The sequence below is a fragment of the Enterocloster sp. genome (assembly GCF_057861365.1).
Map to the genome: position 1 here is coordinate 1 of NZ_DBMACH010000009.1, position 99,276 is coordinate 99,276.

82 protein-coding genes, 1 pseudogene and 2 riboswitches are annotated in these 99,276 nt (G+C 47.6%); of the genes and pseudogenes, 5 read left to right on the forward strand and 78 right to left on the reverse strand.

From position 1 onward, the window contains the following. The 23 genes from ACZM6M_RS10890 to ACZM6M_RS11000 all read right to left on the reverse strand — a co-directional run. Positions 1-1,104, reverse strand: a 1,104-nt coding sequence (locus tag ACZM6M_RS10890; protein WP_489490417.1) for an oleate hydratase, incomplete at its 3' end; no start/stop codon positions are given. 113 nt (positions 1,105-1,217) lie between these two features. Continuing rightward, the gene (locus ACZM6M_RS10895; protein ID WP_066548037.1) at positions 1,218-2,279 is read right to left on the reverse strand and encodes a Gfo/Idh/MocA family protein; all 1,062 of its coding nucleotides are present in this window, start codon (positions 2,277-2,279) and stop codon (positions 1,218-1,220) included. Beyond that, a complete protein-coding gene (locus tag ACZM6M_RS10900) occupies positions 2,276-3,391 on the reverse strand; it encodes a Gfo/Idh/MocA family protein (RefSeq protein ID WP_337434100.1) in 1,116 nt (371 codons plus the stop codon). Before ACZM6M_RS10900 ends, ACZM6M_RS10895 begins: the two co-directional genes overlap by 4 nt. 353 nt (positions 3,392-3,744) lie before the next feature. Further along, positions 3,745-4,656, reverse strand: coding sequence for an Abi family protein (locus ACZM6M_RS10905; RefSeq protein ID WP_242962990.1), 912 nt, complete (start codon positions 4,654-4,656; stop codon positions 3,745-3,747). A 320-nt stretch (positions 4,657-4,976) separates the two neighbouring features. Then, complete coding sequence (locus tag ACZM6M_RS10910) at positions 4,977-6,770, reverse strand: flavin reductase (protein WP_489490418.1); 1,794 nt, start codon at positions 6,768-6,770, stop codon at positions 4,977-4,979. A gap of 90 nt (positions 6,771-6,860) precedes the next feature. After that, on the reverse strand, positions 6,861-7,289 hold the full coding sequence (locus tag ACZM6M_RS10915) for a GNAT family N-acetyltransferase (protein WP_418926337.1): 429 nt from the start codon (positions 7,287-7,289) through the stop codon (positions 6,861-6,863). Positions 7,290-7,488: 199 nt separating this feature from the next. Then, on the reverse strand, positions 7,489-7,752 hold the full coding sequence (locus ACZM6M_RS10920; protein WP_296038793.1) for a UxaA family hydrolase: 264 nt from the start codon (positions 7,750-7,752) through the stop codon (positions 7,489-7,491). Beyond that, positions 7,697-8,038 carry a hypothetical protein gene (locus ACZM6M_RS10925; RefSeq protein ID WP_489490440.1) on the reverse strand — a complete coding sequence of 114 codons (342 nt, stop codon included), beginning with the start codon at positions 8,036-8,038 and terminating at the stop codon, positions 7,697-7,699. Before ACZM6M_RS10925 ends, ACZM6M_RS10920 begins: the two co-directional genes overlap by 56 nt. 253 nt (positions 8,039-8,291) lie before the next feature. Next, positions 8,292-9,122 (reverse strand): metallophosphoesterase, encoded by an 831-nt coding sequence (locus tag ACZM6M_RS10930; RefSeq protein WP_337434102.1) that lies wholly within the window; start codon positions 9,120-9,122, stop codon positions 8,292-8,294. A 346-nt stretch (positions 9,123-9,468) separates the two neighbouring features. Next, a complete protein-coding gene (gene tsf, locus ACZM6M_RS10935) occupies positions 9,469-10,407 on the reverse strand; it encodes a translation elongation factor Ts (RefSeq protein ID WP_296038797.1) in 939 nt (312 codons plus the stop codon). 30 nt (positions 10,408-10,437) lie between these two features. Continuing rightward, positions 10,438-11,190, reverse strand: a complete 753-nt coding sequence (rpsB, locus tag ACZM6M_RS10940; protein ID WP_419504471.1) for a 30S ribosomal protein S2 — start codon at positions 11,188-11,190, stop codon at positions 10,438-10,440. 216 nt (positions 11,191-11,406) lie between these two features. Further along, on the reverse strand, positions 11,407-12,195 hold the full coding sequence (codY, locus tag ACZM6M_RS10945; RefSeq protein WP_066548012.1) for a GTP-sensing pleiotropic transcriptional regulator CodY: 789 nt from the start codon (positions 12,193-12,195) through the stop codon (positions 11,407-11,409). Positions 12,196-12,314: 119 nt separating this feature from the next. Beyond that, complete coding sequence (gene topA / locus ACZM6M_RS10950; RefSeq protein WP_419504231.1) at positions 12,315-14,426, reverse strand: type I DNA topoisomerase; 2,112 nt, start codon at positions 14,424-14,426, stop codon at positions 12,315-12,317. A gap of 61 nt (positions 14,427-14,487) precedes the next feature. Continuing rightward, positions 14,488-15,600 carry a DNA-processing protein DprA gene (gene dprA / locus ACZM6M_RS10955; protein WP_489490419.1) on the reverse strand — a complete coding sequence of 371 codons (1,113 nt, stop codon included), beginning with the start codon at positions 15,598-15,600 and terminating at the stop codon, positions 14,488-14,490. Beyond that, a complete protein-coding gene (locus tag ACZM6M_RS10960; protein ID WP_489490420.1) occupies positions 15,579-17,132 on the reverse strand; it encodes a YifB family Mg chelatase-like AAA ATPase in 1,554 nt (517 codons plus the stop codon). The genes dprA and ACZM6M_RS10960 overlap by 22 nt, the downstream gene beginning before the upstream one ends. A 241-nt stretch (positions 17,133-17,373) precedes the next feature. Then, positions 17,374-18,390 (reverse strand): UDP-glucose 4-epimerase GalE, encoded by a 1,017-nt coding sequence (gene galE / locus ACZM6M_RS10965; protein WP_489490421.1) that lies wholly within the window; start codon positions 18,388-18,390, stop codon positions 17,374-17,376. Between the two features lie 124 nt (positions 18,391-18,514). Next, positions 18,515-19,159, reverse strand: coding sequence for an RNA polymerase sporulation sigma factor SigK (sigK, locus tag ACZM6M_RS10970; RefSeq protein WP_278284200.1), 645 nt, complete (start codon positions 19,157-19,159; stop codon positions 18,515-18,517). Between the two features lie 45 nt (positions 19,160-19,204). Further along, positions 19,205-20,524 (reverse strand): MATE family efflux transporter, encoded by a 1,320-nt coding sequence (locus tag ACZM6M_RS10975; protein ID WP_489490422.1) that lies wholly within the window; start codon positions 20,522-20,524, stop codon positions 19,205-19,207. Positions 20,525-20,671: 147 nt separating this feature from the next. Then, positions 20,672-21,850: a phosphoribosylaminoimidazolecarboxamide formyltransferase gene (locus ACZM6M_RS10980; protein WP_066547986.1), complete on the reverse strand. Its 1,179-nt coding sequence runs from the start codon at positions 21,848-21,850 to the stop codon at positions 20,672-20,674. Positions 21,851-21,881: 31 nt separating this feature from the next. Further along, entirely contained in the window at positions 21,882-22,595 is a 714-nt protein-coding gene (locus ACZM6M_RS10985; protein ID WP_066547984.1) for an IMP cyclohydrolase, read from the reverse strand. Positions 22,596-22,652: 57 nt separating this feature from the next. Continuing rightward, a riboswitch (ZMP/ZTP riboswitch) is annotated at positions 22,653-22,754 on the reverse strand. A 91-nt stretch (positions 22,755-22,845) separates the two neighbouring features. Further along, positions 22,846-24,231: an ABC transporter permease gene (locus ACZM6M_RS10990; RefSeq protein WP_489490423.1), complete on the reverse strand. Its 1,386-nt coding sequence runs from the start codon at positions 24,229-24,231 to the stop codon at positions 22,846-22,848. Then, positions 24,218-26,053, reverse strand: a complete 1,836-nt coding sequence (locus ACZM6M_RS10995) for a COG1361 S-layer family protein (protein WP_407407647.1) — start codon at positions 26,051-26,053, stop codon at positions 24,218-24,220. Before ACZM6M_RS10995 ends, ACZM6M_RS10990 begins: the two co-directional genes overlap by 14 nt. Beyond that, complete coding sequence (locus ACZM6M_RS11000) at positions 26,050-26,799, reverse strand: ABC transporter ATP-binding protein (protein ID WP_489490424.1); 750 nt, start codon at positions 26,797-26,799, stop codon at positions 26,050-26,052. The genes ACZM6M_RS10995 and ACZM6M_RS11000 overlap by 4 nt, the downstream gene beginning before the upstream one ends. A gap of 280 nt (positions 26,800-27,079) precedes the next feature. On the opposite strand from ACZM6M_RS11000, the gene pyrB reads away from it, so the two are divergent. Further along, a complete protein-coding gene (pyrB, locus tag ACZM6M_RS11005) occupies positions 27,080-28,003 on the forward strand; it encodes an aspartate carbamoyltransferase (protein ID WP_317438391.1) in 924 nt (307 codons plus the stop codon). Then, on the forward strand, positions 27,997-28,431 hold the full coding sequence (locus ACZM6M_RS11010; protein ID WP_066547976.1) for an aspartate carbamoyltransferase regulatory subunit: 435 nt from the start codon (positions 27,997-27,999) through the stop codon (positions 28,429-28,431). Before pyrB ends, ACZM6M_RS11010 begins: the two co-directional genes overlap by 7 nt. A gap of 81 nt (positions 28,432-28,512) precedes the next feature. Here the strand turns inward: ACZM6M_RS11010 and ACZM6M_RS11015 are convergent, their stop codons facing one another. The 46 genes from ACZM6M_RS11015 to ACZM6M_RS11240 form a co-directional block, all read right to left on the reverse strand. Further along, positions 28,513-28,881, reverse strand: a complete 369-nt coding sequence (locus tag ACZM6M_RS11015; protein WP_066547973.1) for a VOC family protein — start codon at positions 28,879-28,881, stop codon at positions 28,513-28,515. A gap of 14 nt (positions 28,882-28,895) precedes the next feature. Continuing rightward, a complete protein-coding gene (gene serS, locus ACZM6M_RS11020; RefSeq protein WP_066547970.1) occupies positions 28,896-30,185 on the reverse strand; it encodes a serine--tRNA ligase in 1,290 nt (429 codons plus the stop codon). A 106-nt stretch (positions 30,186-30,291) separates the two neighbouring features. Continuing rightward, positions 30,292-31,137, reverse strand: coding sequence for a pyridoxamine kinase (locus tag ACZM6M_RS11025; protein ID WP_337433768.1), 846 nt, complete (start codon positions 31,135-31,137; stop codon positions 30,292-30,294). A gap of 12 nt (positions 31,138-31,149) precedes the next feature. Further along, positions 31,150-31,728 carry an ECF transporter S component gene (locus ACZM6M_RS11030; protein WP_066547960.1) on the reverse strand — a complete coding sequence of 193 codons (579 nt, stop codon included), beginning with the start codon at positions 31,726-31,728 and terminating at the stop codon, positions 31,150-31,152. Positions 31,729-31,829: 101 nt separating this feature from the next. Then, positions 31,830-32,480: a thiamine diphosphokinase gene (locus ACZM6M_RS11035; protein WP_066547957.1), complete on the reverse strand. Its 651-nt coding sequence runs from the start codon at positions 32,478-32,480 to the stop codon at positions 31,830-31,832. Beyond that, positions 32,477-33,142: a ribulose-phosphate 3-epimerase gene (gene rpe / locus ACZM6M_RS11040; RefSeq protein ID WP_066547949.1), complete on the reverse strand. Its 666-nt coding sequence runs from the start codon at positions 33,140-33,142 to the stop codon at positions 32,477-32,479. Before rpe ends, ACZM6M_RS11035 begins: the two co-directional genes overlap by 4 nt. Before the next feature lie 3 nt (positions 33,143-33,145). Next, complete coding sequence (gene rsgA / locus ACZM6M_RS11045; RefSeq protein WP_337433769.1) at positions 33,146-34,024, reverse strand: ribosome small subunit-dependent GTPase A; 879 nt, start codon at positions 34,022-34,024, stop codon at positions 33,146-33,148. Between the two features lie 18 nt (positions 34,025-34,042). Beyond that, positions 34,043-36,340 carry a Stk1 family PASTA domain-containing Ser/Thr kinase gene (gene pknB / locus ACZM6M_RS11050; RefSeq protein WP_489490425.1) on the reverse strand — a complete coding sequence of 766 codons (2,298 nt, stop codon included), beginning with the start codon at positions 36,338-36,340 and terminating at the stop codon, positions 34,043-34,045. Continuing rightward, positions 36,334-37,080, reverse strand: a complete 747-nt coding sequence (locus tag ACZM6M_RS11055; RefSeq protein ID WP_337433771.1) for a Stp1/IreP family PP2C-type Ser/Thr phosphatase — start codon at positions 37,078-37,080, stop codon at positions 36,334-36,336. Before ACZM6M_RS11055 ends, pknB begins: the two co-directional genes overlap by 7 nt. A 1-nt stretch (position 37,081) precedes the next feature. Continuing rightward, positions 37,082-38,143 carry a dual-specificity RNA methyltransferase RlmN gene (rlmN, locus tag ACZM6M_RS11060; protein ID WP_296036861.1) on the reverse strand — a complete coding sequence of 354 codons (1,062 nt, stop codon included), beginning with the start codon at positions 38,141-38,143 and terminating at the stop codon, positions 37,082-37,084. 35 nt (positions 38,144-38,178) lie between these two features. Continuing rightward, positions 38,179-39,540, reverse strand: coding sequence for a 16S rRNA (cytosine(967)-C(5))-methyltransferase RsmB (rsmB, locus tag ACZM6M_RS11065; RefSeq protein WP_340275538.1), 1,362 nt, complete (start codon positions 39,538-39,540; stop codon positions 38,179-38,181). A gap of 12 nt (positions 39,541-39,552) precedes the next feature. Next, positions 39,553-40,251: a zinc metallopeptidase gene (locus ACZM6M_RS11070; RefSeq protein ID WP_317438382.1), complete on the reverse strand. Its 699-nt coding sequence runs from the start codon at positions 40,249-40,251 to the stop codon at positions 39,553-39,555. 45 nt (positions 40,252-40,296) lie between these two features. Then, positions 40,297-41,229, reverse strand: coding sequence for a methionyl-tRNA formyltransferase (fmt, locus tag ACZM6M_RS11075; RefSeq protein WP_340275536.1), 933 nt, complete (start codon positions 41,227-41,229; stop codon positions 40,297-40,299). Position 41,230: 1 nt separating this feature from the next. Beyond that, positions 41,231-41,716, reverse strand: a complete 486-nt coding sequence (def, locus tag ACZM6M_RS11080; protein ID WP_066547920.1) for a peptide deformylase — start codon at positions 41,714-41,716, stop codon at positions 41,231-41,233. 71 nt (positions 41,717-41,787) lie between these two features. Then, on the reverse strand, positions 41,788-44,064 hold the full coding sequence (gene priA, locus ACZM6M_RS11085; protein ID WP_340275533.1) for a replication restart helicase PriA: 2,277 nt from the start codon (positions 44,062-44,064) through the stop codon (positions 41,788-41,790). Next, the gene (locus ACZM6M_RS11090) at positions 44,061-45,389 is read right to left on the reverse strand and encodes an MATE family efflux transporter (RefSeq protein ID WP_340275531.1); all 1,329 of its coding nucleotides are present in this window, start codon (positions 45,387-45,389) and stop codon (positions 44,061-44,063) included. Before ACZM6M_RS11090 ends, priA begins: the two co-directional genes overlap by 4 nt. A gap of 141 nt (positions 45,390-45,530) precedes the next feature. Then, the gene (locus tag ACZM6M_RS11095) at positions 45,531-46,865 is read right to left on the reverse strand and encodes a M18 family aminopeptidase (protein ID WP_317438378.1); all 1,335 of its coding nucleotides are present in this window, start codon (positions 46,863-46,865) and stop codon (positions 45,531-45,533) included. 25 nt (positions 46,866-46,890) lie between these two features. Further along, positions 46,891-48,330 (reverse strand): UDP-N-acetylmuramoyl-tripeptide--D-alanyl-D-alanine ligase, encoded by a 1,440-nt coding sequence (locus tag ACZM6M_RS11100; protein WP_417045992.1) that lies wholly within the window; start codon positions 48,328-48,330, stop codon positions 46,891-46,893. Continuing rightward, positions 48,327-49,847: a UDP-N-acetylmuramoyl-L-alanyl-D-glutamate--2,6-diaminopimelate ligase gene (locus tag ACZM6M_RS11105; protein WP_489490426.1), complete on the reverse strand. Its 1,521-nt coding sequence runs from the start codon at positions 49,845-49,847 to the stop codon at positions 48,327-48,329. Before ACZM6M_RS11105 ends, ACZM6M_RS11100 begins: the two co-directional genes overlap by 4 nt. Before the next feature lie 24 nt (positions 49,848-49,871). Continuing rightward, positions 49,872-51,542: a formate--tetrahydrofolate ligase gene (locus ACZM6M_RS11110; protein ID WP_296036882.1), complete on the reverse strand. Its 1,671-nt coding sequence runs from the start codon at positions 51,540-51,542 to the stop codon at positions 49,872-49,874. Between the two features lie 121 nt (positions 51,543-51,663). Further along, complete coding sequence (locus ACZM6M_RS11115; protein WP_489490427.1) at positions 51,664-54,807, reverse strand: DNA translocase FtsK; 3,144 nt, start codon at positions 54,805-54,807, stop codon at positions 51,664-51,666. A gap of 94 nt (positions 54,808-54,901) precedes the next feature. Continuing rightward, entirely contained in the window at positions 54,902-55,840 is a 939-nt protein-coding gene (locus ACZM6M_RS11120) for a dipeptidase (protein ID WP_417045966.1), read from the reverse strand. A 57-nt stretch (positions 55,841-55,897) separates the two neighbouring features. Further along, on the reverse strand, positions 55,898-56,611 hold the full coding sequence (locus ACZM6M_RS11125; protein WP_317438374.1) for a ClpP family protease: 714 nt from the start codon (positions 56,609-56,611) through the stop codon (positions 55,898-55,900). A 113-nt stretch (positions 56,612-56,724) separates the two neighbouring features. Further along, positions 56,725-58,389: a C40 family peptidase gene (locus ACZM6M_RS11130; protein WP_337433781.1), complete on the reverse strand. Its 1,665-nt coding sequence runs from the start codon at positions 58,387-58,389 to the stop codon at positions 56,725-56,727. A 111-nt stretch (positions 58,390-58,500) separates the two neighbouring features. After that, complete coding sequence (locus tag ACZM6M_RS11135; RefSeq protein WP_317438372.1) at positions 58,501-59,298, reverse strand: ABC transporter ATP-binding protein; 798 nt, start codon at positions 59,296-59,298, stop codon at positions 58,501-58,503. Then, the gene (locus tag ACZM6M_RS11140) at positions 59,298-60,215 is read right to left on the reverse strand and encodes an ABC transporter permease (protein ID WP_066547892.1); all 918 of its coding nucleotides are present in this window, start codon (positions 60,213-60,215) and stop codon (positions 59,298-59,300) included. Before ACZM6M_RS11140 ends, ACZM6M_RS11135 begins: the two co-directional genes overlap by 1 nt. A gap of 6 nt (positions 60,216-60,221) precedes the next feature. Further along, a complete protein-coding gene (locus ACZM6M_RS11145) occupies positions 60,222-61,238 on the reverse strand; it encodes an ABC transporter substrate-binding protein (protein WP_337433782.1) in 1,017 nt (338 codons plus the stop codon). Between the two features lie 150 nt (positions 61,239-61,388). Continuing rightward, the gene (locus ACZM6M_RS11150; protein ID WP_066547888.1) at positions 61,389-62,789 is read right to left on the reverse strand and encodes a sensor histidine kinase; all 1,401 of its coding nucleotides are present in this window, start codon (positions 62,787-62,789) and stop codon (positions 61,389-61,391) included. Then, positions 62,786-63,487 (reverse strand): response regulator transcription factor, encoded by a 702-nt coding sequence (locus ACZM6M_RS11155; protein ID WP_066547885.1) that lies wholly within the window; start codon positions 63,485-63,487, stop codon positions 62,786-62,788. Before ACZM6M_RS11155 ends, ACZM6M_RS11150 begins: the two co-directional genes overlap by 4 nt. A gap of 222 nt (positions 63,488-63,709) precedes the next feature. Further along, positions 63,710-64,888 carry an ABC transporter permease gene (locus ACZM6M_RS11160; protein ID WP_066547883.1) on the reverse strand — a complete coding sequence of 393 codons (1,179 nt, stop codon included), beginning with the start codon at positions 64,886-64,888 and terminating at the stop codon, positions 63,710-63,712. Then, positions 64,872-65,606: an ABC transporter ATP-binding protein gene (locus ACZM6M_RS11165; protein WP_066550739.1), complete on the reverse strand. Its 735-nt coding sequence runs from the start codon at positions 65,604-65,606 to the stop codon at positions 64,872-64,874. The genes ACZM6M_RS11160 and ACZM6M_RS11165 overlap by 17 nt, the downstream gene beginning before the upstream one ends. 20 nt (positions 65,607-65,626) lie before the next feature. After that, entirely contained in the window at positions 65,627-67,291 is a 1,665-nt protein-coding gene (locus tag ACZM6M_RS11170) for an efflux transporter periplasmic adaptor subunit (RefSeq protein ID WP_489490428.1), read from the reverse strand. Between the two features lie 12 nt (positions 67,292-67,303). Continuing rightward, positions 67,304-68,476 carry an S-layer homology domain-containing protein gene (locus ACZM6M_RS11175; RefSeq protein ID WP_489490429.1) on the reverse strand — a complete coding sequence of 391 codons (1,173 nt, stop codon included), beginning with the start codon at positions 68,474-68,476 and terminating at the stop codon, positions 67,304-67,306. A 113-nt stretch (positions 68,477-68,589) separates the two neighbouring features. Then, positions 68,590-70,143 (reverse strand): cardiolipin synthase, encoded by a 1,554-nt coding sequence (gene cls, locus ACZM6M_RS11180; RefSeq protein WP_066547879.1) that lies wholly within the window; start codon positions 70,141-70,143, stop codon positions 68,590-68,592. Between the two features lie 147 nt (positions 70,144-70,290). Continuing rightward, positions 70,291-71,655: a uracil-xanthine permease family protein gene (locus tag ACZM6M_RS11185; protein WP_489490430.1), complete on the reverse strand. Its 1,365-nt coding sequence runs from the start codon at positions 71,653-71,655 to the stop codon at positions 70,291-70,293. An 80-nt stretch (positions 71,656-71,735) separates the two neighbouring features. Next, positions 71,736-72,227, reverse strand: a complete 492-nt coding sequence (gene xdhC, locus ACZM6M_RS11190; protein ID WP_066547877.1) for a xanthine dehydrogenase subunit XdhC — start codon at positions 72,225-72,227, stop codon at positions 71,736-71,738. Then, positions 72,220-73,110, reverse strand: a complete 891-nt coding sequence (xdhB, locus tag ACZM6M_RS11195) for a xanthine dehydrogenase subunit XdhB (protein WP_337433788.1) — start codon at positions 73,108-73,110, stop codon at positions 72,220-72,222. The genes xdhC and xdhB overlap by 8 nt, the downstream gene beginning before the upstream one ends. 20 nt (positions 73,111-73,130) lie before the next feature. Next, complete coding sequence (gene xdhA / locus ACZM6M_RS11200; protein WP_489490431.1) at positions 73,131-75,557, reverse strand: xanthine dehydrogenase subunit XdhA; 2,427 nt, start codon at positions 75,555-75,557, stop codon at positions 73,131-73,133. Between the two features lie 179 nt (positions 75,558-75,736). Next, positions 75,737-75,832, reverse strand: a riboswitch (purine riboswitch). 142 nt (positions 75,833-75,974) lie between these two features. Continuing rightward, positions 75,975-77,255, reverse strand: a complete 1,281-nt coding sequence (locus ACZM6M_RS11205) for an O-acetylhomoserine aminocarboxypropyltransferase/cysteine synthase family protein (protein ID WP_489490432.1) — start codon at positions 77,253-77,255, stop codon at positions 75,975-75,977. A 323-nt stretch (positions 77,256-77,578) separates the two neighbouring features. After that, positions 77,579-78,937, reverse strand: coding sequence for an MATE family efflux transporter (locus ACZM6M_RS11210; RefSeq protein ID WP_337932014.1), 1,359 nt, complete (start codon positions 78,935-78,937; stop codon positions 77,579-77,581). Then, positions 78,922-79,893, reverse strand: a complete 972-nt coding sequence (locus ACZM6M_RS11215) for a glycerophosphodiester phosphodiesterase (RefSeq protein ID WP_337932012.1) — start codon at positions 79,891-79,893, stop codon at positions 78,922-78,924. Before ACZM6M_RS11215 ends, ACZM6M_RS11210 begins: the two co-directional genes overlap by 16 nt. Then, complete coding sequence (locus tag ACZM6M_RS11220) at positions 79,886-80,734, reverse strand: ABC transporter permease (protein WP_337932010.1); 849 nt, start codon at positions 80,732-80,734, stop codon at positions 79,886-79,888. The genes ACZM6M_RS11215 and ACZM6M_RS11220 overlap by 8 nt, the downstream gene beginning before the upstream one ends. 19 nt (positions 80,735-80,753) lie before the next feature. Next, positions 80,754-81,929, reverse strand: coding sequence for an extracellular solute-binding protein (locus tag ACZM6M_RS11225; RefSeq protein ID WP_337932008.1), 1,176 nt, complete (start codon positions 81,927-81,929; stop codon positions 80,754-80,756). Between the two features lie 72 nt (positions 81,930-82,001). Beyond that, positions 82,002-82,979 (reverse strand): ABC transporter ATP-binding protein, encoded by a 978-nt coding sequence (locus ACZM6M_RS11230; RefSeq protein WP_337932006.1) that lies wholly within the window; start codon positions 82,977-82,979, stop codon positions 82,002-82,004. Positions 82,980-82,990: 11 nt separating this feature from the next. Then, entirely contained in the window at positions 82,991-83,830 is an 840-nt protein-coding gene (locus tag ACZM6M_RS11235) for an ABC transporter permease (protein ID WP_418926573.1), read from the reverse strand. Next, the gene (locus ACZM6M_RS11240) at positions 83,827-84,489 is read right to left on the reverse strand and encodes a glycerophosphodiester phosphodiesterase (RefSeq protein WP_337932003.1); all 663 of its coding nucleotides are present in this window, start codon (positions 84,487-84,489) and stop codon (positions 83,827-83,829) included. The genes ACZM6M_RS11235 and ACZM6M_RS11240 overlap by 4 nt, the downstream gene beginning before the upstream one ends. 362 nt (positions 84,490-84,851) lie before the next feature. Between ACZM6M_RS11240 and ACZM6M_RS11245 the strand changes: the two genes are divergently transcribed. Together ACZM6M_RS11245 and ACZM6M_RS11250 are read left to right on the forward strand one after the other, a co-directional pair. After that, a complete protein-coding gene (locus ACZM6M_RS11245) occupies positions 84,852-85,331 on the forward strand; it encodes a DUF6669 family protein (RefSeq protein ID WP_337932001.1) in 480 nt (159 codons plus the stop codon). Then, a complete protein-coding gene (locus ACZM6M_RS11250) occupies positions 85,315-86,262 on the forward strand; it encodes a CehA/McbA family metallohydrolase (protein WP_337931999.1) in 948 nt (315 codons plus the stop codon). The genes ACZM6M_RS11245 and ACZM6M_RS11250 overlap by 17 nt, the downstream gene beginning before the upstream one ends. A 149-nt stretch (positions 86,263-86,411) precedes the next feature. On the opposite strand, the gene ACZM6M_RS11255 is transcribed toward ACZM6M_RS11250, so the two are convergent. The 8 genes from ACZM6M_RS11255 to ACZM6M_RS11290 form a co-directional block, all read right to left on the reverse strand. Next, the gene (locus tag ACZM6M_RS11255) at positions 86,412-87,719 is read right to left on the reverse strand and encodes an O-antigen polymerase (RefSeq protein ID WP_489490433.1); all 1,308 of its coding nucleotides are present in this window, start codon (positions 87,717-87,719) and stop codon (positions 86,412-86,414) included. After that, on the reverse strand, positions 87,719-89,440 hold the full coding sequence (gene ptsP / locus ACZM6M_RS11260; protein WP_489490434.1) for a phosphoenolpyruvate--protein phosphotransferase: 1,722 nt from the start codon (positions 89,438-89,440) through the stop codon (positions 87,719-87,721). The genes ACZM6M_RS11255 and ptsP overlap by 1 nt, the downstream gene beginning before the upstream one ends. 82 nt (positions 89,441-89,522) lie before the next feature. Next, positions 89,523-89,786, reverse strand: coding sequence for an HPr family phosphocarrier protein (locus ACZM6M_RS11265; RefSeq protein WP_066547853.1), 264 nt, complete (start codon positions 89,784-89,786; stop codon positions 89,523-89,525). Positions 89,787-89,822: 36 nt separating this feature from the next. After that, positions 89,823-91,130, reverse strand: coding sequence for a CdaR family protein (locus ACZM6M_RS11270; RefSeq protein ID WP_417045403.1), 1,308 nt, complete (start codon positions 91,128-91,130; stop codon positions 89,823-89,825). Further along, positions 91,108-91,995, reverse strand: coding sequence for a diadenylate cyclase CdaA (gene cdaA / locus ACZM6M_RS11275; RefSeq protein WP_418926571.1), 888 nt, complete (start codon positions 91,993-91,995; stop codon positions 91,108-91,110). The genes ACZM6M_RS11270 and cdaA overlap by 23 nt, the downstream gene beginning before the upstream one ends. 33 nt (positions 91,996-92,028) lie before the next feature. Next, complete coding sequence (locus tag ACZM6M_RS11280) at positions 92,029-93,000, reverse strand: ABC transporter permease (protein ID WP_066547844.1); 972 nt, start codon at positions 92,998-93,000, stop codon at positions 92,029-92,031. Continuing rightward, positions 92,997-93,428: a hypothetical protein gene (locus tag ACZM6M_RS11285; protein ID WP_418926570.1), complete on the reverse strand. Its 432-nt coding sequence runs from the start codon at positions 93,426-93,428 to the stop codon at positions 92,997-92,999. Before ACZM6M_RS11285 ends, ACZM6M_RS11280 begins: the two co-directional genes overlap by 4 nt. 112 nt (positions 93,429-93,540) lie before the next feature. Next, positions 93,541-97,488, reverse strand: coding sequence for an EAL domain-containing protein (locus ACZM6M_RS11290; protein WP_418926569.1), 3,948 nt, complete (start codon positions 97,486-97,488; stop codon positions 93,541-93,543). 285 nt (positions 97,489-97,773) lie between these two features. On the opposite strand from ACZM6M_RS11290, the gene ACZM6M_RS11295 reads away from it, so the two are divergent. Then, positions 97,774-99,069 carry a glycosyltransferase family 2 protein gene (locus tag ACZM6M_RS11295; RefSeq protein WP_066547824.1) on the forward strand — a complete coding sequence of 432 codons (1,296 nt, stop codon included), beginning with the start codon at positions 97,774-97,776 and terminating at the stop codon, positions 99,067-99,069. Between the two features lie 8 nt (positions 99,070-99,077). Here ACZM6M_RS11295 and ACZM6M_RS11300 read toward each other — a convergent pair. After that, positions 99,078-99,276: pseudogene (locus ACZM6M_RS11300) on the reverse strand (phospholipase D family protein); the annotation flags it as partial.

Consider the following 99,276-nt stretch of genomic DNA (forward strand, 5'->3'; position numbering starts at 1 on the left):
AGCCTCCGACTGTCTTTTCGGGTCCGGTTTATGATCCTGGTCTCCGTAAACCGTTCCCTCTGTACAGCTTCCATTTGTAATAAATACCAGATCCTGTTCTGTAAGAGGAATCTGTGCTTTTGCGCCATTTATCATGCAGTCCAGAAATTTTGCCGTCTTTTTTCCCTCTCTGATGTCAAACTCCACATTTGTCACTGCAACTCCAAAGCGAAATTCCACACCGGCTTCTTCCAGATACCGTTTCAGAGGAAGGATCAGTGATTCATACTGATTGTAGCGTGTAAATTTCAATGCTGAAAAATCAGGAAGGCCGCCGATATGATGAACAAAACGCCTGAGATAAAGCTTCATTTCCAGAGCGCTGTGCCAGTTCTCAAAAGCGAACATGGTGCGCCAGTAAAGCCAGAAGGGCGAGTCAAATACTTCATTGTCAAATACATCTTCTATGGTTTTATCATACAGGTCTTCATCGCAGGTAAAAAACAGCCTCATAATCTGACGTCCCGCCTTTTCGCTGAGACCAAAATACCCCTGTGTACAGGCAGGCTTTCCCTGTTTTTCCGTTACCCTGCAGAGGGAATAATTGGGATCAGCCTTATTAAGCCAGTAAAATTCATCCAGCACCGAGGCCCCCGGCGTATCAAGCGAAGGGATGGATCGAAACAGATCCCACAGGCATTCAAAATGATTCTCCATCTCACGTCCGCCGCGCATAATATATCCTCTCGATGAATCCAGAATTCCGTCGCAGGCTCCCCCTGTACGGTCAGAGGCTTCCAGAATATGGATTTTATCCCCGGACATTCCGGCATCCCGGATCAGAAAACAGGCCGCCGCCAGAGAAGCCAGACCACCGCCGATTAACCAGGCCGACTTTTCTTCTATTCCCTCAGGTTTTTCAGGACGGGCAAATGCCTCATAATTGCCTTTGGAATAATAAATCCTCTGATTTTCTCCCTTTGACCCTTTATTTTTACAGGAGGAATTGCTGTCCGTAAGCCTGTACATCCGTTCCTTTTTCCGGCTGGCCATCATAAGGACTGCTCCTGTTCCCGCAGCCATCATTCCTGCAGCCCCCGCCTTCCACATTTTTCCCTTTTTCATAGACTTTCCTTTCGTTTTTACCAAGTATCCGGCACAGGCCTTTCATCCGCCCATGCTGCAGATCTGATGATAGTCTGTACCGAAATCCGGATTTTTAATCGAAAAGCGTTTTTCTAATTCCAGGGCATTGGCTGGGAATGAATCTTACAGCCCTCTGACATGACAGCCTCCTGGAGCAGCAGAGCCATATAGCTGTCCTGAAGAGCATCCCTTAAAGGATAAATTTCTTTTCCCGAATCGAGATACTCTCTCATATCATAAAGCATACAGGCAATGGCATATTCATCCTCAATCTCATCCAGATACAGCTCAGGCTTCCAGCCCCGGACACAATCCCTTAAACGTTTTGTTTCAAGCTGTCTGTACCGTGAATCTAATTCCGGCATAAGATATAGGGTTTCAGGGAAATTTTCTTCTGTAAGCCTGTAAAGAATCTGATCCGTAAGCTCTCCTTTCTGCCCGCGAACGGTCACATGGCGGCTGCGTATAAAAGACCGGTACTGTTCCCCCGAAAAATCATAAAGCGCCGTCTTTCCGGAAGCAAATTCAAACAGAGCCATGATTCTCCCCCGGCTGCTTACAGAACCATCCGTAATAGCCCCCTGACGGGAATCTGTTTCTGTCAGCGGAAACGTAAACTGCTTTCCTATAACAGAAAAGCGTTCATGCCCCATCAAAAGATATTTTCTGATCAGACTGGCCCCATGGTATTCATGTACCAGCGACAGATACATGGAGTCTGGCTGCCCTATGGCTTCATTTTGAATCTGATGCAGTCCTGCCCTGAGTGTGGGACAATGAAAATACTGCTCGCAGACCTGAATTTTACAATGGTATTTCTCTTTTAATTCCCAGATTCGTCTTAACTGTTTCAGAGTGCATCCAATCGGTGTTTCAGTAAGCACAGGATAGCCCATCAACGCCCATTTCTCTGCCACATCTGCAATATTCCCTTTATTTACTGCCACAACCACGAAATCCGGTTTGGAGTTTTTGCAGTCCTCGTCTGATACAGTTGTGGGAAAGCCTGTTTCCCCATGAGCCTTTGCGGCCTTCTCCTCAGATCTGCATAATATGTATTTTAGTGTAAACAGCTCCGGATACCGTCTGGCAATTCTCCCGTAAAACATGGCTCTGAAGCCGGAGCCGATGATAACAAATGACAATGGTCTCATATTTCCTCCCTGATCCGTTTTTCCAGCTCCCTCTCATACTGCACTTCATCTATCGGAAGAGAAACAGGCGCTCCCATCCAGGCAGAAAGATAGGCGGCATTGGTAAGCTCCAGAGAATTTAAGCCTTCCAGCCCATTGACTCTGACCGGACGTTTTTCCAAAACAGCCTGTGCAAAATCCGCCAGCATTTCCTCATAGGGTTCTTCATCCTGAGGAAATGTTTCCTCTGTAACTCTCTCCTTCAGTTCTTCTCTGGAATTGCAGGAAGCCGTCCTTTTATATTCTTCCAGATCCCGATCATACAGATGAAGGGTCAAATGGCTGTCCTCCAAAAGAAGCGTTCCCTTAGATCCCACAATTTCCAGCCGTTCGGTCCAGGTTCCTTCTCCCGTAGTAAGAATAAATACTGCTGTTTTCTTATCCGGATATTTCATCACAATCGTAGCCTCATCATCCACTGAAAAATCGTTATATTTTCCATAGGGAATCAAAGCGTAAAGGCTTTCCGGCATTCCAAAAAGCCACTGCCAGATATCAAGCAGGTGCTGTCCCTGGTTTAAAAGCGCACCGCCTCCTTCTCCCCTCCAGCTGCTTCGCCAGCTTCCGGATTTATGATAATGCCAGGTTCTGTAATATCTGGAGTTCTCCATCAGAATACGGCGGATTTGTCCCAGAGTCCCACTTTCAAGAAGCTCATGGATCCGTTCGTACTTTGGATACATCCTCTGATGAAACATCATTGCAAAAACAAGATCCTTCTCTTCTGCCTTCTGACGGATCTTCAGGCACTGCCCCATGGAAACGCCTATGGGCTTATCACAGAATATATGCTTTCCCTTATCAAATGCCTGTATAATCATCTCCGGATGCAGCTTATGGGGCGTAACTATAAGACAGGCGTCAAACAGCTCTGAGGCATCAAACAACTTCTCTGTGTCCTGAAAGACAGGAAGCTCTCCGCCAAGCTCCGCTTTTGCCCACTGACTGCTTTCATGGCTCCTGCAGCAGACTGCCCCAAGACACATCCCGGAAATCCTTCCCTCCTGTATCATTTTCGCATATTTTTTTCCCATTGTACCGATCCCAATAACGGCCATTCTGATTTTTTCCATCCGTCTTCCCTTCCTTTCTGTTTTAAGCAGCAGGCGGGCCGGAAAACGTTTCCCGGCCCGCCTGATTCATCATTTACTCCGGATCATTCACGGCGCAGCCGTAAATAAAGAATCCTCTATGGGTATTGTAAACACCTTATCACCAGAATGCAATAGACAGATTAAATAGCTTTCAACGAAGATAGCTTATTCTCCAATACAACGACTGCTTTGAACCCTGATTTAAAATCAGTGCTAACAAATTGAAATAGGCAGCCTTTTTTATAGCTGCCTACCCGCCAATGGAATATTTGGATTCGGGCATTACCCATGCCTTCCTACGGTCTATTTTATTATATTCACAAACAGACCCTTTATCCATGCAAGGACAATATTTTATTATATAAAGCCCTCCAATTTGTCGGTAAAATGTTCATCTTATATATATCCAGTTTCGTTTTCCATATAAGTTTATCCAATTCCTCTGCCAACATATCCCCATCCTTCTGCGGCAGTATTTTCTTTAACGCATACAATCTTGAATACAGATTTGTATTATCTGGAAGAACATCGGAACTGTCCCTATTATCTGGTATTACCACTGAAGAAGTCATACCTGCCAGCATAGAATGATGCGCACAGTAATTTCTAAGATTCCTGATCGCATCCAGCCATGTATCCATCTGTTTTGTTGTTTCTTTTTTATAATTATTTCCCGGATAGGTATAATTCAATACTTCCTTTCGCAAATCACCACGCAAATATGAATAAAGCATAACAATCGTTCCCATTTCAAAATATGAAAATGCCGCCCATACAGGCAATACATTATTTTGACGGGTTCCTCCCCTGCGATACTCTTTCAATTCCGGATGTTTAACCACATCTCTTCTCAGTTTTTCTTCATCACTGGTCAAGCCGGCAAAAAACCTTGTATTAAAAAATAATACATTTTTATTTCTGGTCTTTTTATCCTTTTCACTTCTGGTAGGAGTATAATATTGCTTATCCAGATAAAAACCTGCATCTCCAGTCTTTAGTGAAATCGCATTCGCAATCGCACTTTTAAAATAGACTTCTGCCTTCTTACAATATTTGAATAATAACAATCTCAGCTGCATATCGAAATCATACAACTCAAAGAAAACCTTTGCATCTGCTTTACTTCCAAATACATTGACCTGTGTTAACAGATATTTTCCATAACGGCTTGCTCTAAAGTATCCTGCATATTCTAAAAAATCTCTCATCTTTTTTCTCTGTCGAAAGTTTACATACTTTTTCATAAGTACCACCTGATTTTCCAAATCTATAGGCAATTCAGTATTTGACACTCATAACACCTTCTTTCATAGTAAAAAAAAAGAATGGATATACCATTCTTAATCCCGCCAATGGAATATTTGGATTCGGGCATTACCCATGCCTTCCTACGGTCTATAATTATAGTAACACATGCAAAGCAAAACTTCAACCACCTTTTTCACCTGAACCTTCGCAGTTGAAGCCACCCAAAATAAATAAGTATGTACCCCTGAACTACGCAGCATGCGGGCCGGAAAACGTTTCCCGGCCCGCATGATTCATCATTTAGTTATTCTGCAACCTACTCAATGGGTTCAAAATCAGCTGCGCCATGCTTGCACAACGGGCAGATAATATCATCCGGCAGAGTATCTCCCTCATAGATATAGCCGCATACCTTGCACACAAAGCCCTTCTTGCCATCTGTCTGAGGCTTCGGCTTTACATTGTTCTGATAATAGGTGTAGGTCATGGTCTCCCGATCGCTCATCACCCTTGCTTCTGTTACGGAGCAGATAAACATACCGTGAGTATCCAGATCCACATACTGATCTACCTTTAATGACATAAAGGCATTGATATACTTGGGCAGGAAAGCCAGGCCATTGTCCGAACGGCAGATCTTCATACCTGCAAATTTATCTGCCTGACGGCCGCTTTGGAATCCAAAGGTTTCAAATATCTTGAAGGGAGCTTCCACGGACAGGCAGTTTACATTCATAATACCGGTCTGCTTGATCACATGATGGGAATAGTTGGCCTTGTTAATGTTCACAGCTACCCGCAGAGGCGTATCTGTCAGCTGCGTTACCGTATTTACAATGAGGCCGTTATCCCTTGTTCCGTCATTTGAGGTCACTACATAAAGGCCATAGCCGATCTTAAAGAGAGCCTTCATATCATGCTTATTTGCCGTGACCTGAGAACGGGCAATATACTCCTCACAGAGTTCAGCAGCCATTCTGTCAATCTGCTCTCTGTTCTCACTGCTCAGTGAGGACTGAATGGTAATCTTATCCTTTAACCAGGTAATATCCTTTGACTTTTCAAACATAGCCTTCATGGTCTTTGCCGCCAAAGGCGCCCAGGAACCATTTTCAATCAGGCCGATGGTGCGCTTGCAGTATCCCCGCTCTGTCAGATGGTCAATAAAGGTCCTCATAAACGGGAAAATCTCCGCATTGTAAGTAGTAGTTGCCAGTACCAGCTTTCCGTAGCGGAAGGCATTTTCCACTGCCTTTGACAGATCCATACGGGCTAGGTCGCAGACTACTACCTCCGGACAATTTTTTTCACGCAGTCTGGAGGCCAAAAGCTCAACTGCCCTCTTTGTATTTCCATAGACAGAGGTATACGCAATAACCACACCCTCTGACTCTGCCTCATAGGAGGACCAGATATTATATTTTTCAAGATAATGCCCCAGATTTTCCTTGAGAACCGGTCCGTGAAGAGGGCAGATCGTCTGGATATCAAGAGCTGCAGCTGCCTTTAAAAGCTTCTGCACCTGTGCACCGTATTTTCCCACAATACCGATATAATAGCGGCGGGCTTCATCGTCCCAGTCCTCCTCTGCATCCAGAGCACCGAATTTTCCAAAACCATCCGCAGAAAACAGCACCTTATCTGTACTGTCATATGTCACCATAACCTCCGGCCAGTGTACCATAGGCGCAAATACAAAGGTCAGTACATGAGAACCCAGAGTAAGCGTATCTCCGTTTTTCACCTCAAGAGTATGTCCCTCCAAATTCATATCCGGAAAAAACTGTCCCATCATGGCAAACGCCTTGGCGTTGGATACAATGGTTGTATTGGGATAATTTTTCATGAAATTATAAATATTTGCGGAATGATCCGGCTCCATATGCTGGATAATCAGATAATCCGGCGCCTTTCCCTTTAAAATACCGGACAGATTGTCCAGCCATTCGTGAGTGAATCTGGCATCAACCGTATCCATAACAGCACACTTCTCATCGCAAATCACATAGGAGTTATAGCACATCCCGTTGGGAACCTTATACTGTCCTTCAAAAAGATCTACGCTGTGATCATTAACGCCTGCATAAATAATATCTCTGGTAATTTCCATTATTATGCCCCTTTCTTCGTGATAGCTTTATTTTACCACGAATATGACGATTTTTCTATTAAAATCAGGTCTCATATTGTTAATTTTTTATTAATCCTCCCAGAGCATAACATATTCCTTCTGCCCTGTCATCTCATCGGTTTCTTCCATCTGAATCCGGAAGCTCTCCCTCTGATAAAAACGTACAGCTCTGGTATTTTTTGCATATACCCTCAGAGTCAGTCTGGAATGCTGCTTTTTTATATAGTCAAGGAGACGGCCCCCTATCCCCTGTGACCAACTCTGGCTTTGCACAAAAATCCCCGCAATATACTCTCCGTCCAGTCCCACAAAGCCCTGAATTTTTCCTGAACCCTCTTCTTCCCATACATAAATTTCAGCCTCTGCAAGCATTCCCCTCACCGCTTCAAAATGATCCCTCCAGTATGAGGCAGGAATAAAATCATGTGCCTTAATATTTGTATCCAGCCAAATCAACGCAACCGGATCAAGATCTGATTGTTTCATACTACGTATCACACTATACTCTCCAATTTTGAATTTTCTAACAGCAAAAAGCGTCCGCATCGTTTAAACCATGCAGGCGCTTTTAATTTACAACTTTTTATTGGTTGGTGCAAGTTTTTTTATTTCTTTTTCAAGATTTATTATACTGCTTATGCTTATAAATATATCAGAACATTTTTCCAAGTGTACAGATATGGCTAAAAATTACATCTTAAATATAACGGCAAATATGATCCACTGCTATATCTGAAAACCCATAGGCTTCCGCCTTTGTCATTTTTCCATTGCAAACCTCTATGACTTCCTTTAACAATCGTTCTCCCGCTTCTTCAATCGTACAGGTTCCTTCCATTATCTCACATACACCTATATCAATGTTATCATGCATACGTTCAAACGTATCTCGATTTCCGGTTACTTTAAGAACTGGTGCCAGCGCATGTCCCGTTGGTGTTCCCCTGCCTGTGGTAAACACAATAAGACTGCCCCCCCCCCGCTACCATTGAGGTAACAGATGCAATATCATAGCCAGGAGTATCCATAATAATTTCGCCTTGTTTTGTAGGTCTTGCTGTCTCAGGCAGAACTTCCACAATGGGCCTTGTACCTCCTTTACGGATACATCCCAAACTTTTTTCTTCCAATGTAGATAATCCCCCTGTTTTATTTCCCGGTGTCGGCTGGCCTGTCCGGCAGTCCTGTCCTGCTAAAGCCAGATGCTTCTCATAATCTTTACAAATCTGGATAATCTGATTATGAATCTCAGGAGTTGCACCACGTTTTGCTCACTTAGACAAATTTTATTATCTATTTACAATAGTTATATGATTTAGAAGCAGAAGTCAACATTTTTCATTATTTTCTTTATAAAGTTGTATGTTTTATAGCTATTTTTACATTAGTTGTAATTTATATCTTTTTATATTTTGACGTTTTATACAGTCAGCCCCCGGTCTGTGTGGTCATTTTATCATTTTTTTGGTATTTTGCGTCCTGTTTTATGTTTTTTTACAATTAAATGCTGTCCAGGTGAACAATAACCACTTCCGGCCTGTTATTAAACCGTACCGGGATGATACTGTTTCCTATTCCTCTGCTGACAATCATAGTTGTACGGTTTTCTGAATAGGCTCCTGCATCATATTTGGGAAAAATCCCCTGACCAGGCGCGATCAATCCACCGATAAAAGGCAACCTGAACTGTCCGCCATGGGCGTGTCCGCTTAATACCAGATCAATGCTTTCGGACACATAGGTTCTGAAATACTCCGGTCTGTGAGACAGCAAAATGCAGTAATCTTCCGTAAGCTTCATCCCCTTTATTTTATTTTTTAATGCGCTTTCTTTTTCAGATAAATTCCCAGTGGTAAAATCCGGATCGTCCAGACCTGCAATCTGTATCCTTTCATTATCCTTCATAAGCCCTACGGATCTGTCATGCAGGATGATAACACCTGTATCAAGCAGTTTCTCCTCTAATTCCTGATACCGTCCGCCAATCCACGCTTCATGGTTTCCTGTCACATAATAGCATGGTGCAATCTCTGTAAGTCTTTTTATCAGCTCCTCCGCTATTTTCATATCGGTTCTTTTGGAATCTACAAAATCTCCAGTTACAGCAATCATATCCGGACTTTCTTTTTTGATTATGGACGTCAAACGGCAATTATTTTCTCCATACTCCCCATTATGCAGATCCGATACAACGGCGATTTTGTATTGGTCAAATGCAGCCGGAAGACTGTCGCTTAAAACAGTATAATGTGTAATACCAACCGTGTTATTCTGCCAGCCGGTCCATATTATCAACGCCGCTGCTACCGCCGCCAGTTTTATATGTTTCACTATTTTCACCTCCGGGGAAATTTCGTCTATGATCCATCCGTTATTTAAAAATCAAATACAGTGCAAGGATAATCCCATTCATCTATCTACCATTTTCCTTCCTTAGCGTGTTTCTGTTTTACCTTTCATCTGTGTTCTTTTCCATCACCTGGGTAATCTGCTCATAGCCATGTCTATGCAGAACCCTGCTCCAGTACAGGCCAAACCAGATCCTGATATACACCTGCATTATAATCTATAGATTAATGCATCGTAAAGCGCAAATCCGTTTCAAACCGCAAAAAACCCTTGAAAATGCCCATTTCTGAGCTTTTCAAGGGTTTTAACCTAGATTTTATTCAGGAAATTACTTACCCATCTGAGCCGCAACCTCAGCTGCAAAATCCTCATTCTTCTTCTCAAGACCCTCTCCGGTCTCGAAACGAACGAACTTCTTGATCTTAACGTCTGCATTGTTTGCCTTTGCAACAGCTGCAACATACTGAGCTACACTCTGCTTGCCATCCTCAGCCTTTACATAAACCTGATCTAACAGACAGAATTCCTTTAATTCTTTGTTGATACGTCCCTGGATCATTCCCTGGATTACCTTCTCAGGCTTGGAAGCCTCTTTAGGATCATTCTGGATCTGAGCCATCAGGATGCTCTTCTCATGCTCGATGAAAGCCTCGTCAACCTCATCTCTGCTGGTGAACTGCGGCTTTAATGCAGCTGCCTGCATAGCTACGTTTCTAGCCATCTCTTTGATCTCGTCATTTACAACGTTGGTCTCAACGTCAACCAGAACGCCGATCTTTCCGCCTGCATGGATGTAGGAAGCAACAAAACCGTTCTCCTCTGTTACCTTCTCAAAACGGCGGATATTCATGTTCTCGCCGATGATGGAAATCTGAGAGGAAAGAGCCTCTTTTACAGTCAGGGACTCATCCTTAGCCCACTTCTCAGCCATAAAGCTGTCCATATCAGCTGCGGAAGAAGCCAGAGCCTGTGCTGCTACGTCTGCAACGTATGCCTGGAATACGGCATTCTTTGCAACGAAGTCAGTCTCAGCATTAACCTCTACTACTACTGCGGTCTTCTCATCAGCAGTCAGTAATGTATCTACGATACCTTCAGCCGCAATACGTCCAGCCTTCTTAGCTGCGCCTGCAAGTCCCTTTTCTCTTAAGAACTCAACAGCCTTTTCCATATCGCCGTCTGTAGCTGCAAGAGCCTTCTTGCAGTCCATCATTCCGGCACCGGTCATCTCTCTCAACTCTTTTACCATTGCTGCGGTTACTGCCATCTTGTCATCCTCCAATATTAAAAGTTTTAATTACGCCTCTGCACCCTCTGCTTCAAATGCATCTGCAGGTACTTCGATCTCTATTGCGCCCTCTAAAACTTCGCCCTGCTTAGCCTCGATCACAGCGTCAGCCATCTTGGAAACGATCAGCTTAACAGCTCTGATAGCGTCGTCATTGCCAGGGATCACATAATCTAACTCTTCAGGATCGCAGTTTGTATCAACGATACCTAACAGGGTGATACCCAGAGTATGAGCCTCCTGAATACAGATGTGCTCCTTCTTGGGATCTACTACGAAGATTGCGTCTGGAAGCTTCTTCATATCCTTGATTCCGCCCAGGTTCTTCTCTAACTTGTCCCATTCCTTCTTTAACTCGATTACTTCCTTCTTTGGAAGAACATCAAAGGTTCCGTCCTCAGACATAGCCTCGATCTCTTTCAGTCTTGCAATACGGCTCTGGATGGTCTTGAAGTTGGTCAGCATACCGCCTAACCATCTCTCGTTTACATAGTACATACCGCAGCGCTCTGCCTCAGTCTTGATTGCTTCCTGAGCCTGCTTCTTTGTACCTACGAACAGGATAGTGCCGCCCTCAGCTGCGATATCAGATACAGCCTTGTAAGCCTCATCTACCTTTCCTACAGACTTCTGTAAGTCAATGATGTAGATGCCGTTTCTCTCTGTGTAGATGTATGGAGCCATCTTAGGGTTCCATCTTCTTGTCTGGTGACCGAAGTGTACACCAGCTTCCAGTAACTGCTTCATAGAAATTACGCTCATGTTTATACCTCCGTTTGGTTTTTAGCCGAACCGCTGAGCATGGGTTCCGGCATCGTCCGCCTGCTTCTCATGCTTCTTCAGAAGACCTCAGGCTCTGCCCCAGGCACCTTTCCAAAAAATCCACAGACGTGTTTTTTCAGCCTTTCTACTATATCATAAAAAAAGACAGCTTGCAAGCACTTTTTGCAAGCTGTCTTTTATCTTTTTGATAAAATCCTATTTCAGATTTGAATTAGACGCCTTAATGGCCTTTAACTCATCAAACACCACGTCGTTGAGAACCTTGATATAGGTACCCTTCATGCCGGAGGAACGTGACTCAATCACACCAGCGCTTTCAAACTTGCGAAGTGCATTTACGATCACAGAGCGGGTAATACCAACCCTGTCTGCAATCTTGCTGGCTACCAGAATGCCCTCATTTCCGTTAAGCTCTTCAAAAATATGGATAATGGCTTCCAGCTCCGAGAAAGACAGGGTGCTGATGGCAGACTTTACAATCTGAACCTTTCTTGTTTCCTCTGCATTTTCCTCATTCACAGAGCGCATCATCTCAAGTCCTACCACCGTAGTGCCGTATTCGCTGAGGATGATATCATCAATATCATACTGGCTGTCTGATTTATAAATAAATAATGTACCCAGACGCTCCCCTGCAATATCGATGGGGGTAATAATGGCCTGATACTTTTTCACGTTCTCCTCCGCAAAGCCCAGCGTTGCCAGGTTTACGTTCTCCTTTGTAGACAAAACACTGAGAAGACGTTCATTTAACATTTTGTCAACAAAGCCGCCTACCTGATCTTCGATCAGCTCCTCGATCTCATCCACGCCTGGGCAGAGACTTACGCCAAGGACTTTGCCCTTCCTGCTGATAACAAGGATATTGGATAACAGGATCTCACTCAAAACTTTGCAGATGTCATTAAAAACAACCTTATGTGAATTGTTGTTATGCAATAGCTTGTTGATTTTTCTTGTTTTGTCCAACAATTGAACGCTCATAATCGAAACCCTCCTTATCTCAAAGGTATACTATACTAATAATTGAATTTTAGCACAATTTCAAAGCAATAACAAGAGTTTTTTGAAGTTTTCGATTATTTTAAGATATTTGTCTTTTTCTACTTTTCTTTTTCTGCCGGATCCATACGATAACCGCAGGTTTCATCCGCGCAGAGCAGCTTACTGCCCTTTTCTACCATATAAGAGCCGCACTTGGGACATTTTTGAGTGGAAGGCTTCTGCCAGGACATGAAGTCACAGTCCGGATTTGCCTCACAGCCGTAATAAAGACGGCCCTTTTTCGTCTTCTTGCGCACCACCTCTTTGCCGCACTTGGGACAGGGAACGCCGATCTTCTCCAGATAGGGTTTCGTATTTTTGCAGTCCGGAAAGCCAGGGCAGGCCAGGAACTTTCCATGGGGACCGTATTTGATCACCATGTTCCTTCCGCAGAGTTCACAGATTTCATCCGTAACTTCATCCTCGATCTTAACCGATTCCAGCTCCTTTTCCGCGATCGTTACCGCCTCGTCCAGATCTGGATAAAAATTACTTACCACGGTTTTCCATGCCACCGTGCCGTCTGCCACCTTATCCAGAAGGGATTCCATATTTGCGGTAAAGCTCACATCTACAATGCTTGGGAAGGACTGCTTCATGATCCGGTTTACTACCTCTCCCAGCTCTGTCACATAAAGATTTTTATTTTCCTTTGCAACATAGCGTCTGGCAATAATGGTAGTAATGGTGGGCGCATAGGTACTGGGACGTCCGATTCCCTGCTCCTCCAGCGCCTTTACAAGGGAAGCCTCTGTATAGTGAGCCGGCGGCTGGGTAAAATGCTGGCTGGGCTCCAGTTTTTCCAGAGAAAGCGCACTTCCCTTTTCCATGGCTCCCATGGTCTGGCCCTTCTCCTCTTCATCATCTGCATCTACATATACAGACATAAAACCGTCAAAGGACAGCCGGGACGCAGCTGCACTGAACAGCTGGTTTCCTCCCCGGATTTTTACCATGGTCGTCTCATACACGGCCGGAGCCATGCGGCTGGCAGCAAAACGCTTCCAGATCAGCTGATACAGACGGAAAAGGTCTCTTGGAAGAGACTCCTTTACCATTACAGGAGTAAGGGATATATCGGTAGGGCGGATAGCCTCATGAGCATCCTGGATCTTTCCCGCATTCTTTTTGGCCGGTTCGCCTGCAGCCATATAGTTTTCTCCATAGTGCTCTTTTACAAAGGCTCTTGCCGCAGCATCTGCTTCTTCCGCGATACGGGTAGAATCGGTTCGCAGATAAGTGATCAAACCAATGGTGCCGTGCCCCTTTACCTCTACGCCCTCATAAAGCTGCTGAGCCAGGCGCATGGTCTTCTGGGTCGAAAAATTAAGAGCCTTTGAGGCTTCCTGCTGCATGGTACTGGTGGTAAACGGAATCGGTGCTTTTTTCACACGCTCTCCCTTTTTCACCTCATCCACAAGGTAGGATACGTTTTCTAAATCCTTCATAACCGCATCCAGCTCTGCCTTGCTGCGGATCACCATCTTTGCGCCCTTTGCCTTTTCCTCCTTTCCGCTGTCTGCAGGGCCGTAATAACGGGCAGTCAGAGGCTTTTTCATTCCGGCAATTTTAAAGGACGCGTCCAAGTTCCAGTATTCCTCAGGAATAAATGCATTGATCTCATCCTCACGATCGCAGATCATGCGCAGAGCCACAGACTGAACGCGGCCGGCGCTTAAGCCTCTCTTAACCTTTGCCCATAAAAGCGGACTGATGCGGTAGCCTACCATACGATCCAACATCCTGCGGGTCTGCTGAGCATTGACCAGATTCATATCCAGCGTTCTCGGAGCCTTTAAGGAAGCCTTTACTGCATTTTTAGTAATCTCATTAAAGCTGATGCGGTAAACGGATTTATTCTTTACCTCATCCAGCTTTAAAGCCTTCATCAGATGCCATGAAATGGCTTCTCCCTCACGGTCCGGGTCCGTTGCCAGATAGATCTTATCTGCCTTTTTTACCTCCTTGCGCAGCTTCGCAAGAACATCTCCCTTTCCGCGGATCGTAATATATTTTGGTTCATAACCATGCTCCGGATCAAAGCCAAGCTGGCTTTTAGGCAGATCCCTTACATGGCCTCCGGAAGCGTCTACCTCGTAGCTGCTTCCCAGAAACTTTTTTATGGTTTTCACCTTTGCAGGTGATTCTACGATTACCAGATGATTCGCCATGGTGTAAAACTCCTTATTTTGTGTTACTGATTCTTTCTGTCAGTTTCCCCTTGGGGCCATATCATAAATCCCCTCTGACATAGTACAGACCTGTTGTCCGCACTGCATAGCCTTCCAGCTCCAGAGTGAGAAGGACATCCATGGACTGGCTTACAGAAAGTCCTGCCCTCGCTGCGATTTCCTCTGCATGGAGCGGTTCGGAATCCAAGCAACTATACACCATTTTTTCACGCTTTGCAAGTCCCTTCTCAATTTTTTCCCCCGCCCGGTCTTTCTTTTTGTAGGAAATGCCCATGTTTTCCAAAAGGTTTTCCGCAGACAGGAGGACAAAAGCACCGGAAGCGATAAGCTGATTGCAGCCTTCGCTTAAGGAATCTGTAATCCGTCCCGGAACCGCATAAATATCCTTTCCCTGATCCAGTCCTGTTTGTGCTGTAATCAGGGAACCGCTCTTTTTTTTGGCCTCTATCACCAAAACTGCGTCTGAAAGACCACTGATGATCCGGTTTCTCATGGGGAAATTGCGGGCCAGAGGCGGGGTATCCGGGGGATACTCCGATATAAGACCGCCCTGTTCCCCAATTTGAGTATACAGGCTGTAATTGGACCTGGGATAACAGATATTTACGCCGCAGCCCAGAACTGCAAAGGTTTTTCCACCTCCATCCAAAGCGCCTTTATGTCCGGCTCCATCGATTCCCCGAGCCAGGCCGCTGATAATCGTTACGCCTGCCTCTGCCAGCTCTTTCGCCATATGCTCTGCCGTCTGCCGGCCATAAGCCGAACACTCCCTGGCACCGATAATAGCCGCCGCCGGTTCATCTTCTTTTGGGAGATCTCCTTTCACATACAAAGCAGCCGGAAAGTCATACATGGAAAGAAGACGGGACGGATAATCCGGATCCAGATGCGTGATAAAACGGATTCCTTTTTCTGCCAGACGGTAATATTCCTCTTCCATCGGATAAAATTCCTTTTTCCAGGCATCATACCGTATGCAGCTTTCCTCTGTCTTTAAGATCCCCGCTTTTTGAAGTTCCATTCCTTCTATATAATATGCATTTCGATAGCTTCCTGCAAATGCTCCGATCCGTTTTACAGTCACAGCTCCCATTCCCTCCATCCGGATGAGCCAGTGCAAAAACAGCCGTTCTAATCCTTCTCCCGTCCCCATAACCGTCCCTCCAGTGTGCGGTATCCAAATGCCTCTGCCAGGTGTTCCCGCCTGATATTTTTCTCTCCTGCCAGATCCGCTATGGTTCTGGCTGTCTTTAAAACCTTATGATAACTTCTGGCACTTAATCCTCTTATTTCATAAACTTTTTCGGCAAACTCCCGTTCCCTTTCTCCCAACGGACAAAAACGCCGGATTTCCGCCGGCCCCATCCGGCTGTTAAAGCGGATTTTCGTTCCTTCAAAGCGCTTTTTCTGTATTTTTACGGCCCGTTCCACCCGTGTGCGGATCTCTTTTGAGGATTCATTTTCCGCCGGAGTCTCTTCCAGCTCCCGAAAGGAAACAGGAGCCGCCTCCACCCCCATATCGAAGCGCTCTAAAATAGGGCGGGACAGCCTTCTTAAATATCCCTGGATCTGCGCCTCTGTACAGCTGCACCGGTTACGGTCCGGAAAAAAGCCGCAGGGGCAGGGATTCATGGCTCCCACAATGAGAAAATCCGCCGGAAACTCACAGCTTCCCCAGACACGGCTGATCATAATTTTCCGGTCTTCCAGAGGCTGACGCAGCGCCTCTATGGCGCCGCGGCCAAAATGAGGCAGCTCATCTAAAAACAGCACGCCTCCCGAAGCAAGTGAAAATTCTCCGGGAACCGGAAAGCGGCCGCCTCCCGTAAGGCCCTGAGGAGAAATCGTGTGGTGGGGACTGCGGAAGGGCCGCTTAGAAAGTAGCGGACGCCCAGAGGGAAGCTTGCCGCAGACGCTGTAAACTCTGGATATCTCTATATCCTCTTCTCTGGTGAGACCAGGAAGAATCGTGGGGATACGGGAGGCTACCATAGATTTTCCGGTTCCCGCACTGCCGCACATCAAAAGGCCGTGCATTCCCGCCGCAGCCACCTCTGCGGCCCGCCTCAGTACTCCCTGCCCGTTTATCTCTTTGAAATCCACTGAATCTCCTTCGCATGATCTATCATTCTCCTCCTCTTCTGTCTCCTCTTTCTGTCCTGTACTTTTCCAGTCCGGCCTGGCCAGCGTCTGGACCAGCTCTTTCAGCGAGCGGATTCCGATGATCTGTATTCCTTTTATGAGCCTCCCTTCCCTTTCATTTTCCCCCGGCAGGATACACTGTCTCAATCCCCCTGCTCTTGCGGCCTCCGTATGGACCAGAACTCCCGGAACTGGTTTTACGCTTCCATCCAGCCCCAGCTCTCCAATCACAAGACATTCTCCCAGTCCGCCTGTATCTAAGACCCCAAAAGCACCTAATACTGCGACTGCAATGGGAAGATCAAAGGCCGTTCCTCCCTTTTTCACACCTGCCGGCGACAAATTTACCGTAATCTTTTTAGCCGGAAGCTGAAAGCCAGAATTTTTTAACGCGGTCCGGACCCGCTCCTGTGCTTCCCTGACCTCTGTGGACAGCTGACCGGATATGGAAAAACCTGGAAGACCATTTGCCACATCCGCCTCCACAGACACCGGATATGCCCCGATTCCCTGTATTCCGCTGCTGTTAATCCTTGTAAACATAAACCCTCCTCCTGTTTCGTTAAAAAGGTACACTTCGCCCCTGACTCGCCAATGGTAAACGGGAATAAAAAAGATAAAACCAATGAAATTCAGATATGATCAAACAGATTTGAAAAATTTGTTTAATAGATCAAACAGATATTTTTACTATACCGGATAACCTGCAAAATAGCAAGTAAAATTTAAGAGCCATACCAGCCGTTGGAACTCTGTCCGCTTCTGCTGATATGGCTCCTGTATTTTATTCTCTGTAGCCGTCCGGATTCATGGACTGCCATCTCCAGGAATCGGCACACATTTCCTCAATTCCCTTTTCAGCAACCCAGCCTAACTCCTCTTTTGCCTTTGTGCAGTCCGAGTAGCAGGTTGCGATATCTCCGGCCCTGCGGGGCTGAATTTCATACTTTAAAGTTTTGTGGCAGGCTTTTTCATAGGCATGAAGCACATCAAGGACGCTGTAGCCTACGCCTGTACCCAGGTTGTAGATGCTGACACCCTCTTTGGATTCCAGCTTCTTCATGGCCTTTACATGGCCTTTCGCAAGGTCTACCACATGGATATAATCTCTTACGCCTGTGCCGTCCGGTGTGTCATAATCATTTCCGAATACATTTAAATGATCTCTCTTACCGATCGCTACCTGCGCAATATAGGGGACAAGATTGTTCGGAATTCCCTTGGGATCCTCTCCGATCCTTCCGCTCTCATGGGCGCCGATTGGGTTAAAGTAACGCAGCAGCACTACATTCCACTCCGGATCTGCAGTATGGAAATCCGTCAGGATCTGCTCCAGCATTCCCTTGGTGCGTCCGTAGGGATTAGTGATCTCACCCTTGGGACATTTCTCTGTAATGGGGATCTGTGCAGGATCGCCGTATACCGTTGCAGAAGAGCTGAATACAATGTTCCTTACGCCGTGATTTCTCATCTCATCACACAGGATCAGCGTTCCTGTAATATTATTGTGATAATATTCCAGAGGCTTCTGAACGGATTCACCTACTGCCTTTAAGCCTGCAAAATGGATCACAGCCTGGATGGATTCCTGATCGAAAATCCTTTTTACCGCCTCGCGGTCCAGCAGATCTGCCTGATAAAATTTCAGCTTCTTTCCCGTGATCTCCTCAACACGCTCCAGAGCCTTCTCACTGGAATTGTAAAGATTGTCTACGACTACTACCTCATAGCCTGCATTCAGCAGCTCTACGCAGGTATGGCTTCCGATATATCCGGCGCCTCCCGTTACTAAAACAGCCATGTCATTTCCTCCTTATCCTGTCTTTCCTACTCAGTATAAACGGAAATCATTTCCATGACAATGCATATTTTTTTAATTTATTTACACTTTTATCCTGTATTTTAGATATTTATGGCGCTACCGCTTAAAAATGCTCAAATTCTGCCCGAAGCTTCCCTATCGCCCGCTTTTCAATCCGGCTGACATAGGATCTGGATATCCCCATACGGGCTGCAATTTCCCTCTGTGTATGCTCCCTGCCCCGAAAGAGGCCGTACCGCATGGAAATGACCTGTTTTTCCGGATCTGTCAGGCAGCGGTCAAAGGCCCGGTACATTTCCCTGATATCCTGATCCAAGATCAGCCCGTCTATGGTTTCGGGATTTTCCATCTCGATCACGTCCATCAGACTTACGGTTTCTCCGTCCTTGTCTACTCCGATGGGTTCATAGAGGGATACCTCTCTTGCAAGTTTCTTATTGCTTCTGAGCTTCATCAGCACTTCGTTTTCCACGCACCGGGCCGCGTACGTCGCCAGTTTTGAACCTTTGTCTGCATTAAATGTATTGACTGCTTTTATCAGTCCGATGGTTCCCACCGACAGAAGATCCTCTGTTTCGTAATCCGGGCACTGATATTTTTTTACCACATGGGCTACCAGACGCATATTATGCTCAATGAGCATATTTCTGGCAGACTGGTCGCCCCCTTTGCAGCGCTCCAGACACTCCTTTTCTTCCATCTGGGATAATGGTTTTGGAAAAGTTTTCAAAGAAAGCCACCCCTGCATATTCTTACTTCATCATATGCCGGAGCAGCTTGCCAGGTGTACGTACTATTTTTCCAAAATGATCCTGCGGTAAAAAATCAGAGTGAGCACCGTTGCTGCGATCCATCCAAAGGGCCAGGCCATCCAGATTCCGGTGCTTCCAAAATGCGGGGTTAAAAGTTCTGCCATACAGATCCTTAAGATCAGATCCGGCACCGTAGCGATCACAAAATATTTCATAGCCCCAGCTCCCCGGATAATGCCGTCTGTCATCAGCTTTACCGCTATCATAAAGTACATGGGGCTTACGATCCTTAAAAATAATACACCTGCTTCGATCGCATCTTTGCTCTCCCCACTCAAAAACAGCCCCATCATCTGCCTTCCAAAAAAAGCATACAAAATCACAAATGGAAGGGCCGCAAACAGCGACAAGCCGATCCCTGTGTGAAATCCGGCCGGAAGGCGCTCCCTTTTTCCTGCCCCCAGGTTCTGGGCCGTATAGCTGGAAAGACAGCTTCCCAACGCCATGAAGGAATTGATGGCAAAGGTATTGAGCTTGATCGCCCCGGAATATCCTGCGATCACCGCAGAGCCGTACCGGTTTACGATCTCCTGGACAAACATATTTCCCACAGACAGGACGCTCTGCTGAAGGATGCTGGGAACCGCAATAGCTGCAATCTGGCCCAGAAGCACCCAGTCAAACAGCCGCGGCCTTCCCTCACAGGAAATCTTCGTAAGCCGGAACCTCAGCGTCACAAGTGCCAGTACAGCGGAAATCCCCTGAGCAATAAAGGTCGCCCAGGCCACGCCTGCCACTCCCAGGCCAAGTCCTGCCACAAACCAGAAATCCAGAAAAATATTTCCCAGAGAAGAACCGATCAGAAAATACAAAGGCGTCCTGGAATCTCCCAGTGCCGTAAAGATTCCCGTACATACATTGTACAAAAACAAAAAGGTCAGTCCATATACATAAATCTTAAGATAGAACTCACCTTCTGAAAAAATATTTTCCGGCGTATGTACCAGCTCCATCATCCAGCTACAGAAAAACCAGCCAAACAGCGTTAAAACCGCGCTTAACACACCGCAGGCAATAAAAGCCGTGCTGACTGCAGATTTCATCCTCTTTAAATCTCCGGCTCCAAACAGCCGTGACACCACAACCGATGCTCCCAGATTGCTTCCTACGGCAAAGGCCATAAATATCACTGTAATCGGATAGGAGGCACCTACTGCCGCCAGCGCATCTTCTCCTGCGAACCGTCCTGCAATGCTGCTGTCCGCAACACTGTAAAACTGCTGAAACATTACGCTTGCCAGCATGGGAAGAAGAAAGCGCCACAGGGTGTGACGCGGATGCTCTCTTGTCAGATCTTTCATTCTCATTATCCTCGTTTCATGCCGGTATAATTTCCCATAATTTTCCTTTTTAAATCGGATAAAAGGCCCATGGACCATTTGGCCCATGAGCCGTGTCTTTTGGCGGGATCCTTTCAGCTGCTCCGATGGATGCAGTACAGCTATGCTTTAATGATGGAACAGGCGGATTCCCGTAAATGCCATCACCATGCCGTACTGATCACAGGTTTCGATCACCTGGTCATCCCGGACAGAGCCTCCCGGCTGTGCTACATATTTTACACCGCTTTTATAAGCCCTGTCAATATTATCTCCGAAGGGGAAGAAAGCGTCCGAGCCAAGAGCTACGTCCGTAAGGCCGTCCAGCCATGCCCGCTTTTCCTCTTTTGTAAATACAGGGGGCTTTTCCTTAAAAATGCGCTCCCATCTTCCCTCTGCCAGCACATCCATATAATCCTCGCCAATGTATAAATCAATGGCATTATCTCTGTCTGCCCGGCGGATACCGTCGATAAAGGGCAGATTCAGCACCTGGGGTGCCTGGCGCAGATACCAGTTATCTGCCTTGCTGCCTGCCAGTCTGGTGCAGTGTACTCTGGACTGCTGTCCTGCTCCGATTCCGATGGCCTGACCGCCTTTTGCAAAGCAGACGGAATTGGACTGGGTATATTTTAAGACAATGAGAGAAATCAGAAGATCTCTTGCTGCATCCTCTGGAAGTTCTTTTTCCTTTGTAACAATATGCTCGAGCAGAGTCTTGTCAATCTTTAAATTATTGTGACCCTGTTCGAAGACAACGCCAAATACCTGCTTGCGCTCCAAAGCCTCTGGCTCATAGTCCGGATCGATCTGGATCACATTGTAATTGCCGTTTTTCTTGGTCTTTAAGATTTCTAACGCCTCCGGCTCGTATCCGGGAGCGATCACGCCGTCTGAAACCTCTCTCTTAATCAGCCGGGCTGTGTCCACGTCGCAGACATCCGATAATGAAATAAAATCTCCAAAAGAAGACATACGGTCTGCGCCTCTGGCTCTGGCATAGGCACAGGCTAAGGGAGAAAGCTCTCCAAGATCATCCACCCAGTAAATTTTCCTTAACACCTCATCCATGGGAAGGCCCACGGCGGCGCCAGCAGGCGAAACGTGCTTAAAGGAGGTAGCTGCCGGAAGTCCCGTTGCCTCCTTTAACTCTTTTACCAGCTGCCATCCGTTTAAGGCATCCAAAAGGTTGATATAACCCGGTCTTCCGCTTAAAACTGTAATGGGAAGCTCTCTGTCATTTTCCATGAAAATCCGTGAAGGCTTCTGATTGGGGTTGCACCCGTATTTTAATTCCAGTTCTTTCATGCTTCTCTCTCCTGACTTATTTTTAAAATGGCTATTGATTCTTATTTACAATTCTTGTCTCTGTCTCACCTGTAGCAATGTCGATATATCGCACAAAGAGGGATACCTTGTTATCCTCATTTAAGCTGTTCCAGACCATTGAGGTAAATTCGTCAATGGTTCCCTCAATGGCTACAGCCTTTGGCTCACCCTCAAAGCTTGGAAGAGGACTGCCGTCATGCATATAGGTATGGATGAAATGGCCCATTCCGGCTGCAGGGTTCTGATATGCATAGGTAAAACGCAGACAGGAGGAGGGGTCACCCTGATTGCTCTTTAAAATAGACATGGCATAGCTGTAACGGCCATTTTCCGTGTGAAGGATACCGGAAATCCGGGGCGTATAGTTGGGAGCATCTGGCTCAAACTCACGGCTGCGCAGAGACTGCTCAAAGGTAAGCTGATGATCCATTCCCTCATAAATGGTATCCGTCTGATCACCGTTTGTTACAATGGTTTTATTGCCCAGCACACGGACCGGAGCATAGATGATCAGGCTGGGATCTTCCAGTTTTTCAGGATCAAAGGCCTGAGTACGGATTCCTTCTCCCTCTGTCACAAATACGCGGTTGCGGCTGTTTGCGCTTCTTCCCATGATAAAATAGGCGGTCACCGCATATCTGCCATCCCCAGTCTCTCCGATGACGATCCCCCGTCCCGGATACGCATTGGTCTTTAATTCCTGTTCCAGTGATCTTACATTCATGTTTTGGCCTCCATATATAAAAGTAAAATAAAAAACCGGTCTCCTGGTACACATTGAAAAAGGTGCCCAGGCGGCCGGCTCGTAACTGCGAACATATTCTGTCCTGTTTCGCGTGCTCCCTGTGGTTATTCCCACCATCCGCCAGTCACACGCTCGCTCATTCGCTTTCAGTATATATGATTTCTGCTTATATTGCAAATTAATTTTAGAAGCATTACTTATTATTTCTGCTTATGAACCGCCCTGTGCCCTATTCGTTCCGAATAGCTGCCAGAGGGCTTAATTTCATAGCGCGGACTGCCGGCATAAAGCCTGCGGCCATGCCTACAAAAACAGCAAAGCCAATGGCTGCCATAGAAAGCCATGGTGGAATCCGGGACAGATCTCCCGAAAGCCCCATGGACTGGGACATATTTACAAAACGGTTTACAATCGCGGAAACACCATAGCTTAAAGCCACTCCTATCGTTCCGCCCATAAAACCGATAAAGCCTGATTCAATCAGAAACATATTCCGTATATTTCCCATATCGCAGCCCAAAACCTTCATCACACCGATTTCCTTGGTACGTTCATAAATCGACATCATCATGGTATTGGCAATACCGATGGCGGCTACAAAAAGGGATACCGCGCCGATCCCGCCCAAAACAGCCTGGACCATGTTGGACTGCTGTCTGGAGCTTTCCAGAAAGTCCATCTGGCTGTTTACCTGATAGCCCATAGCTGCCAGCTGTTCCTGTACCTGGGTCACATTTTCCATATCATCTACAAAGATCTCTGCGCTGTTGTAAACCAGTTCATTTAAAGGCTTTCCCTTTTTATTGGTGGGCTGTCCGGGGATGGGTGTTCCCTTTTTAAATACTTTTTTTAACTGGGCTTTCAGGCCGTCAATATCCGTAAATACATACCAGGAATAATTGCTGTAGCCGTTTTCCCCTCCTGCCAGCATTCCCGTAGTTTCGATCATGTACTTTTTAGGCGGCTTTACAGGAGTCCCGTCTGAAGAGCTGCCGGAACCCTGACTTTGATAGTAAGCATCCATGTCAAAAATGACAAACATGGGTTTTCCCATAGGATCCACATCCGGCATCTCTCCCGTATCCCAGTAGCCCTTTCCGGTCTTGGCATTCGTAAAATCACGGATTACCCCATTTCCAAATACCAGCCCCAGTTCTCCCGGCTGCGGGAGCCGGCCCTCTGCCAGCTCTAACTGCTCCAGATAGGACTGGCTTACTCCCTTTAACTGGACATAGGTAGAAATATAGGCCCCCTGGCGCATGACCACATTCATGTTTAAAACAGGAGAAACACCCGTCACATGAGGAATCCGCTTAAAATTGTCTATTACCTTATCTGTGATATAATTCGGTTCCGATTCGCTGTTCTGAGAGGACATCGCCGCTCCCATCATCTGCATCCCTCCGCCGGAACTCTGGCTGTACACTTCAATGGTAGTCAGACTCCCCCAGGACGCAATCTGTTCCATAGTCATCTCATTTAAACCGATTCCCAGGGAAACCATAACGACGATCGCAGCCGTTCCTATGATGACTCCCAGTACCGTCAGCACCGTCCGCAGCTTCCTGCGCCTTAAATTATTCATGCTCATGATCAGAAGATCAGGAAATTTCATCTTCTATATCCTCTTTCTCCTTTGCCGCCCTGCGCTTTTTACGGATATGACGCACGGTGACGAAACCTACAGCCCCTGCAGCCGCTGCTCCTCCCATCAGAATCCACATTTTATATGCTTCAAAAAAGGACGGCTTCTCCGGCTCCATAAGCTCAGGATCCATAGTAAGGGACGGATCAAACTCTGTTTCCATTTCCTCCGTCACCATCAGATTCAGTTCTTTTTCCACCGGCTCCGCCGCCTGTCCGTTTTCATCCTCATAGTGGATCTGAAGACGGATGGTGCCGTCATCCATAGTCGGAGCAATGCCCGTAAGCATGGTATCCACATTTCCCGTCTCTCCGGGCTTAATATTGCCTACATATGTATCCACAGGCTTGATGGAATCTCCCTCAAAGGTTACGTTTACATTATAAAGGATCACCTTTCCCGTGTTGTTGATGCCAAACATCACGTTGGATTCAGAGCCAACCGACATGGTATCCGGCATTACATCAATATTGCTGGTGCTCAGACGGGCATACTGCTTTACGGGAATATCCACAATAATGCTTTCCTCTGCATTTTTAAACTCAGGGCTGTCATACTTTTCTTTTACCGTAATGCCATAGGAGCGCTGATCCACACCTGCCTTGGCTGTGAATTTAGCCCGGATCTCTGTGGTCTGGCCCGGAGCCAGAGAATCCACAACCATAGAGGCCGTACCGGACTCTGTGGTAAAAACAGCGCTGTCGGAAACCTTTTCCGATTCCAGATTAAACAGGATATTCGAGGCCGGAACCGTAGTAGAGGCATTTTTCATATTTAATACAAGCTCAAATTCATTGCCCGCATAGACCTCCTCCGGCACCGTATGATATCCCTCTACGATCACTCTGGCCCGGACTCTGTCATTTGCGTCAAATTCCCCCAGGTCGTCCTCCTTATCCTTGGACACCACATGAACGTAAAATACGCCCTCCTCTGTGTGAAGGTCGCCCTCAGAGCTTAAGCGGAAGGTAATGGTAAATTTGATCGGATAATAGCCTGTATAGGAATCCTCACGGATGGCCATGCTGTACTGGGCAGCCACGGTTTCTCCCGGACTGACCCGCTCAAAGGTTCGATCATAATTGCCGTCATTGATCTCAAAGGGGAATTTGGCGTCGTCTTCCGAAAGCCCCATGGAAATGGTTACATCCTGGGCTGTGGTTTCTCTTTTATTGCGGAAATTGACGCCAAAATCAATGACATTGGGATAAACTCCCCTGGGTGTGGACTGATTTTCACCGATCACAAAATAATTTCCCTCTTTTTTATCCTCTTCCTCATCCTCAGAGGTAGTGGAACTGGTGGAAATCCAGATATTGATGTAATCCACATCATAGCCCCCATCCCACTCTAACTGAATGGGGATGCTGTAATAGCCCTGGGCGGCGTCTCTGCGGACTCTGGCGGAAAGGGAAACACTTTTTACATTGCCCGCCTTTATATTTCCTACATTTTTCCCCACAAAGGTGGTTTCCATAATTTCAAATGGATAGTAATCAACTGTATAGTCGCTTTCACCTTTTGACTCGATCTGCTGAAATTCCGTTGTTTCAAGAAGGCTTACCTTTAGATTATCCATATCCTCATCCGTCGCCCGAACCCGGAATGAAATGCTCATAGACTTGCCGATATTCCCCTTGGGAGACTTGGTTGTGAATATATGATCATTATCACTGGCATTTGTGTTGTAGCCTGTCTTAAAATCACTGGCCATAGACGGGATGCCTCCCGCTGCTGCCATAAAAGCCGCTGCAAGCATAAGCAGGGCCTTTGCCTTTTTCCATGCTTTCATACTGTTTTCTCCTCCGTCTCATCTAAGGCTGACCGGCCCCCGGTCTCTATGCCCGTGATCTTCCCGTCCACGATCCGGATCCTGCGGTCTGCGTAGGAAGCCAGGTTGTTGTCATGGGTAACCACCACAAGTGTCTGCTTCTGTTCTCTTACAATGCGCTGCATTAACCGCAGTACCTCCATGGTGGTCTTGGAATCCAGATTCCCCGTAGGCTCATCCGCAAAAATGATCTGCGGGTCTACCACCAGAGCCCTGGCGATGCCCACTCTCTGCTGCTGGCCTCCGGACATCTGGTTTGGCATATGCTTTTCCTGATCTGCCACCCCCATCAGCGCCAGAAATTCCCTGGCCTTTTTAAGCCGCACTCTTTTGGCCACTCCCCGGAACGATAAGGGAAGGGCTACATTTTCAACGGCATTCATGGTATTTAAAAGATTATAGGACTGGAAAATAAATCCAACCTTTTCCCTCCTGAATGCCACAAGCTGTTTTTCCGTCAGCCGTTCCATATGAACCTTTCCTATGATGATCTCGCCTTTGGTGGGCTTCTCCAGTCCGGCTAGCATATTCAAAAGGGTGGATTTGCCGGAACCGGAGGTTCCTACAATGGCTACAAACTCTCCCTTATAGATTTCAAAATCCACGCCGTTTAATGCCCGTACCTTTGTCTCTCCCACCCGGTAAATCTTATACAGATTCCTTACACGGATTACGGGAATCGGAGCTTTCTTCTCTGTTTCTGTCAATGAACTCTCCTTTGCCTGCCTGTAAAAGGCATGGTTGTGTTGTCTGTCTTTAGACAGTATACCATAAAACGTCAATAGCCGCTGTCCCTTTTTCCTTTAAAGTTCCTTAAATATTTTTTACGACCGCCCAAATTCTACTTGACTTCTTTGTCATTCTATGTAAGAATATGACGAGGCACAAATCAGTGCCATATCTGGCTGTCCGGCTATCGCACTGGTTCAGTGTGGACTATTTCCCAAAATCACTTAAAATAAAATAGAAAAGGCAAAGGAGAATCACATGAGACACTTACTGAATCCCTTAGACTTCTCTGTGGAGGAAATCGATGACCTTTTAGCATTAGCCAGAGACATCGAGAAAAATCTTCCCAGATATGCGCACGTTTGCGACGGCAAAAAGCTTGCTACCCTGTTTTATGAGCCCAGCACCAGAACACGCTTAAGCTTTGAAGCAGCCATGATGAACCTGGGCGGCAATGTTCTCGGCTTTTCTTCCGCTAATTCCAGTTCCGCTGCAAAGGGAGAAAGCGTTGCCGACACCATCCGTATGATTTCCTGCTACGCTGATATCTGCGCCATGCGTCATCCCAAGGAGGGTTCCGCATTTGTAGCAGCCCAGAAGGCAGAAATTCCTGTCATCAATGCAGGTGACGGCGGCCATCAGCATCCTACCCAGACTCTGACAGACCTTATGACCATCCGCTCCTTAAAGGGACGCCTGGACAATTTAACCATCGGCCTGTGCGGCGACCTTAAATTCGGCCGTACTGTTCATTCTTTGATCAGCGCCATGGTCCGCTATCCGGGTGTAAAATTCGTTCTGATCTCCCCGCCGGAGCTTCGTATTCCAGACAGCATCCGCGAGGACGTACTGGAAGCCAACAACATCCCATTTGAAGAGGTAGGAAATCTGGACGACGCTCTGGGAAGCCTGGATATCCTTTATATGACCCGCGTGCAGAAGGAGCGCTTCTTCAATGAAGAGGATTACATCCGCTTAAAGGACTGCTATATCCTGACACGCAAAAAGATGAAGCTGGCAAAGCCGGATATGTACATCCTTCATCCCCTTCCAAGAGTAAACGAAATCTCTGTGGAGGTAGATGACGATCCAAGAGCTGCTTACTTCAAACAGGCCCAGTACGGCGTATATGTCCGTATGGCACTGATCATGACATTACTGGAGGTAGAAAAGCCATGTTAAATATCAGCGGATTAAAAGAAGGCATTGTCCTTGACCACATTGAGGCAGGAAAGAGCCTGGATATTTACTATCACCTGGGCCTTGACAAATTAGACTGCCAGGTTGCCATCATTAAAAATGCCCGAAGCAACAAAATGGGCCGCAAGGACATTATCAAGATCGAAGGCGGTTTAGATAAGCTGGATCTGGATATTCTGGGCTATATCGATCACAACATCACCGTAAATATCATCCGTGATGACAGAATTGCTGAAAAGAAGGCCTTAAAGCTTCCCAAAAAGATCACCAACGTGATCCACTGCAAGAATCCGCGCTGCATTACCTCCATCGAACAGGAGCTTCCACACATCTTCTATCTGGCAGATGAAAAGACAGAAACCTACCGCTGCCAGTACTGTGAGGAGAAATACAGCGAGTACAATCAGTAATACGCTCCGTCCAGTTGGACGCAGCCCGTTAAAAAACCGGCTCCCCGCTTTAAAGCGGAGGCCGGTTTCCTTTTTCCTTCTTTATTTGTTTTCCGGAACAATCTCAATCCAGTATCCATCCGGATCGGAAATGAAATAAATTCCCATAGCCGGATTTTCATAGCAGATGCAGCCCATTTCCTGGTGCTTTTTATGGATCGCGTCATAATCATCCACATGGAAAGCCAGATGGAATTCGCACTCACCCAGATTGTAGGATTCTGTGCGGTCCTTAAGCCAGGTCAGCTCCAGAGTAAAGTCGCTGAGACCGTCTCCTAAATACACCAGCTTAAAGGAGCCGTCAGAAGCATCCTTTTCTCTTACCGGCTTAAGTCCCAGGGCTTTCTCATAAAACTCCAGGCTCTTTTCCAGGTTCAGTACATTAAAATTAAAATGATTGAATTTTACCATATATTTACTCCTGTTTATTTCTGAGGAATCATAACTTCCATTCCGCCCATATAAGGCCTTAATGCCTCAGGGATCTTTACGCTGCCGTCTGCCTGCAGATTGTTCTCCAGGAAAGCGATCAGCATACGGGGAGGCGCTACTACGGTGTTGTTTAAAGTATGTGCCAGATATTTGGTTCCGTCCTCGCCATTTACACGGATCTTTAAGCGGCGGGCCTGAGCATCTCCTAAGTTGGAACAGCTTCCCACCTCAAAATATTTCTTCTGCCGTGGGGACCATGCCTCTACATCACAGGACTTCACCTTAAGATCAGCCAGATCGCCGGAGCAGCACTCTAAGGTTCTTACCGGGATATCCAGGGAACGGAACAGATCTACGGTATTCTGCCACAGCTTGTCATACCATACAGGGCTTTCCTCCGGTCTGCAGACAACGATCATCTCCTGTTTCTCAAACTGGTGGATGCGGTATACACCTCTCTCTTCAATGCCGTGAGCACCCTTCTCCTTGCGGAAGCATGGGGAATAGCTGGTGAGCGTCATGGGAAGCTCTGCCTCCGGCGTAATGGTGTCAATAAACTTTCCGATCATGGAATGCTCGCTGGTACCGATCAGATAGAGATCCTCGCCCTCGATCTTATACATCATGGCATCCATCTCGGCAAAGCTCATAACGCCTGTTACTACATTGCTGCGGATCATAAAGGGAGGTACACAGTAGGTAAAGCCGCGTCCGATCATGAAGTCTCTTGCATAGGAAATCACTGCAGAGTGAAGTCTGGCAATATCGCCCATCAGATAGTAGAAGCCGTTTCCTGCTACTCTTCTGGCAGCATCCAGATCAATGCCGTTAAAACGCTCCATGATATCTGTATGGTAGGGGATCTCAAAATCAGGAACCACTGGCTCACCGAACTTCTCGATCTCTACATTTTCACTGTCATCCTTACCGATGGGTACGCTTGGATCGATGATATTTGGGATGGTCATCATGATCTTTAAGATCTTCTCGGCAAGCTCGCTCTCCTTTGCCTCTAACTCAGCCAGTCTGGCGGAATTGGCGCTGACCTGTTTTTTCACCTCTTCTGCCTCTTCCTTCTTTCCCTGTCCCATGAGAGCGCCGATCTGCTTGGACAGCTTGTTTCTGCTGGCTCTGAGATCGTCAGCTTCCTTCTGGGTAGCGCGGTTTTCAGCGTCCAGCGCGATCACCTCGTCTACCAGGGGAAGTTTTCCGTCCTGAAATTTATTTTTAATATTCTGCTTTACGATGTCAGGGTTTTCTCTGACAAACTTTAAATCTAACATGATACTCCTCCTGGATCTCCTTACTGTATTTACATACTTGTTTATGAGTATATAACATTTTCCAGTGAAATAAAAGCCTTTTTTTGAAAAAGCTCCCTTCCGGCGCCTATTTGTCCGTCATCTGGCACAGGCTGCCTAAAAGCAGTTCAAAACAGACTCCGTTTTTAACCGGTATCTGAAGCTCTCCGGAACGCACAATGCAGTCTCTTACGAAATCAGCCGCCAGATTAACAGACCTCTTTAGGCTCCAGCCCCGGATGCATCCCCCGGCGATAATGGAGGAAAACACATCTCCCGTACCGGGCCGTTCCTCTCCTGCGGCTTTGCGGCTCAAAAAGGAAACCTCACCTTCTCCCTCTGCCATGGCATTTACCAGGTCAGGTCCCTTTCGGATCCCTGTGATCACAACAGCGGAAGGCCCCAGCTTCTGAAGACGTCTTACAAGGCCGGCCAGCGCCTCATAACTCATTTCCCCGCTCTCGTAGGGAACATCGGCGAGAATACAGGCCTCTGTAAGGTTGGGAGTCAATATGTCGGCCATGGCAGCCAGCTCCCGCATCCGGCTGCACATGGACGGCGTGTAGGTCGCATAGGCGATTCCGTGATCTCCCATAATGGGATCTACCAGAACCTTTGTCCCAGGCGTGCGAAAAGCTGCGATCATATCCTTCACAATCTCAATCTGGCGCTCCGAGCCCAGAAATCCTGTGGCAATGCCGTCAAAGGTAAGCCCCAGCTCCTTCCATTTCTCAATATAGGGCTCCATATGGTCGGTATAATCATCAAAATAATACACTGGAAAGCCTGTGTGATTGGAAAGGATCGAGGTTGGCACCGGACAGCACTGGATGCCCATGGCCGATAAAATGGGAAGAGCCACTGTAAGAGAACAGCGGCCGTACCCGGAAAGATCGTTTATCATTGCAATTTTCTTCTGATGGTAATTTGGCATAACGGATACTCCTTATTTCAGCTTGTCAACCAACCCGGATCGGATCAAAGCCCGGCGAAGGGGCATGTAGATCACAAGGGAAGCAATGGCGGAAAGAACTGCATTGATGGAGGTGGAGGCCACGTTCCATACAAGGGCGAGCTCTGCCGCCGGCTTTCCAAGGATCAGAAGCTTGTAATAATATCCAAACAGCGGATCAAAGATCATATTAAAGACAAGACCGCAGACCGCTCCTGCTGCTGCAAAGCGCAGCACATGGCCCTGGTCGCTGCTTTCATCGATATGCCCCAGCCTGTGAGCCACAAACCCGGTGATCAGACCGATACAGAGCTTCAGGATAAAGGTCTTAGGGGCATATATTACATAGACAGGATCGAAAAGATCCCCAATGGTCATGCCGATGGCTCCGCCCAGACCGCCGTAAAAGCCGCCCAGGATCAAGGCACCCAGCACACAGACCGCATTTCCCAGATGAATGGAGGTGGCATCTCCGCCGGGAAGGGTGATCTTGATCTGCAAAAAGGTAAATACTACATAGGAAAGGGCTGCAAAAAGTCCGGTCATGGCAATCTTTGATAATTTCATAATCATCCGCTCCTCACTTGCATTTTATGATGCATATGGTACCACTAAAGTGGATGGTTACAAATATCCAGTTTATCACTTTTTAACCAGTCCAGTTTCTCCGATCATCAATCATGAGATTCCACCGCCATCAGAACACCCTCTGAAAAGGTAATCCGTCCCTCTTCTTCTATGAGTTCATTACTGATGCAGAGACTGGTACCGATACAGATATCTTTATTTTCCAGCGGATATTTAAAGCCCTTTAAGGTAATTCCTGTTACCTCCTGTGTAAGAGGCAGGAAGGAAATATACGTTCCCCAGACTTCATGCCTGCGAAATACAGTTTCTCCGTCAATCAGATACAGACGGTTCTGAGGATCTATGATGCTGGCACGGATTCCCTTTTGAAGGCAGGGATATAAAAGCTGTATATTACCGATCATATGATCCAGACGTCCTCCGGTGGCTCCAAGGATAACGATTTCTCCTGCTCCCATGGCCATGGCCCGCTTTAAGGCCAGCTCTGTATCCGTATCGTCCTTTTCCGGCTGGTGGACCTCCCAGACAATATGCTCCATCTTCCGGTAAAATGCCAGAACCGCCGGATCAACGGAGTCAAAATCACCTACGATCACATCCGGCACAAGGCCCAGCTCCTTTGCACCTTTCAGTCCGCCGTCTACCGCGATCACTCTGTTAAATTCCTCTGTTTGTAAAAAGGAACCGGCGAAGGCCGGATCAAGCCGTCCGCCGGTAAGGATCAGACATCGTTTCATTTCTCGTATTCCTTAAAAATTTCCACCATCTCTCTTGTGCGGGCTGCCGGGTCTGTTCCGAACACGGCGCTTCCTGCTACAAAGATATTGGCTCCTGCCTCTAAAACCTCTCTTACATTGGCTGCGCTGATGCCTCCGTCTACCTGGATGTCTGTCGTAAGGCCCCGCTCGTCACAAAGCCTTCTCACTGCTTTTACCTTTTCGATGGTATAGGGGATGAACTTCTGTCCGCCAAAGCCCGGATTAACGGTCATGATCAAAACCATGTCCACCTGATCCAGAATATGTTCCAGCACAGAAACAGGAGTCGCCGGATTTAAAGCCACTCCGGCCCGACAGCCGGCTTCCTTGATCTGGCTGATCACCCGGTCTAAATGCTTACAGGCCTCGGCATGGACGGTGATCACATCCGCTCCTGCCTTCTTTACATCCTCCACATAGCGGCCCGGCTCCTCCACCATCATATGAACGTCAAACACACGATCCGTTACCCGGCGGATGCTTTTGATCACTGGCATGCCAAAAGAAATGCTCGGCACAAAGGCGCCATCCATCACATCCAGATGGATCCACTCTGCTCCGGCCTCTGAAACAGCCCGAAGCTGACTTCCAAGCTCTGCAAAATCTGCCGCCAGAACTGACGGCGCTACCTTATAATACATGATTTAATATCTCCTTTTCTGCTTAAGTTCTTCATAGATCAGACGGTAATTCTCATAGCGGCTGAGACTGATTTTCCCCTCTTTTACCGCTTCCTTTACCCCGCAGACCCTTTCTCCTATGTGGACACAGCCCAAAAAGCGGCATTCATCCTCAAACTCTGCAAACTCCGGAAAAAACTCCTTCAGCTCAGAAGCCTCTATTTCCGGCGTATACATGGAGCTGAAGCCCGGTGTGTCCATCATATAAGTATCTTTTTCCACAAAAAACAGTTCTGAATGACGGGTGGTGTGCTTTCCGCGCTCAATCTTCCGGCTGATGCCTCCTGTTTCCATGGATGCCTCCGGCTGGATCCGGTTTGTAAGGGAGGATTTCCCTACTCCGGAAGGGCCGGCCAGCACCGTCGTACGCCCTCTTAAAAGCTCACGGACCTGATCCATCCCCAGATCAGTCCTGGCACTGATAAAGTGAACTTCATAACCAGCGCCCTCATATATCTTTTTGTACTCCTCCTCCATGGCACCATCTCCCAGATCCGCCTTATTAAAGCAGATCACTACCGGAATCTCCTCCATAGCCATCATCACCAGAAAGCGGTCCAGAAGATTTAAATTGGGGGATGGCTGAGTCAGGGCAAAGAGTACCAGCGCCTGATCCACATTGGCTGCCGCCGGGCGCACCAGGGCATTTTTTCTCGGAAGGATCTCATCGATATTCCCCTCTCCTGCCTCTTCATCCAGGATGGAAAATTCCACATTATCTCCTACCAGGGGTTTAATTTTCCTGTTTCTGAAAATACCTTTTGCCCTGCACTGGTACACCCGGTTTTCGCCGTCATTTACATAATAAAAGCCTGCAATTCCCTTGATTATCTTTCCTGTCATATTGTTTCCTGTTCTTTTTTATCCTGCCGGGAAAAAGGATACCGGCCAGGATTGGATCACCTTATCGTCATTATCCACATCTACAACCTCCACAATCCCGCTGTCAACGCCGTATGCGCCCTTGATCCGCGAGAATACAACAGGAATATCCTGAGAGCCTACTACCAGTCTGGGACTGATCAGGTTTGTGTATACATAGGTATTGGCATCCTTGGGATCCTTTTGTTTTAAACGGATCAAAATACGCACGCTGCTTGTCTGGGAAGCAGGGCCAATATAATTGCTTAAGGAGCAGGTAGCGTCAATGGAACCAACATAATATTTCTCTTCCTCTCCTGTTTTTGCCACAGCAGCCTCTGTGGAAGCCTGAGCACTGTCATTAACTACATAATCCACTGCAGACTGGGGCTCCAACATGGTTCCCGGAAGTTCACTCTGAGAAAGAACCTGCCCATGAGGCTTGGAAGGATCGTACTCATAGGTCACTGTACCGCTCACAAGACCGGCTGCCTTTAAAAGAGCATCTGCTGCTGCCGCATCGCCGTCCGTCAGCTTTGGCACCTGTCCCTGAACGGTTTTAGGGCCTGAGCTTACAAAAAGCTCCACCGTATCTCCCGTCTTTGCTTCTTCTGTTCCAACACGGATCACCTTTCCCTTCGGCACCGTATCATTTGCTTCTTCTTTTGCAGACGGAATCAGATCCTTATCTTTTAAAATCTCCTCTGCCTGCTTTTTATCCATACCGGATAAATTAAGCGCCTTTACGTCTACCCGTTCGCTTCCCTTGCTGATGATAACTCCTACGGTACTCCATTTTTCTACTGCTGTCCCCTCGTCCACATCCTGGCGCATTACATAGCCCTTGGAATAGTTTTCGGAGTACTCTTCCCCTGTAACCTTCATTACAATGTCATATTCCTTAAGCTTGCTTTCCGCCATATCTCTGGGCAGATCTAAAACATTTGGCATTATAGTCTCTCCCTCATCCGGGATCACCTGGATTTCCTCCATAGATGCGGACTGGGTGACCGCCTCTGTCTGATTTTCCTGGCTGTCTTGCCCGCTTCCGGGCCAGAACAGCCCTGTAAGTCTTGAAAACACAAAAACAACCACGATCACGACCAGTATGGCAGCTATAATGCCAATCGCAGCGATCATCCGTTCAAACTGTGTGCTTACATCCTCGTCCCGCTTTCTGGAGGGAATCTTTTTATGAAATTCTCTTTTGCGGGAAGAATGATACCTGCTGCGATGATCTCCCGTGCCGTCGCCAAACTCCTCCGCATCCTCTTTAGACAGGCTGTCTGGGGATCCATTTTCTTCATCAGACGTTTCAAGACCCTCTGTCACTTTTTCCGCCTCATCTGCACCAGTCTCCCTGCTTTTACGGCGGTGATGATCCCGGATCTGGCTTAACTCGTCTTTAGAAATAGGGCGTGTCTGATAGGGATCCCCCCCTTCCTCTATTTCCTCATTTTGGTAAATATCACATTCCGGATCCATAAGCACCCGGCGCAGATCGTGGATTACCTCCTCCATGGAGCCATAGCGCCTGTCCGGCTTCTTTTTGGTACATTTTAAAATAATATCCTCCAGCCCCGAATAGACCTGAGGATTATAATCTCCTGGCGGGACCACCGGATCCTCTAGATGGGCCAGAGCCACAGCAACCGTATTGTCCCCCTCAAAGGGAACCCGGCCTGTAACCATTTCATAAAGCGTAATTCCAAAGGAATAGATATCGCTTCGCTCATCACAGTATCCGCCTCTGGCCTGTTCCGGTGAAATATAGTGCACCGAGCCCACAGCAGCCGATGAATTAACCGTCTGGCTGGAAACGGCTCTGGCAATGCCAAAGTCTGCTACCTTTACCTTGCCGTCTTTTGAAATGATCATGTTCTGAGGCTTGATATCCCGGTGGATGATATGCTGCTCATGAGCTGCAGCAATCCCCTGTGCCACCTGGATGGCAATACCGATCGCCTCTTTGCTGTCTAAAAGTTCCTTTTTTTCAATGTAGCTTTTGAGGGTAATCCCCTCAATAAGCTCCATCACGATATAATGAAGATTTTCCTCATCTACTACATCATATACATTTACAATATTGGGATGGGAAAGCCGTGCTGCTGCCTGAGCTTCCATCTTAAACTTGCTTACAAAATTCTCATCTGAGGCAAATTCTTCCTTCAGTACCTTAATCGCTACCAGACGGTTTAAGGTATGGCATTTTGCCTTATAGACAACAGACATTCCACCTGAGCCGATTTTTTCCAGAATTTCATACCGCCCCTGAAGGTAGGTTCCAGGATTTAACATAGGCCGGTTCCCCCTTCCTCGAATTTTACAAGAACAACCGCAATATTATCGATTCCTCCACTCTCATTGGCTTCCTCGATCAGACGCTCTGCCTTTTCCTTAAGAGTGCCGGGTTCGGATATAATGGCGCAGATCCGTTCATCGGCCACCATATTGGTAAGGCCGTCGGAACAGAGAAGTATATAGTCGCCCGACTCTAAATCCGCCTCAAAAAAGTCTGCCTCTACATGGGTTCCGATTCCCATTGCCCGGGTAATGATATTTTTCCTGCGGTTATAGTCCGCACTTCCCCGGACCATTTTCCCTCTGGCTACCATTTCCTCCACATAGGAATGATCCTTTGTAACCTGGCGAATCCGGCCTCCATGGATCCGGTAAAGACGGCTGTCTCCGATATTAGCCGCATAGAGGATCCCATCCTCTATCACCGCTGCTACAAGCGTGCATCCCATACCGCTCAGTTCCTCCCTCTTAAGGGATTCATCGTAAAGGCCTGCATTTACCTGGCGGATCCCCTCCTGCAGCTGAGCCACTGCCGCTCCCTTTTGGCAGCGGTTTAAGTACACCACCAGATGTTCCACTGCATACCGGGAGGCAAAATCACCGGCCTGATGACCGCCCATGCCGTCAGCTACCAGAAAAAGGTTTGGAAGGGAACCAATGGTTTCCTGAGAGGCATAAATATAATCCTGGTTCATGGAGCGGACTCTCCCTATATCTGTCAGTGCATATGCTTCCATGTCATCCCCCTCCTTCTATATAACTCTTTCTTAGCTGCCCGCAGGCTCCGCCGATATCCCGGCCCATCTCCCGGCGGACCGTGGCATTGATGCCGTGGTCTTCCAGATAGTTCCGAAACGCCTCAATGGCCCTGCGGTCGGACTGAACGTAATCCCGTTCCTTGATGGGATTAACCGGGATCAGATTTACATGGCCATGCTGGTCCTTTATCAGTTTCGTAAGGGCTGCGGCCTCCTTTAAATTATCATTTACCCCTTTTACCAGGCTGTATTCAAAGGTCAGCCGTCTGCCGGTTGCTTCAAAATATGTATGGCAGGCATCTAAAATATCTTCCAGACGGTAGCTGTTTGCCACCGGCATCAAGGTTTTTCGCACCTCGTCATTGGGGGCGTGCAGAGACAAGGCTAATGTGACCTGAAGCCCCTCTTTAGCAAATTTTAAGATTCCCGGCACAATGCCGCAGGTGGATACCGTCAGATTTCTCTGGCTGATGTTAAGCCCCTTCTCATGGGAGATCAGGCGCAGGAAACGGATCACGTTATCATAGTTGTCCATGGGTTCTCCGGAACCCATGATCACCACATTGGATACCCGCTCTCCTGTAATGGTCTGGATCCGATAAATCTGATCCAGCATTTCTGAGGCCCGCAGGTTCCGCTCCAGACCGTCCAGGGTGGAGGCGCAGAAGCGGCAGCCCATACGGCAGCCCACCTGGGAGGAAATGCATACGGAATTGCCGTGATGGTACTTCATCCACACACTCTCGATCACATTCCCATCTTCCAGTCCAAAGAGGTACTTTCTGGTACCGTCCACAGCCGAAATCCGTTCTCCTACAACCTTTAATGCCGTAACGCTGTAATGCTCTTTAAGCCTTTCCCGAAGGCTCTTTGAGAGAGTACTCATCTGATCAAAGTCTGTCACCAGCTTTACATGGAGCCAGTCGTAGAGCTGCTTTGCCCGAAAGGGCTTTTCTCCCAATGTGCCAAGCTCTGCGGTTACTTCCTCCAGGGTCATGGATTTGATATCTTTTTTACCATTGCGGTCTGTTAAATCTAACATAAAAAACTCCTGTACTTTAAAATAAACCGGTCTTTTTATCCCCGGCGCTTAAAAACGCTGATAAAAAAGCCGTCAAATTCCTTCCATGGGCCAATCCCCGGCAGGATCTGGATCTGTCCCTCCTGTAAAGAAGCAGAAGAGGCTGCTTCCCATCCCTCCGGGAGCTTTCCTCTTATATCCACAGGCTCAAAGGGAAGATTCCCGCGAATCCAGGAAGCATTTTTCTCATTTTCTCCCTTATTGATGGTGCAGGTACTGTAAATCAGTGTTCCGCCGGGCTTTACATACCGCCATACAACGGATAAGATCTGGCGCTGCAATTCTTCCAAAGCTTTCAGACTTTCTTCTGTCATGTGGTACTTGATATCCGGCTTTCTCCCAATAATTCCCATGCCGGAACAGGGAAGATCTGCGATCACGATATCTGCCTTTTCCTCACTGGACGGGTCAAACACAGTGGCGTCCCATACCTTTGTCTGAATATTTGTCAGACCGCAGCGGGCAATATTGTCCTCAATAAGGGAAACCTTCTGTTCTGTTAAATCCCTGGCTTCTACCAGGCCGGTCCGTTTTAGCTGATCTGCCAGATGAAGGCTCTTTCCTCCAGGAGCAGCGCATACATCAATGATGATATCACCCTTTTTTGGAGCAGCCAGCTGTCCTACCAGGCTGGAGCTGATATCCTGAACCTGGATCCAGCCCTCCAAGAATGCAGTCAGCCCTTCCAGATAGTCATAGCCCCACAGGGCGATCATGGAATCAAAGCCTTCCATACACTCTGCACCGGCTCCCTCTTCCTGAAGAGATTTTAATATCTGAGATACCGGTACGGTACTTTCATTGCATCGAACCCAGGTAGGACGGGGCTCTAAAAAGGATGCGGCAATGATCTCGGCCCTCTCTTCTCCCCAGTCTCTGACCCATTTATCATACATCCAGTCTGGAACACTGAAACGCATGGCTGGATTCTCAAAGGAAATGTGTTCCTTTTCTCTGGAAATGGTACGCAGCACTCCGTTTACAAAGCCCTTTAAACCCTGAAACCGATGCTTCACTGCCAGCTTTACCGCTTCATTGCACACAGCGCTGTCAGGCACCCGGTCCATATAGAGAAGCTGATAGACGCTCATTCTTAAAAGGTTCCGGATCAGTGGCTTCATCTTGTTCGTCTTTGTCTTTGAATACCGGTTGATCACCCCGTCCAGCTGAAGCATATACTCCAGTGTCCCTTCTGTGACACGGGTGATAAAGGCTCTGTCTGCCTTATCCAGATATTGATATTTATAAAGAGCCTGGTTTAAAACAAGATGGACGAAGCTGCCCTTTTCGAGCACCTCCGTCAACACCCCAAGGATTATTTCCCTGTTTTCCAGACCCCTGTCTGTCTGTTTTGCCATAAATCCCTCCTGTTAATTATCCCTGTCTCTGTTTCCGAATAAAAGAAGCAGACGAAGGAGCTGGAGGATGGAAGCTGCTGCAGCAGCTACATAGGTTAAGGCAGCTGCGCCTAATACTTTTCTTGCCTGCCCCACTTCCTGATCCCGAAGAATCCCAATGGAATCCAGAAGCTTTACTGCACGGTGGGAAGCATTATATTCTACCGGCAGGGTCACAAGCTGGAAAAGCACGGCGGCTGAAAAAAGCAGGATCCCTATATCAACCAGAAAGCCTCCGCCTATAAAGAAGCCGATGAGGATCAGGGGCCAGGAGATCTGGGCGCCGAAGTTGGCTACCGGCACCAATGCAGCTCTTAACCGCAGGGGAACGTACTCTCCTGCATCCTGCATGGCATGGCCGCACTCATGGGCCGCCACACCGATGGCTGCAATGGAGGTGGCTCCGTATACCGCATCCGACAGGTTTACTGTTTTGGTGCGGGGGTCATAGTGATCTGTAAGGTGACCGGATACACGGCGCACTGCCACATCATAGATCCCCTGGGAACGGAGCAGCCGCTCTGCCGCCTCTGCTCCCGTAAGCCCGCAGCGGCTTCCCACACGGGCATAGGTGCTGTAGGTAGCGTTCAGTTTTGCAGAAGCCATTAAAGACAGCACCATTCCGATGAGGATCAGAACGTAGGTAGGGTCAAAATAGGGCATATAAAACATATAGATTCACTCTCTTTCTAACGTAACAGCATGATTGCGGGAAACTTACTCTCCCAGTATTTCTCCCTCTTTTACGGAATAGCCTCTGAGGAAGGTTTCCACATCCATCCGCTTCTTTCCTTCCAGCTGAAGCTGGCGGATGGATAACAGCCCTTCTCCTGCAGCCACTACCAGACGGCGGGGATCACAAAGGACTACCTCTCCCGGTCTGGCATCCGTCGTTTCCTTCAAAACATCCCCATCCCAGAGCTTTAAGGTCTTTCCATGAAGGGAGGTATAGGCGCTGGGCCAGGGATTTAAACCGCGGATCAGGCGTTCAATGGCCTCTGCCTCCATAGACCAGTCAATGCGTCCCAGAGACTTTGTAAGCATCTTTGCATAGGTAGAATCCTCGTCCTTCTGAGGCGTCCTTACTGCGGTGCCCTTCTCAAGCTTATCAAGGGTGGAAAGAATCAGCTTTCCCCCTGCCTGGCTGAGTTTTTCAAACAGGCTTCCTCCGGTTTCCTTCGGATCCAGAGGGATCATCGTCTTTTCCAGCATGTCTCCCGTATCCAGTCCCACATCCATCATCATGGTGGTAACGCCGGTTTCCTTCTCTCCGTCGATCACCGCCCACTGGATGGGAGCTGCTCCCCGGTACTTTGGAAGCAGGGAGGCATGGATATTGACGCAGCCATAGGGCGGAATATCCAGAATGGCCTTTGAGAGGATCTGTCCGAAGGCGATTACTACGATCGCCTCCGGATGAAGCTCCTTTAAAATCTCCACAAAAGCCGGATCCTTTACCTTTTCCGGCTGATAGACCGGAATGCCGTACTCTAACGCCTGAAGCTTCACCGGCGTCATCTGTACATCTTTTCCTCTGCCCTTTGGACGATCCGGCTGGGTCACTACCGCAGCTACCTCGTGGCCGGCATCCACCAGGGCATTTAATGCCGGAACGGAAAAATCCGGCGTCCCCATAAATACGATACGCATCTTACATCTCCTCTTCCTCTTCTTCAGCCTCTGTATCCAGCAGCTCGCCTTCGACCAGCTCTACATAGAGCTGGCCATCCAGGTGTGCGCACTCATGACAGATGGCTCTGGCTAAAAGATCCTGTCCCTCTAACTCATACTCCTCCATGTTTTCATTCAGCGCTCTTACCTTTACATAATCCGGACGGGTTACGATGCCGGTCTTGCCGGGAACGCTTAAGCAGCCCTCGTATCCGGTCTGGGCGCCCTGCTGCTCCACAATTTCCGGGTTGATCAGCACATACTGATTGCCGTCCTCTACGTCAATTACCACGATTTTCTTTAAAACGCCCACCTGGGGAGCTGCAAGGCCTACGCCGTTTGCCTCATACATGGTCTCAAACATATCTTCGATCAGCTCTGCCGTACGAGGAGTCATCTCCTTTACCGGCTTGCATTTTTTATTTAAAACTTCATCTCCAATTACACGAATCTGACGGACTGCCATTTTATTATCTCTCCTTTTTCATATTCAAACCATAAACGGCGGATATACAAACCCCTTTTCTGCTGTTTGGCCTATAAAGCCAGATCGGACTGGAGGGAAATCCCTTCCATGCCATCCAAGCAGGCCTCCGCCATTTTTCTGATCTGTATCAGTATATCATAGTTTTCATTCTTAATATATAAAATTTTTCTGTAAATATCATTAACTTTGTACACCGGGGCATTCACAGGGCCAATGCAGGCAAGTTTTTTTCCCGGAAAATGCTCCGGAAAACGGGCTGTCATCTTCTCCAGTACCTCTGCGGCCTTTTCAAGGCGCTCCTCACAGCCGTCGGACAGAGTGAGTGTTAACAGCCCCACTGCGGGAGGATATCCCAGAAGCCGCCTGAAATTCATCTCCTGGCTGTAAAAGCTTTCATAGTCCTGGCTGGCTGCCGTCTGTATGCTGTAATGATCCGGCTGATAGGTCTGGATCACCATATTCCCCGGAATATGGCTCCTTCCGGCCCTTCCTGCTGCCTGGGTTAAAAGATCAAAGGTTTCCTCCCCGCAGCGGTAATCCGGAGCATAGAGGGAGAGATCGGCCGCCAGAGCCCCGACCAGAGTGACCTTTGCAAAATCGTGTCCCTTTACGATCATCTGGGTACCGATCAGGATATCGGCCTCTTCTCTTGCAAAGGCAGAAAGGATTTCCTGATGGCCTCCCTTTTTTGAGGTGGTATCCAGATCCATCCTGAGAATCCTTGCCTGAGGAAACATTTTTACTGCCATTTCCTCAATCTTCTGGGTTCCCGTTCCAAAGGGCGCAATATAGGCGGAACCGCAGGAGGGGCAGAGCTTTGGCTGCATCACCGTATGACCGCAGTAATGGCACATCAGACGGCCGTCTTTATGAAGCGTCAGGGTCACATCGCAGTGGGGACAGCGGATAGCCTCTCCGCAGGAACGGCAGGATACAAAATTTGCATAGCCGCGGCGGTTGATAAAAAGCATGGTCTGCTCTCCTTTTTTCAGCCTGTCCTCCATCAGTTCCTTCAGCCTGCGGCTGAAAATAGAACGGTTTCCCGCCTTTAGTTCCTCTCTCAGATCTACGATCTCCGCCTGAGGCAGTGCCGCGCTGGCCTTTGCCCGTCTTGTGAGCTTAAGAAGGATATATTCTCCCAGAACCGCCTTTGTGTAGGATTCCAGAGAAGGCGTGGCAGAGCCCAGGATCAGGCTGGCCTGATTGATCCTGGCCCTCTCCTTTGCCGTCTCCCTGGCATCATAGCGGGGGGACAGCTCGCTCTGATAGGCATTTTCATGTTCCTCATCAATAATGATCAGCCCCAGCCGTTCAAAGGGGGCAAACAGGGCAGAACGGGGCCCGATCATAATATCTATATCCCCGGTTCTTGCCCGTTCATACTGGTCATAGCGCTCCCCTGGGGACATTCTGGAGTGAAGCAGGGAAACCCGGTTCCCGAAACGTTTATAAAATCGCATGACCGTCTGCCAGGTAAGGGAAATTTCCGGGATCAAAAGGATTACCTGCTTTTTTTTCTCCACCACATGGCGGATCAGCTCCATATAAACCTCTGTTTTTCCGCTGCCTGTGATCCCATGGAGCAGATATGTGGCGCGGATCCCTCTGTCATACTCCCGGCAGATGCGGTATGCGGCAGCCTGCTGTTCCTCATTTAAGACGGGAATCGGACTGCTTTCGGAAAAATCCATGGCAGAAGCCCTTCCCGTTTCCCCTGTGAGAAGCCGCTTCATCTCAAGAAGGGGATTTCTGTATTTTTCTACGATTTCTACCCGGATCAGCCCCGCTTCCTCCAAAGGCTTAAGGACCGCCGGGGTCAGGTTCAGACGGTTCATGGCCTGATCGTAGGGAACGGGATTTTTCTCTTTTAACAGGCAAAACAGGCGCAGCCTGGCCTTATAGCCTCTGCGCTCTGCCAGATCCACCGCCTCCCGGAAGGCCTCTTTTTCGCCAATGAGCCGGATCTGCCGTTTGGGAGCTTCCTTTATCTTCTGCTTCACAGGAAGGACTGTCTTTAATGCCTGGTTCATGGTAGAGCCGTAGCGCTCCTTCATCCACCAGGCCAGCCAGATCAGCTGTGACTGGGCTGTAACGCTGTGCTCTACAATCCCTTCTATTTCCTTTAATTTTGCCACATCGTATTCCGGCTCATCCGTAAGCTCCACCACATATCCCTTTCTCCTGCGGCTTCCCGCTCCAAAGGGAATGTAAACCTGCTGGCCTACCTTAAGAGTTCCTCTAAGCTTCTCAGGAACCCGGTACTGAAAGGTCTTATCCACGCTTTCATGGGAAATATCAATAATTACATTGGCATATAATCCGGTCAAATCTCATCCAACTTTCTTTTATAATAGACAAAGCCTGCCAGATCGGCTAAAAACCAGCCAACGGGCACAGCCGCCCAGATCCCGGTTACCCCAATGGACGGAACGGCGGACAGGACATAGGCTAAAATCACCCGGGTGCCCAGGGAAATCACAGTCAGGACCACGGACATTCCCGGTCTTCTCACTGCCCGGTAAAGGCCATAGAGCAAAAACAGACAGCCGATCCCACAGTAAAACGCACCCTCAATCCGAAGATAACTCATCCCCACCTTAAGGATCTCCGTTTCATGGGGTTGGACAAAAATCAGAAGGAGCGGCTTTGCAAATACGCATACCACAAAGGAGATAAACAGGCAAAACAGAACGGAAACCGTCACAGCAGAACGGATTCCTGCACGGATCCTGTCTTTTTTTCCTGCTCCGTAATTCTGAGCTATAAAGGTGGAAAATGCATTTCCAAAGTCCTGAACCGGCATATAGGCAAAGGAATCGATCTTTACCGCTGCGGCAAAGGCAGCCATCACCACCGTTCCGAAGCTGTTTACCAGTCCCTGTACCATAAGGATGCCAAAATTCATCACAGACTGCTGGATACAGGTAAGAAAGGAAAACTGGGAAATTTCTCCTAAAACCTGGCGCTCTATCTTCATATGTTCCCGCTCCACCCGGAACTCAGGCATTTTTACAAGCGTATAAATACCGATTCCAATACCGGAAACAAACTGGGAAATAACCGTGGCCTCTGCCGCTCCCGCTACGCCCCGGTGAAGCACCAGGACAAATACCAGATCCAGTATGATATTTAAAACGGCTGAAATTCCCAGAAAAATCAGCGGCACCAGAGAATTTCCCACAGCCCGCAGAAGAGAGGCATAAAAATTATACAGAAAAACTGCCAGGATACCTGAAAAGATCACTCTCAGGTATTCCCGCATCATCCCGTAAATCTCTTCCGGTACGCACAGAAGGCTCATAATGGGATCGGTAAACACCACCACCGCCAGGTTGACGGCCAGAGCCACCGCAGCAATCATTACAAAGGATACATAGATGCTTATTTTTAAACGGGCGCTGTTTTTCTCCCCAAAGCGCAGGGAAAAGACGGCCCCGCTTCCCATACACAGTCCCAAAAGAATAGAGGTAAGAAAGGTCATAAGGGTATAGGCCGAGCCTACGGCTGCCAGGGCATCCGCCCCCAGAAAGCGGCCTACGATCAGCGTATCTGCCACATTGTAGCACTGCTGTAAAAGATTTCCCAGTATCATCGGAAGGGCAAAGCGCAGCATAGTGCCTGTAATGCTTCCCTCTGTAAGGTCTTTCTGCATGGTTTCTTCTAATCTCCTCTTTCCGTTTATTAATATACCCCTATCCGGCTGACTGTCTTTGCCCGGACGCACTCCGGCCTCTGGGCTTTATGGTGCAAAGCCAGAGGCCGTGTATATCAGGGTGTTTTCCCCCTTATGATCTTATTCCTGATCCACGCGGTAGCAGCCTTTTCCCTCTGCTTTTAAACAGGTATTAAAGAACGTCTTTGCTGCCTGGATCAGATAACAGGTATCCTTTACGCCGGCTGTCTCATAAGGGGAATGCATCGCCAGCTGGGGCAGGCCGATATCCACTGTATTGAGAGCCACATGAGCATTGGAAATATTTCCCAGAGTAGAACCTCCCGCCATATCGGAACGGTTGGCAAAGGTCTGGCAGGGAACGCCGGCCTTTTTGCAGATTGCCCGGAAAATAGCTGCGGATACTGCATCTGTAGTATACTTCTGGTTGGCGTTGTACTTGATTACAATCCCCTCGTTCATGGCAGGACGGTTGGTCGGATCTGCAAATTCTCCGTAATTTGGATGAACCGCATGAGCATTGTCAGCAGATACCATAAAGCTGGAGGCCAGAGCCATCAGATATTGATCCTCGCTGCGTCCCAGACTGCGGTTGATCCGGCGCAGGGTATCCTCTAAGAAGGTGGAATCTGCACCCTGTTTAGTGCCGCTTCCCACTTCCTCATTGTCAAATACGGCTGCAACGGATACGCAGGAAGGATGTCCTCCTGCCAGCAGGCCCTTAATGGAAGAAAAAGCACACTGCAGATCATCCAGACGTCCGCAGGAAAGGTAAGCCTCATCGGCTCCCCAGATGGTTCCCTTGTCCCGGCTGTAAAGGAACAGGTCATGGCCCAGGATATCCTCTGCCTTTACGCCTGCTGCTTCTGCCATCAGGGTCATAAAGCTTCCCTTTGCTTCCAGACTTCCAAAAATAGGAAGCGTATCCTTCTGTGCATTATACTTGTAACCGTCATTGACCTGTCGGTTCATATGAATAGCCAAATTAGGGATCATCACCAGATCACGGTCTATATTCACTAACTTTGATACCAGTCTTCCATCCTCTTCTACAACCAGGCGGCCCGCAATGGATAAAGGACGGTCAAACCAGGGAGACATGATCATGCCACCGTATTTTTCTACGTTTAATTTGATAAAATGGCCCTCTGCCTCCATCTCCGGATTCTCCTTAATCTTAAAAGAAGGGGAATCGCTGTGGCTTGCCATGATCTGAAAGCCTGTAAAATCTGCTCCCGGCACCTTAAATGCAATGACAGAAGACTGATTGCGGGTCACATAGTAAGAGCCGCCCGGTAAAAGCTTCCAGTTTTCCTCCTCACGGATTTCCTCAAAGCCTGCTGCTTCCAGCATATTCGTTATATTGGCAATAGCGTGAAAGCTGCTGGGGCTTTTCTCCAGAAAGTGCAGCAGCTCCTCTGCCGTCTGACGGCAGGTTTCTTTCGTTAATTCCATGTGTTTTTTCCTCCAGATAATCATTTTAATTCGTGAGTTTTTCTCTCATAAAGCTCACGGCTTTGGAAAGCCCCATGCTGTTTGAACCCTTAAACAGCAGGCAGTCGCCTTCTCTTACTGCTTCTGCCAGCCATGTTTCAGTTTCCTCCAAAGTGGAGGTTTTTACGCATGAGATTTTTCCTCCATCCATTTTAAGACCCGTTTCAATCTCCCATGCCAGTTCTCCCATAAGCACCAGCTGGTCAATTGGCTGATGTTTTAAAAAGGCGCCTACCTCCCTGTGGTACGTTATGGTATCCGGCCCAAGCTCCTTCATATCCGCCAGAACCGCAATGCGGCGCTTCACTCCTGCCATGGAGGAAAGCACCTCAATGCCTGCCTTCATGGAAACGGGGCTTGCATTGTAGCTGTCATCTATGATGGTGACGCCCTTTTCCTTAATGATCTGCTGGCGTCCCTTAAAACCATCAAACTGTTCTAAGGCAGCAGCAGCCTTCTGTAACGGTATTCCATACCGAGAAGCCACTGCCAGGGCTGCCAGGGCATTGCTTACCATGTGATTTCCCATTACCTTAATGTGTACCTGTACCCGCTCTTCTTTGCAGACTGCGGTAAAGACAGGAAAGCCATTTTCCAGATGAAGGTTCTCTCCCCGGCAGTCGCAGCCTTCCCACAGGCCATAGAGGATCCGGCTGCGTCCCTGGTCCGGCATTACCGCTCGCAGGAGAGGATCGTCGCCATTGAGGAAAAGAACACCATCCTCTGCCATTCCATCCTGGATATGGAGCTTCTCTTTTAAAATATTTTCCTTAGAGCCAAGCTGTTCGATATGAGCCACTCCGATATTGGTCATCACTGCACAGTCCGTCTGTGCTACCTGGGCAATCTTTGTCATCTCTCCGGGTTCGCTCATGCCAAGTTCAATAACGCCGATCTGCGCTTCCTTTGGTATATTAAAAACAGTGATGGGGACACCCACCTGGCTGTTGCTGTTTCCCGGCGTCTTATAAACCCTATAACCGGCGCTCAAGGCACAGGCTACCATCTCACGGGTGGTCGTCTTTCCCACACTGCCCGTAATCCCTACCAGAGGAATCTGCGCCTGGCTGCGGCACCAGGCTCCCAGCGCCTGAAGAGCCGCTTTTGTATCCTCTACACAGATCCAGGTGCTTAAAAGAGCCTGTCCGCTCCATTCAGGATGCTCCCTGCACTGGCTTTCAATGGCCTCTCTTACCTCTTTTTCACTGTGATGACAACTGGTGAACACCGTTTCTGCCCCGGCGCTTATTGCCTGACAGATAAACCGGTGTGCGTCTACCCGTTCTCCGACGATAGGAACAAACAGATCCCTTCCCTCCATTTTTCTGGAATCCAGGCTGATGTGGCAGATCTTTTTTTCCGGATCACCGAAAATCACCCTGCCTCCGGCGGCTCTGGCTGCCTGTTTCGCTGTTATCTCTCTCATCCCTGTTCCTTCTCTCTCAGTTCCCTTACTGCTTCTTCAATCACTTCCCGATCCAGAAAATGATGGCGGACACCATTGATCTCCTGATAATCCTCATGGCCTTTTCCAATCACCGCGATCATATCTCCCGGCTCTGCATGGAAAACACTGTATCGGATGGCTTCCCTGCGGTCCGGTATCTCCATAAAGGCTCCGCCTGTTTTTTCAATACTTCCCCGGATATCCGCCAGAATATCCTCCACTTTTTCATATCTGGAATTATCCGCTGTGAGGATGCACAAATCTGCCAGCCTTCCGCCGATTTCTCCCATAGAATAACGGCGGTCCTTAGAACGGTTTCCACCGCAGCCAAATACACACACCAGACGTTTGGGGCTGTAATCCCGCAATGTCTTAAGCAGGCTTTCCATGCTCACTGCATTGTGGGCATAGTCAACCAGCACGGTACAGTGGGAGGATGTATGTACGATTTCCATGCGTCCGTTTACCCGGATATGCTCCAGTGCATGGCTGACCCTTTGAGGATCCAGCCCCAATAAGCTGCACAGGCTGACTGCAGCCATGGCATTTTCCACATTAAAAAGTCCCGGTATGCCAAGGCGGATTTCCATCTCACATCTGCCGGAAACATGAAACTGCGTTCCCACAAAGTCCGGCTCTGCCAGATACCGGATATTCTCTACCATAAAGTCATCCGGCACTTTGCTTTCCTTTCCTGCATTGTAGGTATAAAGCTTACAAGAAACTTCCTTCTTTATGGCCTCTGCATGAGGGTCTGCCCCGTTTAAAAGGCCAATGCAGCAGCTGTCAAGGAGACGTGTTTTATAATACAGATACTCCTCAAAATCCTTATGCTCATCCGGCCCGATATGGTCTGGGGAAATATTAGTAAAAATACCGTAGTCAAACAGGATACCGTCTACCCGGTGCATTTTTACCCCCTGGGAAGAAACTTCCATAACCGCATAGTCACAGCCTGCCTCTGCCATCTGAGCAAAGGCTTTGTGAAGTTCGTAAGATTCCGGGGTCGTGTTCATGGTAGGAGTCACATGCTCTCCAATGACAACACCTGTGGTGCCGATCAGACCGGCCTTCTTTCCTGCCGCTTCCAGCACAGTCTTTATCATATGGGTCGTGGTAGTCTTTCCCTTGGTGCCTGTAACGCCGATCAGGGTAAGCTTCTTTGCAGGATATCCAAAACGGGCCGCAGACAGCAGGGCCAGAGCCCTGCGGGAATCCTTTACCCGCAGGATCGTAATCTTTTTCTTCTCCTCTTCATCAAGCTCACAGGCTTCAAGCTCCATATCAATGGGCCGTTCGGTCACAAGGATCCTTGTGCCTGCCTTTAACACATCAGGGATAAAGCAGTGGGCATCGATCCGGGTGCCTGTCATGGCCACAAATACAGTGCCCGGTCCCGCTTTTCTGGAGTCATAAATAACCTCTTCCACCTGAGTATCAGGATTTCCCTGAATCAGGGTATAATCCAGTTCTTTTAACCAGTCTTGCAATATCATGAAACTATATTTCCTCTCTCATACTTAAAACAGTCCCGTGATCTTTCCTTCCTCATTCACATCAATCCCCTCTGCTGCCGGCTTCTTGGGAAGTCCCGGCATGGTCATAATGGAACCTGTAAGAACAACCACAAAACCGGCTCCTGCACATACATAGGCGTCTCTTACGTTGATCTGGAAGCCTGCAGGCCGTCCCAGCTTTGTCTGATCATCCGACAGGGAGTACTGGGTTTTTGCCATGCATACGGGAAGATTTCCAAAGCCCATCTCTTCCATGCGCTTTAACGCCTTTAAAGCTGCCGGAGTGTATGTCACGCCGTCCGCTCCGTATATCTGGGAAGCAATGGTTCCGATCTTATCCTTTAAGGAAGCTTCATTCTCATAGAGCACATGGAAATCAGTGGGACGGTTTTCCAATGTGTTTAATACCTTTTCTGCCAGGGCAAGCCCACCCTCGCCGCCTTTTGCCCAGACCTCAGCCAGAGCAAATTCACAGCCTCTTTCCTCACAGAAATGCTTAATATAAGCATACTCCGCTTCTGTATCGCTTATGAAAGAATTAAGGGTAACTATAACCGGAACGCCAAACTTCTGGATGTTTTCAATATGTTTTTCCAGATTTACAATGCCCTTCTTTAAAGCTTCCAGATTTTCTACGGAAAGCTGATCCTTCGGGACACCGCCATTATACTTTAAAGCCCGGACGGTGGCTACCAAAACAACCGCATCCGGCTTTAAGCCTGCTTTGCGGCACTTGATATCCATAAACTTCTCAGCGCCCAGATCCGCGCCAAAGCCTGCTTCCGTAACAACAATATCGCAGAGCTTAAGAGCTGTCTTTGTGGCTCTTACACTGTTGCAGCCGTGTGCGATATTTGCAAAGGGGCCGCCATGAACCAACGCGCCTGTATGCTCCAAGGTCTGGATCAGGTTCGGCTTTAAAGCATCCTTTAAAAGAGCCGCCATGGCTCCGGTGGCATGAAGATCTCCCGCAGTCACCGGCTCACCTGCAAAATTATATGCAACGATAATGCGTGACAGGCGCTCCTTTAAATCCTTCATATCATCGGCCAGACAGAGGATTGCCATGATCTCGGATGCTACGGTAATGACAAAATGATCCTCTCTTACCATGCCGTCGGCCTTTGCACCCAGACCGATCACAATATTACGCAGCGCACGGTCATTCATATCTTCGCACCGCTTCCATAAAATCTGTCTTGGATCAATGCCGAGGGAATTTCCCTGCTGGATATGGTTATCAAGAAGAGCTGCCAGAAGGTTATTGGCAGAGGTAATGGCATGGAAATCACCTGTAAAATGCAGATTTAAATCCTCCATAGGCACAACCTGGGCATAGCCGCCTCCAGCAGCTCCTCCCTTGATGCCAAAGCAGGGGCCAAGGGACGGCTCTCTCAGCGCTATAATGGAATTTTTTCCCATTCTTCCAAATGCTTCTCCCAAGCCTACTGTCACAGTTGTCTTTCCCTCTCCTGCCGGTGTTGGATTGATAGCCGTCACCAGCACCAGTTTACCATCCGGACGGTCCTTGATCTGATTCCATAGCTCATCGGTCAGCTTGGCCTTATATTTTCCATACAGTTCCAGATCGTCCTCTTTGATTCCATATCTGGCGGCCACCTCTTTTACCGGTATCATTGCAGCTTCCTGTGCGATCTCAATATCTGATTTCATTTGGCTGATCCTCCTCTTTTTCGGCGTCCCGATCAGGTTATGTCCTTCTCCTGCCGGTGCCTGGTAATTTATATTTTATGCCCGGAGTCATTGGGATTCTCCTTTGGACTCCTGATGCATTTTAATACCCCTGTTCCATCATTTCCTCAAACTGTTCCGGACTCATAAGGATCTTTCTGGGTTTTGTGCCCTCCTCTTCGCCCACAACTCCTGCCTCTGCCAGCTGATCCATGATCCGGGCCGCGCGGTTAAATCCGATCTTAAAGGCCCGCTGGAGCATACCGATGGAAGCCTTGTCCTTTTCAATAATGAAGGCTCCGGCCTGTGCAAACAGTTCATCCCGGTCTGCCCCTGAGCTTCCTCCATCCATGGAAGGAGATGCAACTTTATTTACCACTTCCTGGCTGTACTCTGCCACCATACCCTGCTCGGTAAGAAATTCTACCACGCGGCTGACCTCCTCATCCGATACAAAAGCGCCCTGTACACGCTGGGGTTTTGGAAAACCTGCGGGATAAAAGAGCATATCGCCCTTTCCAAGGAGCTTTTCTGCACCGTTCATGTCGATAATCGTTCTGGAATCTACACCTGAGGACACGGAAAATGCAATTCTGGAAGGCACGTTTGCCTTGATCAGTCCGGTGATAACATTGACGGACGGTCTCTGGGTTGCAATTACCAGATGGATGCCTGCTGCACGGGCCAGCTGGGCCAGACGGCAGATGGAATCCTCCACCTCTCCCGGAGCCACCATCATAAGATCGGCCAGCTCGTCGATAATGATCACAATCTGGGGCAGCTTCTTTGGCTTTTTGTCATCATCGATATCATCTAATTTCGCAACCCGTTCATTGTAGCCCTTTAAATCCCGGACATTGCACTCGGCAAACTTCTTATACCGGTCTGTCATCTCAGCCACCGCCCAGTTTAACGCCCCGGATGCTTTCTTCGGATCGGTCACGACCGGGATCAGCAGATGGGGGATTCCGTTGTAGACGCTCAGCTCTACCACCTTGGGATCTACCATGATCAGCTTCACATCGGCCGGATCCGCCTTGTAAATAATACTCATGATCAATGTATTGATACAGACGGACTTACCGGATCCAGTAGCGCCTGCGATCAGAAGATGAGGCATCTTTGCGATATCCGTAACAACCACCTGACCGCCGATATCCTTTCCCACAGCAAAAGCCAGACGGGACTTGTGGCGGCGGAAGGCTTCGGATTCAAAGAGCTCACGCAGATAAACAATGTTATTTTCCTTATTAGGCACCTCGATCCCCACTGCGGATTTGCCGGGAATCGGAGCCTCGATCCGGATATCTGCCGCTGCAAGACTCAGCTTGATATCATCAGTCAAAGAAACGATCTTGCTGACCTTTACGCCCTGTTCCGGAAGGAGTTCATAACGGGTAACAGAAGGACCGCAGCTGATATTCGTCACAGTAACGCCTACACCGAAATTATGAAGGGTCTGCTGAAGCTTGATCGCTGTGGCCTTAAATTCATTTTCAGAAAAAGCGGCATTATGCACAGGCTTTTTCAGCAGATCCGTAGGAGGGAATACATATTCCTTTTTTTCCTCTATCTTTTTATGGATCTCCTGAGCCACCGAAACCTCTGCTGCCTGAACCTCTGCCGCCTCCCGTTTCTTTTCCAGTTTTTTCTGAAGAAGATCCGTTTCCGTTTCGATGATCTTTCCGGAGGCAGTGACAACACGTTTTGTGCCTTCCGGCTGATACAGAGTATCGGGAGCGGCCATCATAGACGGCTGTACCGCTTCGAATGGCTTTGGCGCAGAAGTGGGGCTGCTGTCTGGATCCGGATCCCAGGGAGAGGTTCCGTCACAGGCCGGCTCCTCTGAACCTTCATCCAGATGGATGGTTTCCTCTTCAGGTTCTGTATCCCAGGGAGCAATATGTACAGCCTTTTGCTCCGGCATTTCATCTCTCTCCTGCTTCTCCGGCTCCCTTGCCGGCGCGGGGGCAGATACGGGTTCCTGCCGGTAAACTGTTTCCTGTAATCCACTTATATCCTCTTCAAAGCTTACCGGTCTTGGAGCGCCTACACCCATATCCAGCTCATCCAGAGTTCTCCTGTCTCTCTGAACCCGGATCGTTTCATATATCGGCTCTTCTTCCTCTGCTCCCCCGCAGTCTCCCTGTTCTGTCCGGCTCTGAGGCGTCGGTTCATTTTTGCATTCTCTTCTGGCTTCGGATGTTTTCTCACGGTCTTCCAGCTCTCTGGCCAGACGTCCCGCTTCTCCTTCCGTCCTTTCCTGTCTAGCTCCCACAGTGCCTGCTGTGTCATAGTTTCTGGGAAGCTGGATCCTTCCGCGAAATTCATCTGCTGGAGACGCCTCATTTTCTGCAGGCTCACCCTTTCTTACAGGATCCGCTCCAAATTCCCGTTCAAATGCATCCTCTGCAAGGCCTTCTTCCTCATAAAATTCCTCTGTCCGATCCCCTCTTTCCCCCAGAGCAGTCGCCTCCAGATTCACACCGCGTACACGCTGCTCCTCCTTAAGAAGACGTCTTTCTTCTGCTCTCTGAGCATGGAGTTCTCTCCTGCGGTCCATATCCTCCCTTGCATACTGATAGGCCCGGTCACTTCCCTGCTGTACAAAGGATACAAAGGATTTTCCCGTAATACATACCATACAGATGATAAGGAGCACCACCAGTACCAGATATGCTCCGGCCCGTCCCAGAAGGAAACTCAAAAGGCCGGATAATGCTCCGCCGATCAGCCCGCCTCCTGCTCCATTCACAGAGGATACCGTATAATACTCCATCAGGGAAGCGCCCTCAGGCGCCTTTCCAAACATCAGCTGGAGCAGGCCGCAGAGCGTGAAAAACACTCCTATGACTGCAGCCAGTTTCACTGCTGCGTGGATATTCCCCTGATTGGACAGGTGAAAACAGGTTCCCACAAAAAGCATGATAGGCAGAAGATAGCCGATCATGCCAAAAAGTCCCAGCTGCACGCTGCGCAGCACATCTCCAAACACTCCGCATAAGCGGAAATTGCTTAAAAACAAAAGGATTGCCACAGCAAAAGAGCAGATGATGATCACTTCTGCTCTCATAAATCCCATATCCTCTTCTTCCTCATAAGCCGGGCGTCTTGGCCGGCTTTTATCTCTGGATGTGCTGCTCTGCCTCTTTGCAGTAGTTGTCCCCGTGTTCTTTTTTGTCGTACTTCCCTTGGGCCTCCCCGGTTTTCTGGCGCTGCCCTGCTGTTTCTTTACTGCATCAGACACAAATACAAGCCTCCCATTCCTCGTTCCTATATTAAGTCTTGACTTACATTACTTATAGTATACAAAAATTTAATGGGAATTGCAACGCAGTTTTTTACCGCATATAAGATTGGAAAAAACGGTACGCATTTTCAAAGCAGAATTTTTTCACAGCCCCTTCGGGAATCCCCCGCTCCGCAAGATATGTTCCAAAGGAAGCCGCTCCAAACGGCGAGCCAAGGGAAGGGTCGCAGGTGATCTGTCCGTCCAGATCTGTTCCCCAGGCGATACAGTCCTCTCCTCCCAGCTCCAGCATCCTGTATATATGGCGAAACAGCAGTTCGCGCTCCCCCTCTCCCTTCTGATCCGGAACAGAAAGGAAACGGGAATATAAATTGATGCCGCAGAGGCCGCCCCGGCGTACAAGCTCCACAAACTGATCCTCTCTTAAATTTCTTGGCACCTCACAGCAGGAACGCAGGTTGGAATGGGAGGCAACAAATGGCCTTTTCGTTATGTTCAAAAGATCCTCAAAGCCTGCATCGTTTAAATGGGAGCAATCCACAATGATTCCATTTTCTTCCATAAGCTTCACGGCCTCTTTTCCAAATCCCGTAAGCCCTCCGGTTCCGGCACAGCCGCTTCCCAGCTCATTTTCCCCATTCCAGGTAAGGGTCATCATCTTAATCTTCTTTTTGGCAAAATGGACAATCTTTTCCAGATCTCCTCCCAGGGCTGCTCCCCCTTCTATAGTCCGGATAAATACCCATTTCCCTTCCTCTACCCCTTTCTGCAGCTCAGAAGCGGAATCTGCCAGAACTGCCCGTTCCGGGATCATTTCCACAAGCGTTTCCAGATAGGCCAGATGGCTGTCTGTAAATTCTACTGCCGCTCTTCCTCGAATGGAATCCGGTACCCAGACGGCCATACACTGGACAGTCGCCTCAAACCGTTCCTGATCCTGTATGGTAAACTGAGTGGTGCTGTTTAAAAAATTCTCCCCGCGTTTTTTCAATTCTTCAATGGTATCGCAGTGAAGGTCAAAATACTTCATGACTGTTCCCCCTGTCTTATCTTATGTGTATATCATACGATACTTCTGCTCTTTCTTCTACTGTTTTGCGGGATTTTTTCTCTCGTCGATCATCTCATACAGTTTCGCTAATGCCTCCTTTATCCCGCCGACTGCATCGATCAGCCCCACGTCTACTGCCTCTTTTCCCACAAGAACGGTTCCTAGATCCCTGGTAAGCATCTCTGTATTGTGCATCAGGTCATGGAGCTTGTCATAGGCAATGGCGGAATGCTCCGATACAAAGGTTAAAATACGATCCTGTATCATCTGAAAATAGTCATAGGTCCGCTCAGTGCCGATCACCATGCCCGTCATGCGCACCGGATGAACCATCATGGTCCCTGAAGGTACAATGAAGGAATAGCAGGAGGATACGGCCAATGGTACGCCAATGGAATGGCTGCCGCCCAAAACCAGCGATACTACCGGAATGCTCATAGATGCGATCATCTCAGCGATGGCCAGTCCCGCATCCACGTCTCCTCCCGATGTATTTAAAAGAACCAGCATTCCGTCAATGCTGTCGTCATCTTCGATCTGGGCCAGTCTGGGAAGCACATGATCGTATCGGGTGCTTTTGGAAGAACCGGGGCTGTTTTCGTGTCCTTCCACCTCTCCTATAATAGAGAGCAGATGAATTTTTCTCTTTTTTCCATTTTCTTCCAGAGTCATCTGGCCATACTCTTTTAACCCCCTGTCCTCTTTTTCACGGATTTCCTGCTCTGTCTGCCGTTCTTCCTGTCTGTTCATATAAAAAAGACCATCCTTTCCAAATCGGGCCTTACCACAAAGGGATAGGGGATACCTTATATAAGGCACCCGGCCCATATTCTTTCAGGATAGTCTTTCCTTTTTTCTTTCTTTTAATCCAGCATGTTGCGGATTGCTACCGGAGAGCGGTAATTCCAGGTAGAAATCTTGATGCCGCTGCGCCTGCTTGCCGCATGAACCACCTGTCCGTTTCCAATATACAGAGCCACATGGTTGATACGGCCATTGCTGCCTGCATAGAATATCAGATCGCCCGGCTTCATATTTCCAGAAGTGACCTTCTTTCCCATTTTGGCCTGCGAGCCGGAATAGTGAGGAAGCGATACTCCGAATTTCTGCATTACCTTCATGGTAAAGCCGGAGCAGTCTACGCCGTTTGTCAGGCTGGTACCGCCCCAGACATAAGGATTTCCCACAAACTGAATCGCATAGTTCACTATCTGAGAGCGGCGTGAACCGGAGCCTGAGCTTCCTGAACCTCCGGAGCCGCTTTCAGCAGGTTTAAACTTAATAGCCTCATTGATCACATAACGGACTTCCACATTATTATCTCTTGTAGAAATATAGGCTCCGTCTGATACGCCCCCATCTTCTTCATCCACGGAATCAAGATCGATCTTCAGCCAGCCGTCCGGCGTTTCAGGATCGTCGATCACAGGATATTTTTCATCCTTTACGATCTGGGTCCAGATCTTGGCGTCCGTACTGGGTTCTGTGCGGACGTTTAACACATCCGTACTGATCACCGCTTTCAGGGATGCGGTCTGAAGGGCAATATCTTTTGCCTCCCTGCCCGTAGCTGTGTACTGGGGATCAGAGGAAATATAACCTACGATAGGGCCGGATTTCACCTTATACCAGCCGTCCAGAGTTTCCAGGATCTCTCCTCCCGCCTTGCTGGTCATCTTTCCGATAATATTGGCATTTCCTTTATCCTCCGGTGAACTGCGCACATTCAGATAACCGTTCACCTTGGACATCACCAGATTTTCATACTGATTAATGGCCTTTGTTTTTTCATCCAGTTTGCGTCCTTCCTCCAGAGCATAGCTTACCTGGGCAAACTGATCGGAAATATATCCGTCCTTAATCTGGATCCATCCGTCCTCTTGGCTAAGAACCTCAAAGCTTTCCCCGTCTGATACGGCTCCTATGACATTGTCGCTGGTGGAATCGTCCGGAGTTTCCCGCACCCGCAGTTTTTCGCCTTCTGTCTCCATAGTAATCACAGCTCTGAGCTTTACATATTTTTCCGCCAGATTTTTTGCCTCCTGGCCGGTTACAAGATACTGGCTGCTCACATAGCCCTCTAAACCTCCTGACTGTATCTTTGTCCATTCGCCCTCTGTTCCCAGAACCTCGCATCCGCCTCCGTCTGCGATAGTACCTAAAACCGTACCGTCTGTTCCCGGAGTCTCACGGATATTTACATAGCCCGACACCTGGATCAGACCCAGATTGGCAAAACGACCCACAGCTTCCTCCACCTGCTGTTCCCACTGTGTCTCTTCATGGCTCTCTGCAGCCACAGCCGCTGCCGGGTCTGTCTGCGGCTCTCCCGTCTGGAGCTGCTCACCCACCGACCGGACCACCATTTCCCCAGATTCCGGCTTTTTCATATATTTCACCGCAAAAATAATAGCTCCCACAGCCAGGACAGCTGCCAGGATCAGAATCCACAGCCTGGGATCCGGCTTCTGGCTGCGCTTCCTCCTAGCCTTATTCAGGCTGGATAAATAATCCTTATGCTCAAGCATATTTTAATCGTCTCCATCTCAAATTTGATTCCTGCTTTGCAGTGCAAAACAGCCTGTCCTTTTTATTATACCATAAAGGACAGGCTGGATGGGTGAATTTTTTATGAATTTTTAATTTGCCAGCATCATACGGTCATTTGCAAATTCTTTGCCGCTGGCCTCGGCAAATTTCTTTAACAGGTCATCCACCGTGAGGTTCTTTTTCTCCTCCCCCCTCACATCATAGATAATATGGCCGTCATTCATCATGATCAGGCGGTTGCCGATCTGGATGGCATCCTTCATATTATGAGTTACCATCAGGGCAGTCAGCCGCTGCTCCTCTACGATTTCACTGGTAAGCTCCAGAACCTTCTTCGCCGTCTGAGGATCCAGGGCAGCAGTGTGTTCATCCAGCAAAAGCAGCTTTGGCTTTTTTAAAGTTGCCATCAGAAGGGTTAAGGCCTGTCTCTGTCCGCCGGACAAAAGTCCCACCTTAGAGGTAAGGCGTTCCTCCAGCCCCAGTCCCAGCTTTAAGAGCAGATCCCGGTACAGCTTTCTTTCACTGCCTGTAATACCGGGCTTTAATGTGCGGCGCCCTCCTCTTCTTAAAGCCAGAGCCAGATTTTCCTCAATTCCCATAGTAGCCACGGTTCCATTCATGGGATCCTGGAATACACGGCCCAAAAAGGCGGCTCTTTTATATTCCGGAAGCTTTGTCACATCCCTTCCGTCTATCACGATCTTTCCCTCGTCCACAGGCCACACGCCTGCAATCGCATTCAGGGTCGTAGACTTTCCGGCGCCGTTTCCGCCGATGATCGTAACAAAATCTCCATCCTTTAAGGTGAGGTTCAAATCTTTCAAGGCCTGCTTTTCATTTACCGTGCCCCTGTTAAATGTTTTATTCACATGACAGATTTCCAGCATCAGCTCTTACCTCCCTTTGGCGCACTCTTAAAATATCTTCCCTTCCAGGTGGGGATCGCCAGGAAAACAGCTACCACAGCAGCGGAAAGAAGCTTCAGTAAATCCGTATCAACTCCCAGCCAGATCACAACCTGGAGCACCAGATAATATACAATAGAGCCCAAAGCCACACCCAGAAGGCGGAAGCCAAAGTTGTGGAAAACTTTTCCAAAAATCGCTTCTCCGATAATCACAGCGGCCAGTCCGATGACAATGGCTCCGCGGCCCATATTGATATCTGCAAAGCCCTGATACTGGGATAAAAGCGCGCCGGAAAGTGCGACCAGTCCATTGGAAACCATCAGCCCCAGCACACGGTTAAAATCGGTGTTGATCCCCTGTGCTCTTGCCATGCGGTCATTGCCGCCGGTGGCACGGATGGAACAGCCCAGCTCCGTGCCGAAAAACCAGTAAAGCAGACCGATCAGTACCAGGATCATCACAGACACCAGAAAAATGGTATTTTTAAACAGTGGTACATTGCGGATAAAACGCAGGGAAACCAGCAGGTCATACTTGTCTACATTGATGGCCTGGTTGGCTTTTCCCATAATTTTTAAGTTAATGGAATACAGGCCCAGCTGGGTCAGGATACCGGAAAGAATAGCCGGGATTCCCATAAAGGTATGAAGGATACCTGTGCAAAATCCTGCTGCCATCCCTGCCAAAGCGGCACATAAAAGAGCCACCCAGACATTCTGTCCGGCAAGCATCATCACGATGCAGACAGCGCCCCCCGTACAAAGGGAGCCGTCTACGGTCAGATCCGCAAAATCCAGGATGCGGAAGGTAAGGTATACGCCAATCGCCATTATGCCCCACACTAGTCCCTGGGCCACAGCGCCTGGAAGTGAATTAAATAAGCTCATAATACTCATGATCGGTTATTCCTCGATTGCTTCATAATCATCCGGCACGGCAACTCCCAGTGCATCGCAGATGTTTTTGTTGTACTTCTTTGTAAACTGAGGCGCATACTCGATGGGCATCTCAGATACATTGGCTTCGCCGGAAAGGATCTTTGCAGCCATCTTTCCGGTTGCCGTACCCAGATCATAGTAGCTGATGGATAAGGTGGCAACGCCGCAGCCCGCGCAGATGCCCTCCTCGCCAGCTACCACGGGAACGCCTGCCGGCTGGCAGATATTATTGATGATCTCTGTGTTGGAAGCAACGGTATTATCCGTAGGAACATAGATCACATCGCTTGCAGAAGCTGCATTAGTAGCAATGGTGGATAAATCATTGGAATCGGAAAATGCATAATACTCACATGTATAACCCAGCTCTTCCAGAGCCAGCTTTACCGTATCTACCTGGTACTGAGAGTTAGGCTCTGCAGAGCAGTAGAGCAGACCTACATTTTTCTTATCCGGGAACAGCTCTTTGATCATGGCCGCCTGCTCGTCCAGAGGAGCCAGATCCGATGTTCCGGAAATATTTCCTCCTACGGTTCCGTTAAAATCGGAAATTCCCAGGGCCACACCGTATTCTGTTACAGAAGTTCCCAGCACAGGAATCTCGTTGGTGCCTGCCTGAGCGGCCTGAAGAGATGCGGTTGCATTTGCCAGGATCAGATCCACACCCTCTGATACAAAGCTGTTGATGATCGTGGAACAGGTGTTGGAATCACCCTGCGCATTCTGCTCATCAAACTCCACACCGTCTTCTCCAAAGGTCTCCACCAGAGCATCCTTAAAGCCCTGAGTCGCCGCATCCAGGGCAACGTGCTGTACCAGCTGGCAGATACCTACCTGGTATACCTCCTTACTCCCCTCTGCTTCCTTTGAAGTGTCCGCAGCAGCTGCCGTTGTTTCATTTGTGCCTGATCCACATCCTGTTACAGCCGCAGCCATCGCTCCGGCCAGTACGAAGGAAAAAATTTTTGCCGTCTTTTTCATAACATCGCTCCTCGTTTTTATCCAAAATTTCGTCCGTTTCTTTCGAACTTTTTTTATCATACTACAAAAAAAAGGGCGCGTCAATTTTATTGCTTTAAATTTTTGTGTTTTTAACGCATTGGCGCTTTTATGTATCAAAGTATAGCCCAATTATTCCCATTTCAATGGAATTGTAACCGTAAATTCCGTTCCCTTTTCCAGCTGAGAAGCCACATGGATAGAACCGTGATAAAAATTTACGATATGCTTTACGATTGAAAGTCCCAGTCCCGTACCTCCCTGTTTCCGGCTGCGTCCCTTATCCACCCGGTAAAAACGTTCAAAAATACGGTCCAGGCTTTCCTCCGGTATCCCCACGCCATTATCCCGGACACGGATCACCATCTGTCCGTCCTGTTCTCTGATCGTCACCCAAACCTGTCCTCCCGGATGATTATACTTAACCGCATTTCCGACCAGATTTGTAAGAAGCTCCTTCATCTGCTGCACATTGGCCTTTATGCACAGCGGCTGGCAATCTATATGGATAAAGACCTGGCTCTGGGCGGCTGCGGGCTTTAAGCTTTCTGCGATCTCCTCCAAAAGAGGGCTGATCCGCACATCGGAAAGCACCACCTGGGCATCCTTTGCCTCCAGCCGGGAAATCATCAGAATATCCCCGATCAGCCCTGCCATATTGGAAGCCTCCTTTTTGATCCGCCGGATAAAATCCAGCTTCATGGCTTCATCCTGGATCATCCCGCTCTCCATCAGCTCTGCGTAACCCTGGATCGAGGTAATAGGAGTTTTAAGCTCATGGGAGGCATTGCTGAAAAACTCCTGACGGATCTGCTTTTCTTTCTCTATACGGTTCAAATAATCTTTTACATTATTTGACATTTCCATGGTCGTCTCTGCAATCACATTCAGCTCCTGATACGGACAGGGCGAAAAATGGAGCTCCCCGTTTCCTCCCTTCACCTTCTGAAGCTCCGAAACAATATCCTGCAAGGGTCTTGTAACGGAATCCACAAACCGCCTGGTAAATACAAATGCACAGGCTAAAGCGGCAAGAAAGCTCACAAGGGCAGCCGGCAGCAGCATGGGCAGATATTCGCTGAATCCTGAGTAGGGAACGGAAATGCGAAGGATCATATCTGATCTGTGTGACTGGAAGGCAACGTAAAGAAAATGCTTTCCCATGGTTTTAGAATACCGCTTTGCATATCCCATTCCATTCAGCAGAGCCTCTTTTACCTCTTTGCGACTTAAATGATTATCCAGATCTTCCGTAGAAGTATCTGTGTCAGATACAACCGTGCCATCTAAATGGATCAGTGTAACCCGCGTATCATCCGCGCCTGTAAACTCCTCCATACGCTCGATCTGGACAGCCAGATACGATTCATCCTCATAATCGAGCAGCCGGTCAATCATTTCTATAGTATAGGTCATATCCTCTCTGGCCATCTTTAAGATCATATGACTGCTGATAAGATAAAAGATGACGCTGTTAATACACAGCGCCGCCAGAAGTACCAGTATAAATTTTTTCAGAATAGCCCTTCTCATCGATCCTCCTCCTTTGTCTCCGAGCGCACCAGGCGGTAGCCAACGCCACGGACGGTCTTGATGCAGCTTCCTCCCTCTTCTCCCAGCTTCTGGCGCAGGGTACGGATGTGCATATCCAGTGTCCTTGTCTCTCCGTCATACTCATAGCCCCAGATCTGGTTTAAAAGTTCATCCCTGGTTACTACTCTGGCCTGATTCTCCAAAAGATAACATAAAAGCTCAAACTCCTTTAAAGTAAGCTCGCAGACACGGCCGCTGCTGGAAGCCTCTCTTGTCTTTTTATTGATACTGATCCCCTGATAGGACAGTATATCCTTTTTTTCTTCCCGCCTTACCCTGCGCAGGAGACTGCGGATCCGGGCAGAAAGCTCCAGAACGCCAAAGGGCTTTACCATATAATCATCTGCTCCGCAGTCCAGCCCCACTACTTTATCCAGCTCCTTTTCCTTTGCTGTCAAAAGCATGATCGGAAGGCCGCTTATCCCCTCGGTCTGACGGATCTGCCGGATGGCCGTCACCCCGTCCATTCCCGGGAGCATCCAGTCGAAGATCGCCATGGACGGGCATTCCTGCCGGATACGCTCCAGCCCTTCTTCTGCTGTTTCAAACCCCTCTGCTTCAAAGCCAAACCCCTCCAGTGCGATCTTTAACAGATTTCTGATATTTTCGTCATCCTCTATGATGTAAATTTTTTCCATAAATGCTGATTCCTGCCCTTTCCCTGTTATTAAATTTACATATTATGCTTTTTAAAGCCTCATGTAAACAGCATACCAAACAGAAGTAAAATCCGAACCAATGAAATGTAAAATCTGCGTAAATTTTCATATATCATCCTATTCAGTTTATACTACGTCAAAAAAGATGTCAATGAAAAATCCCCATCGCACCATATACGGCAGATGGGGAATGTAAACTCCTTATTCACTTCGCAGCGCATCAATCGGATTTAAATTAGCCGCACGGCTGGCTGGCATATAACCAAAAAGCAGGCCGATCCCCACGGATACGCTAAATGAAATTACAATGGCAGAAAATGTAGGTGTAGCCGAAATGCCAATGGCTGCCCCTACTACTGCAGTAGCCCCGCAGCCAATGAGAATTCCGATCACTCCGCCCAGAGAACTGGTAACTGCCGCTTCGATCACAAACTGCTGCATAATGGTTCCCTTGTCCGCCCCAAGAGATTTTCGGATTCCAATTTCCCTTGTCCGCTCAGTCACAGACACCAGCATGATGTTCATAACGCCCACTCCGGCTACCAGAAGGGAAATCCCGGCGATTCCTCCCAGCATACCGCTCATCATGGCAATCTGTTCGTTCAGGGAATCCAGCATTTCACTCATGGCAGATACCCTATAGTAATCGTCATCCTTAAAAATCTCAAAAAGGAAATTCTCAATGAGTGTCTTTGCCTCATCCGCATCATCCGTATCTGCCACTGTAAAGGTGTAGCTGTTAATATTAGCGCTTCTCGCCAGACTAATGGAAGCCGTATATGGAAGCCATACAAAATCATCCGTGCCTCCGTCGCTCATATCGTCCTCATCCTGAATTTCTGCTACGCCCACTACCTTATAGGCATAGCCCCCTACCTTCAGCGTATCCCCAAGAGCCTTTTCAGCACTGCCAAACAGCTCCTGGGCCACATACGCTCCGATCACGCAGACCTTCTGACGGGAAAGAATATCCGAATAGGTGATATTTCTTCCCTGCTGCAGCTCATAGTCCTTAATCTCCAGATACTGCTCGCTGCGTCCTGCCACACTGGTAGAAGTCATGGAATCATTTCCCTTTTTTATCGTCGTGGAAATGGTCACGTTGGGGCTTAAAGCCTCAAATACGTCTGTGTGCTCTTCAAAAAATCCATACATTTCATCTGGACTTACAGTTCGGGATGTCAGATTGGTTACGTTTACATTGATCTGGTTCACTCCCATGCTGGCAAAATTTTCTACGATCGTCCCCATGTATCCATTTACCAGGCTTACGAGAATGATCACCGCAGCCACACCGATAATAATCCCCAGCATGGTGAGAAAAGAACGCATCTTATTGCCCCATATGCTTTTAAGAGCCAGTTTAAAGGATTGCAGCATAATCTTTTACATCTCCGTCAAAAATTTTATGCCCGTCTGCAATGCGGATCACCCGCTTTGCCTCCACAGCAATGGAATTGTCATGGGTAATCATAACAATGGTATTTCCCTCCTCATTGATCTGCTTTAAAAAATTAAGCACATCACGGCTGGTTTTGGAGTCCAGCGCTCCTGTGGGTTCATCAGCCAGGATCAGGGATGGATTTCCTGCCAGCGCCCTGGCAATAGATACCCTCTGCTGCTGGCCTCCTGAAAGCTGATTAGGCATATTTTTCCATTTTTCCGCAAGCCCCACCTTTTCAAGGGAAGCCATGGCCCGTTTTTTTCGTTCCTCTGCTCCTGTTCCCGCATAAAGAAGAGGAAGCTCTACGTTTTCCAGAAGATTAAGTTTGGGAAGGAGATTATACTGCTGGAAGATAAAACCGATCATACGGTTGCGGATCCTGGCCAGCTGCTTATCTCCCATTTTACTTACATCCTCACCGCCCAGATAATACTCTCCTGTGGTCGGCACGTCCAGAGCGCCGATAATATTCATCAGAGTGGATTTTCCGCTTCCTGATTTTCCTACAATAGCCACAAATTCACCCTTTTGGATAGAAATATTTACATCGTCATTCGCTCTGACTTCTTCTCCTCCCATATTGTAAATCTTTGAAATATGCTTCAACTCGATCAGTGGATGTGTTTCCTCTGACAGCCGTTCATTTACGTTCATAAGCTTTTTCACCCTTTCTGTCAGCGGCCGCCGGGACCGCCTCCCATTCCACCTCCTGGGCCGCCTCCCATTCCGCCTCCGGGCATCATCATCACAGCATCGCTGCTCTGGCTGGATTCCGCCACATAAACCGTATCTCCTTCAGAAAGCCCGCTTTTGATTTCCACATAGCTGTCGCTTATAAGGCCTGTTTCTACCTCCACGGCTTTAAAGCCTGCGGGGATCGATCCCTGCTGCTCAGTAACTGTATCGTCCTTTATGTAGACCTGATTTCCCCTCATAAGCGCATCTACGGGAATTGAAAGCACATCCTCTGCCTGATCCAGGGTAATAATACCGTCCACATTCATACCCGGAAGAAGATCTCCTGCTTCATCCATGGTTACCGTTACCGGATAGGTGCTGACTCCGTTTGAATAGGTACTCTCCAGGCTTACGTTTGTAACCGTACCTGAAAAGGTCTGCCCCTCATAGGCATCGGCCGTCACAGCCACTTTCTGGCCCACTTCTACTTCTTTGATATCCAGTTCATCAATGGACATTTCAAAGGTAAGACTGGACAGGTCATAGATCACTGCAAGAACGGTGGTATTACTGGTGTTCTTTGTAATATTATCCCCCACCTTATAATTCTTTGTGATGACCTGGCCGGAAATGGGAGCTGTGATCGTATAATTGTCATAGCTGTCCTGAGTGCTCTCCAAATGGCTCTGGGCCGACTCCACGCTCTCCTGGGCCTTATCCAGACTGTCCTTGTAGCTCTGGATCAGCTTATCCGCCGTTTTTGCCGTCATGCGGAAAACAGGTGTTCCCTTTGTAACGTAATCGCCTTCATTTACCAGCATCGCCTCTATTTCTACGCTGGATGAAAGGTCTGCCTCCATAGAGGTATCAATGGAAGCCTCAAAAAGCCCTTCCTCACTTCCGATCCACTCGCCTACCCGGGCAGACGCTCTGGTAGAAACAGTCAACCCACCAGGATTTGCCACTGTAAAGGTCACATACTGTACCAGACGCCCTCCGGAAAGGGCTTCCTCTCGGTTGGCAACTGCCTTAACCAACGCTTCCACCTGTTCTCCTGAATCAGTCAGCGTAAGGACAGCGGAACTTCCCGGGGTAATCTGGGCTGCTTCGCCGGAAAGGAAGGGGATCCGTATCTCCATCACATCATCACTGTACAGATCCGCCAGCTTTGTATTTCCGCTTACCTTATCGCCTGCACTGATATAAAGTTCCTTGATATATCCCGATTCTGTGGCCTTATATGTATTTCCGCTGTAATCGCTTAAGGCCTGATTATAATCCTCCAGCGCATCCTCATAGGAATTCCGGGACCGGGTCAGGGTATTTTCAGCGCTGGTAAGCTCCGTTGTCATGCTGGAACTGTCGATCTCATAAAGCACCTGATCCTTTTGCACCTGATCTCCCTCTTCAAAAGCGGCGGCAACCACCTCGCCCTCAACCATGGACGTGATGCTGTATGTATCCTTTGCCGCCAGAGTACCTGAGGAGGATAGTTCAGAGGTAATAGTTCTCTTTTCCACGGCTGCCGTATTAAGGCTTTGGGCCCGGGCTGCAGCCGCAGCCTTTGTTTTTTTATTTTTCCAAATCATAAGGCCGGTAAGAAGTACTGCCGCTGCCAGAAGAGCCGCCAGCAGACGAACCCATAATTTTTTCTTTTTCATCTCGTTTCTCCCTTAATATTCAATCGCATCCACTGCCGTATAGCTGCTTCCGCTTCTGCTGCACACCAGCACCACATCGTCCCCCACTTCCAGATTTCCATAGATGGAAAACAGATACTGAAGTTCCGAAGAGTCCAGACTGATATTCAGATAGCCGTCGGAATCCACATCCTCGCTGGTATCAAAATCATCGTCTGAATTTGCCTCATCCACCTCGATGCGCACCGAGGTCGGCGTCATCACATCTGTGGACTGATAGTAGATATTTTTGATCTCTCCCTTGATGAGCACATAGGTGTTGTTGCCCGAATCGTCCTTTGTATCCCAGCCGGTGGTCGTATACGCCCAGATGGTTTTTGACTTCACATTGTAATACAGTACTGCAAAACCAGACTGCTGCTGGGAAGCCTTTACCGCCGCCAGGGTGCTTTCCACGCCGTTTAAAAACACATTGGCATCCTCCGTATCAAAGGGTACAGACTGGGCCACGCTGAAATTCTTATGGACCAGGATGGGGCCTTTGCGCTCATCCTCCAGTATGGAAATGGGATTGATCTCCCCATCTGAATTCAGCTCGCAGTCCAGCACGGTTCCGTATATCTCGTTGCTGTCCTTCTTTTTTGTTTTCAGCAGATTATAAAAAATATTCATGCAGTCCGTTTCCGTAATCGCTTCATCCGCCTGACAGCTCACATCTTCATTCAGTTCCAGATGATTAAATTTCGAAATCCTGGAGCTGGCCATCTCTCCTGTAAAATCCTCATCTGTATAGCCTAACAGCGTTAAAACGGCCTTCACTGCGTCCTTATATAAAACAGGCTCCTCCGGTTTGAAATTGCCGCCCAGATATCCGCTCATCCAGCCCTGAGAAGCTGCCACACGGATATAGACCGCGTTTGGATGGTCTGCCGGCACATCCGCATATACCGACACGCTGGAAGAAGGAAGATTTTCCCGGTAGCTGGACGCCTTTACCAGCATCTTCGCAAAATCTCCTCTTGTGATCTGCCCCCGGAAGCTGGAAATCTCCATGATTCCCGTAAGCTTTACTACCTGACGGCGCAGGTCAAAATTGGCGCTGGAAATATTGTCTGCAAGCACTGTAAGAGACAAAAAGGGCGAAACGGCAAACGAAGCAGCCAGAGAACCACAGATAAAGCGGCCATAGGATTGGGAACCTTTCATACATAAACTCCTCTAAGTAATTATACATATCAATGATTAACTGTCACTAATGTACCATCCGTTTGTGACGATTTTGTGTTCTGGCTGTGTATTTTTTGATAAACAAAAAGCGCCTACATAAGAGGCGCGATCAGACGCAGCAGCCTTCCTGCCTTGCGGCCCAGCCAGCTGTAGCTATAACAGGTTTCAAGGGTGACCGGAATACATTTTTTTAGTGTTTCCTGATAATCCGCTTCGATTTTTTCAATAACCGGATTGCGGTATAAAAAAGTGCCGCACTCAAAATGCAGGTACAGACTGCGAAAATCCAGGTTGATGGTTCCCACCGTGGCTTTCTCATCATCACTGGCAAAAACCTTCGCGTGGACAAAGCCCGGTTCATATTCAAAAATCCGGACTCCTGCCTTTAAAAGCTCCGGATAATAGGTTCTGGCCAGCAGATAGGCATATTTCTTATCCGGAATATGAGGCATAATGATAATAACCTCCACTCCCCGTTTTGCCGCATAGCACAGGGCGTCCTTCATGCCGTCATCCAGGATCAGATACGGCGTCATAATGTGGACATATTCCTTTGCCTGGCTGAGTATGTCCAGATAGACCTGCTCGCCGATCTGTTCCTTGTCAAAGGGGCTGTCCCCATAGGGGATCACATAGCCTTTCTCCATCCGTCCGGCTGCGGCTTCTCCTGCCGGAGCAGAAAGATATCTCCTGTAATCCTCTTCCTTTTTCTCTGTCACATCCCACATCTGAAGAAACATCATGGTAAAGCTCTTTACCGCATCTCCCCTTACCATCAGAGCCGTATCCTTCCAGTGGCCAAAGCGCACTTTGCGGTTAATATATTCATCTGCCAGATTTACTCCTCCGGTAAAGGCACAGCGGCCATCAATGACTGCAATCTTTCGATGATCCCTGTAATTCTGATGGGTCGAAAGCACCGGGATAATGGGAGAAAACATTTTACAGCGGATCCCTTTCCGTTCCAGCTGCCTGGGATAGTGAAACGGAAGAAGCATCAGACAGCACATTCCGTCATACATCACCCGGACTTCTACTCCTTCCTTTACCTTTTCCTCCAGAACCTTTAAGATCTCATCCCACATATATCCCCTATCAATGATAAAAAACTCCATAAAAATGAAATGCTTTGCCGCCTTCAGCTCTTTCATCAACCGTACGAACATATCCTCTCCCAGGGGAAAATACTCGATGTCCGTATTTTTATATACCGGCGCTCCAGCCATACGTTCCAGGTAATCCGCCAGTCCGGCCGTACGGCCGTCCAGAGCCTCAAGTTCCTTCCTCACATCCTCATTCTGGTTCAGATAGGGTCTTGTTTTGGCAGTGGATGCTGCCAGACGTCTGGCCAGAGCTTTGGTCTGAAACTGCATCTGTACGAAAATGTATAAAAGTACGCCGAACACCGGTATCACGAGTACCGGTATGATCCAGGCCATCTTAAAGCTGGAATCAATAGGTTCATTTAAAATGGCGATCACTGCAAGAGCACTTAAAAGCACACAGAGAATATAAAAATAATGAAGATACCCATTCAAAAACTTAAACGCCGCTATAAATACCCAAAGCTGCAGCCCCAGCCCTGCCATTACAAAAGCAGTCCTGCCAAAGATGATCCTAAAAAGACCTCTCAGTTTTTTCTTCATATGTATGTCCCTTTCTTCTAAAACAATGGCCCCATATTCTTTCCCGAGAGAAAATACGCGGCCAGCCCCAAAGAAGCTAAACCGCGTATTATTATCTCATATATTTTCTTTTCTGGCAAGTATACGAAGCTGCCTCCATTCTGGCCGCTACTGCTGATCGATCTTTTTCACGTCCATATCTTTTGGAAGGATCAGGCTTAAAATAATAGATACTACAAACACTACCGCTACCACATTGGCAGAAAATACGGACTGGATCATCGGCGGGAAGATATCCCAGATCCCGACCTCGCTGGCTGTGGTAAAACCGATGCCGATGGATAAGGACAACGCTGCAATGGTAATATTTCTCTGAGAGAAACCGCAGTCAGCCACCATCTGAATACCAGAGGTTAAGATAGTTCCAAACATCATGATCGTACATCCTCCTAATACTGCGTCCGGAAGGGAAGCAAAGAAATTTCCCACCGGCGGAAGAAGTCCTGCTAAAATCATGCAGGCAGCGCCCGTCATGATCGTAAAACGGTTCACTACCTTTGTCATATTGACAAGGCCTACGTTCTGTGAAAAAGAAGTTACAGGAGGACATCCAAAGAGACCGGAAATAACGGAACCATAGCCGTCGCAACCCAGAGAACCTGAGATTTCCTCTCCTGTGATCTTCCGGTTTAATCCGCCTGCTACCAGAGCAGAGGTATCGCCGATGGTCTCAGCCGCAGACACCAGGAAAATGATACATGCGGAGATAATCGCTCCCGGATAAAATTCCGGCTTAAAGGGCATCAGATGGGGCAGGGAAATGATTCCGCCGGACATGATCATAGACAGATCTACCTTTCCCATGGTGATCGCCAGAATATATCCTACTACCAGGCCGGCTAAAACGGAAAGCTGCTTTAGATATCCCTTTGCAAAAATATTCCACAAAAGACAGGTAGCCAGTGTTACGGTTCCAAGGATCAGGTTCTGGGCAGAACCGAAATCATCATTATAGCCGCCGCCAAAAGATCTGGCTCCTACGGTAAAGAGTGAAAAACCGATGGCTGTTACTACAGAGGCCGCTACGATCGGAGTAATGATCTTTCTCCAGTATTTTGCCATCAGTCCTAAGGTTCCTTCAAAGAGACCTCCCGCCAGAACCGCTCCTACTACAGCCGGATAGCCGTAATTGGCTGAAATGGTACTGAGCACCGTTACGAAGGTAAAACTTACACCCATAACCACAGGAAGCTTTGATCCGATCCGCCAGATGGGATAAAGCTGGATCATGGTAGCAATGCCTGCTACAAACATGGCGTTCTGCAGAAGCATACCCAGCTGGGCCGGTGTAAGAGGCGTCTTGGACGCTCCCGCAATAATGGTGATCGGCGCCAGGTTTGAAACGAACATGGCTAAAATATGCTGCAGTCCAAAGGGAATAGCCTTTCCGATGGGCACTCTTCCCTCCAGTCTGTATATGTTGTTAATACTGCAGTCTGCTGCATTTCCTGCTGTTTTTGCTGTTTTCCCCATACGATTTACCGCCTCCATTCTCATGCCGGCAGCTGTCTTTATTTATCTCCCCAGACCAGACATCTGCCGGCACACTCATTCTATGCTTCTTTATGTGTGGTCTGATATACTTCTTCCACAATCCGTTCCATAGCGTTTAAAATGTTCTCATAGCCCGTGCAGCGGCACAGATGACCGGAAATGAGCTTTTTAAGCTCTTCGCGGTTATACTTCTTTCCCGTTCCCACGATCTCAACCGCACTCATGATCAGACCCGGCGTACAGAAGCCGCACTGGACGGCCGCCTCCTCAATGAATGCCTTCTGGATCGGAGAAAGCTCGCCGTTTGGCCCCTTTAAGCCTTCTACGGTCATTACGCTCTTTCCATCTGCCCACATGGTCAGATAAATACAGCTGTCAATGGCCTCTCCGTTTACCAGTACCGTACAGGCTCCGCACTCTCCTACCTCACAGCCCTTTTTCACCGAAGTCAGCCCCAGGCGCAGACGCAGAGTATCTAAAAGGGACTCTCTCTCGTCCACTGCCAGTTCATGCTCTTTTCCGTTTACTTTCATATGTATGATCTTAAGCATTGCAATTACCTCCTGCTCTTGTGATAGATTCTGCCAGTGCACGCTTTGCTAACTCCTCAATGAGCTGTAAGCGGAATTCCTTGGATGCTCTCCAGGAAGAACGGGGATTTACTTCTGTGAGCGCTGTTTTTGCAAACTGCTCTGCCGCCTCTTTGTCATCCACTCTTGCTCCTTTTAAGCCTTCCTCTGCGTTCCGGCAGCGAAGGGGCGTAGGTCCTGCCACTCCGTAGCCCAGACGCACATCCTCAATGACCGTCTTGTCTTCTGAAAGCTTTACCCGGACTGCACAGCCTAAAGTGGCAATCTCCATGGCCTTTCTCTTTCCGTACTTTACATACTGGCCGTACCAGCCCTCATAATCCTCTTTTGCAATGAGAAAGCCCGTACATACCTCTTCTCTGGCTCTTACGGTCCGTCCGGGACCTGTATAAAACTCGCAGATGGGAACGATTCTCTCCCCTTCCGGTCCCACTAGGATCACTTTGGCATTTAAGGTCCACATGGTAGAAGCTGAATCTGCAGAAGTAGCTCCATTGCAGATATTTCCGCCGATGGTTCCTGTGTTGCGGATCTGAGGTCCACCCACCATATCCACTGCCTCACCCAGCATGGGGATCAGCTTCTGGATCAGGGGATCATTTGTAATATGGGAAAATGCAGTAGCTGCTCCGATCCAGAGATCTCCGTTTTCCAGAACATTTACTCCCTTAAGCTCCGGAATATTGTGGATAGATACAAGGGCTTTTCCTGCATCCTTTCCCTCTCTTACACGGATCAGTACGTCGGTACCACCGCTGATCACCTCTGCATCCGGCTCATTTACCAGAGCCTGCACAGCATCCTGTACATCCTTTGCCTCGTAAAATGATTTTATATCAAACATGCCTTATTTCTCCTTCCTTCTTAAATAAGTCCCTTTTCTTTAAACGCTGCGATCAGACGCTGGGCTGTCATAGGCGCTGTATTCATATGTACGCCGGTTGCATGAAGGATGGCGTTCCGGATCGCCGGAGCAACCGGAATTGCCGGCGGCTCGCCCAGAGATTTGTTTCCATAAGGGCCTGTAGGATCGTCTAACTGGATAAATTCCACATGAAGCTCCGGAGCATCCATAGCGGTAGGGATCTTGTAATCCAGAAGGTTATTATTTAACGGTTTTCCGGTCTTTTCATCTACTAAAAGCTCCTCAGAAAGTCCAAAACCAAGGCTCATGCTCATACCGCCGTGTACCTGTCCGGCAGCTGTCTTCGGATTGATCAGGATACCGGAGTCATGGACATTGATCACATCCTTTACAGTCACAAGACCCAGAGGCATATCGATTTCCAGATCCACAAAGCAGCAGCCGGAAGCAAAGGTATTGTCCTTGCACTGGTTTGTAACCTCTGCTGTGATATGGATGGAGCGGTCTAAGGAATAGAACGCTGTATCAGCTACTACCGCCACATCAAAGAGTACCGGATCGCCGCCGTTTACAACCACCTGGCTGTCCGCAATGTCTAACATCTCCCAGGTAATTTTCTCCTCTGCATGAAGCCCCAGAACCTGACGTACCTTACCGGCAGCCTCCTTTACAAGATCTGCATAGACCGTCTTTGAAAGATCTGTCACATCATGGTTCAGCATATAGGCAGCATACTCTAAGACCTTCTGACGGAACTCTAAGGCACACTTTTTGCAGGCCATGCCGGATACATAGGTCTGACGGGACGCATAAGCACCTGTATCAAAGGGAGTTACATCCGTATCCTGTGTGGAATTGATATATACCCTGTCTACGCTGATTCCAGTAGTCTCTGCCGCCATCTGGGTGAATACGGTATCTGCTCCCTGTCCGATTTCCGTAGCGCCCATGGAAAGCTGGATGGAACCGTCCTGATTTAAAGTGATGCGGGCAGAAGCAGTTTCCAGAGAAATGGGATAAACGCCTGTTTTGTAAATAAACATCGCCATTCCCACACCTCTTCTCACCGGTCCGGTCTGATTCTTATAGGCCTCTCTCTTTTCGTCCCAGTGAATGTACTCCCGGCCTTTTTTAATGCACTCGGTCAGGCCATATGTATGGAATGTAATACCGTTGGCCGGATCCACAAAGCCTGCATCCAGACAGTTCTTTAAGCGGAATTCACAGGGATCCATACCGACTGCATCTGCCATATCATCTGTCAGACACTCTGCAAACCAATCTGCCTGGGGGATGCCGTATGCTCTCATGGCTCCTGCCGTAGGGGAAGAGGTATAAACGGTCCTGCAGTCTACCTCTGTACCCAGCCGGTCTTTATACAGATCCTTAAATACATTTCCGCAGTTGGCACAGATAGCGTGACCATGGGAGGCATAGCCGCCGTTATTGGCAAAGGCCTCCAGCCGTCTTGCAAGTACGGTTCCGTCCTTTGTAACAATACCCTTGCACACGCCCTTGATCGCATGGCGGGTACGGGTTCCAGAAATGGTTTCCTCGCGGCTGATCTCCATCCGGACGGCTCTTCCGCCTACACTCATGGAAAGGAAGGCATTTAACGGCTCATAAAGTACATCCTGCTTGTTTCCAAAACCGCCTCCGATATAGGGCTTAATCACGCGAACCTTACCAACTGGGATTCCCAATGCCTGAGCCGTTACACGGCGTACAATATGGGGAAGCTGCGTGGAAGAAACAATGGTCACTTTTCCGTTTGTATCCACATAGGACCAGGAAACGGGAAGCTCAATATGGCAGTGGGAAATCCTTGGAGTATCATATGTTTCATCAATCTCCACCAGATTTTCCTCTCCGTACTCTTCAATGGCTTTCTTTCTTCCCTCTTCAAAAGTAAAATCAGAAGATCCCATGGTCATATGGGAATGAACGACTACGTTGTCCTTTCTGAGATCGGGATGAAGAGGTGTTGCCTCCGGCTTTAATGCCGCTTCTACGGTAACAATGGGTTCGTACTCCTCGTACTCAACCTTGATCAGACGAGCCGCCTGAGCCGCAGCCACTTCATTTTCAGCCACAACTGCCGCAATATCATCCCCATAAAGGCGGACTCTCTGATTTAAAAGCTTTCTGTCACAGATATCCTGATGCTTTAACTCCACGCTCCAGGGATGACCTGCGGTGGGAAACTGGATATCCGGAACATCAAAACAGGTGACGATCTTTACCACTCCCGGCACCTTTAACGCCTCGTCCAGATCAAAGCTCTTTACAAGGCCATTTGCAATGGTGGAATGGACGACTTTTCCATGAAGGATATCTCTGGGTTCCAAATCTGCGGTATACTTGGCTTCACCGGTCACTTTACCGAAAGCGTCCACGCGTGTGATTTCCTGGCCAACAACTTTCATTGTATTTCCTCCTTACTTTACTGTCTGTGTCTGCATCCCGAACGATCGTTCCGATTCTTTCATCCTCGGATAAACGGACAGCTCTCTTTTTATACCAATGCCGCAAGCATGAATTTTTCAGGTAAAAATAACTGTTAAAATCCAACAACGCCCAGCTTATAAACAGGTACAAAAAAAGAGCTGACTACATAAATGTATGTAGTCAACTCTTAAGGTAGTTGGTAGAGACTCTGGGCCAATCCCCAGGATATACATATCAGACAATTTACTTTATTGAATTATCTATATTATATACCCTTAAAAAAATTTAGTCCATCTGCATTTTTCTCAAATATTTTCTTTATTTTTGTGTATTTTTCACAAAAACAACCTAAAAATTTTTGCGATTTATCGTTATATTTTCACAAGAATAACGTCTTATTCCTCTAATGCCTGACGAATATCTTCTATGATATCCTCTGCGTCCTCAATACCGACGCTGAAGCGGATCATGGACGGATCAACGCCTGCCTCTACAAGCTGCTCATTGGTCAGCTGTCTATGCGTATGGCTTGCAGGATGAAGAACGGCTGTGCGGGAATCAGCCACATGGGTTTCAATGGAGCAGAGCTTTAACCGATCCATAAATCTGGCTGCTCCCTCTCTGCCGGATTTTAAGCCAAAGGAAATAACGCCGCAGGTACCATCCGGCATATATTTCTTTGCAAGCTCATAATATTTGTCGCCTTCCAGTCCGGGATAATTTACCCAGGCCACATCCTCTCTGGATTTCAGATAGGAAGCTACCTTATATGCATTTTCACAGTGCCGGGGCATTCTCAGATGAAGGGTCTCAAGGCCTACGTTGATCAGAAAGGCATGCTGGGGAGACTGGATCGATCCAAGGTCACGCATCAGCTGTGCAGTAGCCTTTGTAATATAGGCCATTTTCCCGAATTTCTGCGTATAGATTACACCGTGATAGGACTCATCCGGCTCTGTCAGGCACTTAAACTTATCGTGGTGAGCCTCCCAGTCAAAATTGCCGCTGTCTACGATACAGCCGCCTATGGTCATGGCGTGGCCGTCCATGTACTTGGTGGTACTGTGGGTTACAATATCTGCTCCCCACTCAAAGGGACGACAGTTGATAGGAGTTGCAAATGTATTGTCCACGATCAGGGGAACACCATGGTCATGGGCTGCTTTTGCAAATTTTTCAATATCCAGAACCGTTAATGCAGGGTTGGCAATGGTCTCTGCAAATAATGCCTTTGTATTGGGGCGGAACGCTGCTGCCAGCTCCTCTTCAGTGGCATCCGGGCTTACCAGGGTACATTCCACTCCCATTTTAGGGATTGTAACAGTAAAGAGGTTCGTTGTGCCGCCGTAAATAGCCGCAGAGCTTACCACATGGTCTCCTGCCTGACACAGATTCATCACCGCATAAAAATTAGCCGCCTGGCCTGAGGAAGTAAGCATGGCACCCACACCGCCCTCCAGCTCGCAGATCTTGGCTGCGACCGCGTCATTGGTGGGGTTTGCCAGTCTTGTATAGAAATATCCGTCTTCTTCCAGATCAAACAGACGTCCCATCTGCTCGCTTGAGGTGTACTTAAAGGTCGTGCTCTGGTAAATAGGCAGCTGTCTTGGTTCGCCGTTTTTCGGCTCCCAGCCACCCTGAATACAGATAGTGTCTAATGAACGCTTTTTTGTCATACTTCTCTTCCTCCTGGGGTCGGTTTCCGTAAAATTTGATACTGTTTGGAACAGCTGCTTTTTATTATAACCCAGGTTGGATGGGGATTCAACTTGAAATTGGGTGAAATCCCACAGATAATTCCATACATGGTCAGTGGCTTACTCTGCTCCGTACCGGAAAGTTTACCGACACCATCCAGGATCTACTTTCAGATATTGCTCCAGAACACAAAGCCCTTCATTAAACTGTTTTTTATGCCTTTCATATTTTCTGCGAATAGGAAGCGGATACCCAGTTCTTCCTTCCTGTCTCCATATTTCTTTAAAAACCAATCGTTTGTCTAACATTTAGTTTCCCTCCCTAATTTTTTATAGTATACAAGAAGAAGCGTCAGTGCCAGAACCCAGGCCAGAGGAGTGGAAAAACAGATTCCTGCATAGCCAAACGGCAATAAACATATGCAGCCAGCCCATCGGGCAGCCAGCTCTATGACTCCCCCCGCCATGGGCACCAGGGCTTCTCCCATCCCCTGAAGCGAGCTGCGGACAATCTGGAGCATACATAGTACCATAGAAAATGCTCCAATAATCACCAGATAAATATATCCATATTCTACAATTGCCGAATCGTAGGATTCCAAAAATATCTGGATCATCTGACGGCCAAACACTACATTCAAAACCAGCATTCCGGCAGCTGCCACTCCTCCCATTTTTAAACTGGAGGAAATACCTTTACGAATTCTGTCCGGCCTGCCGGCTCCATAATTCTGTCCACAATACACTTCCATGGCAGCTGCCAGAGTTGTAAAAGGTTGGGTCACCAGGTTTTCTACCTTTCCGGCAGCTGTATAGCCTGCAATTACCACTGAACCAAAGCCATTTAAATATGCCTGGAGAATCATGATCCCAACTGCTGTTACGGAAAACTGCAAAGCCATGGGAAGACCAATCCTTAAGTGCCTCCATCCCTGGGATAAACTTGCAGACCAGTGCCTTTTTTCTGGCCATATACCCGGGTATTTCCTACCTGCATACCAATGACAGAGGAACGCAGAAATCAACTGGGAAATGACTGTAGCAAATGATGCTCCTTCTACACCGCCATGAAACACCAGAACCGCTGCAATATCCAGAACCACATTAAACACTGAAGAAAATATCAGGAAATATAATGGAGTACGGCTGTCTCCTACAGCCCTCAAAATACCTGCAATCATATTATAATAGATGGAAGCCCCCAGTCCTCCAAATATAATCCTGATATATCCTGATGCATACCGGAAAATATCATCTGGAGTATTCATGATCCGAAGAAGGAAATCTGCCCCTGCCACACTTAAAATCGTCATCACTACAGTCACTGCTATACACAGCCAGCAGCAGGCCGCCACTGAAATTCGAATCTGCTCTCTGTCCTCTGCCCCAGCTCTCTGTGCAATCACCACAGAAAACCCGCTGGTGATGCCCGTAGCAAACCCAAGAACCAAAAAGCTCATGGCTCCCGTTGCTCCCACTCCTGCAAGTTCCTTTACTCCTACTAACCGTCCTACGATCACAGCATCTGCCATACTGTAGATCTGTTGGAACAGACTGCCTATAAAAAGAGGAATAGAAAACCATAGAATCGCTTTCCAGGGTACCTGGACTGTCATGGTTTCTATTCCCAATCTTTCTCTCTTTTCTACCGCTGCTCCCATTTCTGCCTCCACTTTCTGTACGCTCCAAGGCAGTTCGTCTTAAAACCATCTACCCCCAGACACTCTAATGTTTCCCACCAGACCGGAGTATCCCCCAGATTAGAAAAAACCCGAATTCCTCTCTGATGTAGATACTCGACATCACTGCTTTCAAATGCCCCTGCATTTAATCCTACCTCATAAAAATCCCCTCTCTCCAGCATCTCTTTCTGCTCTTCCCTGAGATAACGGATATTGGCCCCCAGCCGGAGCCTGTCTGGTTTCCCATGATTCTTGCACCAGTCCTGGATTTCCCAGATTACATCTTCTATTCCGGAAAATATAATGCACCGTTCTTCTACATGGTATTTTTCTGCCATTTGTATTACTGCTCCGGCAATTCCTCTCTCTTTCAATTCTACCTCGGCAAAAAATCCATCTGGCTGTGTTTGGAGCCACTTAAAGAATTCCTGAAGACTAAGAATCTGTTCCAGTCTCCCATCTTCCAGACACAACTTCTCATACTCTTCTTTATAACATCGGTATATCGCCAAAGTGAGCTGTTCTTCACTTTTTGACCGGCTTTCCAGCCGTCCCATCTGGTAAAGCACATCCTGTTCCGAGGCTGCTGCCCAGGGATAATAATACTGTTTTTCATCTGCATATCCTTCATCTGGAAACCGTTTTAACAGATGGCCTCCAAAAGGAAGCCGTATCTGACTAATATGTTCCCAGGTCATATCTTTTATCTTACTGTTACAGTACGGCCCCTGCCATCCCATTGTAAGACGCCTGACGTCTGCATCGTGAAACACCACCAGTTTTCCATCCCTGGTTTTACGGACATCTATTTCCACCCCTCCGGCTCCCAGGGTCACAGCAGCCTCAAAAGCTGTATGGGAATTTTCCGGACCGGCTTCCATACATCCCCTATGAGCAATCGGACAAGGAGAGTTTCTATTGTAAAGCTCAGCCATTTCCTTTCTCCCATTCATTTTCTTTCATATTAGTATATACATAAACAATGGCCGACAACACAGAAAACAGAAACATGATAACCGAAAGAGCTGCTGCTTTTTCATAATGACCATTATTAAACTGCGTATATAAAGAAATCCCCATCATTTGCGGATTATTCCCATCCATCAGATATGGTGTTGTAAACGAACTGATATTACTCATAAACACAAACGTTGCTGCTACAAAGATATCCCGATAGGTCAGCGGCAAAATCATCTGCTTTAAAATCCGAAACCGATCCGCCCCTGCATCTCTTGCCGCTTCGATAGTAGAATTCGGAATTTTAGACAGGGCTGCTGCCATCAGCATAGTGGCAAAAGGAATGTTAAACCAAAGATTCATCAGAACGATTCCTTTTCCATTATACATAAGCCCCAATTGAAGATTCATTCCCAACAGTCGGGAGATTCGGTTAATCAGACCTGAATCACGTATTACCGTGATCATTCCATTAACTGCCACAAGACCCGGGATAAACCTGGGAAGCAAATACAGCCGTCCAATCATCCGGCTGACCCAGGTATTGGAAAATCTTAAATAAATAGCCAGAAAATACGAAATCCCAATAGCCAGAACCACGGTTATAATCACTACCTGAAGTGTATAAATAATATTATTTCTCTGGATTTTGTCTGTAAAAAAATATACGTAGTTGTCCAGTCCCCAGCCGCCTTCCTCCAGCTGAAAGCTGCGGAGGAGGCTGGCTGCGATGGGATAGAATACAACTCCCATCAAAATAATCAGGGACGGGAAAATCAGAATATAGGGAAACAGTTTTCCCAGCATTTTTTCTTTCATATACCCTCTCTCCTTACCATTACTCAAGGGTTCCTATCTGCTTATCCCATTCTTCGTAAAGCTCAGTTCCCAAATTTCCCAGGCTTCCGATACGGAATTTCTCAATTTTCAGTTCCTCGATACTTTTTGTCAATTCTGGATCCAAAAGGCTAAAGTCAATTACCGGGATTGCTGCCATAGAATCCAGGGCAATATTCTGGGCTTCTGGAGTCAGCATGTAGTTCAGGAATGCATATGCTCCGTCCTGGTCAGATCCAATAGAAGGAATTCCCAGAACTACCGGGCTTCCGGTAAAAGAGGGTTCGATTTGAGTAATCTTAATAGACTCTGGAAGAGTTCCCTGTTTCATCTGTGTGATCGCCATATCTGCCCAAGCTGGTATCATATCCACCTCTTTATTGGCTAATAGATCCAGCGTGCCCTGATTTTTATTTGGATATACCACTTTACCTGAAGATTTATACATATACGGATGAAGTTCCTTCAAAAGCTCAAATCCCTTGTTCCATTTTTCTTTATTAGCCGGATCGGATGATGTAAGAGCAGACTCATCCAGGAAATTGTAGATACTGGTAGTTACCAAAGATCCACCGGCACCTCCGGATGATGGGGTGTTATAAGCAAAACGTCCCGGATGATCCTTGATCCACTGGTAAAGTTCCTCTGCCGTCTTAGGCGGATTTTCTACAGTTTCGGAATTATAGGCCAGAACTACCGTCGTTCCTCTGTATGGCATTACCAGGTCGTTTCGGAATGTTGATTCAACCTGAAGAGACTCTATATTTGGAATCTTGCTCTTATCCAATGGAATAAAGAAATCCTCTCCGCCTTCATCTACATATTTCGTCACTTCATCACCACCCAGTTCAATCACATCATAGTCTGTATTGGTCTGACCGGCTTTTTTAGCAGCAACTACACGTTCAAACAGTCCCTGGGCACCAGTTCCCGATGTAATAAACTGAAGTTCTGCTGTATACTGATCCTGGGAAGCATTAAACTGCTGGATTTGCTTTTCAAACTGAACTCTTACATTATCAGATCCTCCAGCCCATACCGTCACTACCGGTTTTTCGCCAGATACCGGTTTTCCGGATACACTGGAAGAACATCCCGTCATCAGCATTGTTCCAAGAAACACAGCCAATGCCATCACAGCAGTTTTCTTTCCACAGCTTACCTTTTTCTTTCTCATCTTCCTTTTCTCCTTTAAATATTCTTCTTATACTGTCATTATTTCTATAATAAATCTTCGCATGCCCCTTCTTCAGGCACAGTACTGGTAAGTTTTTGCAAACGACAGGGAAACCCTGTCTTTCATATGCAGCTGGTCGGCTACATTTCTGGCAACATAGGTCTTAATCACCTGTCTGTTTTCTACCTCTATATTAACCTCTACAAAATGTCCCAATACCATAATCGTTCTCACATCTCCGGAAATTTGTCCCTGAACCTCGCCTCTGGTAATTGTCACATCCTCCGGTCGTACAGCTACCGAGCTTCCATCCTGTCTGGTCAGGAAGTTCATTTCTCCGATAAAAGAAGCTACAAACCGGGTTGCCGGATGATCATAGATTTCTGTAGGAGTTCCGATCTGCTCTATAAATCCCTTATTCATAACTACGATCCGATGGGACAGCGCCATTGCCTCTTCCTGATCGTGCGTTACAAATACCACTGTGATGTTTAATTCTTCCTGGATTTTTTTCAATTCTTCCCTCATCTGTGCTCTGATCTTGGCGTCCAAAGCGGAAAAGGGCTCATCCAGCAGAAGAACGGATGGCTTTAAAAGTAACGCTCTGGCAATGGCAATCCGCTGTTGCTGCCCGCCAGAAAGCTGACCTGGATATTTTTTTTCATAACCAGACATATTTACCAGCTTAAGTCCCCGTTCAATCTCACTCCTGATTTTATTTTTAGGAACTTTTTTTATTTCCAGTCCAAAAGCCAGATTTTCATATACCGTCATATGGGGCCATAAATTATAACTTTGAAATACCATGGCTGTTGGCCTTTTTTCCGGCGGAAGATTTTTGACAGACTGACCGTCAATAAGAACGTCACCCTTATCAATGTCCAAAAATCCTCCCAAAGTTCTCAGTATCGTGGATTTTCCACAGCCGGATGGACCCAGCATGGTCACAAACTCTCCTTCATAGACATCGATATTAATATTTTCTACACCGTCTCCATTTTTATATTTTTTCTCCATACCCGTAATCTGAAGTTTTATTTTTCTTTCCATTATAATTCCTCCTATTTCATTCCATAGCCCTGGGAAAGATTATCTGCATTGATGTATTTTCTCATAACAAACAAAATCAGTATTGTAGGGATAATCAAAATCAGAGACAGCACCGGCCCGGCTGTCAGCGGATATTCCATGATAACCCCATAAAGTTCTACTGGCATGGTTTTTATCTGAGGGAAACCTACCAGCAGCGTCCCCTGTGCCTCTTCCAAAGAACCCAGAAATGTAAACACACTTGCAACTGCAATACCCGGCATGGCCAGAGGAAGTGTGATACAGAAAAAGGTTCTCAGTGGTCCCGCTCCTGCATCTCTGGCAGATTCCTCCTGCTGCCTGTAAACTCCCCTGAAAGCTCCTGACGGAATCCATGTCATAAACATCATGGAATTCAATACATGGATGATAACCACTCCTACAAAAGTTCCCATCAGATTCAATCTATAAAATAGAATACCGATTGAGATATAAAGTCCCATTCTTGGGTAAGCATTGCTTAAAAGAAACGACAGCAGAAAGATTCTTTTCCCTTTAAAATTAAACCGGGCCAGGGCATAAGCTGCCGGAATACAGATCAGAAGAGATACTGCCGTCACGATAACTGCCAGTACAAAAGAGGTTGCAATAGAACTTAGCAGACTTCCCTGTCCAAGCACAAATTCCCACCACCGAAAACCAAACTTCTGGGGAATAATGACTGGAACCTCATATTTATCTGCAAATGCCAGCATGCATAAATTCATCAGCGGCATATAAAAAAACAATATAAATATTCCAAACAGGATATATTGAAAAAAATTCTTCTTTCCTATTGTATAATAAAAAGCTTTGGGAGACATCCGTTTCATCCTTCCATCTCCTTCCGAATTGCCAGCGCTGTTTTAAGATTCCGGGTCGTGATATTCGTAATTCCTTTTTTCATCAGTTTCTGCAGATCCTCTGGTTCATTAACTGTCCATGCAGAACTTCCCAGCCCTATAGATTTTAAAAGTTCTATTATCTTGTCTGTAAACATATGATATTCCATGTTGATGCACTGGGCCGAATAATTCACAGCCGTATGAAATGCCTGTTCTATCTGCTTCATATTGATATTTCGTCTCAGATCTGTTTCCGGAATCAGATTTTCAATATTCCAGTATACCTGTACTTCCGAATGTTTTTCCAATCTTGTTTCCATAAAAGAAACGCTCACAGCCCCTGAATATATCAATTGATTTTCCACCTTGTATTCTCTGGCCAGTTGATATACCGGAACTTCCAGTCCCGGACTCTTCAAGTCACAGTTGATTTTCTTATCCGGCCGTTCTTTTAAAAGTTCAAATACCTGACTCAGTTTTACTGCCATCTCTGTGCTTTCATCATGAGACAGGATTAATTCTTCGTTTCGATTTCTTCTAATATCTACCTCGAAACAATCCCCTTCTGAACCCAATGCATATCTTACAAATTCCATAGAGTTATCCGGCATTCCATCACATCCGGAATGTGCTGTAATTTTACTCATAATCATTTTTCTCCTTCTTTTCTCTGCTTGGAATGCGTTCAATATATCAAGATATCCATGCTCAAAAAAGATAATTTAGATAAATTTTATGTAAAAAATATCTATTGTTTGTCTATTTATACAATTATCTAAAATATTACCTATTTTTTACGTTTGTACTCTTTTATTCTTTACAATTTATCCGTTATTCTTATTAAGTTAAAAACAGGCAATTGCGAAACAAATTTCTGATCCTGATCAAAATACGGTGAGAAACCTGCACTGCAGGATTCTTAAGATGAAAAGCAGGTGATTTCAAACTTTAGATATAACAAAAAGACTCCCCAGATAAACTGCGAAGAAAAAGACATAAGGAGGATTCCATGAAAACACTTCAGACCTTTCACGGCTCTCTCAGCCGTGGATTCACCGGAAATATAATCTTTCAGTTTCATATTCCCGATGAAATCCATGAACTTTCTGTAGAACTGACCTATGAAAAAGAACATCTGGAAGATCCGGTTTCTTATATAGAATGTTTCCGGCACCAGCTGATCCGGCAGGCCATGCCCTATCTAGGCCGGATTCCCACTGACCGGCAGCTTCTGGAAATGACTCAATCTATGAAAACGGAACTACAACTCTGCATCCTTATAGATGGCACGTTCGTCGGAAATGTGCATATGCCTGGGACAAAGAAAAAAATCCTGTTAAAAGAGGGACTCTATTCCAGAGGATGTCTTCCCTACAAAGGGCAAAACGGTATGTTAAAAATCATCGTCAATGTATACCAGGTAATAGAAAATAATACCCCCTGGACTCTTGAGATTAAAGGAGGGACTGAAGATGTGGATACGAATTGAACTGCATAATCATACGATTGAATCTGATGGAACTATGACTCCGACAGAGCTGTCTGAATTTATGGCAGCTCAAGAAATCCCTTGTTTTTCCCTGACTGATCATAACACAATTTCCGGCTTATCCCAGCTTCCTGCAGCCTGCGGAGATCAAATTCGGTATATATTCGGCTATGAACTTACTTCCTACTATGGTCATATGCTCTGTCAAAATGTGTCCTCTTATATTCCTTGGGATGATATTGATTCCAATAACGCTGATCTTCTGTTCCATCGGGTTCATGAAGCCGGTGGTCTGGCCGGACCTGCCCACCCATTCTCCGTGCCTTCTCCATTTTCCAATGGCATGCGCTGGGATATGAACATCCACGATCCTGGCCTGATAGATTTCATTGAAATTATAAATAACGCTCATCCCATGATTCCCGACAATTATCAGGCCATTCAGTGGTGGATCCATCTGTCCTGTTCTGGTTTTCCTATCGCTCCAGTCAGCGGACTGGATCTTCATGGACCTATGGATCTAAGTGGGGTTTTTACTACCTTTATTGAAACAGAAGATAACTTCAGCCGTTTTCAAAACGCTTCCCAGCTTCTGGCTCAGGCCATACGCCGCTGCCGGACTTGTGTAACACGTGGGCCGGTTCTCCACTGGACTTTATCTGGAGAAACTTTAACTCTTTCCCTTTTGCCAGGCCTTACTCCAGTTCCAATACAGGAGCCGGAAACGGAAGCTTCTTTTTTCTGTATTATAAAAACAGAAAAAGACAGCCTTGTCATTCCTATCGGAAATAAAGACTGTCATGTATCTCTGCCTTATACCATACGCTCCTCCAAGGGAGCTGTACTGTTGCTTTTTCCAGCGGAGTCCTTTCATTCAGAACAACTGGATTTTTCCTATTTAACCGCTGTATCTGGTCCTATTTTTTTCTGAGTCAGCAGCCACCAGTTCAACTGGTGGTTTTATATTAGCCCTCTATAAAGCGGTACTTCTTGAATCTTCTTTTCTTGATTCCTCTGCCTGCCCTCACCGTTTCCACTTACACTATTCTCCCCAGCATAGCTGGGGATTAGACTTTTCATTTAAGCATCTACATAAAAATAGACCAATCCTGATAAGATCAGGTAGAACCAGGTGGTTGGGTTGGAGAACCAGGTGGTAAAGAAGGACAGAACCATGTACATGGCGATCTGGGCGTAGATGATGTGGCCTGCGGGGCAGGTGAGTTTTTTCCTGAAACGAACCAGGCCGTAGCAGGCCGCGCCCAGAAGGGTTCCGAAAAAGATCATGCCGAAAACGCCAAAATCGTAGTAGGCATCGTAAAATAAGGTGACCGTCGTCAGTTCCTCTTTTGTTACATATAATGGAAAGTTCACAAGAGACGGAAACAGGAATTTAAGGCCTGTCAGCGCCCATAATGGAAACAGTCCCTTGAGTCCGAAGCTGTGGCGGCCCAGCTGTTCTACCAGGCAGTTGAAGTTGTCGTAATTATTAGCAATGTAGATATAAGGCTGGGTGATGAAAATGGGCATATGGCTGTTTTTCATCTCAAAGATGCCGTTTAAATATTCTACACTGTGGCTTCTTAATACGGTGAGGATCAGGTAGGCCGGGATTAAAAGGACGATCAAAATTCCTGCGTGTATCAGACCGAAGCTTCCGGTCATAGAGATATAGGTGAATACCGCCATGCCTGCTGCAAGGATCAGCTGAAATCTGGATACACATAAAAGCGGGATAGAAAGAGCCACCACATCCAAAACCACTGCCAGCCAAAAGCCTCTGTCTCTTGTAAGTCCTCTTCCCCGTCTGGCTGTCATTACGCTGTAAACCACGGAAAGACTGGGAACCAGTACGCAGGATACGGTAAAGTAATGAACTCCGCTGATGTGGAACTCTGAATAGGCGTGAGGTACGCCGTAAGAAAACATGGGAACAAAGCCCAGTCTCCAGGCCTCAAATAAAAAGGCCAGAAGGGATACTGCAGTGATGACGCTCATGGAAATCAGGATGCGCTTTGCCTGCAGAGGCGATTCCCCGGAGGAAAAAAAGCGGTAAACTGACTGCATGTCCTTTTCCGACCAGCCGTCAAAAAGACGGGTGAGTATCTCAAAGACCGTCCAGAAAAAAACGACAGCCAGAAAAAGGCTGATCCAGGTCATAAGCGCCCAGTCAGTCTGAAGCCTGGAAAGCTTAAAGCAGGAGATCCCCTGTCCGCCCACAAAAAAGAGACAGAACAGTCCCCGAAGATGGATCAGGTTTCCTGTTCTCATATAATCCTTTATATACAGCCACAGAGCTGCTCCTAAGAGCACAAGGCCGGACAGCACATAAATGTGCTGCCAGGCCAGGATAAAACTTACAATGTAACAAATGAGGTAAACTAACATCAGTCGGTCATCTTCTCCATAAATTCTTTCATATAAGCTTCCACTTCTGCCGCTGTAGCAAAGCTCATTGCCTTCTCTGCCACTGCCTGCAGCTCCTTAATGCTGAAGCCTGTTACCAGCTTTCTGGTGCGCAGCACTGCAGAGGCGCTCATACTGAACTCATTTAAGCCAAAGGCAAGCAGCAGCGGAACCATCATGGGATCGCTGGCAGCCTCGCCGCACATTCCTACCATAATGCCTGTTTCCCGTCCGCAGGCAATAATATGGCGGATACTTCTAAGGACAGCCGGATTAAAGGTGGAGTAAAGGTAGGAAATCTTTTTATTTCCGCGGTCTACCGACATGGTATACTGGGTCAGGTCATTAGTTCCGATGCTGAAGAAGTCTGCTTCCTTTGCAAAAATATCAGCGATCAGGGATGCTGCCGCAGTCTCCACCATGATGCCTACCTGAATATCCTTCTTATAGGCAATTCCCTTTTCATCCAGTTCCTTTTTGATCTCTTCGATCAGGGCCTTTGCCTCTCTGAACTCATCGATACAGGTTACAAGAGGAATCATGATGCGGATGTTTCCAAATGCACTGGCTCTTAAAAGGGCGCGCAGCTGAGGCTTATAGATATCCTCCTTACGATCCAGGCATAACCGGATAGCACGGTAGCCAAGGAATGGATTTTCATCCTTTTCAAGTCCCATATAAGGAATTTCCTTATCGCCTCCGATATCCAGGGTACGGATGATCACCGGCTTTCCGTTCATAGCGGCAGCTACCTTTTTATAAGCCTCAAACTGCTCCTCCTCTGTAGGCATTGCAGTGCGATCCATGAATAAGAACTCCGTACGGAACAGACCGATTCCCTCTGCGTCATACTGAAGCACCTTATCAATATCCTCAGGCTTTCCGATATTGGCTACAATCTCAACCTGTACACCATCCTTTGTCACAGAGGGCTGTCCGATATATTTTTCCAGCTCCTTCTTATCCATTAAAAACTGCTCTCTCTTTGCCTCGTAGGCAGCCTTTACCTCTGCCTCCGGATTTACATAAACCTCTCCGGCGCTTCCGTCAAGGACAACCGTTTCTCCATCCTTTACCTTATCTAACAGGCCGTTTACGGCAACTACCGCAGGAATCTCCAGGGCTCTTGCAAGAATTGCACTGTGGGAGGTACGTCCGCCAAGTTCTGTTACAATACCGGTTACATTCGCCGGATTGATGCCTGCTGTCATAGATGGGGTCAGATCCTTTGCCACCAGGATCGTTCCTGCCGGAAGGGCAGATACGTCCACAGACTGAAGTCCCATCAGGGTACGCTGCATACGCACCTTAATGTCCCGCATATCGGTCGCTCTCTGCTGCATCAGCTCATCGCCCATGGACGCGAACATATCTGCATACATATTGCAGACATTTTCAATGGCAAACTCACTGTTTACCTTATCATTCTGAATAGAATTTTCAATCTCCCCTGTCAGCATCGGGTCAGATAAAAGCATCATATGGCCCTGCATGATCTCGGCTTCCTTTTCACCCACACGGGCAGCCAGATCCTCAGCCATTTTTTGGGTTTCAGCAATGGTTGTTTCCAGCGCTCCCTTAAAACGCTGCACCTCTGCCTCTGTATCGTTTACTTCCCTCCTTGTAATGATAAGCTCTGCTTCCTCCACAATCACCGCAGTACCGATGCCGATACCGTCAGAAGCATTTGTTCCCTTATACATATGTATTTCCTCCTTAATATTTTGAAATCCCGGCCCATACCGGTATTTCCTTATTTATACTCACAACCTTTGGTTGCCGTCATCATTCTCCCAGACGGTCGTCCACCAGACGGATAATGGCTTTAAGAGCCTCTTCCTCATCGGAACCATCACAGATAAATTCCACTTCCTCACCGCATTTGACACAGGCTCCAAGAACGCTTAAAACACTCTTTGCATTGGCCGTAACGTTGCGGACCCTGAAGGATATTTTTGATTTAAACTTTAACGCTTCCTTGCACAAAATTCCTGCCGGCCTTAAGTGAAGGCCGGATGGATTTTTAATTATAGTTGCCTCATTTACCATATAACTTCACTCCTGTCTTATCCATAATACACGCTGCTATGACTGCTCGGAAGCAGAGGCGCTTTCTTCCTCTGTCTCTGCCTGGCTTTCCGTTTCCATGCTCTCTTTTGATTCCTCTGTCCGGTCATGGACAATGATCTGAAGAGGATCACAGCTTACCAGCTCATAGGCGGCTCCCAGCTGGAACGTTACTTCTGCCGTATGGGTTCCGGGCTGCATATCGCTTACATCCACCTCTGCCTCCAGGCTTTCCTCGGTCAGCTGATCCAGATCCTCCGCCAGCCCCTTGATGGTAACCGTGATCTGATCCCGGTCAAACTGATAGCTATAGTGGCTGGATGCACCTACCTGGCGGACTGCATCGGCTCCCAGCACAATATCCTTTGTTTCAAGAGGCTCTACCTTGATGGTAACCGTAATCTGACTTTCCTCTCCTGCAAGAGATACTCCGTCCGGCAGATACTGTTTCAGATCAATATTGACCTTGCGGTCTGAATCAGCTCCGTCCATATTCAACTCTGTTTTCGGAATGGTAATGGAATTGATTCCCGCCAGATCGGATTTAAGTCCGACTACTTCCACCGAGTTAATGCTGGACTCAATCCCTGTATAGCGGTATCCTTCTGCCACACGGCCCTCTGTTTCAAAATTCAATCCCAGATTCTTTACCTTGAGAATAGACTGATCATAATCCGCCTCCGTCCGGCTTAAAGTAACCCGTTCATCCAGGGCAATCTCCTCGCCATTGGCATCGTAACATTTAATGGGCCTGGTACCGGTAAGATCCTCCGTCGCCCCGCTTAAGTCGATTTCAATCCCCACGCTGCTGATCTGTCCTACCAGAGACTGGGGGCCGCTTACAACGATCTTAGACGGTGACAAACTGACGCTTCCCTGGCGGTAGCCTTCCTCCGCCTTTCCTACATATTTAGGCGTAAGCTCAAAAGGCTTCTCCTGCAGATCCTCTGTCCTTACACGGATCACTCCCGGCTTGGCCTCTACCGAATCCACACGGTTATTTTTAACCTCTATCTTGACAGGAACTGCACCTGTAGGCTCATACATATCTGCCAGATCAATATAGGCTCTGAAATCTGAAGGAGAAACACCTCCTGCGTCCAGAGTCCGGACCTTGTAGGAAACAGTAACCGTACTCCTGTCGTCTAAAAGCTCATAGGTCTTTTTACTGGAGGTAAGCACAGATTCATTGATCACATCCAGAGACACGATCTGGGTTGCTGTAATATCAGGGTTTGATATATTTACCACAGCCAGCCATACAAAGAAAGCGATGAATACGGAAAGAATTTTCAGTTTTAAATTATTTATCAGCTTTTTTTCCATTGATCAGCCTTCCCTTCCATAACCTAAACCGACTGCCAGACGGTTCGGCTGTTTCCCGGATCCCGGACAGGATCGTTCTGAGGGTTTCCGCGTCAGATACCGTCTGAAGATGTCCTTCCTTAGCAACGGAAACACGTCCCGTTTCCTCTGATACAACAATCGTCAGGCTGTCTGTACTTTCACTAACGCCTACTGCCGCACGGTGGCGTGTTCCCAGAGCCTTGTTGATGGACATATTATCCGACAGAGGCAGGTAGCAGGTAGCTGCTGCTACCCGATTTCCCCGGATCACCACTGCTCCGTCATGAAGAGGGGTATTGTGCTCAAATATATTGATCAGAAGCTGGCTGCTGATCAGTCCGTTGATCTCAATTCCCGTACGCTCAATCTCCTTTAAGGAGGTGCCGCGTTCAATCACCATCAGAGCTCCCGTCTTTACCTTTGCCATTTCAAAGGTGGCGCGGACCAGCTCATTGACCGTACGCTCATTAAATCCGCTTCCTTCTTTACCGGAAGAGTCTACCGGAAGAAAATTGGTAATAATATTCTGACTTCCCAGCTGCTCCAAAGCCTTTCTGAGTTCCGGCTGAAATACAACTAAAAGAGCCGTTACCGCAATGGCTGTAATATTTTTGATGATCCAGAGAATGGTATCGAGCTTAAACAGCACCACAACCACTGAAAAGGCAAAAATCACCAAAAGGCCTTTTAGAAGAGTCCAGGCTCTGGTGTTTTTGATCCAGACCAAAAGCTCGTAGACAAGAAAAGAAATAATAGCGATCTCCACTATATTTTTGGCTGAGATCCTGGGCAGCAGAGACAGCCAGGATGACAGCTTATCCAGCACTTCCAGAAAAATATCCATCTTCTATCGCCCTCCTCTCACAAATATCATATGTTACGGCTGCCTTGTTCCTCCCGGCTCACGCTCTCTTGCGCTCCGCCTGTGCGTATTGATCTTTTTTACCCGCACATCTGTGGTGCTCATAGTCATCTTTGGAACAGCTTTTACATAGTAGTAATAGTCATCGTCCTCAAACTGCACATACTCCGTGCGGGAGTAGTCTACTGAAAAAATAAAGAAATTATACAAAGCCGCCAAAGCCGCCGACACCAGCATCCCCACAACCATTTCAAGAGGTGCTGCCGGCACGCCAAACACAAAATCACCGATAAAGATCACCACAAGCTCTGCTACAGAACCTGTCACAATGGCTGCCAGCCAGGCATAGTCAATGGAAAGGCGGCGGATCAGGTATACCACAAGAATACCTACCGCACAGGTAGCGATCATCACCGTCATGGTCTGATTTAAAAATACGGACCGCACAATCTGGCTGTAGCGCTGTACCATGTCCACGGCGGCTTCTCCTGTGAGAACGCCTGCATTCTGCTTTACATACATGATAAGGTAGTAAAAAAAGATGCCGCAGCCCACAGGGATCACGGAACTTAAGCTTCCTCCCAGTCCTACCAGAAGCGGAACCGCATAAGGGATTTTAAACAGAAATGCCAGCGACGTAAGAACCATAAGCCAGCTGTCTCCCGGTTTAAAGCCATAATAAAGGATGCCTATTATCATCATCACAAGAACCGCGATCAGCGCCATTTCTACAGACACCGCATACAGATGAACTGCCAAAAATCCCCCTATGAGAAATACCAGCATACAGTTGGGAAGCAGCGTTCCGACCAGGCAGACCATAAAAACCACCAGTGGATTCTTAAGTTTTGCCATATATCCAACAGTAGAATTGATGCTTAAAACAGTGCACAATGTAAACAGAAAGCGGATCAGCGGATGGAGCAGCTGATTATATTTCTGATAAAATCCCTTCAGATGCTCTTTCCAGAGCAGCAGTCCTGTCATATAGCTCTTCCTCCCCGTTTTTCTCTGCCTGTATCCGGCTGGTCTTTTCCATATCGTCTGATCAGATGTTTTAAGCGGGCTGTAAACATCGTCTGGCTCCGTGCGGCTATCTCATAGCGCCGGGAGCTGATCTTCCAGGTAACGGCAAGATATAAAACCAGACCTCCCACATATGCAAACGTCCCGTTTTTAATCCAGCCAAGAACCGTGTCGGGCCCGGCCCCGCCCAAGATCACATCCAATCTGTACATCGCCCAGGTGAGAACGATCAAAAGGAAGCTGAAGGTATAGCCGAAAAAGCCCCTGAACATCTGACCGCCCACATAATCGCTCCTAAAAAAACGGTTTACGGGAAAAATCTTTCTGCCTTCATTCTTTTCAAATATGGCCAGCTCTGTCATATAGCGGATCTTCTCTTCATTCAGCATAGGAACGCTCCTTATTATATGCCCGGAAATGATTTACAGGCACAGGATTCTCAAAATATGTCAATTCAGTATACCACAACTTTTTATATTTTGCGACACTTTAAATGAACTTTTATTTTTGTATGTCCGAAAAGGACAGACAGGTTTCTTTAAAGCAATCGCCCGGAAGCGGCTTATTAATATAGTAACCCTGGATCATATCGCAGCCCATTTCTTTTAAAATATCTGCCTGTTCCTTTGTCTCCACGCCCTCGGCCACCGTACGGATCTTAAGGCTTTTGCAGGCCGCAAATACGCTCTGGGCCACAATTCCTGCCTTTGGATTGTGGAACATATCTGTGACAATGCTTCGGTCTATTTTCAGGATCTTGATCGGGAGATCATAAAGCACATGGATATTGCTGTACTCCGTTCCGAAATCGTCCAGGGAAATACCATAGCCGGCCTCTGTAAATGCTGTGGTAATGGCCTTCAGGCTGATATTGTCTACTGCGCTGATAGTTTCTGTAATCTCAATGGAAATAAGCCTGTGCGGAATACGATAACGGTCTGTAATACCGCAGGTTTCTTCTAATATCCCCGGCTCTAAAATCGTAATTCTGGAATAATTAAGAGAAACAGGAAATCCTTCCCAGCCTTCATCCAGCCACTGGCGCATCAGGCGGCAGCTCTCCTCCAGCACAAAAAGGTCAATATAGCGGATCAGTCCGGCCTTTTCAATTTCCGGCAGAAATTTATCCGGCGTAATTACACCCTTTCTTCCATGTTGATAGCGCACCAGCGCCTCTGCTCCACAGATACGGCCTGTTTTTAAGTCTGCCTTGGGTTGGAAAAAAGCAGTAAACCCGCCTCTTTTTATCGCCTGTTTAAGCTCAGAAAGCATTCGGGCTGCGGCAGGCGTCCTTCCGCCATAGGCCCTGGTACTTCTCTGGTTCATGGCGATCTGCAGTTTTTCCTCCACCTGCTGCTGAAGCTTCATGGGCGCCTGAACCTGAGCTGTCCACACATATTCGCAGAGAATCTGCCCCGGGCACAGCGTTTCTGCTTCCATCTGAAACCGCCTGCCTTGTTCCTCAAACCGGTCTTTTGTTACATCTGCAAAACGGATCAGAAAGCCCGCTCCACTGATGCGGTAGCAGTCCGCCCCCTTAAAAATTTCCCGTATCTTCTCTCCCAGCTGTGCTAAAAGCCGGTCGCCTCCTGCATGGCCATAGCGCTGATTATATCCCTTAAAATCCCAGATATGGATCCCTGCTACTCCCATGGATGAATAGATTTCCTGATTTTCGTGGCTCAGGCACCGGATATAGGACTGATAATTTAAAAGTCCAGATTCCCTGTCATGGGTCATAACATAGCTGTATTTTTCCTGCATCAAACGGTACTGGGCCATCTTTCCCACAAAGCCGGAAATTTCCCTCAATACTCTGGAACACTGTTTCTTATCCCATACCCCTTCTGCTACAAGCAGGCCTGTAAGGCAGTCTCCCCAGCAGCCAGTCCACAAAAGCGGGAATTGATACGATGTTTCTTCCAGCAGGCCTTCCAGCTCCCCATAGGCAGCTTCCTCCCTCTTTTCTGCTTCAAACACCTGTTCCTGTCCAGATCTTGCACCCAGACGTTCCCATAAAAGAGAAGCTTCTTCTGCTGGAATAAAAGAAAGCCTCTGCGCAGCCGCTGCTTCTCCAAAGGCCGGTGGTATAATACCGGTATCCCCAATTTTGAAGCATTCTCTTAAAAGCTCCCAGGAAAGCTTCTGCCTCTCTGCTGTCTCACTCCTCTCCCCATAGACCTTCATCTGGTCTTTGCCCTCATATTTAGCCCGTTCCAGAGCTTTTAAACTCCTGTGATACAGCTGGTCGTATGTAACGGTTTCCTCACAGCTGCAGCAAAGACCTGCCGACCAGCTCATATACAAAAGCTCGTTCCCCGCCTGATACGTCCGGCACAGCAGCCTGCGCAATCTGCCAGCCTCCTCCCTGATCTCATCTGCTGAGGAGATATCAAAGTAAAAGATGAGAAATACATCCTGCTCCAGCCGTCCTGCCACGGAAAGGGGCGGAAGGCTGCTGCGCAGGATCGTGCTGGCCTGACGGAGAACCTCTTCCTTTTCGCCTCTGGACCAATTTTTTCCTGTTTTTGAAAAATCATCCATATCCAGGATCAGCGTAGCATGAATACCGTTTTTGCTGTTTTTATTTTCCAGTATGCTCTGGATCATAAGGCGGACGGTTATCTGATCATAAAAACCGCTGACAATATCAGTTCCGGCTTTGTATTCCAGCGCCAGCTCTCTCTTTTTCTGCTCATCAATGTTTCTGGCATAGCCATATAAAAGAAGATCTCCGTCATTCTGCCGCACTGCATGGAAATCCATTCTGGCCCACCGGATCCTTCCTTCCCTGTCCTTTTCCCTGAATTCAAAGGACGGAACTGCCCGTTTTAAAGTGATATCCCGCAAGATCTCTTCTCTGTTATATCTGAGTCCAAACCGCTTCCTGTCATCCTCGCTGGCAATATGGCTGTTGATGTAGCCTAAAAGGAAGGAAAGGCTTCTGTCACTGCTCTCTCTGTTAAGCTTCTCATCCAACCCCCAAAGCTCCTCCAGCCGTTCTCTGGTCAGATTGAAACGGAAGGAAAAAAGAAGTTCCTTCTCTCCCAGAGGCTTATCCGCACTTCCCTTCGAAGCCCGTATAATAGCCGTCGTCAAAAAGGAATCCAGCTCCTTTTGTCCCACCGTAGTTCTGGCAATTCCCGATTTTGGAGCCATCAGGCTCTTTTCATGTTCTTTATCCAGATTGCGGATCACCCCTGCAAACAGCTCCGGGCGGCCATTTCCATCTCTGTACATCCGCCCTCTGCATAAAAGATGCTTCCATGTGCCGTCTGCTGCCTTCGCCCGGTATACAATGGCATGGCGGTCTGCCCTTCCGTCTGCAATCTCCTGATTACTGTCCAAAAACATTCTTGCGTCATCCGGATGGATCCTGCGTTTCCAAAAGGAAGCTGCATTTTTTACCACCTGCCCGGGAAGCCCAAAGTCCTCCGCCATCTGCCAGGTATAACGAAACTCTCCTGTCTTCAGATTGCCTACAAAGATATAATCGTCAATACTCTCCGACAGGGCGTCTAAAAGCTGGTCTTTATGATAGGAAAAAGCGTTTCCTCTCGTCGCCGCTTCTTTGCTGAGCCGTCTGGCTGCCTGCTTTCCGGATAATATGTGATAATCTCTCTTGCGTATATACATCTGCATATCCGCTACGGAAAGAACGTCGGAAACAGAGAGCCTGTGGCCTCCATTCACAGTCACCAGACCGTAGCTGAAGGTTGCCTCATAATCGATGCCAACGGACTGTCTGCGCTCCTTTAAGCGCGCAAGGATTTCCTCAAGAATACCGGCTGCCTGATCAGAATCCTTATTCTGGAAAACCAGAATGAACTCATCTCCGCTGAGGCGGAAAGCAAAATCAGAAGCCTCCATCCCTTCCTGCATGGTACAGGCCGTAACCTTTAAAAAACGGTCGCCTTCCAGATGGCCATATGTGTCATTGACCCATTTCAATCCATTTAGATCGCAAAGAGCTACCGTACAAAGCCCGTCCTCCTTTAAGGAGGAAAGAACCTCGCTTAGATGATTTTTTCCCGCATTTCGGTTTAAGAGCCCGGTCAGTTCGTCAATAGAGGCCTCAATGGACAGCTGAAAAAAAGAAGTAATATCCACAGAGTTCTGTATGTGATACCTGCGCCCGTTCCATTCCTCCAGCCAGTCATAATTGATATAATCGCGCCCTGAAACCTCATTATGCTCCCGCCAGACAACAGCTTCTCCCAATTCTTTGTTATACAGATCAGGAATTTTACAGAAGGAACAGGGACCCTTCATATCCTTTTGCAGAATCTCCCAGCAATATTTCCCCTCCGGCTTTTCACAATGAAACGCATCTTTGATATATCCGTTGGTATAAAGGATCTCATGGGTAACGGGGTCCGTAATATACAGACTGGACTGCATCCGTTCTATGATCCTCTTTAAAAATCCCGCATCAAATTTATAAGCCATACAGCTGCACCCCCCTGCCATCTTTTTTCCCTGCCTTTCACTCCTGAAAGTTCATGTATTCTGTCATTTATTATATCTGTAGTTCCATGTAATGTAAATAGTGAACCAGACAGATACGCTGCTTATCATTCATAATTGAATACTATATGAAGTAAATATTAATTTTTTATGAATTTGCTTAAAACTCTTGTATTATTTTAAAAATATGCTATTTTTTTATATTGATTCTAATACTGTGATTCTGTATCACAAACAGGATCCAAATATCATGTAAAGAGGTTAGATATGAATACACTGCGAATGCTTCATTATTTTAATTTTGTAATGGCCACTATCTTTGTTGTGTTTTATTTCTATCAGATTGGCTATCTGCTGTTAGGTCTGTGGAAACGGCACACAAAAGAGACAGATGTCTCCCATGCCCTTCACCGCTATGCAGCTGTGATTTCTGCCAGAAATGAGGCAAATGTAATCGGCGGCCTGATCGCAAGCCTGAAGGCCCAGGATTACCCTTCCGAGCTTCTTGATATCTATGTGATCGCCGATAACTGTACCGATAATACGGCTCAGGTAGCCTTAGAGGCAGGCGCCAAGGTATACCGCCGCTTTAACCGCCAGCTGATCGGAAAGGGCTACGCTTTGGATTATCTGTTTAAATGTCTGTCCGCTTCCGGAAAGGATGTTTATGACGGCTACTTTGTATTTGATGCCGATAATTATGTAGATCCCAATTTCGTACGGGAAATGAACAATACATTTGACGGCGGCCACTATGCGGCTCTGACCAGCTACCGCAATTCCAAAAACTTCGGAGCCAACTGGATCTCTGCCGGATATGGACTGTGGTTTCTGCGCGAAGCCCGCTTCCTTAACTTCCCCCGTATGCTTTTGGGAACCAACTGTGCCATTTCCGGCACCGGGTTTCTGGTATCCGGAGAAGTCATCCGTGAAAAGGGAGGCTGGCCCTTCCATCTTCTGACCGAGGATATTGAATTTTCTGTAAACTGCGCCATTGATGGAAAAGTGATCGGCTACTGTGACAAGGCCGTTATCTACGATGAACAGCCCGTAGACTTTAAACAGTCCTGGAGACAGAGACTGCGCTGGTCTAAGGGATTTTATCAGGTTGACTGGCACTACAGCCTGGATCTCATCCGCGGCTGCTTCCGTCCGGGCAGAAAGGGTTTCTCCTGCTATGACATTTTTATGACGGTAGCACCGGGAATGTTTTTTACCCTGGCAGCACTGATCATCAACGTGGTCATGCTGGGCGCCTATCTTACAGAACCCGGCTATATTGCCCGGATGATCGTGGAGGAAAATATCTTCTTTCTTGGAAGGACGCTTGGAATGTTTTATGTGAGCCTTCTGATCTACGGCGCTATCACCATGGCGGTAGAATGGAAACAGATCGCCATGTCTGCGGGCAGGAAGATCCTTTATACCTTCACCTTCCCGATTTTTATGTTTACCTATATTCCGATCTCTGCCGTTGCCCTTGTCAAAAAGGTAGAATGGAAACCCATCTGCCATGGAAATACGGCCGGAGAGCTGATTCCAAACAAGGGACAGGGGCGATAGGATTTCCCCTACAGCACATGGCGGAAAGGACTGATTACGATCCGAAGAAGCGCGTATACAGCCCTTTTTGCCATATCCTGCTCCCTCGGCTCATAATTTTGTCCGTCCTCAGTCCGGCCATCCGGGCTCATGTGGCGGCTTTTTTCTTTTAATGGCCGTGCCTGCTCACGGATAGAGGCGTTTAATTCAGGGCAGTCTACTGCCAGC

Bases quoted from the DNA above. Each gene is read 5' to 3' on its own strand.
- ACZM6M_RS10985 (WP_066547984.1), bottom strand. From the start codon at position 22,595: ATGAATGTAAGATCACTGGAACAGGAATTAAAGACCAATGCGTATCCG.
- tsf (WP_296038797.1), bottom strand. From the start codon at position 10,407: ATGGCAGTAACCGCAGCAATGGTAAAAGAGTTGAGAGAGATGACCGGT.
- ACZM6M_RS11120 (WP_417045966.1), bottom strand. From the start codon at position 55,840: ATGAAGTATTTTGACCTTCACTGCGATACCATTGAAGAATTGAAAAAA.
- ACZM6M_RS11225 (WP_337932008.1), bottom strand. From the start codon at position 81,929: ATGAGAAAGAAAAAGGTAAGCTGTGGAAAGAAAACTGCTGTGATGGCA.
- ACZM6M_RS11160 (WP_066547883.1), bottom strand. From the start codon at position 64,888: ATGCTGCAATCCTTTAAACTGGCTCTTAAAAGCATATGGGGCAATAAG.
- ACZM6M_RS11015 (WP_066547973.1), bottom strand. From the start codon at position 28,881: ATGGTAAAATTCAATCATTTTAATTTTAATGTACTGAACCTGGAAAAG.
- ACZM6M_RS11170 (WP_489490428.1), bottom strand. From the start codon at position 67,291: ATGAAAAAGAAAAAATTATGGGTTCGTCTGCTGGCGGCTCTTCTGGCA.
- rlmN (WP_296036861.1), bottom strand. From the start codon at position 38,143: ATGTTAGATTTAACAGACCGCAATGGTAAAAAAGATATCAAATCCATG.
- serS (WP_066547970.1), bottom strand. From the start codon at position 30,185: ATGTTAGATTTAAAGTTTGTCAGAGAAAACCCTGACATCGTAAAGCAG.
- ACZM6M_RS11025 (WP_337433768.1), bottom strand. From the start codon at position 31,137: ATGCCAAATTACCATCAGAAGAAAATTGCAATGATAAACGATCTTTCC.
- ACZM6M_RS11035 (WP_066547957.1), bottom strand. From the start codon at position 32,480: ATGAAACGATGTCTGATCCTTACCGGCGGACGGCTTGATCCGGCCTTC.
- ACZM6M_RS11285 (WP_418926570.1), bottom strand. From the start codon at position 93,428: ATGCTGAATGAAGAGAAGATCCGCTATATGACAGAGCTGGCCATATTT.
- ACZM6M_RS11055 (WP_337433771.1), bottom strand. From the start codon at position 37,080: ATGGAAGCATATGCACTGACAGATATAGGGAGAGTCCGCTCCATGAAC.
- ACZM6M_RS10910 (WP_489490418.1), bottom strand. From the start codon at position 6,770: ATGGAAATTACCAGAGATATTATTTATGCAGGCGTTAATGATCACAGC.
- ACZM6M_RS11230 (WP_337932006.1), bottom strand. From the start codon at position 82,979: ATGGAAAGAAAAATAAAACTTCAGATTACGGGTATGGAGAAAAAATAT.
- ACZM6M_RS11215 (WP_337932012.1), bottom strand. From the start codon at position 79,893: ATGGCTGAGCTTTACAATAGAAACTCTCCTTGTCCGATTGCTCATAGG.
- ACZM6M_RS10975 (WP_489490422.1), bottom strand. From the start codon at position 20,524: ATGAAAGATCTGACAAGAGAGCATCCGCGTCACACCCTGTGGCGCTTT.
- dprA (WP_489490419.1), bottom strand. From the start codon at position 15,600: ATGGGGACGGGAGAAGGATTAGAACGGCTGTTTTTGCACTGGCTCATC.
- ACZM6M_RS11175 (WP_489490429.1), bottom strand. From the start codon at position 68,476: ATGAAAGGTTCCCAATCCTATGGCCGCTTTATCTGTGGTTCTCTGGCT.
- pknB (WP_489490425.1), bottom strand. From the start codon at position 36,340: ATGTTAAATCCTGGAACCTACCTTCAGGGGCGGTATGAAATTCTGGAA.
- ACZM6M_RS11205 (WP_489490432.1), bottom strand. From the start codon at position 77,255: ATGACAAAAAAGCGTTCATTAGACACTATCTGTATTCAGGGTGGCTGG.
- ACZM6M_RS11185 (WP_489490430.1), bottom strand. From the start codon at position 71,655: ATGGGGAAAACAGCAAAAACAGCAGGAAATGCAGCAGACTGCAGTATT.
- ACZM6M_RS10905 (WP_242962990.1), bottom strand. From the start codon at position 4,656: ATGAAAAAGTATGTAAACTTTCGACAGAGAAAAAAGATGAGAGATTTT.
- cdaA (WP_418926571.1), bottom strand. From the start codon at position 91,995: ATGGATATTTTTCTGGAAGTGCTGGATAAGCTGTCATCCTGGCTGTCT.
- rsmB (WP_340275538.1), bottom strand. From the start codon at position 39,540: ATGGCAAAACAGACAGACAGGGGTCTGGAAAACAGGGAAATAATCCTT.
- rsgA (WP_337433769.1), bottom strand. From the start codon at position 34,024: ATGACAGGAAAGATAATCAAGGGAATTGCAGGCTTTTATTATGTAAAT.
- ACZM6M_RS11295 (WP_066547824.1), top strand. From the start codon at position 97,774: ATGAATACACTGCGAATGCTTCATTATTTTAATTTTGTAATGGCCACT.
- cls (WP_066547879.1), bottom strand. From the start codon at position 70,143: ATGAAGAAAAAACTGAGAGGTCTTTTTAGGATCATCTTTGGCAGGACT.
- xdhA (WP_489490431.1), bottom strand. From the start codon at position 75,557: ATGAAAGTTGTTGGCCAGGAAATCACACGCGTGGACGCTTTCGGTAAA.
- ACZM6M_RS11280 (WP_066547844.1), bottom strand. From the start codon at position 93,000: ATGACAGGACTGCTGCTCTGGAAAGAGCATCTGAAGGGATTTTATCAG.
- ACZM6M_RS11290 (WP_418926569.1), bottom strand. From the start codon at position 97,488: ATGGCTTATAAATTTGATGCGGGATTTTTAAAGAGGATCATAGAACGG.
- xdhC (WP_066547877.1), bottom strand. From the start codon at position 72,227: ATGCTTAAGATCATACATATGAAAGTAAACGGAAAAGAGCATGAACTG.
- def (WP_066547920.1), bottom strand. From the start codon at position 41,716: ATGGCAGTCCGTCAGATTCGTGTAATTGGAGATGAAGTTTTAAATAAA.
- ACZM6M_RS10895 (WP_066548037.1), bottom strand. From the start codon at position 2,279: ATGAGACCATTGTCATTTGTTATCATCGGCTCCGGCTTCAGAGCCATG.
- ACZM6M_RS11030 (WP_066547960.1), bottom strand. From the start codon at position 31,728: ATGATTATGAAATTATCAAAGATTGCCATGACCGGACTTTTTGCAGCC.
- ACZM6M_RS11010 (WP_066547976.1), top strand. From the start codon at position 27,997: ATGTTAAATATCAGCGGATTAAAAGAAGGCATTGTCCTTGACCACATT.
- ACZM6M_RS11130 (WP_337433781.1), bottom strand. From the start codon at position 58,389: ATGCTTGAGCATAAGGATTATTTATCCAGCCTGAATAAGGCTAGGAGG.
- xdhB (WP_337433788.1), bottom strand. From the start codon at position 73,110: ATGTTTGATATAAAATCATTTTACGAGGCAAAGGATGTACAGGATGCT.
- ACZM6M_RS11165 (WP_066550739.1), bottom strand. From the start codon at position 65,606: ATGAACGTAAATGAACGGCTGTCAGAGGAAACACATCCACTGATCGAG.
- sigK (WP_278284200.1), bottom strand. From the start codon at position 19,159: ATGCAGGGGTGGCTTTCTTTGAAAACTTTTCCAAAACCATTATCCCAG.
- codY (WP_066548012.1), bottom strand. From the start codon at position 12,195: ATGAGCGTTCAATTGTTGGACAAAACAAGAAAAATCAACAAGCTATTG.
- rpsB (WP_419504471.1), bottom strand. From the start codon at position 11,190: ATGAGCGTAATTTCTATGAAGCAGTTACTGGAAGCTGGTGTACACTTC.
- ACZM6M_RS11100 (WP_417045992.1), bottom strand. From the start codon at position 48,330: ATGAGAGAGATAACAGCGAAACAGGCAGCCAGAGCCGCCGGAGGCAGG.
- ACZM6M_RS11150 (WP_066547888.1), bottom strand. From the start codon at position 62,789: ATGAGAAGGGCTATTCTGAAAAAATTTATACTGGTACTTCTGGCGGCG.
- ACZM6M_RS11070 (WP_317438382.1), bottom strand. From the start codon at position 40,251: ATGTTTTATATGCCCTATTTTGACCCTACCTACGTTCTGATCCTCATC.
- ACZM6M_RS11270 (WP_417045403.1), bottom strand. From the start codon at position 91,130: ATGGAAAAAAAGCTGATAAATAATTTAAAACTGAAAATTCTTTCCGTA.
- galE (WP_489490421.1), bottom strand. From the start codon at position 18,390: ATGGCTGTTTTAGTAACGGGAGGCGCCGGATATATCGGAAGCCATACC.
- ACZM6M_RS11250 (WP_337931999.1), top strand. From the start codon at position 85,315: ATGTGGATACGAATTGAACTGCATAATCATACGATTGAATCTGATGGA.
- ACZM6M_RS11235 (WP_418926573.1), bottom strand. From the start codon at position 83,830: ATGAAACGGATGTCTCCCAAAGCTTTTTATTATACAATAGGAAAGAAG.
- ACZM6M_RS10980 (WP_066547986.1), bottom strand. From the start codon at position 21,850: ATGAAAGAACTGGAATTAAAATACGGGTGCAACCCCAATCAGAAGCCT.
- ACZM6M_RS11245 (WP_337932001.1), top strand. From the start codon at position 84,852: ATGAAAACACTTCAGACCTTTCACGGCTCTCTCAGCCGTGGATTCACC.
- ACZM6M_RS11155 (WP_066547885.1), bottom strand. From the start codon at position 63,487: ATGGAAAAAATTTACATCATAGAGGATGACGAAAATATCAGAAATCTG.
- ptsP (WP_489490434.1), bottom strand. From the start codon at position 89,440: ATGTATAAGGGAACAAATGCTTCTGACGGTATCGGCATCGGTACTGCG.
- ACZM6M_RS10960 (WP_489490420.1), bottom strand. From the start codon at position 17,132: ATGTTTACAAGGATTAACAGCAGCGGAATACAGGGAATCGGGGCATAT.
- ACZM6M_RS11135 (WP_317438372.1), bottom strand. From the start codon at position 59,298: ATGCTGGAAATCTGTCATGTGAATAAAACATTTAACAGGGGCACGGTA.
- ACZM6M_RS11140 (WP_066547892.1), bottom strand. From the start codon at position 60,215: ATGAGTATTATGAGCTTATTTAATTCACTTCCAGGCGCTGTGGCCCAG.
- ACZM6M_RS10990 (WP_489490423.1), bottom strand. From the start codon at position 24,231: ATGAAATTTCCTGATCTTCTGATCATGAGCATGAATAATTTAAGGCGC.
- ACZM6M_RS10995 (WP_407407647.1), bottom strand. From the start codon at position 26,053: ATGAAAGCATGGAAAAAGGCAAAGGCCCTGCTTATGCTTGCAGCGGCT.
- ACZM6M_RS11255 (WP_489490433.1), bottom strand. From the start codon at position 87,719: ATGTTAGTTTACCTCATTTGTTACATTGTAAGTTTTATCCTGGCCTGG.
- ACZM6M_RS11110 (WP_296036882.1), bottom strand. From the start codon at position 51,542: ATGAAATCAGATATTGAGATCGCACAGGAAGCTGCAATGATACCGGTA.
- ACZM6M_RS11220 (WP_337932010.1), bottom strand. From the start codon at position 80,734: ATGAAAGAAAAAATGCTGGGAAAACTGTTTCCCTATATTCTGATTTTC.
- topA (WP_419504231.1), bottom strand. From the start codon at position 14,426: ATGGCGAATCATCTGGTAATCGTAGAATCACCTGCAAAGGTGAAAACC.
- fmt (WP_340275536.1), bottom strand. From the start codon at position 41,229: ATGCGTATCGTATTTATGGGGACGCCGGATTTTTCCGTTCCGGCATTA.
- ACZM6M_RS10900 (WP_337434100.1), bottom strand. From the start codon at position 3,391: ATGGAAAAAATCAGAATGGCCGTTATTGGGATCGGTACAATGGGAAAA.
- pyrB (WP_317438391.1), top strand. From the start codon at position 27,080: ATGAGACACTTACTGAATCCCTTAGACTTCTCTGTGGAGGAAATCGAT.
- ACZM6M_RS11095 (WP_317438378.1), bottom strand. From the start codon at position 46,865: ATGGAATTAACGAAAGAAACCTGCCGTCAGACGGCAGAGGAGCTGCTG.
- ACZM6M_RS11210 (WP_337932014.1), bottom strand. From the start codon at position 78,937: ATGGGAGCAGCGGTAGAAAAGAGAGAAAGATTGGGAATAGAAACCATG.
- rpe (WP_066547949.1), bottom strand. From the start codon at position 33,142: ATGTATTATAAGGTAGCGCCGTCAGTTCTGGCGGCAGATTTTGCAGAG.
- ACZM6M_RS11090 (WP_340275531.1), bottom strand. From the start codon at position 45,389: ATGCAGAAAGACCTTACAGAGGGAAGCATTACAGGCACTATGCTGCGC.
- ACZM6M_RS11145 (WP_337433782.1), bottom strand. From the start codon at position 61,238: ATGAAAAAGACGGCAAAAATTTTTTCCTTCGTACTGGCCGGAGCGATG.
- ACZM6M_RS11125 (WP_317438374.1), bottom strand. From the start codon at position 56,611: ATGAACAGACAGGAAGAACGGCAGACAGAGCAGGAAATCCGTGAAAAA.
- ACZM6M_RS11105 (WP_489490426.1), bottom strand. From the start codon at position 49,847: ATGATATTGCAAGACTGGTTAAAAGAACTGGATTATACCCTGATTCAG.
- ACZM6M_RS11240 (WP_337932003.1), bottom strand. From the start codon at position 84,489: ATGAGTAAAATTACAGCACATTCCGGATGTGATGGAATGCCGGATAAC.
- ACZM6M_RS11265 (WP_066547853.1), bottom strand. From the start codon at position 89,786: ATGGTAAATGAGGCAACTATAATTAAAAATCCATCCGGCCTTCACTTA.